At 39.2% G+C, this 115343-nt stretch carries 96 protein-coding genes and 1 other RNA gene (2 of these 97 cut by a window edge); 46 read left to right on the top strand and 51 right to left on the bottom strand.

From position 1 onward, the window contains the following. From menD to B155_RS0107835, 3 genes are all read right to left on the bottom strand, one after another. Nucleotides 1–1282: the 5' portion of a 2-succinyl-5-enolpyruvyl-6-hydroxy-3-cyclohexene-1-carboxylic-acid synthase gene (gene menD / locus B155_RS0107845; RefSeq protein WP_018127711.1), read on the bottom strand. It extends 440 nt beyond the left edge of the window; the window shows 1282 of its 1722 coding nt (coding positions 1–1282); the start codon lies at nt 1280–1282; its stop codon lies beyond the left edge, outside the window. Then, a complete protein-coding gene (locus B155_RS0107840; protein ID WP_169331285.1) occupies nt 1269–2696 on the bottom strand; it encodes an isochorismate synthase in 1428 nt (475 codons plus the stop codon). Before B155_RS0107840 ends, menD begins: the two co-directional genes overlap by 14 nt. Nucleotides 2697–2839: 143 nt before the next feature. Continuing rightward, entirely contained in the window at nt 2840–3115 is a 276-nt protein-coding gene (locus B155_RS0107835) for a DUF4290 domain-containing protein (RefSeq protein WP_018127709.1), read from the bottom strand. A 95-nt stretch (nt 3116–3210) separates the two neighbouring features. Between B155_RS0107835 and B155_RS0107830 the strand changes: the two genes are divergently transcribed. Beyond that, nucleotides 3211–4194, top strand: a complete 984-nt coding sequence (locus B155_RS0107830) for a PLP-dependent cysteine synthase family protein (protein ID WP_018127708.1) — start codon at nt 3211–3213, stop codon at nt 4192–4194. Nucleotides 4195–4204: 10 nt separating this feature from the next. Beyond that, entirely contained in the window at nt 4205–4522 is a 318-nt protein-coding gene (locus B155_RS0107825; RefSeq protein WP_018127707.1) for a DUF3467 domain-containing protein, read from the top strand. Between the two features lie 16 nt (nt 4523–4538). On the opposite strand, the gene B155_RS0107820 is transcribed toward B155_RS0107825, so the two are convergent. Together B155_RS0107820 and B155_RS0107815 are read right to left on the bottom strand one after the other, a co-directional pair. Beyond that, nucleotides 4539–5621: an LptF/LptG family permease gene (locus B155_RS0107820; protein WP_018127706.1), complete on the bottom strand. Its 1083-nt coding sequence runs from the start codon at nt 5619–5621 to the stop codon at nt 4539–4541. Next, complete coding sequence (locus tag B155_RS0107815; RefSeq protein WP_040368352.1) at nt 5618–7033, bottom strand: LptF/LptG family permease; 1416 nt, start codon at nt 7031–7033, stop codon at nt 5618–5620. Before B155_RS0107815 ends, B155_RS0107820 begins: the two co-directional genes overlap by 4 nt. 273 nt (nt 7034–7306) lie before the next feature. On the opposite strand from B155_RS0107815, the gene sov reads away from it, so the two are divergent. Then, the gene (gene sov / locus B155_RS0107810) at nt 7307–14476 is read left to right on the top strand and encodes a T9SS outer membrane translocon Sov/SprA (protein WP_018127704.1); all 7170 of its coding nucleotides are present in this window, start codon (nt 7307–7309) and stop codon (nt 14474–14476) included. A 3-nt stretch (nt 14477–14479) separates the two neighbouring features. Here the strand turns inward: sov and lnt are convergent, their stop codons facing one another. Then, nucleotides 14480–16021 (bottom strand): apolipoprotein N-acyltransferase, encoded by a 1542-nt coding sequence (gene lnt, locus B155_RS0107805; protein ID WP_018127703.1) that lies wholly within the window; start codon nt 16019–16021, stop codon nt 14480–14482. Further along, on the bottom strand, nt 16018–16701 hold the full coding sequence (gene rsmI / locus B155_RS0107800) for a 16S rRNA (cytidine(1402)-2'-O)-methyltransferase (RefSeq protein ID WP_018127702.1): 684 nt from the start codon (nt 16699–16701) through the stop codon (nt 16018–16020). The genes lnt and rsmI overlap by 4 nt, the downstream gene beginning before the upstream one ends. Nucleotides 16702–16882: 181 nt before the next feature. On the opposite strand from rsmI, the gene B155_RS0107795 reads away from it, so the two are divergent. Beyond that, a complete protein-coding gene (locus tag B155_RS0107795) occupies nt 16883–17269 on the top strand; it encodes a VOC family protein (protein ID WP_018127701.1) in 387 nt (128 codons plus the stop codon). Beyond that, nucleotides 17253–17597, top strand: coding sequence for a hypothetical protein (locus tag B155_RS0107790; RefSeq protein ID WP_018127700.1), 345 nt, complete (start codon nt 17253–17255; stop codon nt 17595–17597). The genes B155_RS0107795 and B155_RS0107790 overlap by 17 nt, the downstream gene beginning before the upstream one ends. Here B155_RS0107790 and B155_RS13170 read toward each other — a convergent pair whose 3' ends face one another. Next, nucleotides 17598–18284: a hypothetical protein gene (locus B155_RS13170; RefSeq protein ID WP_018127699.1), complete on the bottom strand. Its 687-nt coding sequence runs from the start codon at nt 18282–18284 to the stop codon at nt 17598–17600. Nucleotides 18285–18601: 317 nt separating this feature from the next. Here B155_RS13170 and B155_RS0107780 point away from each other — a divergent pair, with 317 nt between their 5' ends. Together B155_RS0107780 and B155_RS0107775 are read left to right on the top strand one after the other, a co-directional pair. Beyond that, nucleotides 18602–20353 (top strand): DEAD/DEAH box helicase, encoded by a 1752-nt coding sequence (locus B155_RS0107780; protein WP_018127698.1) that lies wholly within the window; start codon nt 18602–18604, stop codon nt 20351–20353. Then, on the top strand, nt 20350–21246 hold the full coding sequence (locus B155_RS0107775; RefSeq protein WP_026167256.1) for an ATP-grasp domain-containing protein: 897 nt from the start codon (nt 20350–20352) through the stop codon (nt 21244–21246). Before B155_RS0107780 ends, B155_RS0107775 begins: the two co-directional genes overlap by 4 nt. Before the next feature lie 22 nt (nt 21247–21268). Here B155_RS0107775 and B155_RS0107770 read toward each other — a convergent pair whose 3' ends face one another. The 6 genes from B155_RS0107770 to folE all read right to left on the bottom strand — a co-directional run bounded on the left by B155_RS0107770 (nt 21269) and on the right by folE (nt 25799). After that, a complete protein-coding gene (locus B155_RS0107770) occupies nt 21269–21973 on the bottom strand; it encodes a hypothetical protein (RefSeq protein WP_018127696.1) in 705 nt (234 codons plus the stop codon). After that, nucleotides 21957–22478: a hypothetical protein gene (locus B155_RS0107765; protein ID WP_240386265.1), complete on the bottom strand. Its 522-nt coding sequence runs from the start codon at nt 22476–22478 to the stop codon at nt 21957–21959. Before B155_RS0107765 ends, B155_RS0107770 begins: the two co-directional genes overlap by 17 nt. A 392-nt stretch (nt 22479–22870) precedes the next feature. Then, the gene (hisI, locus tag B155_RS0107760) at nt 22871–23353 is read right to left on the bottom strand and encodes a phosphoribosyl-AMP cyclohydrolase (RefSeq protein WP_018127694.1); all 483 of its coding nucleotides are present in this window, start codon (nt 23351–23353) and stop codon (nt 22871–22873) included. A 39-nt stretch (nt 23354–23392) separates the two neighbouring features. Continuing rightward, nucleotides 23393–23656 carry a membrane protein insertion efficiency factor YidD gene (yidD, locus tag B155_RS13165; RefSeq protein ID WP_018127693.1) on the bottom strand — a complete coding sequence of 88 codons (264 nt, stop codon included), beginning with the start codon at nt 23654–23656 and terminating at the stop codon, nt 23393–23395. Further along, nucleotides 23656–25113: a cysteine--tRNA ligase gene (cysS, locus tag B155_RS0107750; RefSeq protein WP_018127692.1), complete on the bottom strand. Its 1458-nt coding sequence runs from the start codon at nt 25111–25113 to the stop codon at nt 23656–23658. The genes yidD and cysS overlap by 1 nt, the downstream gene beginning before the upstream one ends. Before the next feature lie 5 nt (nt 25114–25118). After that, nucleotides 25119–25799 (bottom strand): GTP cyclohydrolase I FolE, encoded by a 681-nt coding sequence (gene folE, locus B155_RS0107745; RefSeq protein WP_018127691.1) that lies wholly within the window; start codon nt 25797–25799, stop codon nt 25119–25121. Nucleotides 25800–26015: 216 nt separating this feature from the next. On the opposite strand from folE, the gene B155_RS0107740 reads away from it, so the two are divergent. From B155_RS0107740 to B155_RS0107695, 10 genes are all read left to right on the top strand, one after another. After that, entirely contained in the window at nt 26016–26324 is a 309-nt protein-coding gene (locus B155_RS0107740) for a Dabb family protein (protein ID WP_026167254.1), read from the top strand. An 8-nt stretch (nt 26325–26332) separates the two neighbouring features. After that, nucleotides 26333–26608 (top strand): Smr/MutS family protein, encoded by a 276-nt coding sequence (locus tag B155_RS0107735; protein ID WP_018127689.1) that lies wholly within the window; start codon nt 26333–26335, stop codon nt 26606–26608. Between the two features lie 59 nt (nt 26609–26667). Next, the gene (locus tag B155_RS0107730; protein ID WP_018127688.1) at nt 26668–27753 is read left to right on the top strand and encodes a serine hydrolase domain-containing protein; all 1086 of its coding nucleotides are present in this window, start codon (nt 26668–26670) and stop codon (nt 27751–27753) included. Nucleotides 27754–27803: 50 nt separating this feature from the next. Further along, the gene (locus B155_RS0107725; RefSeq protein WP_018127687.1) at nt 27804–28391 is read left to right on the top strand and encodes an RNA polymerase sigma factor; all 588 of its coding nucleotides are present in this window, start codon (nt 27804–27806) and stop codon (nt 28389–28391) included. Further along, a complete protein-coding gene (locus B155_RS0107720) occupies nt 28384–29160 on the top strand; it encodes a hypothetical protein (protein ID WP_018127686.1) in 777 nt (258 codons plus the stop codon). The genes B155_RS0107725 and B155_RS0107720 overlap by 8 nt, the downstream gene beginning before the upstream one ends. Nucleotides 29161–29169: 9 nt before the next feature. Beyond that, complete coding sequence (locus B155_RS0107715) at nt 29170–30048, top strand: DUF4097 family beta strand repeat-containing protein (protein ID WP_018127685.1); 879 nt, start codon at nt 29170–29172, stop codon at nt 30046–30048. A 13-nt stretch (nt 30049–30061) separates the two neighbouring features. Then, nucleotides 30062–30871, top strand: a complete 810-nt coding sequence (locus tag B155_RS0107710; RefSeq protein ID WP_018127684.1) for a DUF4097 family beta strand repeat-containing protein — start codon at nt 30062–30064, stop codon at nt 30869–30871. Nucleotides 30872–30991: 120 nt separating this feature from the next. Then, nucleotides 30992–33769, top strand: a complete 2778-nt coding sequence (locus B155_RS0107705) for a DUF5916 domain-containing protein (protein WP_018127683.1) — start codon at nt 30992–30994, stop codon at nt 33767–33769. Nucleotides 33770–33912: 143 nt separating this feature from the next. Continuing rightward, nucleotides 33913–36540 (top strand): DUF5916 domain-containing protein, encoded by a 2628-nt coding sequence (locus B155_RS13160; RefSeq protein WP_157464807.1) that lies wholly within the window; start codon nt 33913–33915, stop codon nt 36538–36540. Between the two features lie 70 nt (nt 36541–36610). Then, a complete protein-coding gene (locus tag B155_RS0107695; protein ID WP_018127681.1) occupies nt 36611–37315 on the top strand; it encodes a Bax inhibitor-1/YccA family protein in 705 nt (234 codons plus the stop codon). A 39-nt stretch (nt 37316–37354) separates the two neighbouring features. Here B155_RS0107695 and B155_RS0107690 read toward each other — a convergent pair whose 3' ends face one another. Then, nucleotides 37355–38761: an amidohydrolase family protein gene (locus B155_RS0107690; protein ID WP_018127680.1), complete on the bottom strand. Its 1407-nt coding sequence runs from the start codon at nt 38759–38761 to the stop codon at nt 37355–37357. 139 nt (nt 38762–38900) lie between these two features. Between B155_RS0107690 and B155_RS0107685 the strand changes: the two genes are divergently transcribed. Beyond that, entirely contained in the window at nt 38901–40196 is a 1296-nt protein-coding gene (locus B155_RS0107685; RefSeq protein ID WP_018127679.1) for an MFS transporter, read from the top strand. Between the two features lie 94 nt (nt 40197–40290). Next, entirely contained in the window at nt 40291–40671 is a 381-nt protein-coding gene (locus B155_RS13155; RefSeq protein ID WP_018127678.1) for a MerC domain-containing protein, read from the top strand. Nucleotides 40672–40674: 3 nt separating this feature from the next. Here the strand turns inward: B155_RS13155 and B155_RS0107675 are convergent, their stop codons facing one another. After that, on the bottom strand, nt 40675–41817 hold the full coding sequence (locus tag B155_RS0107675) for an FAD-dependent oxidoreductase (protein WP_018127677.1): 1143 nt from the start codon (nt 41815–41817) through the stop codon (nt 40675–40677). Nucleotides 41818–41915: 98 nt separating this feature from the next. On the opposite strand from B155_RS0107675, the gene B155_RS0107670 reads away from it, so the two are divergent. The 5 genes from B155_RS0107670 (at nt 41916) to B155_RS0107650 (ending at nt 45635) form a co-directional block, all read left to right on the top strand. Beyond that, complete coding sequence (locus tag B155_RS0107670; RefSeq protein WP_018127676.1) at nt 41916–42758, top strand: hypothetical protein; 843 nt, start codon at nt 41916–41918, stop codon at nt 42756–42758. 112 nt (nt 42759–42870) lie between these two features. After that, nucleotides 42871–43236 carry a response regulator gene (locus tag B155_RS0107665; RefSeq protein ID WP_018127675.1) on the top strand — a complete coding sequence of 122 codons (366 nt, stop codon included), beginning with the start codon at nt 42871–42873 and terminating at the stop codon, nt 43234–43236. 58 nt (nt 43237–43294) lie between these two features. Further along, nucleotides 43295–43987 carry a hypothetical protein gene (locus B155_RS0107660; RefSeq protein WP_018127674.1) on the top strand — a complete coding sequence of 231 codons (693 nt, stop codon included), beginning with the start codon at nt 43295–43297 and terminating at the stop codon, nt 43985–43987. 79 nt (nt 43988–44066) lie between these two features. Beyond that, the gene (locus B155_RS0107655; protein WP_018127673.1) at nt 44067–44633 is read left to right on the top strand and encodes a porin family protein; all 567 of its coding nucleotides are present in this window, start codon (nt 44067–44069) and stop codon (nt 44631–44633) included. Nucleotides 44634–44711: 78 nt separating this feature from the next. Next, a complete protein-coding gene (locus B155_RS0107650; protein WP_018127672.1) occupies nt 44712–45635 on the top strand; it encodes an FAD-binding oxidoreductase in 924 nt (307 codons plus the stop codon). A gap of 1 nt (nt 45636) precedes the next feature. On the opposite strand, the gene B155_RS0107645 is transcribed toward B155_RS0107650, so the two are convergent. Continuing rightward, a complete protein-coding gene (locus tag B155_RS0107645) occupies nt 45637–46206 on the bottom strand; it encodes a DUF502 domain-containing protein (RefSeq protein WP_018127671.1) in 570 nt (189 codons plus the stop codon). Between the two features lie 122 nt (nt 46207–46328). On the opposite strand from B155_RS0107645, the gene alaS reads away from it, so the two are divergent. The 4 genes from alaS (at nt 46329) to B155_RS0107625 (ending at nt 52475) form a co-directional block, all read left to right on the top strand. Further along, nucleotides 46329–48998: an alanine--tRNA ligase gene (gene alaS, locus B155_RS0107640; RefSeq protein ID WP_018127670.1), complete on the top strand. Its 2670-nt coding sequence runs from the start codon at nt 46329–46331 to the stop codon at nt 48996–48998. A gap of 82 nt (nt 48999–49080) precedes the next feature. After that, the gene (gene pdhA, locus B155_RS0107635; RefSeq protein WP_018127669.1) at nt 49081–50181 is read left to right on the top strand and encodes a pyruvate dehydrogenase (acetyl-transferring) E1 component subunit alpha; all 1101 of its coding nucleotides are present in this window, start codon (nt 49081–49083) and stop codon (nt 50179–50181) included. A 19-nt stretch (nt 50182–50200) separates the two neighbouring features. After that, the gene (locus B155_RS0107630) at nt 50201–51184 is read left to right on the top strand and encodes a pyruvate dehydrogenase complex E1 component subunit beta (protein WP_018127668.1); all 984 of its coding nucleotides are present in this window, start codon (nt 50201–50203) and stop codon (nt 51182–51184) included. A 25-nt stretch (nt 51185–51209) separates the two neighbouring features. Continuing rightward, nucleotides 51210–52475, top strand: coding sequence for a pyruvate dehydrogenase complex dihydrolipoamide acetyltransferase (locus B155_RS0107625; protein WP_018127667.1), 1266 nt, complete (start codon nt 51210–51212; stop codon nt 52473–52475). 67 nt (nt 52476–52542) lie between these two features. On the opposite strand, the gene B155_RS0107620 is transcribed toward B155_RS0107625, so the two are convergent. The 12 genes from B155_RS0107620 to B155_RS13595 form a co-directional block, all read right to left on the bottom strand. Continuing rightward, entirely contained in the window at nt 52543–56052 is a 3510-nt protein-coding gene (locus B155_RS0107620) for an SPOR domain-containing protein (protein ID WP_018127666.1), read from the bottom strand. Then, entirely contained in the window at nt 56049–56885 is an 837-nt protein-coding gene (locus B155_RS0107615; RefSeq protein ID WP_018127665.1) for a fimbrial biogenesis chaperone, read from the bottom strand. Before B155_RS0107615 ends, B155_RS0107620 begins: the two co-directional genes overlap by 4 nt. A 144-nt stretch (nt 56886–57029) precedes the next feature. Continuing rightward, nucleotides 57030–57551 carry a hypothetical protein gene (locus B155_RS0107610; protein WP_157464806.1) on the bottom strand — a complete coding sequence of 174 codons (522 nt, stop codon included), beginning with the start codon at nt 57549–57551 and terminating at the stop codon, nt 57030–57032. Between the two features lie 162 nt (nt 57552–57713). Further along, nucleotides 57714–58241, bottom strand: a complete 528-nt coding sequence (locus B155_RS0107605; protein WP_018127663.1) for a hypothetical protein — start codon at nt 58239–58241, stop codon at nt 57714–57716. Further along, on the bottom strand, nt 58234–58833 hold the full coding sequence (locus B155_RS0107600) for a hypothetical protein (RefSeq protein WP_169331284.1): 600 nt from the start codon (nt 58831–58833) through the stop codon (nt 58234–58236). The genes B155_RS0107605 and B155_RS0107600 overlap by 8 nt, the downstream gene beginning before the upstream one ends. A gap of 1 nt (nt 58834) precedes the next feature. Next, complete coding sequence (locus B155_RS0107595; RefSeq protein WP_018127661.1) at nt 58835–59350, bottom strand: hypothetical protein; 516 nt, start codon at nt 59348–59350, stop codon at nt 58835–58837. Nucleotides 59351–59447: 97 nt separating this feature from the next. Continuing rightward, entirely contained in the window at nt 59448–59837 is a 390-nt protein-coding gene (locus B155_RS0107590; RefSeq protein ID WP_018127660.1) for a hypothetical protein, read from the bottom strand. Between the two features lie 39 nt (nt 59838–59876). Beyond that, nucleotides 59877–61160: a DUF4900 domain-containing protein gene (locus tag B155_RS0107585; RefSeq protein WP_018127659.1), complete on the bottom strand. Its 1284-nt coding sequence runs from the start codon at nt 61158–61160 to the stop codon at nt 59877–59879. A gap of 11 nt (nt 61161–61171) precedes the next feature. Beyond that, entirely contained in the window at nt 61172–61774 is a 603-nt protein-coding gene (locus B155_RS0107580; RefSeq protein ID WP_018127658.1) for a hypothetical protein, read from the bottom strand. 1 nt (nt 61775) lies between these two features. After that, nucleotides 61776–62198, bottom strand: a complete 423-nt coding sequence (locus B155_RS0107575) for a hypothetical protein (protein ID WP_018127657.1) — start codon at nt 62196–62198, stop codon at nt 61776–61778. Nucleotides 62199–62277: 79 nt separating this feature from the next. Then, on the bottom strand, nt 62278–69819 hold the full coding sequence (locus B155_RS0107570; RefSeq protein ID WP_018127656.1) for a DUF2341 domain-containing protein: 7542 nt from the start codon (nt 69817–69819) through the stop codon (nt 62278–62280). A gap of 95 nt (nt 69820–69914) precedes the next feature. Continuing rightward, nucleotides 69915–73547, bottom strand: a complete 3633-nt coding sequence (locus tag B155_RS13595; protein ID WP_018127655.1) for a T9SS type A sorting domain-containing protein — start codon at nt 73545–73547, stop codon at nt 69915–69917. A 197-nt stretch (nt 73548–73744) separates the two neighbouring features. Here B155_RS13595 and B155_RS0107560 point away from each other — a divergent pair, with 197 nt between their 5' ends. The 6 genes from B155_RS0107560 to B155_RS0107535 are packed head-to-tail and all read left to right on the top strand — an operon-like array spanning nt 73745 to nt 77938. After that, on the top strand, nt 73745–74449 hold the full coding sequence (locus tag B155_RS0107560; RefSeq protein WP_018127654.1) for a sugar phosphate nucleotidyltransferase: 705 nt from the start codon (nt 73745–73747) through the stop codon (nt 74447–74449). Continuing rightward, nucleotides 74449–75309, top strand: coding sequence for a dTDP-4-dehydrorhamnose reductase (gene rfbD, locus B155_RS0107555; RefSeq protein WP_018127653.1), 861 nt, complete (start codon nt 74449–74451; stop codon nt 75307–75309). Before B155_RS0107560 ends, rfbD begins: the two co-directional genes overlap by 1 nt. Next, a complete protein-coding gene (rfbC, locus tag B155_RS0107550; protein WP_018127652.1) occupies nt 75306–75851 on the top strand; it encodes a dTDP-4-dehydrorhamnose 3,5-epimerase in 546 nt (181 codons plus the stop codon). The genes rfbD and rfbC overlap by 4 nt, the downstream gene beginning before the upstream one ends. Beyond that, nucleotides 75848–76855, top strand: coding sequence for a dTDP-glucose 4,6-dehydratase (gene rfbB / locus B155_RS0107545; RefSeq protein WP_018127651.1), 1008 nt, complete (start codon nt 75848–75850; stop codon nt 76853–76855). The genes rfbC and rfbB overlap by 4 nt, the downstream gene beginning before the upstream one ends. Before the next feature lie 46 nt (nt 76856–76901). Beyond that, nucleotides 76902–77375 (top strand): EVE domain-containing protein, encoded by a 474-nt coding sequence (locus tag B155_RS0107540; RefSeq protein ID WP_040368347.1) that lies wholly within the window; start codon nt 76902–76904, stop codon nt 77373–77375. A gap of 44 nt (nt 77376–77419) precedes the next feature. After that, nucleotides 77420–77938, top strand: coding sequence for an HD domain-containing protein (locus tag B155_RS0107535; RefSeq protein WP_026167252.1), 519 nt, complete (start codon nt 77420–77422; stop codon nt 77936–77938). 3 nt (nt 77939–77941) lie between these two features. Here B155_RS0107535 and B155_RS13145 read toward each other — a convergent pair whose 3' ends face one another. Then, on the bottom strand, nt 77942–79780 hold the full coding sequence (locus tag B155_RS13145; protein ID WP_051069979.1) for an HAD hydrolase-like protein: 1839 nt from the start codon (nt 79778–79780) through the stop codon (nt 77942–77944). 357 nt (nt 79781–80137) lie between these two features. Here B155_RS13145 and B155_RS0107525 point away from each other — a divergent pair, with 357 nt between their 5' ends. The 3 genes from B155_RS0107525 to B155_RS0107515 are packed head-to-tail and all read left to right on the top strand — an operon-like array spanning nt 80138 to nt 82260. Continuing rightward, nucleotides 80138–81343 carry a 2'-deoxycytidine 5'-triphosphate deaminase gene (locus B155_RS0107525; RefSeq protein ID WP_018127647.1) on the top strand — a complete coding sequence of 402 codons (1206 nt, stop codon included), beginning with the start codon at nt 80138–80140 and terminating at the stop codon, nt 81341–81343. A 2-nt stretch (nt 81344–81345) separates the two neighbouring features. After that, the gene (locus B155_RS13915) at nt 81346–81549 is read left to right on the top strand and encodes a hypothetical protein (protein WP_018127646.1); all 204 of its coding nucleotides are present in this window, start codon (nt 81346–81348) and stop codon (nt 81547–81549) included. A gap of 3 nt (nt 81550–81552) precedes the next feature. After that, nucleotides 81553–82260, top strand: coding sequence for an RsmE family RNA methyltransferase (locus B155_RS0107515; RefSeq protein WP_018127645.1), 708 nt, complete (start codon nt 81553–81555; stop codon nt 82258–82260). An 85-nt stretch (nt 82261–82345) separates the two neighbouring features. Here the strand turns inward: B155_RS0107515 and B155_RS0107510 are convergent, their stop codons facing one another. Further along, on the bottom strand, nt 82346–84046 hold the full coding sequence (locus tag B155_RS0107510; protein WP_018127644.1) for a Na/Pi cotransporter family protein: 1701 nt from the start codon (nt 84044–84046) through the stop codon (nt 82346–82348). 170 nt (nt 84047–84216) lie between these two features. On the opposite strand from B155_RS0107510, the gene B155_RS0107505 reads away from it, so the two are divergent. Further along, nucleotides 84217–85401: a porin gene (locus B155_RS0107505; protein ID WP_026167251.1), complete on the top strand. Its 1185-nt coding sequence runs from the start codon at nt 84217–84219 to the stop codon at nt 85399–85401. Between the two features lie 9 nt (nt 85402–85410). Here the strand turns inward: B155_RS0107505 and chrA are convergent, their stop codons facing one another. From chrA to B155_RS13140, 3 genes are read right to left on the bottom strand one after another with little or no spacing between them, the layout of a single operon-like run. Next, the gene (gene chrA, locus B155_RS0107500) at nt 85411–86544 is read right to left on the bottom strand and encodes a chromate efflux transporter (RefSeq protein ID WP_018127642.1); all 1134 of its coding nucleotides are present in this window, start codon (nt 86542–86544) and stop codon (nt 85411–85413) included. A gap of 2 nt (nt 86545–86546) precedes the next feature. Continuing rightward, nucleotides 86547–87740, bottom strand: a complete 1194-nt coding sequence (locus tag B155_RS0107495) for a lycopene cyclase family protein (RefSeq protein WP_018127641.1) — start codon at nt 87738–87740, stop codon at nt 86547–86549. Then, nucleotides 87730–88749, bottom strand: a complete 1020-nt coding sequence (locus tag B155_RS13140; RefSeq protein ID WP_018127640.1) for a carbon-nitrogen hydrolase family protein — start codon at nt 88747–88749, stop codon at nt 87730–87732. The genes B155_RS0107495 and B155_RS13140 overlap by 11 nt, the downstream gene beginning before the upstream one ends. A gap of 40 nt (nt 88750–88789) precedes the next feature. Between B155_RS13140 and B155_RS0107485 the strand changes: the two genes are divergently transcribed. Together B155_RS0107485 and B155_RS0107480 are read left to right on the top strand one after the other, a co-directional pair. Next, nucleotides 88790–89803, top strand: a complete 1014-nt coding sequence (locus B155_RS0107485) for a threonine aldolase family protein (protein ID WP_040368382.1) — start codon at nt 88790–88792, stop codon at nt 89801–89803. A 251-nt stretch (nt 89804–90054) separates the two neighbouring features. Then, on the top strand, nt 90055–91584 hold the full coding sequence (locus B155_RS0107480; protein ID WP_018127638.1) for a SulP family inorganic anion transporter: 1530 nt from the start codon (nt 90055–90057) through the stop codon (nt 91582–91584). Nucleotides 91585–91667: 83 nt separating this feature from the next. On the opposite strand, the gene B155_RS0107475 is transcribed toward B155_RS0107480, so the two are convergent. From B155_RS0107475 to B155_RS0107425, 11 genes are all read right to left on the bottom strand, one after another. Continuing rightward, a complete protein-coding gene (locus tag B155_RS0107475; RefSeq protein WP_018127637.1) occupies nt 91668–92240 on the bottom strand; it encodes a PhnA domain-containing protein in 573 nt (190 codons plus the stop codon). A gap of 65 nt (nt 92241–92305) precedes the next feature. Then, nucleotides 92306–93901 (bottom strand): gamma-glutamyltransferase, encoded by a 1596-nt coding sequence (gene ggt, locus B155_RS0107470; RefSeq protein ID WP_157464819.1) that lies wholly within the window; start codon nt 93899–93901, stop codon nt 92306–92308. Between the two features lie 195 nt (nt 93902–94096). Then, on the bottom strand, nt 94097–95596 hold the full coding sequence (locus tag B155_RS0107465) for an amidase (RefSeq protein ID WP_018127635.1): 1500 nt from the start codon (nt 95594–95596) through the stop codon (nt 94097–94099). A gap of 194 nt (nt 95597–95790) precedes the next feature. Further along, the gene (locus B155_RS0107460; protein ID WP_018127634.1) at nt 95791–97686 is read right to left on the bottom strand and encodes a S41 family peptidase; all 1896 of its coding nucleotides are present in this window, start codon (nt 97684–97686) and stop codon (nt 95791–95793) included. 93 nt (nt 97687–97779) lie between these two features. Next, nucleotides 97780–99174 carry an ATP-dependent protease ATPase subunit HslU gene (hslU, locus tag B155_RS0107455; protein WP_018127633.1) on the bottom strand — a complete coding sequence of 465 codons (1395 nt, stop codon included), beginning with the start codon at nt 99172–99174 and terminating at the stop codon, nt 97780–97782. 3 nt (nt 99175–99177) lie between these two features. Beyond that, nucleotides 99178–99726, bottom strand: coding sequence for an ATP-dependent protease subunit HslV (gene hslV, locus B155_RS0107450; protein ID WP_018127632.1), 549 nt, complete (start codon nt 99724–99726; stop codon nt 99178–99180). Nucleotides 99727–99796: 70 nt separating this feature from the next. Further along, nucleotides 99797–101536: an Rne/Rng family ribonuclease gene (locus tag B155_RS13135; RefSeq protein WP_018127631.1), complete on the bottom strand. Its 1740-nt coding sequence runs from the start codon at nt 101534–101536 to the stop codon at nt 99797–99799. 473 nt (nt 101537–102009) lie between these two features. After that, a complete protein-coding gene (murA, locus tag B155_RS0107440) occupies nt 102010–103275 on the bottom strand; it encodes a UDP-N-acetylglucosamine 1-carboxyvinyltransferase (protein ID WP_018127630.1) in 1266 nt (421 codons plus the stop codon). Then, on the bottom strand, nt 103268–103774 hold the full coding sequence (locus B155_RS0107435) for an acyl-CoA carboxylase biotin carboxyl carrier protein subunit (protein ID WP_018127629.1): 507 nt from the start codon (nt 103772–103774) through the stop codon (nt 103268–103270). Before B155_RS0107435 ends, murA begins: the two co-directional genes overlap by 8 nt. Beyond that, nucleotides 103771–104034 (bottom strand): hypothetical protein, encoded by a 264-nt coding sequence (locus tag B155_RS0107430; RefSeq protein WP_018127628.1) that lies wholly within the window; start codon nt 104032–104034, stop codon nt 103771–103773. The genes B155_RS0107435 and B155_RS0107430 overlap by 4 nt, the downstream gene beginning before the upstream one ends. Before the next feature lie 45 nt (nt 104035–104079). Beyond that, on the bottom strand, nt 104080–104574 hold the full coding sequence (locus B155_RS0107425) for a hypothetical protein (RefSeq protein ID WP_018127627.1): 495 nt from the start codon (nt 104572–104574) through the stop codon (nt 104080–104082). 93 nt (nt 104575–104667) lie between these two features. Between B155_RS0107425 and B155_RS0107420 the strand changes: the two genes are divergently transcribed. Genes B155_RS0107420 through B155_RS0107405 form a run of 4 tightly spaced genes read left to right on the top strand, consistent with a single transcriptional unit; the run spans nt 104668 to nt 107575 of the window. Then, a complete protein-coding gene (locus B155_RS0107420; RefSeq protein ID WP_018127626.1) occupies nt 104668–105030 on the top strand; it encodes an arsenate reductase family protein in 363 nt (120 codons plus the stop codon). A 51-nt stretch (nt 105031–105081) separates the two neighbouring features. After that, a complete protein-coding gene (locus B155_RS0107415; RefSeq protein WP_018127625.1) occupies nt 105082–105855 on the top strand; it encodes a DUF3108 domain-containing protein in 774 nt (257 codons plus the stop codon). Next, entirely contained in the window at nt 105852–106295 is a 444-nt protein-coding gene (dut, locus tag B155_RS0107410) for a dUTP diphosphatase (protein WP_018127624.1), read from the top strand. The genes B155_RS0107415 and dut overlap by 4 nt, the downstream gene beginning before the upstream one ends. Nucleotides 106296–106318: 23 nt before the next feature. Further along, the gene (locus B155_RS0107405; protein WP_157464803.1) at nt 106319–107575 is read left to right on the top strand and encodes an MFS transporter; all 1257 of its coding nucleotides are present in this window, start codon (nt 106319–106321) and stop codon (nt 107573–107575) included. Nucleotides 107576–107593: 18 nt separating this feature from the next. On the opposite strand, the gene B155_RS0107400 is transcribed toward B155_RS0107405, so the two are convergent. From B155_RS0107400 to B155_RS0107380, 5 genes are all read right to left on the bottom strand, one after another. Further along, entirely contained in the window at nt 107594–107998 is a 405-nt protein-coding gene (locus B155_RS0107400; RefSeq protein WP_018127622.1) for a VOC family protein, read from the bottom strand. Between the two features lie 39 nt (nt 107999–108037). After that, a complete protein-coding gene (locus B155_RS0107395) occupies nt 108038–108709 on the bottom strand; it encodes a DUF4159 domain-containing protein (RefSeq protein ID WP_018127621.1) in 672 nt (223 codons plus the stop codon). A gap of 8 nt (nt 108710–108717) precedes the next feature. Then, a complete protein-coding gene (locus tag B155_RS0107390) occupies nt 108718–109614 on the bottom strand; it encodes a DUF4249 family protein (RefSeq protein WP_157464802.1) in 897 nt (298 codons plus the stop codon). An 8-nt stretch (nt 109615–109622) separates the two neighbouring features. Continuing rightward, complete coding sequence (locus tag B155_RS0107385; protein ID WP_018127619.1) at nt 109623–111881, bottom strand: TonB-dependent receptor; 2259 nt, start codon at nt 111879–111881, stop codon at nt 109623–109625. A gap of 91 nt (nt 111882–111972) precedes the next feature. Then, on the bottom strand, nt 111973–112866 hold the full coding sequence (locus tag B155_RS0107380) for a DUF72 domain-containing protein (RefSeq protein WP_018127618.1): 894 nt from the start codon (nt 112864–112866) through the stop codon (nt 111973–111975). A 153-nt stretch (nt 112867–113019) separates the two neighbouring features. Between B155_RS0107380 and ssrA the strand changes: the two genes are divergently transcribed. Further along, nucleotides 113020–113387: a transfer-messenger RNA gene (gene ssrA, locus B155_RS13740) on the top strand. 116 nt (nt 113388–113503) lie between these two features. Continuing rightward, nucleotides 113504–114763: a 6-bladed beta-propeller gene (locus B155_RS0107375; RefSeq protein ID WP_018127617.1), complete on the top strand. Its 1260-nt coding sequence runs from the start codon at nt 113504–113506 to the stop codon at nt 114761–114763. Between the two features lie 43 nt (nt 114764–114806). On the opposite strand, the gene B155_RS0107370 is transcribed toward B155_RS0107375, so the two are convergent. Continuing rightward, on the bottom strand, nt 114807–115343 hold the final stretch of the coding sequence (locus B155_RS0107370; RefSeq protein ID WP_018127616.1) for an NHL repeat-containing protein. It continues 588 nt past the right edge of the window; 537 of the gene's 1125 nt are visible here — the last part of the coding sequence; its start codon lies off the right edge, out of view; the stop codon is at nt 114807–114809.

Below are 115343 nucleotides of genomic sequence, written 5' to 3'. Positions count from 1 at the left end.
CAGCAGCTCCACGATTCACGTAAATTTCATGCCCTGAATGGTCGGTAAAAAGAGATAGGTCACGAACAGGGAATGAGTTAGATGCCATTACGAAGCATTTTTTCGGAAGTAGTTTACTAACTGATTGAAATATATACCCGTCCGTTAATGGAGTAGCAGGCTGAATATTCTCCTTTCTGAAAGTTTGAAACTTTTTAGCGTATTTCTTCCATTTGGATAACCAACTATTAGCTGCATTTCCGCTAATGTCAGGAATATGGAGTGGACTATTCAATTCGATAGTACGATGAGGAGGATTGTCTCCATCGTTATAAGTTTTGGCATTTGTGAAGGCTATCTGTTGAACGTTTTTATTGTCTTCAAATAGTTGATGTATAGCCTTTGAAATAGGAAAAGCGCCAATTCTTAAAATTAAATCAGGTTTAAGTTCAGTTCTAATGTCTTCACTTCGTAAAAAGCCTGAATATCCTGGAATAATATATTTACTGCTGGCAATATTGGAACCGGGTTCGGCAAGAATAGGAGCTTTTAAGATCTTAGCTAATTCTATTACAAAATCAGTTTGCTCATGTTTGATAGTGGGCCCTACTACAATGAGGGGGTGTTCGGCAGCAATTAACTCTGACCAAAATTTTTCCCCATATTCAGTCTGGCCTAAATCGGCGTAATAGTCTGTTTGTGAACGTTTAGAATGATTTAGGTTTTCACGCTCTATTGTTGAAAGAAAATCAGCTTCTGGTTCAAAAGGTTTATCAAAGGCAAAGTTAAGGTGAGCAATACCTGTATGTTGAACAGTAGCCTTAAAAGCTTGCTTTGCAGCAATTTCTAACCGTTTAATTCTTTTTTCATCTGATGACGGTTCACCAACTTCGTGGAAAAAAGCGGTTTGATCCCCAAACATTTTAACTTGATCTATGGTTTGTGAAGCTCCCATAGTTCGAAGATGTGGAGGCCTATCGGCACTGGCAATGATAAGGGGAGTGCCAGAGTTAACGGCTTCATAAACAGCGGGTGTATAATTAGCCACTGCCGTTCCGGAAGTGCAAACTAAAACTGAAGGTATTCCGGATGCTTTTGCTTGCCCCAAGGCGATAAAAGCAGCTGAGCGTTCATCGATGGCAACGGTAAGTTTAAAACCAGGATGCGATGAAAAAGCTAAGGTAAGAGGGGTAGATCTAGAGCCCGGAGAAATAACAACATTGCGAGCACCTTCTTCATATAGTGAACGAACGAATTGTGTACTCCAATAAAAGGCTAAGTTCGTTATTTCATTTTGTTGCATAGGCTAAAGCAGATAACATAGGTATGAATTTCAGATTTGTTTCTTCCCATTCCTTTTCGGGCTGTGATCCTTCAACGATACCACATCCGGCATAGAAACGCACCTCATCATTCTTAATTAAACCACTACGTATACCAACGGCAAATTCACCATTACCATGTGCATTAATCCATCCAATTGGAGCCGCATACCAGCCTCGGTCAAAGTGTTCGAACTTACTTATAAAAGGAACGGCTTTATCGCGAGGGAAGCCCCCAACAGCAGGTGTTGGATGTAAATTTTTTAGAACCTCAGTTTTTGAAACCCCTTCACTTATTTGTGCCCGAACGGGGGTGTATAAATGCTGAACATTTGAGAGTTTTTTAATTCCGGGCTTATCAGGAATCATTAACGTCTCGGCATATTGTGAAAGGTTATCTTGGATTGCTTGCAATACAATTTGATGTTCATTTAAGTCCTTGTCTGAGTTTAACAACTCTGATTCTAAACGAGCATCTTCTGAAGCCGTTTTACCTCGTGGTGTACTACCTGCTAATCCTTCAGTTAAAATGAAATCACTGCGAAATGAAGCAAGGCGCTCAGGAGTACAACCAATAAAACTGGCTTCATTATTCTGTTTAATCAAGAAAGAATAACAATCTGGGTACTGATGGCGAAGCCTATTTAAAATATGTGTATCTACGATAGGTGAGCTTAGTGGAATCCTTAATTCACGGGCTAAAACAATTTTATCGTAAACGCCTTTTTCTATTTGAAGGGTGGCCTTTTCAACAGCATTTTTCCATGCTTTAAAATCTTCAGATACTTGAGTAGGTACTTCAAATTTAAATTCAGTGTCACCCTCTACTTTTTTAGAATAACTGTGAGCATCGCAAACATCGTCCAGCTCGGCGAGATGCTCTGTTAATTTTCTAAGTACCTCATCTCTATTGTTTAGACCAACCAATTCAAGGGTAATAGTAAGTAAGGTAAGTTCCCCATCTACAATAATAGACCATTGAGGCAGTGTAAATGAAGCAGCTCCGAATGTTCGCCAGTGCTTACTTACGTTATGTTCATGAAACGAAAACCCACCAAATAGGTGAGGTGCTGCATTCGAATGCTCAAGAGATGAGAAGTGGAAAATCTTTTGAATTAATGATTTGCCTTGGGAGGACGCAGTTCTAAACCTTTGTGGGCCAGTAGCTTTAATTCTAGCTACTTCACCTGCTGCTGAAATTGCAATGTTTTCAGATGGTTTCTCCCAATAATACTCAAAGTGGTCTTTGCCCTTATTCTGCTCAAGCACGGCAAGGGTATCAACCTTAGGTATTGAAAAACTTAGAGAGAAATATTCTATTGAACCTAATTTCGATTGTGATAAAGCTTCATCAATCTGCAGTTGTAACTGCTCTAACTCTACTTGTTTGTACAAACAAGTTAATAGTAAATTGTTTTTTAGGCCTGTGTCAGACACTTAAGTTACCGACTAGATGTATTTTCAATTAAAAATGAAAATACAAATAATCTCATCGAATTTCACATTTAAGTGAAAATTGGAGTAAAAGCTGGTAAAGTTTACTTCGCGTCGTCGTCTTCGCCGGTTTGGAATGGGTTCTTAATACCGTATTCGGCTAAATCATACTCAGCTAACTCAAAAAAGTAGTTCCAAGCAGCTTCGCTTTTTCCATTCTCATCTACCCAAGTTGGGTGACTTTGTTTGATAAGACCTACCACGCGCTTAGCATACTTGATGCGTTCTTGGTCGTCTTCTACACGAGGTAATGCGGCGATCATTAGGTCTAAATTGTAACCGCAGTCAAAGTCTTTTGGTTTTTTCTGGTCTATAAACATGATGAATGATTATTTATTTGTTTCAAAAGTAAGAGTTCTAAGTCCTAACCCAAAATTCTTATATTTGGGAAAATAAAATTTCTCAAAAATAGCACATGTACTATAACTCAGTAATTCAAGCCGTTGGCAATACCCCACTTGTAAAACTTCAAAAAGTAGTGGGCGAAACTAAAGGAACTCTACTCGCAAAAGTTGAATATTTTAATCCAGGTCAAAGCATCAAAGATAGAATAGCTATTAAAATGATTGATGATGCTGAAAAGAAGGGGTTATTAAAGCCAGGTGGAACCATCATTGAAGGTACTTCTGGTAATACGGGAATGGGTTTGGCCTTAGTAGCTATCGAAAGAGGGTATAAGTGCATTTTCACTACTACTGATAAACAGAGTAAATCAAAAGTGGACATATTGCGTGCTTTAGGGGCAGAAGTTATTGTATGTCCAACCAATGTTGAAGCTGAACATCCTGATAGTTATTACTCGGTAAGTAAGCGCTTAGCTGAAGAAACTCCGAATTCATATTACCCAAATCAGTATGATAATCAGAGCAATACCCAAGCTCATTATGAGTCAACGGGTCCTGAATTATGGGAGCAAACAGAGGGAAAGATCACACATTTTATTGCTGGAATGGGTACGGGTGGTACTATTACAGGGACTAGTAAATTCCTGAAAGAAAAGAATCCAGACATCAAAGTAATTGGAATCGATAGCGTCGGTTCGGTTTACAAAAAGTACTTCGAAACGGGTGAGTTTGATGAAAATGAAATCAAGCCATATATGACTGAAGGTATTGGTGAAGACATCATCCCTGAAGCCATTAATTTTGATTATGTAGATGAAGTTATTCAAGTGAATGATAAAGACTCGGCCGTAATGACTAGAGATTTAGCTTCGAAAGAAGGGTTATTTGTAGGTTGGTCGTGTGGTGCAGCGGTTGTGGGCGCTTTAGAATACGTTCGCAATAATCCACTCACTGAAAACGATGTAGTAGTAATCATACTTCCTGATAGTGGTACTAGATATATTAGTAAGATCTACAACGACGAATGGATGAAAGAACAAGGCTTTTTAGATTAAGGAGAACATTATGTCAGATCAAAATCAAACAATGAACCCGGGACAAATGGAAATTGAGCTGAACGAAAGTGAAGCTACAGGAACCTATTCTAATCTCGTGATGATTACACATTCGCCGTCAGAATTTATTCTGGATTTTATAGCAGTAATGCCTGGAGTTCCTAAGGCAAAAGTAGTTAAGAGAATGATTTTAACTCCAGACCATGCTAAACGTTTGGCGAATGCTTTAAACGATAATGTTCGAAAGTTCGAAGATGAGCATGGAGCTATTAACTCGGAAGAAAAGGTAGATATTCCGATGTACAGAGGCCCAGTACCTGAGGCTTAATTAAGCGCTTAGGTGCTTATTTTCTAGCTGATATTAGAAGTATCAGTCCTGAGATAAAAAAGAATACATGAGATACGCTAGCGGCTATTATTGGGGATATAGTCCCATAATAGCCGAATGGCTCTGATATTTTCATAAACGCTAAGTATAGAAAGCTAGTGGTTAAGCCTGCGGCAATGTACAACCCTTTGCCACCTCGGCGTCTTACAGATGCCACAGAAAAGCCAATCAAAATCACTACAATAATAGAAAAGGGATAAATCACTCGGCCGTAGAATTGAACTTTGGGCATGTTGATATTACCTGCACCACTGCGTTCAATCGAGTCGATATAGTCGACCGCTTCCTTATAAGTTAGCTGGTAGATATCTGATGTAGTTCTGGATAAATCTCTAGGGAAAATGGATAGTGTAGTGTCTTTGGATGGATATTTAATCTCCATATACCCCGATTCGTGAAAGATACGATCGGTTACAGTTTTCAAAACCCATTTTGAACTATCGGGTTCCCATTTCATTTGATTCGCAACAATTGATCGCTTCACCCCATTGCTGTCTGCATCAACCAAACGGATTCGATAAGCGATATTCTGGTTGGTATCATAGTAGTTTATGCGAATGATACTGGTTGGCGAAAGCTGCCTAAAAATGTCGTTCTGATCTATTTCTTCCACTTTCTTCTTTAGGTACTTCTTTTCAAACTCAATCTTGGTCTTGTTGGAAGTTGGTATCACATTGGCATCTAACACACTTATGATGAGTGCACAAGAGACTGCAAATACCATATAGGGTACAAAAAGTCGATATAAGCTAACCCCAGCAGCTTTTAGTGCCGTTATTTCAAGTCGTTCAGAAAGTTGACCCGTTAAAAATAGACAGGCCGTAAATACAGCAACCGGTAAAATGAGGCGTGTCATTTCGGGGATGTAATTCAGATAATAGTCGCCCCAAATTTCAGCAAGTTCAGCGCCTTTGTCGGTGAAGTCATCACTATTCTCAGAAAAGTCAATCATGATGAATATGAACACCAACATCACAATTACAAAGAGTGTAATGGATAACAGCCTAAAGAATATGTATCGATCTAATTTGTTGATCATGATCTTCTGAATAATCGGCTGAAACTTACTTCGGTAGAAAGTTTAATGAGTAATAAAATTCCAATGGATGAAAACACAATATCGAAGGTCCACATACCCCAAAATGGAGTAACAAAAAGTCGATCTGCTAGTTTCTCACCTTGGATAAGAGAAAGCCAATAGAAGGTTAGAATAACCGCACTAATGATAGCGGCAATGCCAAAGTTTCCTTTTCGTGTCATAATACCAATTGGTGCACCTAATAGAATAAATACCACACAGGCGAATGGGATCGAGAATTTTTTATGGATTTCAACTAAATATCGATTTATAGATTTAGTTCGAAATAGGATGTTTGAGGCACTGTTTTCAAGAGTAGCCTTGTAGTTGTTTAAATCCGAAGTCGTTTTATTGAACAATTCTTTCTGAGCTTCTTTGTTCTTGAGCTGATCGGCAACTATAAGCCCCGTAGTTAACAGTTCTTCCTGTTTAGTGGTATCAGGTAAGATGTACTTTTCATCGTATTCGTAGTCGTACTTAATGTTCGGAATGGTGTACGTGTTATTTGCAGCCTTCTCGTATTGTTGAACAATCTCTTGCTTAAGTGAATCGACAATAACGAGCATGGATTGAATGTTCATCGTTCGATCACTTCTGTTTCTTCTGTTCGGGTCTGACTTTTCAAAGGCTAAGTCGGCTAAATCAAATGTGATGCGATGTTTGTCGAACTGATTTTTTTCAATAGTTACTCTTGATAAGCCTCCTGAGGATGGAAATTTTTGCATGTTACCATCTACCAAGTAGAGGGTAAGGAGTTCATTACTTTCAGCTTTAAGCAGACCTTTTTTTGCTTTAATAACGGCGCGATCAACAGTGCGTGAAGGTTCCTGAAAAAGAGTGATTCCGTATAAGCTATCCGTTTCGTTATCCACTTCATCTACCAGAAATGTGTACCCATCTATTCCGTCATAGAATTCATTGGGTTTGAGATCGAAACCGGGTTTTTGTAATCGAATATCTATGAAAAGAGAACGGGATTTATGATTGGCTTCGGGAAGTACATCATTTGAAAACCAAACTAAAACTGCGCACACCACTAAGCTCGCGAACATCACAGGTGTGATTACTTTTAGTGGATGAATACCAGAAGCACGAATTGCTGTGAGCTCATTTAACTCAGAAAATTTCCCGAAAGCCATAAGGGTTGCAACCAACACAGCCATAGGTGCTGCCAATACCACCATATAAGCTAGGTTTGTAAATATCAGTTCTATTATCACTGAAAGGGGTATATCCTTACCTATGAGCTTATCAATATGGAGGATAAGAAATTGCATTAGGAGCAAAAACATGAGCGTTAAAAAGCAGAATAGGAAGGGTCCTATATGCTTTTTAAATAAATCTATTTGAACGCTATTAATTATGTTTTTCACTTTCTATTTGGGTGTGCAACACTTTTATTACTATTAAGACGTAGATGATATGAATTTCTTATTCAAGTTTTTGAATTGTTACAATGCTATTAAAACTTTCAAGATATTTGAATATATGTTATTATCGATGCCGATTTGCAAACATCAACCGACTTTAACCGAGCCTATTTTTCAACCGCTACAGAATTAAGCTTTATCACTAAGATTTTAATCAGGCTGGTGCACAGATCCTCAAGGCTATTTTACTACTGCTTCATTGCAAGTACATTTTTAGTGCTTTTCAGTACAGTAGAGGTGTATGCACAAGAAAAATCGGTTATTGATACCACAAAAGTGGTGCCTGATAGTTTACTGCAAGGCATTAAGTTTTACCCTCCTCGATCATTAAATAATCCCTATTACAACCGATCTCGATTTCCGAAGCTCTATCAAATCAAGAATGCCAACGATCGCGTACTTGTAAATTGGGATTCAACAAGTACCTATTATTTACAGCCACAGGTTGATGGAGTATCGATAAGTTCTCCGTGGGTATTGAGTTTTGATGAATATGCTAGCTACCAAAAGGAACTTCAGCAAAAAGAATTAAGATATCAGTTAATTGAAGAGGGGAAGAAGCAAGAAACACAATCGAGGGGTTTACTCGATTTTAAGATGAAAATACCGGGAGGTGAAAAATCTGCCTTTACAACTATTTTTGGGAAGCCTGAAGTGAACTTGCGAGTGAATGGTTCAGCGAATATGAATGTAGGTGCATCTATTCAAAATGTGGAAGACACTAATATTCCAAAAGATCTTCGGAAGAGAGTGGACCCAACTTTTAATCAAAACCTTCAGTTAAACATTCAGGGAACCATTGGGGATAAGCTAACTATTGCAACCGATTGGGATACCGAGCGACAATTTGATTTCCAGAACCGTTTAAAAATCGAGTATGAAGGTTATGAAGATGAAATTCTGAAAAATGTTCAACTGGGTAACGTGTCGATGGAGACCGGAAACTCACTCATTAAAGGTGGTGGGTCTTTATTTGGGATAAAGTCGGTGGCAGAATTAGGGCCAGTGCGCCTTACTTCAGTTATATCTCAGCAAAAAGGAGAGAGCCAAACTCAAACTATTACGGGGGGTAGCCAAGAAGTTCAGTTTAAATTACAGCCAACTGATTATGAAGACGACCAGCATTTCTTTTTAGATTTCTATAATCGGCAAGAGTTCCAAAGTAATATGTTAGACAATTTGCCTAACATCGGGACCGCCTACACGGTAAATGAGTTGAATGTTTGGATTGAAGATGCCAATGCCTCAACTGATCCCGACGCCATTGCTGCATATGCCTTTGTTGATATGGGTGTTGTGGAGAATATGGATGGTACATTTGATTTGCCAGATAGTGAAGCCGATCGCCTTGATGATGATAAGTTAGAAGCACGAAGGAATAATACATCCGTTCAAACCGATGATTTAGATTTAAAAGGGTCGGTTCAGCCAAGTACCTACTACAAAAAATTGATACCTGGTGAAGATTATGAGTTTAATAGTGCGCTTGGAATCATCTCATTAAAACGAAGAGTAGGGAATAACTCTAGTTTAGCGGTTTCCTATTCCTACATCGATCCCCGCGACCCAACAGGTTCAACTGTTATAAAAGTTGGAGATGTAACAGAACCTGTGAGTGGTTTTAGCTATTTGAAATTACTGAGGCCAAGAAATAACACGCCTAATAAGTTTGCTTGGGAGTTGACATTACGGAATGTGTACTCACTAGGAGTAACGAATGTAACGCAAGAGGGATTAGATTTTAATCTAGAGATTACCCGAGATAATCAATCTACAGACCGTATCCCTGGCCGTGATAAGCAGCTCTTGCAAGATTTAGGCTTAGATTTATTGAACTCTGAACGAGCAGTGGGTTCAGATAGTCGCATTGATTTTGATGGAATTCGATTTGATAGCTATAGCGGTAAAATCATGTTTCCATATTTGGAACCATTTGGTGCTCGTATCGATACCTTGATTCAGACGGTTCCAAGTGATGAATCAGAACTTGTTTTCGATTCACTTTATTCTGCCAAGAAAGAGATTGCATTCGAAAGTACTCAAAACAGATACTATGAGATAAGTGGGAGTTCAAAAGGGGGAGTTTCTAGGACATTTTATCTGGGTGAATTAGTAGAAGGGACAGTAAAAGTGTTTGCCAATGGGGCTGAACTTATTGAAGGCACGGATTACGAGGTAGATTACTCATTCGGTAACGTAACTATATTAAATGATAAGTATTTAGCTCAAGGACAGAATCTGAGAGTCGATTATGAGAGTAATCAATTCTTTAGCATTGGGCAGAAGAACTTTACCGGGTTAAGGGCTGAATATGATCTATCAAGAGATATTAAAATTGGCGGTACCTTTTTTAAGCTTAGCGAGCAGCCTTTAAATGATAAAATTAGGATTGGCAATGAACCAATCAATAACACCGTATTTGGTTTAGATGCGAATGCGCGGTTTGATACCCCATGGTTAACACGGGCTATTGATAAAGTGCCTCTGCTTCAAACTAGGGAAGAATCTAACTTTAGTATTAGTGGTGAATTTGCTCAAATACGTCCAGGTGTTGCTCAAACCAATTCAGTTCGAGATGCAATTGATAATAATCGGTTATTCTCGGATGAAGAAAATGGTTTAGTTTTTATCGATGACTTTGAAGGAGCCGAGTTTAGTATCCCATTCAAGTATGCAACACGTTGGTACTTACCTTCAGCACCTGCTGCTGTTCCGGGATATGCCCCAGATGACAGCTACTTCACTAATCCGTCAGCTACCGAGCCACCCCGTGATATATCTTCAAAAATAGACCGTGCTGATCTAAGAGCTCAATTCGTTTGGTACGAAATCCCACGTAACATCAAGAGTATTCTTAGAAATGTAGAGCGTACTCCAGAGAGTAGATTGGTGAAGATCAAAGATGTTTTTCAAGGGAGAGAGACCAACAACCCACAAGAGGAAATTATCAACACGCTAGATGTTTACTATGACCCTACCACACGAGGGCCATATAATTACAATACCGATCTTAAGAATATTACTGAGAACGAGCCGGAACGTATGTGGGGTGGGATGACAGCGTTGTTACCAACGGGACAGGAAGATTTAGCTCAGAATAACATAGAGTTCATAGAATTTTGGGTTCAACCATTGTTACCGGATGGGCGAGAGCCATCCGCGCAAGATGCTGCTGATTATGATGGAAAGATCTACATCGATTTGGGGATTATTTCAGAAGATATTGTTCCAAACGAGGTAGTAAATACAGAGGATGGACTAGCAAAAGATTTGGAATCTTTGAGGAAAGACGATGTTGGGCGATCATATATACCGGCAATTCAAACTCCACCTCAAGGTGAATTCTCAAATGATGATAGAGACTTGGAAGATGTTGGACTAGATGGAGTGCCAAGTCAGAATGGTTTTGATCCTGATAAAAATGAGCAGCAGCTCTTCAGAGATTTCTTAGAGGCGATGAAGGCATCGTATGGTTTAGAGAGTGCTGAGTATAAAGCGTTTCTGAAAGATCCATCTAATGATGACTATGTTGATTATCAAGAGTCGGTGAATGATGATCTAAAACTACACGAGCGTTTCCACAGAGTACGAGGTTATTATGAAGGGAATACTCCTGTAAGTGGTAATGAGAATAAGAAAGCGATTACACTTAAGCCTGACCGCGAAGGTTTGATCACAGCTTCGAATGTGGAGATTGAAAACTCATACTACCAATATGAGATAGCGTTTAATCCAGGCGACCCGGGAGCGCTTGATGTAGGTTCTCCGGGCACATATATCGTAGATAAAGTAGATGGTGGGGCTCCAGAAAGAACGTGGCATTTAGTTCGAATTCCGCTTGAAGAGTTTAAAAGGAAGATTGGGGATATCGCGGGCTTTCAAAATATTTCATATGTACGATTTTGGGTTTCCGGTTATAAAAAACCCATGACGATGCGCTTTGCCACTTTTGAGTTCATAGGTAGCCAATGGAGAGAGGAACAGGGGATAAGTGAGTCCCAAGGTTCATCCGCAGACTTTAAGGTGGCTACGGTTAATATCGAAGAAAATGCAAGTAGAACCCCAATTCCGTACAGGCAGCCTGAAGGTGCCATTCGTGCTGTGAATAGAGGCTCACAACTTCAATCTTTAGCGAATGAGCAATCGTTGGTTTTATCTGCTGAAGGATTAGGTTCACAAGAGCTTAAAATGGTTAAGAGAGTATACCCGGGTGGACTAAACTTCTTGAACTATTCAAATATCAGAATGTTTGTTCACGGTGAAGGTTATGACAATCGTGAAGATGCTGAGTTGGTGATTAGGATGGGGACCGATTTAGAAAATGATTACTACGAATACCGGCAACCTGTAAGTCCTACCGATCCTAATTATAACTTTGGATCCTTTGACCCTGACGATGGGGGAAGGTTAAACGAGGAAGCTGCCGAAATTTGGAAGTATGATGAGAACAGTATGAATATCATTATTTCGGCATTTAATATTCTGAAGCAGGAACGTAATGCCGAAGGCTCACCTACTTCTGAGGTGTACGAACGCAATGATTTATTGGGTGAAGGCACAGCACCCGGTGCTATTTTAGCAATAAAAGGGAACCCTTCATTAGATCGAGTTTCAGAGTTTGGAATAGGTATTCGAAACCCCAATGATATTCAAGATCCGAACTCGCCCGGTACAAGTAATTTGGATGCTGAATTCTGGGTGAATGAGTTAAGAGTATCTGGATTTGATAATGAAAATGGGTGGGCGGCCAATGCTAAAGCGAATATTAAGCTAGCTGATTTCGCATCCATGAATGCGAATTTAACACGTCAAACCATTGGCTTTGGTGGTTTAGATTCAAGATTAGGACAACGTAGTGTATCAGATAACTTGGGGTATGCAGTAAGTTCAACGGTTAACCTTCATAAGCTGATTCCAGATAGATTTGGTTGGTCGTTTCCCGTAACAGTATCCGCCCGTCGAAATTCATCCACGCCAAAATTCTTACCAGATCAAGGTGATATTCGATTAGATGATTTCATATCAGCAGTTGAAAGCAGAGATAACTTAGGGGAAGGGCAGAAGAAAAAAATTATTGATGAACGCATCGATGAAGTTCAAACTGTTACGGAAGGCTACAGCTTGAATATCTCTAATGTGAGTAAACGAAATTCAAAGAGTAAGTTGGCACAATACACTCTAGATAAGCTCAAACTCAACTATGTGTACAACGAGGGGTATTCAAGAAATCCACAGCTTCAGGCGCAAAACAATTGGAATTTTTCAAGCAGTTTAAGCTATAACCTGAATTTCACTCGAGTACAGTTATTTAGACCTTTCGGATTTACGGAAAACATTCCGGGATTGAATCTTCTGTCGGGCTTAAGATTGGGCTACATGCCTTCTAGTATCACTGCTTCAACTAGTGTAGCTAGAACCTATGATGAAAGAAGACGTCAGCTATTGGGTGATGATACCGTACTACCGATTCAACAAACCCATTCATTCACCCAAAAATCGAATTTCGGCTTAACCTATAATCTGACACCATCTATTCAAACCTCATTTAGGTCAAATACCAATTTCGATCTATCGAATGCAGGAATTGAATCAGCAAACAAAGATGGAGTGGACAGTTTAAGTTTTAGGGTTAAACCCACTTTTGAAGTATTCGAAGGAATTTTAACCGATACACTTACAGCACGAAGATCGAGCTACTCTGAATCGTTTACGGCGCGATGGCAGCCCAAACTAGATCAAATCAAATTTCTTGATTGGATTAACTATAGTGCAAATTATGGGGGTGGTTTCCAGTGGACGAACAGCCCAAGCGGTTCTGAACTTGGAGCTACTATTTCTAATACCTTCGACCTTACCAATTCTATTAAGTTCAATACCACGAAACTTTTTGATGGTATTGGCTTCATAAATAAACTAGAGCAAAAGGATAAAGAGGAAACGCAACAACGTAGGCGAACTTCTACTAGCGAAGAAGAAAGTACAGGTGGTATTTTTGAGGATATAAATTTCGTAGGAAGGAAATTAGTACTCGCACTGTTTAGTATGAGGTCGGTTGACCTAAACTACAAAAAGAGTAAATCTTCAAGCCAAACAGGCTATGATGGGGAATCCCAATTCTATTATGCATTTTCAGATCCTGGAAGTGGTCATTACTCGCCACCATTGGGTTACCGTTTAGGACTTTTTGAGGATATTAATACTTCACAGCTGATTAGAAATATTGATGGGAACACAGATATCCAATTGCCTCTAAATAACAACTACTCTGATAACATCACTCTTGGCACGTCGCTGCGGTTGTTTAATAGCATTACTATTGATTTAGATTGGGCCACACAATGGGATGAACGCAATACAGAAACCATCACTTTAGGTAGTGATAACAACATAAACTCTGTGTTAATATCTTCGGGGAATGTGAGCTCATCCGTATGGGCCTTTGGTAGTGGTTATGAGAAGTTGTTCAAGAAACAGCTAGGCACAGCTTTTGAAGATCTTGATAATGGTGTGATTGACGATAACACCGGGAATAATGATGGTAGAACGGTTCTAAATCGAGTTACTCTTCAAGAAGATTTTAGAAACGCATACTTGGGGGGAAATAGCTCAGCTGTTGGAGGTAAAAACTTTACTCCTATTCCAAAACCAAATTGGAGGGTTACATGGCAAGGAGTTGAAAAACTCTTACCAATCATTGGTGATATTATGAGCCGTGCTTCCATCACTCATAGCTATCAAGGAAATTACCGTTTGGGATGGCAATTGATTAACCAAGCAGGCGATGCAACTAGCCAATCTTTAGGCGGGTTGGTCACCATTAATGATGTTAGAGATACCTATGAGCCTTCAGTGATTTCAATTGATCAGCGATTTAGCCCATTATTACAGCTAAATGTAACGTGGAAGTCTGCATTAAAAACCAACTTCGGTTTTGAATCAAGTAAATTGACTTCCCTGTCATTGTCGAGTAAAACTATTTCTGAGCGGCGCTCTAAGGGGTATAAATTTAATCTGAATTACACCTTCCGAAGAGTGAATATCCCATTTTTCCCAAATGTGAAAAACAACATTGATTTAGCTGTGAACGGAAGTTTTAGCGACGATTCGGATAGAAACTACTTGCTAGGAAATCATTTAATTTCAGCCTTCTCTGAATTTGATGATAAAGGAACGGATGTTGATAGATATGAAGTACCCAATGATGCGGATATCAGAGGTCAAAAAAGGTACAATGGTTCGTTAATTATTGGATATCGGATATCAAGTACAATCAATTCAAACTTCGAGTATACCTTCAATCGAGTGATTCCAAAAAGTTCAGGTATACCTGCTAGAACAAATCAGGAAATCCGATTTAACATCCGAATAGCTATCCAATCTCGATAAGAGTTACGATTCCTTTCGGAAGCTCAAGTATCCTAATGTGATCAGCATAGCTGCTAGTGAAAGATAACTAAGCCAATCCCCAAACTTTGTGTAAAATGTAAGTGATTCCTTTTTGGGGACATCATATACAAAACCAGTACGAACCCAATATTCAGTTTTAATCTTCACTTCGCCTTTGGGGTTAATGATGCCTGATATTCCATTATTCGCACTTCGAACTACCCATCGGTCAAATTCTATGGCTCGTAAGCGAGCGTAGGCAAAATGCTGATGATGTCCACTTGTATTGCCCCACCAACCATCATTGGTTATGATAGTGAGGAAATCAGCTTTGTTATTAACATAATTACGAATCCAGCCGGGGTAAACCGAATCGTAACAGATAAGTCCGTGAGTTACGAATGAGTCGGTATTTAATGAACTCGGTTCATATCCTTGTCCAAATCCAGCAATCTTTCCCCAATCAAACCATTGAAGTACATCAATGGAATGAAAGAACTCAACAAAAGGAAAACGTTCAACTACAGGAACAAGGTTATGCTTGTCGTAGCGTGAAATTTGTCCGTTGTTATCAACATAAAGTGCTGCGTTGTAAATATCTCTTGGAATGCCTTGATAGGTGTCTCTGTAGAAGTCAGGTGTTTCATCATAGAGTTTATATAAACCAGCCCCAGTAATAACAGCAGCATTCCATGAACGTGCTGAATCGGCTATTTGGCGAGCTGTTCTGGAAGTAGTATAAATATTGGCATCGATGGCATTTTCTGGCCACACTACAAGCTCGGTATCCTCTGTTTTAATCTCATTCGTGATGCTATAAAGGCTATCCATTACTTCGTTTAGGCTGCTCATGCCCCCGTAGCGTTGGTAGGAATCGTGGTTGGGTTGAACAACGGCAACTCTCGTAGTTTCGGAATTACTGTCTACGCCATCATTGCTTAACAAAAACATCGTAACAGAAATACTCGGGAATAGCAGTAAGCTTCCTATAGCCAATAGTGCTGTACTGCGTACTTGGCTTCGCCATGCGATATAGGCTAGAGAAGCGGTCAAAATCACCCAGAAACTAATACCTAGGTGACCTGTGATAGAGATGTACTGAATTAAACTTACTTGATTTGCCCACGCATTACCCAATGTGAGCCATGGCCATGATAAATCCCAATTATGATGTAAGAACTCATAACTAACCCACGTAGCCGCACTCAAAGCACTTATAAGTAATGGTTGCTTTAGCGAAGAATGGAATCGACGGATTATGATTAGTGGAATAATCATAATGGCCGCATTTGCAAAAATAGCCGCCACTCCGGCAATTGCGCTAGCCATTGTGAGCCAATAGGTTCCAATGATATTCCAAAGCACAAAGCTTACATAGCTGTATTTAGCTAGCTCCCGATTGCTTTCACATATTGTGCTTAAGTGAATAAGCATCATAAATGCAGGAAAGGATAATAAAGAGAGGTTAACAGGGGGGAAGCTGAGCCCTAAAAATAAACCAGCAGTTAAGCTAAGAGCCCATTTATTTTGTAAGAATCTGTTCATTCTGAATAACTTTTGCCAGCTACAACTACAGCAATTTCACCTTTTATAGAATCGCGATCCTCGAAATTTTGAAGTACCTCTTCTGCTGAACCTCGAACCACCTCTTCAAACTTCTTTGTGAGCTCACGTGCAACAGCAACAATGCGTTCGCCTCCAAAATATTCATTAATCTCTTTCAGTAGCTTCAGAATTCTATGTGGACTTTCATAGAAAACAAGGGTTCGATCTTCTTCTGCTAATTGTGTTAAACGCTTTTGACGGCCTTTTTTGGGTGGAAGAAATCCTTCGAAAGCATATTTGTCGCAAGGCAAACCACTGGCTACTAAAGCGGTTGTAGCTGCATCCGGGCCAGGAATAACAGTAACAGTAAATCCTTCCTGCTTAGCGGCTCTTACGGCCAAAAATCCAGGATCTGAAATACCCGGCATCCCAGCATCTGATATTAATGCTACCACTTGACCTCCACGAAGTATATTTAATAAATGCTCTACTTTATGATGTTCATTATGCAAATGAAATGAAAAGGTAGGCTTACTAATATCAAAGGCCTTCAATAATTTCCCACTAGTTCGCGTGTCTTCACATGCTATATAATCAACAGATTTGAGTACTTCTACTGCGCGTGGTGAGAAGTCGTTTAGATTTCCAATGGGTGTAGCAACTATATAAAATGTGGACAAAACTACCTTAGGTTTAATTAGCTTCTTAAATTCCCAATTCCATGCCTCAAATGAAACTATAAATCTTTGAATTATAGATACAAGTGAATTTAAACCTCAAAAATCTATAATAGCTGAAAATTAGAGAACTATTTTTTCTTTGTTTCCATTATACTGTCGAAAATTAAACTTTTTACGACTTATGAATTTTACCCCTTCTGGATTAAATCACATTACAATTAGAGTTAATCGAATTGACGCTTCAAAAGAATTTTATGGAGATATCCTTGGCTTTGAACTTATAAAAACAATGGGGCAAAGCATGGCCGTGTACGATATCGGAAATGGTGATACGCTAGTGATTGTAGAAGCAGAAACGAGTTATGACCCTACCTCAAGAGATTTTAGAGTAGACCACTTTGGTTTTTTTGTGGAAACGCCTGAGAAAGTAGATGAGCTAGCCACTTACTTCCGCGATAAGGAAGTAACTGTTATGAGTGGACCTGCGAATAGGAAAAAAGGTAGATTTTTGTTTATTTCTGACCCAGATGGGAATATGATTGAATTCTTTTATGAAGAAAAAAACTAAGATTGAAAAAGAGTTAGAGCGCAAAGAGTTTGAGAATTCAATTGCCCAAAACTTGGTTGATCAAGAAAAGGGCATTGAATTCTTTAATAAATCGATGAAGGATTTCAATCCTTGGATTATCAGAACTATTAATGCACTGAGTACATTAACGGTTTGTTTCGCAATACTCTCTATAGTCCGCTATTTTCTGCGTTATTATTTATTATTTGGCGGTGGTACTATTATAGAATCGATTTGGGTTTATGGTAATATCCTAATTACAATATTAACCATAATCTCCTTTGTGCTAAACCGATTCATTTTTCACATAGGGCGCGCAAAGTACTAATTAGCTGAGTTCAATAATCTCTGTATCGCGGATGTCGAAGTAATCCTCGGTATCCCAATCGGTATTAATTAAGATTCCACCTACTAGATACACCTTTAATCCACTTAGGATATCTTCGTTTGCCGCAATCATTTCCTTCATACGTGCTTGGGCTTTCTGATATGAAAACTCAGTAGCTTCATAAATAGGTGCATCAGCACTTATGATTTCGTTAGCATGAGGTTTTAACATCGCAAGTACACTCGACTGCTGATAATCTTCGCTATTAAGTTCTGGGGTCGCATCATCGTTGAGGGCTCCAACAGCGCCAACTAAAGATCCACAACAACTTGATGTGTTACTTTGATTCTCGCGAAGCATAACTCCGAGTTCTCCATTTTTTGATACACCAATGTGTGGACCATAGATAATAAAGGCAGCTCCATCGTCGGGAATATGACTAGCAAATGCTCTCATTCCTGTGTTACCAGCAAACGGAAATCCAGAGATGCCACCGAAACGAAAGGGGCCAGGGCCTGCAAAATGAGCGCTTAATGTATTCAATGAATTGTTTACTTCATCTGAACAAATTGAAGTTCCCCATACTGTCTGTTTAAGATTAAACCCACCAGAGGTTAGCTCATTCGTTATTTTTTCATCTAATTCAGAAATTGAAAGTGCGATAGGATAAAATTTATCTACAGACATTTGATTTTATTTTCAGTCAAAATTTGGTGAGCAGAAGATAATAAAACTCCTCTATATTTTAATTTTATAACGTTCATTAATTGGGGAAATAAATACGTATCTTGGAGGCTTATTGAAATCGTGAGTTCGCGATAAGACTGAATACTGATCCTTAAAGATTAGAACCTTTTTCAGGTTTATAGATCATTGCTGGCTTTTATAAATCAAGCTGTCTGCTTGCCTCTTGTCATTAGCTCACCTCTTTTACCAAAAAATGATTCCGGGCAAGAACATCGCACAGCACAAAATTTCTTTGTACGGGATAAAACGAACATTATATGTCAACGTTCCATGAACTAGGCCTTAAACAAGAACTGTTACAAGGCGTAGAAATCTTAGGTTTTTCAGAACCTACAAAAGTACAAGAATTAGCAATCCCAACAATTCTTGCGTCACAACGCGATTTAATCGCACTAGCCCAAACGGGTACAGGTAAAACCGGTGCATTCGGTTTACCAAGTCTACATCAAGTAGACACAGATTCTTCAGCAGTTCAAGTATTGGTGCTTTCACCAACAAGAGAATTAGCCATTCAAATCGCAAAAGACCTTAAAGCCTTTGCGAAAAAAATGAAAGGCCTAAAAACAGTGGCCGTTTATGGTGGAGCAAATATCTCTACTCAAATTCGTGCACTAGATAATGGTTGCCAAGTTGTAATTGGTACACCGGGCCGTATGTTAGATCTTATTCGCCGTAAAAAATTAGACGTGCGCAACGTTCGCACCCTTGTTCTTGATGAGGCTGATGAAATGTTAAACATGGGTTTCCAAGACGATTTAGATGCTATTCTTGCGGATACTCCTAAGGAAAAACAGACTTTATTATTCTCTGCTACTATGCCTAAAGCAATTGCTAAAATGGCTAAAAAGTACATGAATAATCCTGAGGAAATCGAAGTTGGTGAGCGTAATTCAGGTGCAAAAAATGTAGAACATCACTATTACATGGTGCATGCAAAAGACCGTTTTGAAGCACTTAAGCGTGTAACGGATATGAATCCAGATATCTACGGTATTGTATTCTGTAGAACTCGACGTGAAACTGCTGAAATAGCTTCAAAGCTAAACAAAGACGGTTATAATGTAGATTTATTAAACGGTGATTTGTCTCAGGCTCAGCGTGATGACGTAATGAATCGTTTTAGAACCAAAGAACTTCAATTACTTGTTGCTACCGATGTGGCTGCACGTGGTTTAGATGTTAATGAGCTTACTCATGTAATCAACTACAACCTTCCTGATGATTTGGAAGTGTACATTCACCGTAGTGGTAGAACGGGCCGTGCTGGAAACAGTGGTGTTTCTATTTCTATTATTCATACCAGAGAAACTCGTAGAATTCGTGACCTTGAAAGAATGTCTGGAAAAGACTTTATCAAGAAAGAAGTACCGAGTGGTGAAGAGATTTGCGGCATCAGAATGTTAGACCTGATTGATACCGTTAAAGAAACTCAAGTGAATGAAGAGCAGATGTCTAAGTTTCTTCCAGAAGCTTTAGAAAAACTAGCTGACCTTGAACGTGATGATCTGATCAAGCACTTTTTATCGGTTGAATTCAACCAATTCCTAGATTACTACAAGAATGCGAACGACCTAAATGCCAAAGGTGGCAATGATCGTGGTCGCGATCGTGATCGTGGTTCAAAAAATAATGGTAGAGATCGTGGTGGAAGAGGAAATGACCGCGGTGGACGTCATGGAGACGATAGCGGTTATGAGCGTTTCTTTATTAACGTTGGTCGCCGTGATGGATTGAATCCAGTACGTATGATGGGTCTTATCAATGAGCAATTAAACGGCTCTAAGCCAGATTTCGGTAAGATCGATGTTCAGAATAACTTCTCCTTTTTCGAAGTAGAACCAGGTTTTAGTAATGACTTGATTCATAGCGTTAAAGGTGCAAAATTCGAAGGTCGTGATGTAGCGATTGAACCTGCTCAGCAAGATAAGAAATCTAATAGCGGTGGCGGCGGTGGTCGTTCATTCGGCGGAAAACGTAAAGGCGGAAAAGGTAAACGTAGACGCGGATGAAAAAATATGATGTAGTTGTCTTGACCGAGTCAAGATATTTGGAGCCCACTTCAGTAAATGAATATGTACAAAATATCCTAACTGAGGATGAGCTCCTCAAAACTGCATTAGAACGGCAAGGACTTACCGTTTGTAGAAAAAATTGGGCAGACCCTTCGTTTGATTGGACATCAACAAGGGCTGCCATTTTTAGAACCACTTGGGATTATTTCGATCGTTTCAAAGAGTTCAAAACCTGGTTGTCGGATACCAGTAAGCTTACCCAATTCATAAATCCGATTTCCCTAATTCGCTGGAATATGGACAAGTGGTACTTACAAGATTTACAATCGCGTGGGATCTCTGTTGTTGAAACTCGCTATGTGAAGAAAGGGACTACTCAATCATTATCCGATCTAATTAAAGAAACGGGTTGGGATGAGGTGATCTTAAAACCAACCATTGCTGGAACAGCTCGCCACACTTATCGGTTGAATGTTTCCAATACCGCTAATCATGAAGAAATCTTTCAAAAGCTTATTGCGGATGAAGATATGATGATTCAACCTTTTCAGAAGAACATTGTGAAAAAAGGGGAAATCTCAATGGTGGTTATAGCTGGGAAATACTCACACTCTGTTTTAAAAAAGGCGAAGCAAGGCGATTTTAGAGTTCAAGACGATTTTGGGGGTAGTCTACATGATTATACTCCAACTTTAGCTGAACAAGAATTTGCCCAACAAGTAGTTAGCGCTTGTGATACTCTTCCAGCCTATGCAAGGGTGGATGTAATGTGGGATAACAATGATGCTTTAGCACTTTCAGAACTAGAGATAATCGAACCTGAGTTGTGGTTTAGAAGACATCCCGAAGCAGCCGATTCCCTAGCTCGTGAAGTTGTTAAGAGGCTTTAGAATACTGAGCATTATAGTCGTGCTACCTTATTAGCCTGATTGGTTGTCTGTTATAGGGTTTAATTTCAACAACAGCTTTATGGTCTTCATACGCACTACTCGTAGCCGTTATTCTAACCAAGGTGTCAGCTTCTATGGCATCAATGGAATAATTGTATTCTAGGTTTTTCAATTCAAGGTCATCCATAGTAAAGGATGGATTAATCCCATCATGTACTATTTCATATTGGGCTATTTCAAAACTAACATCAAATAACTCTGAGCGCATTTTGTCTAAGTTTTCACTAGCCATGGATTGCTCTTTAGAATTCTCAAATATAATTAACTGAGATATTACAATTGGCATACTTGAAACTGAAAACAGAATGATTAATCCACCAAGAAACCAATACCAAGGTTTCTTATTGTCGGCGGTCTCTTTCGCTTTTTTATAGCCTTTAAAAAGTAAATAGGGGCCTAGTATCAGGTAAAGAATTACATTTAAAAGCATTGATAAAGTTTTGCCATCAAATTGATAAGTCAATGGTTCATCACCACTAAAGATTCCAATAGCTGAAATCGCATCTATAGAGATAATGATGGAATAAGGGTATGGGTTAAAAATATAACTGAATATACTGGGTGTGAATCTTTGAGTGTCCATTGAAAAAGTAAATATCAATGTTATTAACACAAATAATAGGATTACAATTAACCACTCGGTTACATGTTTAGTTAAGTATTTCATAATCCACCTCTTCTTTATTGAGCACAAACATTATTTCAAAACGCCCTGTTTGACCATCGTAGTTTTTATAGTTTGGGTTTTCACCTAATGCAATATCGGATACTGCATAAACTCTGATTTCATCTTGTTGCTCATCGATGGTATAGAAGTGGTTCATATTATCATCGGTCTTTTCTCCAGGCTTGTCGGCTTCTCTAATTTCAAGTTCCGTTATATAGATTCCATCACCCGAAAAGTTCTCAGGCATGATTTCCCTTGCTGTTTCAACAATAGATTCTTTCTCTTGTGTGTGATAAATCTGAAGTACATAAACAAGCTTCTGTTGTATTTCAGCTTTGCTGATTCCTTTGTCGATTGTCTTTCTGATATTTAAAAGGAGGTCTTTTTGGAAATCCTTTCTTCCATAATTGTGGGCAAAGCTGATTGCATGAAATACAACCATGATTACAAACAATGAATAAATGAATCGATACGAAGCTTTATTGGGAAGTGTAGATTTGCTCATACTTAAGAGCCGACCAATAAATGCTACGGCTGTTATGAGAGCTAAAAACAGAGCTAACCATATTTTTTGGAAATATAGAGCAACCATAAAAGAGACTGTTGCAATCACTATGCTCTGTATTAAAAGTTTGTTTTCTTTTAGCATATGTCTATAGTTTTGTAGGCTTCACAGAAGTAACAAAAGTTTATGCTCAAATGAAAATCCCTCAATAGTATTGAATCTAGTGCCGAGCGGGGAGAATCTTATTATTCAAGAATTCTTGAACTCAGAATTTATAATGAAGAGGTGGGATAGGTCTTTGTGTTACAAGGGAGGAATGATGGATGTAGCAAACACAAAAAAAAGGCCTCAATAAAATTGAAGCCTTTTAAAATCATTAACTAATGCTGCTATTAAAGCTTAGTTGGGTTTGGTGCATCGCCATAAACTTCTTTAGGGTCGAATACTTTTTCATCTTCTTCAAAGCGTAACTCACCGTCTTTTTCGAAGAACTCATCGCCAGTTGGAACACTTCTATAGAAACAAGAACGGTACCCAACATGGCAACTTGCGCCATTACCTTGTACTTCAACGCGTAACCAAACACAATCTTGGTCATCATCAATTCTCATTTCTTTCACAATCTGAGTAAGACCTGATGTTGCGCCTTTATGCCATAATATTTCACGGCTACGGCTATAGTAAACTGCCTCACCAAGTTTGATGGTTTGTTTAAAAGCTTCTTCATTCATATACCCATGCATCAATAACTCACCAGAGGTGTAATCGGTTGTTACAACGGGAATTAAACCGTTTTCGTCAAATTTTGGGGCAAGATCGTTTGCTTCTTCAACTTGCTCAACGGTAAGTCTTTTTTTGAATGTAATTTCTGACATTTCTTATTAAGTCTGAAGTAATTGGGTTACCCCAATTGGTTATCTGTTTGTAAGGTCATTATGTTTTGGGTTCTTTGGAACAGGATCTTCACCATGGCTTCCCCATGGATGGCATCTTCCGATACGTTTTAATCCTAACCAAATTCCCTTTAAAGGGCCCCACTCTTTTACAGCTTCTATCATATACTGTGAACAAGTAGGAGTATACCTACAACTACTTCCCATCCAAGGAGAAATAGCCAATTGGTAAAAGCGTACAAAACCAATAATTAGAGCACTGAATATCTTTTTCAGTGCTTTCATTAATCTATGCTGAAGGTAGTTCCTTCTTTTCCATCCATAAGCTGTACGCCAAGCTCTTTCAGGTCATCTCGAATTTTGTCCGAGAGTGCAAAATCTTTATTCGAACGAGCATCCTTTCTAATCTCGATAAGTAATTCCACTAAGCCTCTTGTGAGCTCACCGTTAGAACCACTATTCTCGCTATTAGGCCAAATACCTAAAACATCATCCACAAATATTTTTAATAGTGAATGAATATCGCTCAAATTCGAAGGGCTATTCCCTTCGGTAATTTGTTTTCTAACTTTCTTTAGATGATCAAATAAAACAGCAATGGCTTGAGCTGAATTAAAGTCATCGTTCATGGCACCTTCAAAATCAGCTTTAAATGCATCAATATCGTAAGGTGAACCAGAACCATTATCAGCCTTCATTATAGCTTCCACAATGGAATGAAGGTTCTTCATGCCCGTTTCGGCAGCACTTAGTGCCTCTTCAGAAAAATCTGTGGTGCTTCTATAATGGCTTTGAAGTAAAAAGAATCTAATTACATCCGGAGACCAGGCTCGAGTAAGCATTTTATGATCACCAGTGAAAAACTCATGAAGATTTATGGCATTACCTAGCGACTTACCCATCTTCTGACCTTCAAGGGTCACCATGTTATTATGCATCCAATACTTCACGAATTGTTTATCGTGTGCACATTCTGCCTGCGCTATTTCACATTCATGATGTGGGAATTGGTTCTCTAAACCACCGCCATGGATGTCGAAACTCTGGCCAAGATATTTGGTACTCATTGCAGAGCATTCAATATGCCAACCTGGATAGCCAACACTCCATGGTGAGTCCCATTTCATAAGGTGACCATCGGTAGCTTTCTTCCAAAGTGCAAAATCTTCAGGGTTCTTCTTATCCGAAGCAGTTTCAACACGTGTACCTGCTTCTGCATCTTCTAAATTTCGACCACTAAGTTTACCGTAATTCTTGTCTGACTGTACATCAAAGTACACATTGCCATTCGATTCGTAAGCGTGCCCTTTTTCAATCAGGGTTCGAATCATAGCTATTTGCTCAGGAATATGACCGGTTGCTCTTGGAGCAATATCTGGTCTTAACACATTCAAAGCGTCCATATCGCGGAAATACGTATAGGTGTATTTCTCAGCAACCTGCATTGGATCCACTTGTTCTAACCGTGCTTTGCGAGCTAGTTTATCTTCGCCTTCATCACCATCTCCAACAAGATGCCCAACGTCCGTGATATTCTGTACATAACGCACTTGGTATTCGAGGTATCGTAAATACCTTAATACTACATCAAAAGACACATAGCTTTTGGCATGTCCTAAATGGGCATCACCGTAAACAGTGGGACCACATACATACATGCCAACAAAAGGAGCGTTGAGTGGTTCAAACACTTCCTTTGTTCTGCTTAAAGTATTGTAGACGCGAAGTTTTTGTTCAGCCAAAACGATTAAAGATCGGTATCAGTTTTAATGAAATCGATGAATTTCTGTTGGATGTCTTTATTCTTGAATGCTCCACGAAATTCTGAAGTAATAGTGCTACTGCTAATATCACGAATACCACGTGTAGAAACACAAAGGTGTTTACTGTCAATAAATACAGCCACATCATCGGTTCCCATCGCATCAGCTAATGCATCTGCAATCTGAAGGGTAAGACGTTCCTGTACTTGAGGTCTGCGTGCATAGTAATCAACCAAGCGATTGATTTTAGACAGCCCAATAACTTTTCCTGTTGAGATATACGCCACGTGAGCTTTACCAATGAAGGGTAAGAAGTGGTGTTCACAGAAGGAGGTCACTTGAATATTCTTTTCAATGACCATATCACTGTACTCGTAATGATTGCTAAAAGCACGAGCAACAGGTTTATTCTTCGGGTCTAAACCGTTAAAAATTTCTTTTACAAACATTTTAGCCACTCGGTATGGAGTGCCTTTGAGACTGTCATCGGTTAGGTCCAGTCCTAATGTGTGCATGATTTTGGCGAAATGCTCTTGGATTACCTCTATCTTTTCAGCATCACTCAGCTCAAAAGCATCATCTCTAATAGGGGTTAATTCTGAAGTACCAATATGGTCTTCACCAAGTTCATCTGCAGTAATTTTGTCTAATTCTAAGTTGTCCAATGGTATGGGGTTTCTTTCATGAAAGTTTAAGCCTATTTGGTGACTTAAAACCGAACTCCAAAGTTAAGGGTTCCTGTTGTCAATTAACAGTTCTATAGCTAAGAATGATTCTGCATTAATAAGTTGTAAGATTAGTGGTAAAAGTAGTTTAAAATTGATTGGCTATTCCTGCAATGTTGTTTGATATTTGACCTTTTAAAACAAATAGGGGAGTCTATGATTAAACACGTTGTAATGTGGAAATTAAAGGATATTGCAGAAGGCAAAACTAAAGCGGAAAATGCGGAAGTAATGAAGGAATTATTAGAAGATTTGCCTAGAAAAATCGATCAATTGGACACCGCAGAAGTAGGAATTAATATCATAAAAGATGATTCTGACGCTATTTGTGATGTGGTGTTAACTACCACTTGTGAAAATGAAGAAGCACTTCAAGCTTATGCGGTTCATCCTGATCATAAAAAGGTAGTTCAATTTATTATGAAAGTAACCGAAGAGCGAAGAGTTGTAGACTACAAAGTATAGGAATTCCAATGGATGAAAATGAACCTATAGAGTTACCTATAGATGGAATTCTAGATTTGCACTTATTCCAACCTAAAGACCTAGGTGGGTTAATACCGGATTACATCGATGCTTGTGTAGAGAAGGAAATATTTTCACTTAGAATCATACACGGGAAGGGAAAAGGGGTGCTGAGAAGAACCGTCCATTCCATTTTAGAAAAGCATCCAAAAGTACAATCGTACAGATTAGCAAACGATAGCAGCAGTTGGGGTGCGACTCTGGTTGACTTAGAACAGTGTTAACCTTTTTTTCGCAACATTTGGCTAATGCGTTAGTAAGGGGTGTGAAATTTAGGACGGTTATGATGCGATTTAGACTCTTCGGTATACTCTTTTTAATTCTATGGTGCACACGCACTGGGCAAGCTCAATCCAAGTATGATTTTCAACACATTGCTCCAAATGAGGTCGGTTTTGAACAGGATGCTGTGAATAAGCTATCCACCTTTCTTGAGCAAGCGGGTTCTTCAGCTCTTCTCATCATGATAGATGGAAAAATCGCATTCGAATGGGGAGAAACAGAACGGGTTCATACTATCCATTCCATTCGTAAATCAATGCTTCACTCACTCATAGGTATTAAGGTTCATGAAGGGGTTATTGACACGAATCAAACCATAAAGGATTTAGGAATATCAGATAAGTTTGGGTTAACCGAACAGGAAAAAACCGCACGCGTAGCCGATCTTTTGAAATCAAGATCAGGAGTTTATCACTCGGCGGCAGCGGTTTCGGAAGGAATGAGGCGAAATAAGCCTGAAAGAGATGAACATCTGCCAGGAACACACTACTACTATAATAATTGGGATTTTAATGTAAGTAACTACATTCTAGAAAAAGCTACAGAGAAAAGTATTTATACCTTATTTAATGATCTGATTGCTAAGCCCCTTGGGATGCATCATTATGATGGTACTTTCACTGCTTTTGATATTGACGAAATTGATGATGATCGTTCATTCCGCTTTCCAACTACTAGTGGTTTTTATCAATTCGAAAGAGCAAAATCTATTTATCCCGCCTATCACTTCAGGATGTCGGCAAGAGACATGGCCTTATATGGAAATTTATACCTCAATGAAGGGCGGCATAACGGACAACAAGTGGTACCTAAAGAATGGATTCAAAAAACCATTCAACCCTTTTCGGTATACAACGAACGCTATGGATTAGCCTATGGAATGCTTTGGAATGTGTTAATGCCTACGAAAACACGCAGTAATAAGTCGTTTTATCACACAGGGGCGGGAGTACATATGTTAGCTGTTTACCCATCAAGTAATATGGTATTAGTGCATCGAGTAGATACTGAAACTGCAGCAACATCCTTTAGTAACCAAGACCTCTTACAGGTAATCGATTTAGTTTTCGAAGCACGAAAAAAATAAATCATTTTATTGTAACCATTCAAAAAATGGGCGGTGTACAGTAATGAAACATGAACTCGGGGAATGAGAAGCTAGTGGATTCTACTACAGATAAAACCATTATGATGAAGGTGAAGGAGGGCGACTTAGATAAACTAGGTCTACTTTATGAGCGATATAATCGCTCCCTTTACAGTTTCTTCTATCGGAAGACGTCTCATTCTCAAGTCAGTGAAGATCTTGTTCAATCGGTATTCGAGCGTATGCTTAAGTATCGAACTTCATATTCAGGGACAGGAGCTTTCGCAACTTGGATGTTCAGCATTGCTAGAAATGCCCACATCGATCACTATCGAAAGAATAAGCGATATGATCAAAAGGAAGTGCTGGACGAAAATAAGTTAGGAGAGCTTCCCCCCGAGTATGAAGAAATGGACGAAAAGGAAATTCGAAAGAAAATTCTAGAAGAAGCATTACAGCAATTAGATAACGATAAAAAAGAAGTGGTAATACTTAGTAGATATGAAGGACTTAAGTATGCTGAAATTGCTGAGATACAAGGTGTAAGTGAGAATACAGTAAAAGTTAGATTTTTTAGGGCTATGCAAGAATTAAAAACATTGGTAAACACACTTAGTGAGGTGTACCGAAATGAATGAATCATATGAATTACTTATTGCAGATTACTTAGCAGGTAATCTTGATGAGGATGGTAAAACAAAAGTAGAGCAACTTATTGCAGAAGGTAAAATCGACTTGATTGATTTTAAAGCAATGGAGCAACTACATGAGGAATTGACTACGGTAAGTACTCCAGCTCCTTCAGAAGCAATGAGTGTTAACTTCTATTCAATGCTAGAAAGTGAAAAAGAAGCTCAAGCTAGCTATAAATGGGTGGAGAAAGTAAACGAATGGATCGCCTCTCTAACGGTTTCCAAACTAGCTTATGCTTGTGTTTTATTGATAGCAGGCGGTTTCATAGGAAGCTTTGTAAGTCAGGATGACTCACAATTAGAGGCGCTTTCAAGTCAAGTTCAGAATATGCAAGAAATGCTAGTGGTTAGCATGCTTGAAGGAGCATCCACTACAGATCGCCTAAAGGCCGTTAATATTAGCACCACGCTGCCAACTGCAGATGATAAAGCGATACGAGCACTGCTTTTTACCCTTCAAAATGATGAAAGTGTGAATGTTAGAGTACAAGCTATTGAAGCACTAAAACGCTGGGGCGACCACGAAGATGTACGTGAAGGGCTTGTAGGCGCTATTGGTGTTCAAGAGTCGGATATCGTAATTATTTCACTAGCAGATGCAATGATTGAGTTAGAGTTGAATAGCTCAAAAACAGAATTCGAAAAACTCATGAACGAGAGAGAGTTAAACATCGGAGTTAAAGAAAAAATTGAAAACACTATAGCAGTGCTATAAGGAGCCATTATGAAAAGATTAGTTATCACAGCATTATTTTTAGCTATTGGATTGAGTATCCAAGCTCAAAACCAACGAGTGGAAGAGAAAATTGATATCACTATATCATCAAGTGAATTAAGTAATATGAATGGGTTTACCATTCAAAATATAAATGGTGATTTGAAAGTAGAAGGCTATGATGGAAATGAAATTCGGGTAAGTGGATCAAAAGTTATTAAGAAACGACGAGGTCGGCTTGATGATGAAACCGTGGAATCCATTTTCTTAGAGCATCAAAGTCATCAAGGAATAATGTACATGTATGTTCGCACACCAGGAAGTGAAGTGAACTTCAAAAATGGGAAATTGAACCATAAGATGAATTGGGATAAGAGGAAGTGGGACAAATACGATGAAATAGGATTTCAGTTCGATATCGTTGTAAAAGTGCCAAATAAATTATTACTGAGAGCATCCACTGTGAATGGCAGCCAGTTAATTGTAGAAGGAATGAATATGGACCTGAATGTGAGTAACGTGAACGGAGACGTGATGGTGAGGGATGCTAAAAAAGCCGTTAACGCGAATACCGTGAATGGGGATATTGAAATTTGGTACGACAATGCTCCTACAACTAGCTCAGACTTTAATACGGTTAACGGATCTATTCAAATTTATTCACCAGAAAATTTATCAGCGGTTGTAACCTTTAAAAGTTTACACGGTGACTTATATACAGATTTCGATGAAGTAACACGATTACCAAACAAATTGAACAAGGCAAAAGGAAGTAAAGGCTATCGAGTTAGCAAAACGGCTCCCATCCAAATAGGGCAGGGTGGACCCACGCTAGCATTTGAAACACTCAATGGCGATGCCTACATCCAAAAAAGAAAATCAAAATAAAGAGACATAAATCATGAAAAATCAATCATTACGGTTATTTGCTACTTTGGTATTTACACTAGCTGCATTTGGATATGCACATGCACAAAACAACGACATCAAGGTTCCTTTGTCAAATCCTGGCAAGAGTGGACATCTTAAAATTGATGTAGTACATGCAGAGGATATTGAAGTTGAAGCTTACGATGGACAAGAAGTTATAGTAAAATTTGATAGCGACGACGACGACAGAGATCGCGTAAATCGACGCAACGGATTACGTAGAATATCAACCAATGGTGTTGGTCTTGAAATCACAGAAGACAACAACAAAGTTGATATCCGAGCAGATGTAAATTCACACGACCTTGAGTTAAAGGTGATGGTTCCAAGAAACTTTTCTGTGAAAATAAACGCCGTACATGGTGATGTTACCGTGTTAGCCGTAGAAGGAGAAGTTGAGATAGAATCGGTGAATGGGGATGTAGAGATGAACGGCTTATTAGGAGCTGCTCTCGTAAATAGTGTGAACGGTGATATTGAAGTTCGCTTCTCGAAAGTGAAAGCAGGAACACCAATGTCGTTCACTGGAGTAAACGGTGATATCGAAATTAGCTTCCCAGAAAACACAAAGTTTTCAGCTCGCATGAAAACGGAATGGGGCGATATCTACACCAACTTTGATATGAACATCAATCAACAGCCTAATAAAACAGAAGTATCTAAGAACAAAGGCAAGTACAAAGTTTCTGTAAATAAATGGGTTTACGGAGACGTGAACGGAGGAGGACCTGAATTCCTATTCAAGACTCTTCACGGTGATATATCAATTCGTAAAAATTAGTAAAAGGGGGTAACGATTTACCCCTTTCACTCGTCTACACTTACAAATACAGCCTTTCTGTAAAATCATGTGGTACAATATTTTACGGCTGGGTGGAATACATCAAAGAGACAAAAAGTTATGCGAAAATCAGCTATTTTATTACTATTAATGTGTGTGTGTTTCGGGGTGAATGCTCAAAGTATCGAGCCCGCAAATACAGAAGCTACTGAGTACGTAAGCAACTCAAAAACCGATTATCGTTTCGGTTACGACATGAACCCAACCATGGATGCCCTTCGCATTGAGGATGCAGGCATCATCAAATTAGATGGGTTTATAAACGAAGCCATTTGGGCAACAGCTCCTGTTGCTACTGGGTTTACCCAACGAAGCCCTAACGATGGCAGCCAAGCCACCCAAAAAACAGAAGCTAGAATTCTATACACCGATAAAGAGATTTTTGTAAGTATCATGGCTTACGATACAGCTCCTGATTCTATTATAGCATCACTTTTTAGAAGAGATGGAAACGAATCATCTGATTGGGTATATGCAAGTTTCGATAGCTATAACGATAAAAGAACGGCATTTACATTTGCTGTAAATCCAAGAGGTGTTCAAAAAGACGTATTGTATTTTGATGACCAAGGGGAAGATATCTTATGGGATGCTGTGTGGGAAGCATCCGCAAAAATAACAGATCAGGGTTGGTCGGTTGAAATGAGAATACCTTTATCTCAACTTCGATTTAGCTCCAAAGATGATATTAAATCTTGGGGTGTGAATTTCCAAAGAAGAATCGCTCGTAACCAAGAGTTTAACTTTTGGGCTCCAACACCTCAAAATGAATCGGGAATGGTTTCAAAATTCGGTCGCTTGAATGGTATTCGTGATTTAGAAGAACCTCGGAGATTAGAAGTGATTCCTTATACATCGTCAATTCTAGAACGTGCTCCTGGGAATCCTAACAACCCTTATTATGAGAAGAACGATTTACAAGCGAACATTGGTGGAGATATTAAATATGGCCTTACTTCTGATTTAACACTAACGGCTACTTTAAATCCTGATTTTGGGCAAGTTGAAGCTGATCCTGCTACTATAAACTTGTCTCAGTTCGAGCAGTTTTTCCCTGAAAAAAGACCTTTTTTCTTAGAGGGAAGTGAAATTTTCAGATTTGGTGGAACCAAAACAATGAATTCATTTGGTAACCCAAATACATTCTACTCTAGAAGAATTGGTCGTGCCCCTCAAGGTAGTTTAAGCCGAGCCAATAACTATTCCGGGAATGGCTTATATGATCCAAATACTAGTGATGAAGTGTACACCAATGTGCCAAACCAAACTAGCATTTTGGGAGCTGCAAAGTTAAGCGGTAAAACTCAATCAGGCCTATCTGTTGGTGCACTTTATGCTTTAACCGCTGAGGAAAATTCACCATTTACGGCAATTGGAAATTCAGGTTCGCAAAAGGGTGAGTTTGTTGTACAACCAAGTAATAACTATTTAATTACACGTTTGAAGCAAGACTTTAACAGTGGAAATACGGTAGTAGGTGGTTACTTCGCGGGAATGAATAGAGATATTGATGGTACCTATTTTGAAGAATACTTGAATAAATCAGCTATGATTTCGGGTTTAGACTTTGAGCATAGTTTTAAAGATAGAACTTATGTTATAAGTGGTACAGCTTCGGTAAGTAACATCATTGGTACCACGGATGCAATAACTCGAGCTCAACGTGCCCCTCAAAGATATTATCAACGTGTTGATTCCGATGAATTATCGGTAGATGCTAACAAGACATCACTGTCTGGTTTAGCCACTGAATTGAGTTTCCAAAAGGCAGGTGGTGATCATTGGAAGTGGTCGGTTACAGGTTCAATGGTAACCCCTGGATATGAAACCAATGATATAGGATTTCAGAATAGAGCGGACTATAGAGCCATTAATACGGGTCTGGAGTATGCAGAACGCAATCCAAAACATTTCCAGTTTTATGTTTTTTGGTTGTTCTCGAACAATGCATGGAATTTTGACAATGATCAAATTGGTCGAAATTATAATACTGGTGCATTTTTTGAATTGAAGAACCTATGGTCGTTTAACTACAATCTAAATGCGAATTTTGATACATATTCAGATCGTTTTACAAGAGGCGGTCCCGTATTCAAAATGCCAGGAAGTTTCAGTTTTAACTTCAACGTTACTTCTAATAGAAATAAAAAAGTAAGTGGTGGATTTGGTCAATTTCACAGAAACGATCGTGTAGGAGAGTATGATCATTATTATTGGGGATTCATGACCTTCCGACCAACTACATTTATGCAGTTAACTATTTCACCTGAGATAGGTGTTCAAAATGATGTAGATCAATATATCAGCACTAGAGCACGTGATGCTGCAGCAAACGATGAAGATTTGACCTATGGAAATAGATATATCTTTTCAGATATCCGCCAAGCAAATTTCTCAGCTCAATTCCGTTTGAATTGGACATTCAATCCTAAAATGAGTTTACAGACTTATGTTCGTCCATTCATCGCTGCAGGTAAATATTCAAATCTTAAAGAATTCAACAAACCAGGTGACTTCGGATTTGATGTATACGGCCAAGATAAAGGAACGGCTACTGTTAATGCTGATGGTTCAACAACGATTGACCCTGATGGAAGTGGAGGGGAGGCCCCATTTACCATTAGAAAGCAAGACTTTAACGTTCGTTCGCTTCAAGGTAATGCGGTATTTAGATGGGAGTATCGTCCAGGTTCTACTTTATTCTTAGTTTGGCAACAACAAAGAAGTGGATTTAGTCCTAATGGAGAATTTAACTTCGGTCGCGATTTCCAAAACCTATTCGATCCAGAACCAACCAATGTATTCTTAGTAAAATTGAGCTACTGGTTTGGTACTTAATAGCTTAGAATAATTTATCAGATTATTGAAAAGGGAGCCGATTTATCGAGCTTCCTTTTTTTATATAATTTGTAACAGCGCTCGGTGTGAACCCTCTTTGCTTAGAAGAAAGAGAAAAAGTAAAGGGGTAAAAATCAGCGAGTATGTTTGAATTAAAGTACAGGAGAGCTATAGCTACTTTTTTAACTATAGCGATGTATTCTCCATTTGTTAATAGTCAGTCTAAAGGTGATATAGCAAAACCATCTTTAGATGCTTATCGGTTATCGGCAAATGAGAGTATAAAATTAGATGGAATTTTAGATGACCAAGTATGGAGTAAAGCCGATAAACAAGCAGAATTCTATCAACGTTTTCCATTTGATGGACAACCCGCTTCAGAGAGAACTGAAATTCAGGTCGCTTATTCTCAAGAACATATTTTCATAGCTATAAAAGCATTCGATTCCGCTCCTGATTCCATTGCTTCATCCCTATTCAGAAGAGATGGTTCAGAATATAGTGATTGGGTATATGTTAGTATAGATAGCTACAATGATAATAGAACGGCCTTTACCTTTGCCGTAAATCCAAGAGGTGTTCAAAAAGATATCCTGTATTACAATGATGATGAAGAGGATATAAGATGGGACGCGGTATGGGATGCTTCAACTCATATAGACACAGATGGTTGGAATGCGGAAATTCGAATTCCCCTTTCCCAAATTCGATATACCACAAACAAAGATATACAAGAATGGGGTGTTAACTTCCAACGAAGAATAGCTCGAAAAGAAGAAGTTTCTTTCTGGTCTAGAACCCCTAGAGAGGAATTTGGTCTCGTATCATGGTTTGGTGATTTAAAAGGTATTCAAGGGCTACAAAAACCGATGCGCTTAGAAATATTACCCTACGTTTCTGCTAGTGATAAACGTGCACCCAAACCCGACCCCGCCTTTGGAGAAAATGATCCTTTTTATGATAAGAATGATCTGAAATTTAAAATTGGTGGCGATTTTAAGTATGGAATTTCCTCAGATTTCACTCTTACAGGAACAATTAATCCTGATTTTGGACAAGTAGAAGCCGATCCCGCTACAATAAACCTTACCGAGTTTGAAACGTTCTTTGAAGAACGCAGACCTTTTTTCTTAGAAGGAAATGAGATTTTCAACTTTGGTTCTACAAATTCTCAAAACACCTATCGTACGCATCAAAACTTTTATACACGTCGAATAGGTAGATCACCATCTGGGCAATCTTTTCAAGCAGGAATTCCAGCAACTTTTCAAGACCGACCACATCAAACTACCATTGCTGGCGCGGCTAAAGTAAGTGGTAAAACGAGTAATGGGTTATCGCTGGGAATTTTAAACGCATATACCCTTGAAGAACAAGCGAGATACTATGATGCCAATAACGATGTGAAAGGGAAGTATATAATTGAACCTGCTACCAACTATTTGGTAGGAAGAGTGAGACAAGATATTTCAGAAGGAGATGCTTACCTAGGTGGTTTTGGTAGCGCTGTGAACAGAGATATGAGCGACACCTACTTGAACGATTACCTACATGATTCTGCTTATCAAATCGGTTTTGATGGGGGCTATAGTTGGGCAAACCGAAATTGGGGCGCTTATGGTGCGCTTTCATTTAGTTCGGTAAATGGTGATAAACAAGCTCTATTGCGCACTCAAACGAGTTCAGCCAGGTACTATAATAGAGTAGACTCTGATTATCTATCCGTTGATACAGATAAGACTAGTTTAACCGGGTATTCTGGTGAGTTTAGTGTGGGTAAATTTGGAGGAGCTGGTTTGAAATACTCCTTTACCTATACTGAAACTAGTCCTGGTTATGAAATCAATGACATTGGATTCCAAGAACGAGCGGATTATAGAGCACCACACTATTATGTGGAATACTTAAATGTGAATCCTGATCTCTTCAGATTTTATCTGTTATGGGCATTTGGCGGACATGCTTGGAATTTTGATGGTGATATGATCATGAACTTCTATAGTACTGGAGCTTACATACAGTTCAATAATTTGTGGACATTGACTTATACGGGAGGGTTTACGGGCAAAATATATAATGACCGTATTACTCGTGGTGGTCCCATAATGAGAAGACCTAAGGATTGGAATAGTCGAATTGAAATCGGTTCTAATTCTACCAAACCCTTTTATGCTACCTTTGGTAGTTCCTATCGAGCGGATGCATCTGGTGAATTCACAACGATGGTATTTTCAACAATGAATTACCGCCCAACAGGATACCTCCAATTTTCTATTGCACCAACTTTCCTCACGGAGCTGAATACGGATCAATATCAGGCTTTTGGTGATTTTGATGATGATCCCGAATTGGATTATCTCTTTTCTGATTCAAGAATAGACATCTTCTATACTGATATAAGATTGAATTGGACTTTTACACCGAAACTGAGTCTGCAAACGTATGTAAGGCCACTTTTTTATACAGCTGACTTCTCGAGATATAAAACCTTTGAAGAAAGAAAAACATACAAGTTTAATGAGTTAGATGCCTCTGACCAATCAGCGTATGAATCTTTAGCTGATTTTGACTACCGAGTTTTACAAGGCAATGCTGTGTTGAGATGGGAATACAGACCGGGTTCAACATTGTTTTTAGTATGGCAACAAGAACGCGATGAATACCTTGGTGGACAAAGCTTTTTTGAGCCATTTAAAAGCACTCCCGATTTATTTAAAGCAGAACCAACGAACATCTTTCTCATAAAACTTAGTTACTGGTTCGGTAACTAAAGTGCTTAATGTTCATAATAGTTTTTGTATTTTTGAGTTATAAATTCAAAAAAATAATTACAGAAACACTATGATAAACCAAGCTCAGTTAACAGCTGAAGAAGTTAAAAGCATTCAAGCAAGCTTTTTAAATAAAGTATACTTGTGGATGGGGCTCGCATTAACTGTTACGGGTATTGTTGCCATGCGAGTAGCCGATTCAGGTGCATTCATGTCGATGTTTAATGGCACTGGAAGCAAAGCACCGTTTTTCATTCTTATCGCAATTGAACTAGGTTTAGTGGTATGGCTATCGGCTAGAATTGATAAGATGAGTTCAGGGTTTGCTACAGCTTTGTTCATCTTATACTCAGCGTTGAATGGTGTTACACTATCGGTTCTATTCTATGTGTATACTTCCGCATCTATAGCCTCTACATTTTTTATTACTGCGGGGACCTTTGCAGCAACCAGTGCTTATGGGTATCTCACAAAGAAAGATTTGAGCTCTATGGGGGGCTTTTTGATGATGGCACTAATAGGCTTAATTATCGCTTCATTAGTGAATATATTCCTAGCAAGTTCAGCTCTATATTGGTTAATTAGCTATGTTGGTGTAGGTATTTTTATAGGCTTAACAGCTTACGATACTCAGAAAATTAAGAAGATGAGTCTTGAACTCACGCTCGATTCAGAAGCTGGCAAGAAAGGTGCAGTGATGGGAGCTCTAGCACTTTACCTTGATTTCATCAACATGTTTATCTTTTTACTCCGAATATTCGGCGATCGCCGATAGAAACTAAAAGCCCTCAATGAGGGCTTTTTTTTGCTCCTATTATAATTCTTGCAGTACTTGATCTAATTCGGTTCGAGTAAATATTTCGCCATTCAGCATTACCCATTCAATTGATTGTGTATGCTTTATCTGCTCTAAAGGATTTTCATTTAGGAAGAGTAAATCAGCTTCTTTCATTGCTTCAATAGAACCGTATTGGTTCATCACCCCAAAGAACTTAGGACCATTTTGAGTAGCCATTCTTAAGGTTTCTATCTCAGAAATACCCGTTGAAACAATCACTTCTAGCTCTTTATGAAGTGAATGACCTGCATACACATAGGAATTATACGCTCCATTATCAGAGCCCGGTAAAATCATAATGCCTGCTTCGTGCATGGGTGGGACCATGGCTTTAAAATGTTCATTCATCGTTGCTTCAAATGCATTTGCAGCGTCATTTCTACGTAGTGCTGAATTTAAACGACGAGCATAAGTTTCTTGAATACCTTCACCAATAAATTGAAGCATCTCATCATCTGAATGATCTACTTCATGCAGGTAACTTAAAATGTCATCGATATAAAGTGTGGGAACTACGGCAACATTATTCTCTGCCATTTTTTGAAATAGTAGTGCGGCTTTTTCTTCATCATATGAATTCAATAATTCTCGAACAGCTCCCCAAAAGCCAAGCTCACCATTTCTAACTTGTTCAGTTATTTCTTCTTCTTTTGATGATGCCCCTTTCATTACATAATACAGATGGTCTACTCCATCTAGTCCGGCGTCAATAGCATCTTCAAACATAACACTCATAGGCATATGTCCGGTGGTTTTTAATCCCCTAGATTCGGCTTGTTTAAGGATCTCTAAGTATAGTTCTTCACTTAATCTACTGTCATAAATCTTAACATAATCAGCGCCTAAGGCTTCTAATGAATCAAGTGCGCTAGAAACATCTTCCACAGATGTGAGCTCCAATGACCCTTCCCAAGTTGAATTAACTCCATCTATTTTTGGTCCACTTGTAAAAATATAAGGGCCAACCAATTCATTGTTCTGTGCTTCTTTCCTCCACTTAAGTACTTGTGGGGTGAGGTCACCTCCAGCATCTCTAACAGTAGTAACACCATGAGTAATATAGAGAGGAAGTAATGCTCGGTTTTCTTCGATTAAAGCTTCTCCACCTCTCAAATGGATATGCATATCCCATAGCCCTGGAATTACGAAAAGCCCACTAGCGTCAAACTTATTTTTTGTATCGTAGCTGATGTATCCTGTTTCGAATACCTTCGAAATTTTACCATTCTCAATTAAAATAGATTGGTTTTCCAATATGGAACCTGTTTCAAGGTCAATAATGGAAGCATGTTCAATCAGTTTATGATCAGGTGAAAGGCGTGTGCAGTTAATACTCAGTAGTACAACAATAGAGCTAAGAAAAAGCAGATGTCGGAATCCCATAGATAAAAGAAATTATGCAGTAATGATTTATGAATTGAGCTATGTAAATAGCCTAAACAAACTAATTAATTCTGAACTTAATATAGCATCAGAACTATAATAGGTGAATGATAAAATAAGGAAGTCAGTTTTAAAGCGTATGAAAACCCAAGAACAGATTTATAGATGGATTACCGACGAAGGGGAGGAAAGAGTTTGTGAGGCCATTAGTGAAGATCAATGTGAGGAAGTTCCGGGTAATTTTTTAAAGAATTCGCTGAGTGGTTTTAGCTCAAAGTTAGCCGAACAATTAGTAAGCCCAGGTGTAACACTCCCATGGATTTTATCGGTACTTGGTGCATCATCAGGCTTTGCGGGCTTACTTGTTCCCTTAAAGAATGCGGGTTCCTTACTCCCTCAATTACTCGTTTCAGCTAAGATCCGTGCATTTGCGAAAAGAAAGAATTTCTGGGCATACTCCGCTTTCTTCCAATCTATAATGGTGGCGTGTATGTTAATAGCATTTTTGTTGTTTGAAGGAGATAAAGCGGCACTTATTATCGTTTCAGCATTATTTTTATTTAGCATTGCTAGTGGTGTGGCTTCCGTTAGTTTTAAAGATGTGATGGCGAAAACAATACCAAAGGGTAGAAGAGGACGCCTGCTAGCCACTCGAGCTACAGGAGGTGGTTTGCTAACTTTAGGAGCTGGGCTTGTACTGTATTTTTTTATGAGTGGCAGGTATAGTGAACAGTCCATTCTCATTTTAATCGCCTCTGCTTCCGTGTTATGGTTTATATCAGGAGCTTTCTTCTGGAGCATCAATGAAAAGGCAGGGGCAACAGAAGGAGGTAGGAGTCCCATTGAAGAACTATCCAAAGGCATTGAGTTATTAAAAGAGAATACAAACCTTCGAAATTTTATTATTTCGAGAGCTCTATTGATGGCCATTCCTCTCGCTCAGCCCTTTTTTATTTTATATGGAAAAAGACTAACGGATGCCGACTTAAGTGGTTTAGGTTTATTAGTGATTGCTAGTGGAATAGCGGGCTTTATCAGTAGTCCTTTTTGGGGCAAGTTTGCTGATCGTTCTAGTCGGAAGTTGATGATGGTAGTAGCTTTTTTAGGGATACTCAACATCGCATTAGTAATGGGGTTTTCGCTGGTTGCTAATGAATATCAAACCATTGCTGTTTTTGCTCCTCTCATACTTCTAAATATGATGATTCATGGGGGAGCTCGTTTAAGTAGGAAAACCTATTTGGCTGATTTCGCCCCTGAAGACGAACGCCCTTTATACATTTCTTTATCAAATACCTGTATTGGATTATTTACGGTGGTAGCTGCAGGAATTGGATTTATTGCTGAATTATTTAGCATTCAGGCTTTATTTGTTTTCTTGATGATGATGCTGATAGCAAGTATGGCTTATAGCTTCTCATTGAAAGAAGTTTAAAATATTTTGAGCCTCATAATCCTTATAAAGAAGTTGAAAAAGTGATATCTTGTCGGATTCAGAATTTTTCAAATTTCGCTAATAGAATCTAAGTATGAGTGAGTCATCATCTACAAAGCCCGGATTTTGGGATCGAGTTGGTATTGGGCTTTCAGGTATCTGCGCAATTCACTGTTTATTAGTGCCGGTTGTAGTTGCTTTAATTCCATTGTGGCCAGCATTTGAAGAGATTCATGAATACACTCACCTCGTTTTTTTCTTAGCCATTGCACCAGCAGTATACTTATCACTGAAACGCAAACATGAATCAAGAGCCGTAAGTGTTTATTTAATTACTGGGGTAGTAATTATTTTCTGCGCATGGTTTTTTCATGAATATTTAGGGGAACTCGGTGAAGCTGGAGTGACTCTTATCGGAAGTATTTTATTGATAAAAGGCCATTGGTTAAACTACAAATCAAAGTTGCAGGCTTAATAGTTATTCCCAACGAGAAAGCTTCTCTTTGATTTCATTAAGAGCGTACGATTTATTTTCTAGCGTATTTGCAACCATATTTAAGATTCGAGCGGCGCCTCCCCAGCTTAACGTTACCCCTGCTCCGCCTAAACCGTAATAATGAATCATGAGTTGATCTTGAAGTTCCTCGACTTCAAGCTTTAAACCATTTTTCTTATCTCGAACATATCTATAGGCTACTATCTCTGTACGTTCTTGGTAGCTATCTAAATTGATTCCAAAGGTATTCGCAATGATTTCTTTGTTAAGCTCTGTGATTTGATGAGGAAATACCATTTCGGCATCTGATTTTGGAGCCCATCTCCCTTCCTTATCGATTGTGCCTACAAACCTACTACCACCTAAGATCCAGCCATCCTGCCGAGGGTAACAATACACATCCAATGCTTCTCCGTCGATATTAGTATAGGTATCAACACCAGGAGTTAAATTATAGGATACCGTTTTACCCGTAGGTGATTTCAGTAATGGTGCCCCTTTGATCTTAAGAAGATGTCCCAATTGTAAGTAAGGGGAAGAATGTTCTTTTTTTAGGCTTGAAGCACCTACTCCCGTACAATTGATAATGATTTGTTCCTGAAGTGGGGGGCTATTTAAATCAATTTTTTGGGTAACACTTTTTCCACCAAGTTGATGGTAGTAATCCAATAGTTTTTTAAAGTAAATACTCCAGTCGGCAAAGTAACAATCATACTTCCAGCCCGATTGTAGATCTAGATGAGGGATGTTTGGAAACCAAGAAAGCTTTTCAAACATCTCAAAATTTTCCATGTGATGAGCATATTCAGGCACCGAAACATGGTTGTTATATAGCTCATAATGTTCATGAATGCCTACACCATGTGAATCATTATTTGCTAGTTCTTTAAATAATGCCTGGCTGACTTCAAATAAACTACTTAATTCATCATGAGAAACGGAATGAGGAATTACAGATGCGGATGGGTATAAGCTAGCGTAAGCGGGATTAGACTTTTGCGTAGCTGGGAAAAACTCAGAGTAAATAGTTACTTCAAATCCAAAAAGTTTTAACAATGTTGCAGTAGTGATACCCGATATTCCCGCACCTATAACAGCTATTTTTGAAGAATTGTATTTATTCATTTTATTGAATCGAAATTATTACAAGGATTTAATAGACAAATAGGTGTTGGATGTCGTAGTATTAGGCATTAAAATCACTACAGCTAGGTTTTGCAGCATTGATTAAAGGAAGGACTTTACTCATAATTTTTATTCTACCCATACTCGTAGTTTCGTGTAAAGATATTGCCTACGAAGATACGGAAGTATATCCTACAGTTATAGAAAAACTCAGTGAAGATGAATTAATAGCGCGAAATCAACGCTATCATCAACAAAATAATAATAGGATTTGTTCGACTCTAAATGAATATGGATATACTGGATTCAGCAGAGTTTTATTTCAAAATGATATTAACCCTTGTTTAACGGGTACTTTTCCCAAAGTTCACCTTCCTTATCAAAACTCATTGCTTGTACAAGCCAAACAAAGTCTAGTTTATAATTCAGAATTCACCAATGTTGAGGCAAGTAATTCACTAGTTCTAAAAGAAACCCTTCCGTTAAATGGTTGTACGATTTGTGAGGGTCCAAACATTAATAATGTTCCCCTTCAATGGAAGTTCACCTTTCAAGAACAGCAAATGAACGGTGTAGAAGTTGAAGGAACTGAAATAAATGTATATGTAGATTCGTATGGTGTAAATAGGATTTGGGGGAATTGGTATACATTCAACGATCCCGGATTTACTGAAGTTGGTTATCTTGATGCGCAGAATAAGATTCTAAATATGGAATTGAGTTATCAAAACGAGAATCAGCAGACGATTAGACAGACTATTACAAACGAGCATTTGACAGAATCTCCTACCTTAGCTTTCGTTCCAATCCCTATAGAAGATGGATTGGCTATCCATAAATGCTGGATAGTTCCGGTTAAACTATCACAAAGTGATAGCACAAAATGGCATGTGAAAGTGAGTGTGAAAACTGGGGAAGTTTTATCTGTAGAAATACTTTAATTATTAAAAAATTTAGCTAGATTGACAGCTTATAAATCGACAGTTAGAGTTCACTAATGAATTTAAGGCCTAAAATTGGGTAGACGATAACTGTTTGAAAAAAGGATGGTAAATGAATAATAGTAAAAAAGTCCTCATAGTTGAAGACGACATGATCATTTCTCTAGTTGTTGAGAATATGATTCGTGAATTAGGACATCAAGTAGTTGGAAAAGCGATCTCAGGTCCAGAAGCAGTAGAACTAGCTATAAAAGAGAGCCCCGATATCTTACTCATGGATATCCGTTTAAAAGGTGAAATGGACGGTATTGAAACTGTTGAAAAAATTAAAGAACAGATAGATACTGCGGTGATTTACCTTACCGGGAATTCTGACAAATTGAATTACGAGCGAGCTAAAAGCACAAATTTTACAGATCTTATTGTAAAGCCATTTACGATTGGAGATTTAGATAAATCACTTAAGCTTGTTGACTAATTTTTTGAATCTTTTTTACTCTTGATTCGTAGCCATCCCAGAATAAAATAGGGGCGCTATGAGTACAAAGTTCAGAAATCTAAAAAACGATTTAAAAGATCTTGAAAATGATACGGTTTCTCAGTTTAACAATGAGAAAACCAGTTCAAATTTCAACTCTGGAAAATTATCAAACTACATTCTACTATTTGCGTTTATTGCAACGTTGACGTTTTATGTAGGCTCTCGCTTTAATTCTTCGAATTTCAATTTTGCCACACCCATTGAAGAATTTGCTCAAAGTTTAAGCGAACCCGATGAAGATCTAATTATAGGTATGGGAACGTGGATGCAGGAAATGGGCTATGGTGAGCTTAGTCGTGAAGAACTCATAGATCTTAGAAGAGAGGGGGTAACCGCGACTTATACCTCTGAAATGAGAGATTTAGGCTACACAGACGTTACTCTAGACCAATTAGTGGAATTACAAAGAGAGGATGTATCTGTTCTGTACTCTCGAATGATGAAAGAATTAGGATACGAGTTCAGCGTTCAAGATTTAATTGATACTCGACGCAATGGTGTTACTGCTAATTTTACAAGTAGAATGATGGATTTAGGCTACACTTTTGAGCAATTAACCAAAGAAAACTTAATCCGAATGCGGAGTGTAGGTGTATCTGAAGGCTTAGCTCAAAGACTTCAAGAACGAAACGACGGGGTATTACCTACTATCGATGAACTCATTCGTTATAGAATAAGTAATCAGTAGTTCGCTTACTTCGTTAATCTTCGGAACTAATGATAGGCAGTTTAGTTTATGGTACTAAATATTAACTAAGCTAATCAATATGAAATTTCTACTTTCTACCATTGCTTGTGCTATGCTATTTGCATTTTCAAATGTTGCACATGCTCAAACTAACCCACTTAAAGACAAATCTGGTATAGGACCAAAAATTGGTTACTACAAAGCTCCTGATGCTGACGATGGTACCATGTTTGTAGGTTTCCAGTCTCGCTCTAGAGGAGATGTTTTCGGGTTTGAATTTGCTGCAGAATACCGTGGAGAGCAATCTTATACTGTAAGTGGTTCTGAAGTTACAACACGTCAAATTCCAATTACAGCTTCTTTATTAATGTTTGTACCAGTAGCTCCAAATTTTCAGCCATATGGTTTAGCTGGTTTAGGTGCTTATTACACATTCTATGACTATGAAGGTGGACTTAATAATGGTGATGATGCTGATTTTAACATTGGGTATCACCTTGGTTTTGGTGCCGATCTACCCCTATCGAACAGCGCGGCATTAAATGTGGACTATAGATACTTATTCCTAGATGGTCCAGATGATAGTCTAGGTGACAAAGAGTTTAGCGGTAATGTTATTTCAGCTGGATTAACATTTTATTTCTAAGCTAGAAAACCCTTATTTTCAGAATCTAACATCCGCAAGGGTGTTAGATTTTTTTATGCACATAATTCAAATAACTCCATGTCAGAAATCATACTTCCAGAGGTTGAACTAAATATTTATAGTCCTAAAAATCCTGTTGAGGCTACTATTGTTGAGAATAGAGTTTGTACTACTGAAAGTAGTCCGAATATAGTTCGACATATTACATTCGACATTTCAGGAACTGATTTAGAAGGGAGAATTAGAGTTGGGCAATCGATTGGTGTTCTGCCTCCGGGTGAAAATGAAAAAGGGCGTCCACATAAATTACGTTTATACTCCGTATCGTCTCCAAGTAAGGGCGAGGGCGGGCAATCGCATCTGATCTCTACTACGGTAAAAAGAGCGATTGATGAAGTAGAAGGAACGCTTTACTTAGGAGTGGCATCCAACTATTTATCGAATTTAAAGCCGGGTGATAAAGTAAAACTTACAGGCCCAAGTGGTAAGCGTTATCTGCTTCCTGAAAACCCAAAAGATTTTAACTATGTATTTTTTGCTACCGGTACAGGAATTGCTCCTTTCCGTGGCATGATCATGGAATTATTTGAAAATGGATATGAAGGAGATGTCGCTCTGGTATTTGGTTGCGCTTACCGTACCGACTTATTATATCCTGAGTTCATTAAAGAGATGACCGAACGCCATTCTAATTTCCATTACATCAGTTGTGTGTCGCGGGAAGACAGACGTAAAGATGGAAGTAAATTCTACGTGCAGAGTGCTATCGAAGATCAAGCAGAGCTATTAAATCCTATTTTCAGTAAAGAAAATACCTTGATTTATATCTGTGGTATGAAGGGCATGGAAACTGGTATCTACCAAAATTTAGCGCTTCAAGGTCACCTTGATTACCTACAACTTAGAGGTGATTTAGCGGAACGTGAGCCAAACACATGGGATTGGGAAGACATCAAGAAGAATATCAAACCTTCAGCTAGAACCTTTGAAGAAGTGTACTAATTTACTTCTCTAAATTAGTAACACCTCCAGAAACAACAAATCTCATAAAGTCTGCGGCATCTTTTTTGATGGGCTTTATGTGGTCTTTGTGTACGATATATAGATTACCAGAAAAGTTATATGAGTGAGGGCAATACACCGCAACTTCACTCTCAAGTCCGAGATTGAGTAATGATTCTTGAGTTACAAATCCAAGACGTTTTACTCCTGGAACACCAAAATCTATCACTACAGGTTTATTGAATTTCTTTTTCTCCCCAACAAAGGCTTCCGTTAAATCTCGAAGAGAACTGTAAATGATGCTAATGATAGGGGTGCGTGAAAACAGCTTCTCGAACATATTTACAATTGGTTTTGTAAAAGCACGAGTAAAAATAAAACCTACCAGTGAAATAGCTACAAAGCCTGTAATGATGCCTAAACCCGGGATGTTGTAATCAAACCACCTGTAAAAGAGATAATTGAGTGATTCATTCATCCATCCAATGGCTATAGAAACCAGATAAATGGTAGCACCTACAGGAAACACAATTAACATTCCACGAAAGAAATAATTGAGAAGAGTTTTCATAGATCAAGGGTAATTTTATTTCTGATAATCTAATTAGAAAACTAACCAATTGGTTCCATGAGTGTGAGATAGATTTTTTTTATCTTCACTCTCTTAATCTGCAACCACTAAATTAAAAATTGATGTCCACCAAGACTTCAGCTCAGATTCGTCAAGAATTTTTAGACTACTTCAAAGAAAAAAATCATGCCGTAGTTGATAGTGCACCTGTTGCGCCAAAGAATGATCCTACTCTGTTGTTTACGAATGCAGGGATGAATCAATTTAAGCCACAGTTTTTAGGTGAAGAAAAAACACTAAAGCATGATGGCAAAGAATGGACTCGAGCTACGGATACGCAAAAATGTATTCGTGTAAGTGGTAAGCATAATGATTTAGATGAGGTAGGGCACGACACCTATCATCATACATTGTTTGAGATGTTAGGTAATTGGTCGTTTGGCGATTATTTCAAAAAAGAGGCTATTGGCTGGGCTTGGGATTTATTAGTGAACAAATGGGGGCTAGAACCAGATAGATTGTATGCCACTGTTTTTGGTGGAGACGATGAAGATGGTCTACCAGTAGATGAAGAAGCTATTGAGTTGTGGAAGAGTGAGACTTCTATTAAACCAGAACATATTTTAAAATTTGATAAGAAAGATAATTTCTGGGAGATGGGTGATACAGGTCCATGTGGTCCTTGTTCAGAGGTTCATATTGATTTGAGAACCAACGAAGAACGAGAAAAAGTGGACGGAGCTACTCTAGTTAACATGGACGATCCACGGGTAATGGAAATCTGGAACTTGGTATTCATTCAGTTCAATAGGCAGCCTGATGGGTCTTTAGAAATGCTTCCAGATAAGCATGTGGATACAGGAATGGGCTTTGAGCGTGTTTGCGCTGTTCTGCAAGGTAAAACCTCCAATTACGATTCGGATGTATTTACTCCATTGTTAGATCAAATCTCGGAAATGGCGGGTTTAACGTATGGCCAGGATGAAGAGAAAGACATTGCCATGCGAGTAATTGCTGATCATATCCGTGCGGTTGCATTTTCGATTGCTGATGGGGCATCGCCGGGCAATGATGGTAGAGGATATGTAATTAGAAGAATTTTGCGACGAGCAATCAGATACGGTTGGGATAAATTAAACTTCAAGCAACCGTTCTTTTACCAATTGGTAGATGTGCTAGCTAATCAATTCAAAGATGTATTCCCTGAAATGGTTGCTCAAACTGAGTACATCAAAAATGTAATTCGCTCTGAAGAGCAAAGCTTTTTAAAAACGTTAGGCCAAGGAATCGACCTCTTTAATGAGATGATAAAGGGTAAAGAAAAGTTATCAGGCGATGATGCTTTTAAATTACACGATACCTATGGCTTTCCTATCGATTTAACACAATTGATGGCTCGTGAAAATGACGTTGAAGTAGACGAAGTTCGATTCAACGAGCTCATGAAAGAGCAAAAAGATAGAGCTCGTGCTGCAGGGAAATTCAGCGTTGATCAAAGTAAGATTAAAGAATGGACTACCATTTCAGAGCATGATGATTTTGAATTTGTAGGCTATGATGATGCCGAAGCTGAAGTAGAATTTGTGGCATTTAGAAGTGAAGGAGATAAATTCGCTTTTACTCTTAACAAAACTCCATTTTATGCTGAAAGTGGTGGGCAGGTAGCTGATACGGGTATGATTACGAATGGTGAAGAATTCATTCATGTAATTGATGTTCAGAAAGTGAATGGTGAATTTGTTCACTATACCGATAAACTACCGAATGACTTAAGTGGTAGCTGGACCGCTAAGATTGACTTAGAAAAGAGATTAGAAACTCAGAAACATCACTCAGCAACGCACTTAGTGCATGCAGCCTTACGCGACGAATTAGGAGATCATGTGGCTCAGAAAGGGTCGCTTGTAGATGATCATCACTTGAGATTTGACTTCTCTCACTTTGAAGCTGTAACGGAAGAGCAATTGATGAAAATCGAAGAGCGCGTTAATGAGAAAATTCAAGAGAATATCCCATTACTTGAAGAGCGCAATGTACCAATTGAAGAGGCGAAGAATCGTGGTGCGATGATGCTATTTGGTGAGAAATACGGAGATAACGTACGTATTATCACTTTTGATGAAGATTATTCGGTTGAACTCTGTGGTGGTACTCATGTGGGTGCAACCGGTGAGATTGGTTATTTCAGATTCACACAAGAAACTTCGGTCGCTTCTGGAGTGCGTAGAATTGAAGCTGTTTGTGGTAAAGCTGCTGACGATGTGCTAAGAAATGAAGCTTCATTACTTAAGCAGATAAAAGAGACTATAGGCCAAAGTGAAGATTTAGTAGCTGATATCAAGAAACTTCAAGAAGAAAAGAAAAGACTTGAAAAAGAACTAGATAAACTAAATCTGCAAAATACGGGTGCAAAGCTTGATGAACTTCTTAAGCAAGCCGATACCAATGATCTTGGAATCAAGCTTGTGAAAGGCGAGATAGCTGGTGCAGATATGGATGTACTTAAGCAATTAGGATACGATGCGCTCGAAAAGTCACCATCATCTACCATTACAGTACTAGGTTCCAAAGATGAGGCAGAAGGCAAGGTTTACTTAATGGTTGCGGTATCTGATGACCTCATTAAAGAAAAAGGAATAAAAGCCGGAGCTTTAGTTGGTAAACTAGGGCGCATGGTACAAGGAGGAGGAGGCGGGCAGCCTAACCTTGCAACTGCAGGTGGGCGAGCTCCTGAGAAACTTGATGATGCATTAAGCGCTGTGAATGAACTCATATCAGAATCTATTTCTTGATGCGCTTTAGCATTACATAACAACTTAAAATTGAATATATTCAAGCCCTTTTTAATCGGGCTAAGTTTAGAACAAATAAATTATGGCAAAAAAGAAATCAGCGGAGATTAACTTTGCTCCCAAAGGTATCGGAGACGAAAAATCTGGTGCAGTACAAAAAGGGGTAGATTTACCCCCAGCAACAAAGAAATCACACAAAGACCTAGGACTGTCGGCTAAGAAGCTCAAAGACATGTACGAGCAGATGTACTTGCAACGTCGCTTTGAGGAAAGAGCTATGCAACAGTACCAAAAAGGTAAATTTGGGGGTTTCCTACACCTTTATATTGGGCAGGAAGCGGTTTCTACAGGGACTGTATTTGCGCTAAACGACAACGATGATATTATAACTGCATATAGAGATCACGGTTGGGGTCTTTGTAGAGGTATTACTGCAAATGAAGGGATGGCCGAGCTATTTGGTAAAGGCACAGGTTCTTCAAGAGGTAAAGGTGGTTCAATGCACTTTGCCAAAGTAGACCATCATTTCTGGGGTGGATACGGAATCGTAGGTGGACATATTCCTATTGGAGCTGGTTTAGCCTTTACGAACAAATATGAGCAAAACGGTAGAATTTCTACTTGTTTCTTCGGCGATGGCGCGGTTGATCAAGGAGCACTACATGAGACTTTCAATATTGCTCAGCTTTGGAAGCTACCTGCTATTTTTGTGGTAGAAAACAATGGGTACTCAATGGGTACTGCTGCTCGTAGGCATACCGTTGCTGAAATCGTTGACCGTGCAAAAGGCTACGGAATGAAAAGCGCGGTTATTAATGGCATGGATGTGTTCTCGGTATATGAGAAAATGAAGGAAATTGCAGAAGACGTTAGAAAGAACTCTGAACCTTGGTTTGTTGAAATCAGAACGTACCGTTATAGAGGACATTCAATGTCTGATCCTCAAAAATACCGTACAAAAGAGGAGCTGGATGAGTATCAGAAGATTGATCCTATTGAGCGTTTAAAAACATATTTACTTGATAACGATATCGTAAAAGAATCGGCTCTAAAGAAGATTGACGACAAAGTAGAGCAAGAAGTATTAGATGCTGTAGAGTTTGCAGATAACTCAGACTTCCCGAAAGAAGAAGAGCTCTACGAAGATATGTTTGTAGAAGACGATCCTTACTTCCATAACTAAGAATATCAAAAATAGAATAATGGCTGAATTACAATTTAGAGAAGCAATCAGAGCCGCTATTGATGAGGAAATGGCGCGCGAAGAAAAAGTTTTTATTATGGGTGAGGAAGTAGCTGAATATAACGGCGCTTACAAAGCCACTGAAGGACTTTTAGATAAATACGGATATAAAAGAGTGATTGACACTCCTATTTCTGAGCTTGGTTTTGCAGGTATTGGTGTAGGTGCGGCAATGAATGGTTTAAGACCAATTGTTGAGTTTATGACTTTCAACTTTGCTGTACTTGCTGCCGATCAGATTATCAATCATGCTTCAAAAGTGAAGTACATGACTGGTGGTCAAATTAATTGCCCAATAGTATTTAGAGGTCCAAACGCCTCTGCAGGACAATTAGGAGCCACTCACTCGGTATCATACGATTCAATGTATGCACATTTTCCTGGTTTAAAAGTGATTTACACTTCAGAGCCAGCCGATGCTAAAGGCTTACTAAAAGCTGCCATTCGTGATGATAACCCCGTTATTTTCATGGAATCGGAACAAATGTATGGTATGAAAGGTGAAGTACCAGAGGATGAAGATTTCATCATACCAATTGGTAAAGGTAAAGTTAAGCGCGAAGGTAGCGATGTAACTTTAGTTGCTCATGGAAAGATGTACCATCTTGCAGTTCAAGCGGCTAACCAATTAGCGAAAGATGGTATTGAGTGTGAGATTATAGATCCTAGAACGGTAAAACCACTAGATCTCCCATTGATTATTGAATCGATCAAGAAGACAAACCGATGTGTGATTTTAGATGAAGCTCATCCATTTGGTGGACTTGCAGCTGAAGTTGGGTTCTTGATTCAACGTGAAGCATTTGATTATTTAGATGCTCCAGTATTACGAGTAACTCTACCTGATGTATGTGCTCCTTTTGCTAAGAACTTGTTCGACCTTTGGTACCCAAGTACAAAGCAAGTGATTGATGCCGTAAATCAAGTAACGTATAGAAACTAAATCAATTCATATTAAATAAATTATCATGGCTATTAAGATAGAAATGCCGAAACTGAGCGATACCATGGAAGAAGGGGTAATCGCGAAGTGGAATGTAAAGGAAGGCGATAAAATTTCAGCCGGCGATATTATTGCAGAAGTAGAAACTGATAAAGCTACGATGGATGTAGAAGCTTTTGATGATGGTGTGCTTCTTAAAATAATTCCTGCTGAAGGTGATGCGGTACCTTTAGGTGGATTGATTGCAGTTATTGGTGAAGAAGGCGAAGACATCAGTGATATTCTAGATGGTGCCGATGCCTCTAGTTCATCAAGTTCTAGCTCTGATTCAAAAGAGGAAAAGAAAGAATCAAAAGAAGAAGAGTCTAAGGAAGAAGAGACCTCCTCTGAAGAAAAGACTACAAAGTCTTCAAGCTCAGATGATGGTCGTGTAAAAGCTTCTCCATTAGCTAAGAAAATAGCTGAAAAAAAAGGCATTGATCTATCTAAAGTAGATGGTTCTGGTCCAGATGGCCGAATTGTAAAGCAAGACATCGAGAACTTTAAGGAGCAAAGTGGTGGACTAACTAAGCCAAGTAGTTCTTCCACTTCTACTACATCATTCCAGAGTTTAGAAAGTAAGGAAGTGAAAGTTTCTCAGATGAGAAAAGTGATTGCACGTCGACTTTCTGAAAGTAAGTTTACAAACCCACATTTCTACGAAACTGTTGACGTTGACATGAAAGCAGCAATGGCGGCACGTGCTTCCATGAATGCCGCTAATGACGTTAAAATTAGTTTTAATGACATTGTTGTGAAAGCATGTGCTATTGCATTAACACGCCACCAAGCTATAAATAGCTCTTGGCATGACGATGTAATCATGGAGCATGGTGACGTAAATATTGCGGTTGCAGTTGCTATTGATGAAGGCCTAATGACCCCGGTTATCAATCATGCCGACAAAAAAGGATTGCTTCAGATTTCTTCGGAAACAAGAGAATTAGCAGGATTAGCAAGAGATCGTAAGCTTCAACCAGAACAAATGGAAGGAAGTACTTTCACTATTTCCAACTTAGGAATGTTTGGTATTGAAGAGTTCACAGCGATTATTAATCCGCCAAATGCTTGTATTCTAGCTGTTGGTGCTATTAGAGACGTGCCTGTGGTTGAAGATGGAGCTGTAGTACCTGGTAAGCGAATGAAAATGACCTTATCTAGTGACCACCGTATTGTAGACGGTGCGAAAGCTGCTCAATTCTTAAACACCGTTCGTAATCTACTCGAAAACCCATTATCTATGCTGCTTTAAGCACTGGATAAAGATTATAAGTATATATTTTTACGAAGGTCTCAAATCGAAAGGTTTGAGACTTTTTTTATTGAACTACTTTCTCAATAAGCTGAATTACAGGGGTACGGAAAGTAACATTTTTCCTAAGCTCATCTCGGAGTTTGAGTACTTTATCCCAATCGGTCATATTCTGATCGGTTACCAGAGTGATACTCTCGCGCTCATCAATTACTACTTTTGCAGTAACCTGAAAGCTATTCGATAACTGTTTAGCGTAAAGAATGGCATTGTCTATATTATCGAATTCCCCAAATAGTAAGCGATACTCAAAATCAACCGTTACAAATTCTATAGCATCTTCTTTTGAAATATAGATGTCGTTCACTATTGGGTTCTTTAGGTAGATAGCTCGTTCTTTCACTGCTTCAAGTGACGTAGTGAATGGCCCAAGTTTTACCTTGAATAGGTTGTCGTTAGGATCTTGAGTTATGATGCTAGAGATACCATATCGTTCATTCAACAGCCTGTCAAAATTTTGTGATCTTTCTTTGCTTGAAAAGGCTCCGAATTGTAAATAATACAATGATTTACCCGGTATAAAGCTAGAGGCTACATTCCCGTAACACTGATTTACAACCGATACATCAGGGAATACCGAATTGCTAGCTTTTATTGCATAATCGGAGGCTAAACTCAAGTTTTGATATAAACCACTTCTTATAGCATATAAATTTCGCTCTGCATTGTAGAGTACGTAAGCATCAATGCTTTTAGCCGACATAGATAGTTCTACTGCTTTATTTAGCGTGCTATAAGCTCCTAATTGAAGTCCATATCTACATTCGTTAAGTGTGAGTGATTCAACGGCAATAGAATAGTTGAAAGTAGTAGATGTTACGTTTGAAGGTGTAGTTTCAGGGGCATTTCCAATACTTGTAGAAAGAACGGTGTCTGGTTCCACTAGTTCTTCAAGTCCTTCTGGTATTACTAAGAAGTTAAGGCCTTCAACGAAATCGCCATCCGCAATTGCCTGTACTTCAAAATTTAATATTCTAGGCTTAGCGTTGGCTTTAAGGATTTCTAATTGGCCACCATCAATAGCAATTTCATATTCACCAGGTGGTATTTCATAGGCGTAAAAACTACCATCGGAAAAAGTTCTCAATTCCTGTGTGAAATCACGATTTTTTGCTACCAGATTTAATTTTAAACCACCAAGCCCACCACGTTGGCCATCTGAATATAAACGCTCTACCACGCCCTCTATCACGCCCGACATATAAAAGGGTAGTTCTATCTTCTTAAAAGTGTTTGGGTCTGTTATAATCGAAAATTCTTCTTCTTCAGGTACTAACATTGGGTTTTTGATAGAGCTCTTATTCATCACCATGTTGTATTGGTAATAAGGCTGCATCTGCGTGTAATAGAGAATTCCATTTTTTCTAATAGATGAAGATCCAGAACGCCCTATTCTTACGCTACCTTCTTCAATAGGATCATCTATTTCTTTATCGAATCTTCCATTATTATCGTTATCCACAAAGAGCTTAATAGCAGCTCCTGAACGTCCAACTTGGTTTCTACTGGATATTAAAAAGTTGTTGTAGTTAGTATCGTAACCTACAGAACCTCTAATATTCTGAGTGATGCTCGTATTGTCTTTAAGAGATGAGAAGGTGGTGTTTGAACGAGCTTTATTAAAATCTAATACTAAGCTAAACCTGAAGGCATTGAAATTACTAAAGAAGTTTCGACCATAAGAAAATTGAATTCGTCCAGTTTGGAAAATACTTCGTGAGAGTAAAAATTGTGCGGATTCCACTTCATTTAATTTGGGCAGATAAATCAATTGTGTTCTTAAAAAAGTACCACGAATAATAGCAGGTAAATTAGGGTTTCGAGATACATTATAAGTAACCGACGATTCAATACTAGATGTTTGGGACGCCTCAATAGGGTTATATGTGTCAACCAAGCGGTCACTATAACCCATTCGAATATTGAATTTTCTAAGACGCGTACTTAGATCAAATCGTAAAGATGTTGTTTGCGATTCAGGTCTATAACGAGTAAAGGTAGACCATCGAATATTTAATGGAATATTTTGGATAAGTATAGGATAGAATACCGAGGTGATTAATTGTTTTGTGTTCCCTGAAGAGTTGAATATCCCAAAATCGTTGATGTAATTAGTGTAGTCTAAGTTGAAACTAGCGGCATTGGCAAATACAGCATTTAAATTTCCTCTATAGTAAGCATCAGTAACGCCTTCTAGTGTGAGTATGTAATTGCTGTTTAAACGGGCAGATAGGGTAGAAGTGAATACGGGAGCATCTTTTTCTAGCCCTTCATCATAGTACTCAGAGCCAATTTTGGCGGTCAACCAATTTGTAACACCATAACTGATATTCCCTTGGGCGGCTAGGGGTTTCTCTGTACTTCCAAAAAGAGGATTTTCTAGGATCCCTGCATTGATGATATAATTCAATTCACCTTTAGGAGTGAATGAAAAGGGGACTTGAATTCGGTTCGATCGCTCAATAATCTGTCCTGTTGGCCCATATATTTTAAGATTTAATTGAGATGATCCATAATAAAGTGGTGCCAAGAATCGATAATTACCCATTTCATCAGCTTCGGCATAATCGATTAAAGCATTATTGAGATATACTTCCACTTCTGATTGTGGGAATGTTGAACCTCGAATTTCAAATTCATCAAAAAGCCTACGATTTTCGATTGGTTCATTGGTAATTCTTATGCCGGTATATGGATTCATTAAGACCCCATCCATATTGGTTTGGCCAGCTGTTACTTTTGTTAAATAATGGTTATTACGAAAGATGTATCTCCATCGAAGATTATCGGTATCTGTAATCAGCTCATCATTTGTATATCTACCAAAAATACTTCCTTCTAAATCACCACCTGCTAACTGAAGCCCAATGCTCGTATTGAAGTTATAGGTACTTGCTTGGTTGGAATTATAAGAGGTTAGGGAATAATCAACAGCTCCGCCGTTCAATAAACTCCAAGTTTTTCCCTTTCTAAGTGGATAAAAGGTCTGTTCTTTTAAATTAGAATCTACAAGCTTTCTTTTCTGCTCCCTAAGACGTTTTTGAATGAGTGGAAGCTCGGTATTGGTTTCTAAATCTAAAGTAAGATTGTTGAAATCAATGGTGAATTCTAAGCCAAATATGTCTTTATAGATACTGGGGGGAAGGTAATTGTCGAGTTCCTTAACTAAAAAATCATCCGTTGTAAGTTCAAAAGTTTGGTTACCGAACTTAATAAACTGTCTTCCTAAATCAATGGTATATGGGATCTGCTCGGATGAAAATCTACCAGTAGTAACAAGACCTGTTTGTTTAGCTTCTATCTGAAAGAGACTAAATAATTCAGTGATTGGTAAAAAAAAGCGGTCATCTTTGTAGTAAGAGATTACTACAGTGTTTATTACGCCACGATGACGGAAGGATAAATAAACTTCAATGTCTTCAGAATCTTCTTGAGCAACTATCGGAGATACAAATCCAGAGCATAATAGGATTATAGCTACAAAAAGAAAGTTCTTTGTGACACTGGTTAGGTTCACTGTATCGTATAAGAAGTTGACTTAGTTACGGTTTCCATTTGTACTAGGTCTCTACTTGATACATCACTACGATTAGATTCGAAAGTTACTTGAATGGTATAAGTGCCTTGAGGTAAATCTTCAATTTCGAAATCTTGCAAATGTGTGCCGTCGAAGTATAATGAAGTGGAAACAAAGCCTCTGCGAACTTCCTCACCATTGCTATTGATAATTGATGTAGTAATAGAGCCTAAAAATGGAGAGTTTCCTAACCGCCTAAAGTTTGTTTTAACTGATAGTTTCTTTTTGTCGGATGAGAGCGAAGGATTGATCTGATCAACAGCAATTCCAGTGGTTGTTTCACCTTTTTTATAAAACAAGCCCGTAACCTGTTCAACGGTAATACCAACTCTTGCAGTTACAGCATCATTAGATTGAATTTCCAAAGGTGGTGTTTCTGGAGAAGAAGCCGTTTTAATACGAGACCAATAAGTGCCATCAGCGAGGTCATTTCCACCCGATATTCTAAGTCGTACAACTTGTCGTTGACCTGGAGCGAGTTTAAAGTTCTTCGGAAATGCTTTTACTTCATCTGCAATAGAGTATTTAGCTTCTGCCTCTGGATCCTCCGTAACCATGGATCGTATTCCATTATCATCTAAATGGGCGTAAGCGAAGAAGAAATCTATGGCAATTTCTTGCGTTTGATTCGACCCGTTTATCACCATATAGGTTCCAAATTTGGTATTACCATCTATAAATAGATTGGTAGGAGCAATAGTTACTTGGGCTAATATCGGAGCGGATATTAAACTTAGTACGGCAATAATTGCGGAAAGAGTAATTTTTCTCATAGGTTCGGTATTATTTCAGTTCTACCAAAAACATAGGTAAAAACCATGAAAGTTGTTCAGCAATATTGTGCTTAAGTATAAACTGTAGACCAAAAAAAAGTCTCGCCGATTGAGCGAGACTTTTGATAATCTTGAGTACTGAGCTTAGTTGTAGCTTACAGTTACTGTAATTGTACCGTTGTATGTATTTCCAGCTACACCAGCAGATGCGTTAGAAATAGTTCCACCTACGTAGATATATGCAGTAGTTGCTGCAGCGGTGTAAGTGTCAGTAATTTGTGTACCTGAAGGAGCAGCAAGTGCAGATGCACCAGTTGCATCATTTGTTCCATCATTTCTTAATGCTGCAGTATAGGTGTCAAATGTTAGGTTATTAGTTCCATCGGTTAAAACAGCTGGGTAATCGATAGTTATGTTCATAACCTGACCCGTAGTAGCACCAGCTACTGAAACAGCACCGGCATCAGCAGTAGTGGAAGAAATTGTTGGTGTATCAGTTGTAAGGATATCACCGAAAGAAAGGTTACTAACATTAGTTACTGTTAGAGAACCAACGATTGTAGCTGACGCAGTTACAGTTGCGTTGTCAGATGTTTGTGCAGTAGCATTTACAGTGAAAAGAGCTACTAAAGCGAAAGCGGATAATATGTTCTTTAGAGTTTTCATAATGGTAAAGATTGACTTGTTGTTTATTTTCTGATACAAATTTACCCACCCTTCCAAATCTAACCTAGTTAGATTCCTTTAATTAAGAAATCCTTACCCACATGCGTTTTTAATATCAAAAACGCAGTTTTACTTAAATTAACATTAAGGGATCTTAATATTTCAGTCATAATCGACATATAAAACCACTTCACCGTAATAATCGCCATTTGGAATATTGCCTACATTGATCGAGCCATAGACATATAAGTACATTATTTGCCAAACATCTTGATTAATAATGTTGCCATCTGATTCTTCGTATACCTTAACGTAAATCGAATTATCATCCATTGGCGTACTGCTGCTCGCATCGTCTATTCCCATATTGTTGTATGAAATGTTTAGATTTAAAGGAATGCGAGAATTTTGGAGGGGGTTTGTGTTAATTAAGTAGTCTGGAGCATTCAGCTCAATATATAAGGACTGAGTGTTTATTGCTTTTATACTAAACACGCCCATACTTAAATCACCTAAGTTGATGAATTTTTCCCCAGAGTTGGTAACTACAGTGCCGAAGTCAAGGTTTTGTTCAACGGTAGCACTTAGTTCAGGCTCAATTTTTAATTGAAGATTGATAAATTGGGCGGATACATGCAGAGAACTAGATAGAATAAAAATGAAGGTAGCTATGGATATACGCTTAATCATAACTAATGCTGATCGTCACATTACTTGTATAACTCCCTGCATCGATACTACCTACATTTACAAATCCGTATATATATAAATAGGCTGTTTCTTGGAATAGATTAGGGTTGAAGCCTTCATATACAGGAGTAGGAGGGGGACCAGGAGGTACATTCCCTCTATATCGAATAGGGAATTGAGCACTTGCGATATTTGCCGCAACACTCATTATAATAGCTTGGTTCGTATTATTAGATCCTCGATTGGCATAAGCTGCTTGTAATGTAAAGGGAATTCGGCAAGAAGGATTTGTTTGACAACTTAAATCACCATTTAATAGGAGGTAGTTATCTGCAGTGATATCTACGATCACATCCAAGTACTTCACACCATCGATAGTTAAAATTTTGGAGTTAATGAGACTAATCCCAACTACTCCCTCATTTTGAACGAGCATTCCAAATTCAATATCTTCACCAGGGTTTAATTCTGCTACGGATACATTATATATACTACTGTAATCCCCAAAATCTATTTCTTGAGCAAACACAGTAGAAAAACTGTTTAAAATTGCAAAGCATGCAATCAGAGATATGTATTTAATAGCATACATTTTAGATGTATTCGATTTCAATCGTGAAATCACCATCATAACTACCAGGAAGGGCATTGCTTAAATTTACTCTACCGCCTACCCAAATGTAATATCTTCCTTCTTGGTTGAACTGTAGATTTTTATTATCAGCTTCTATGAGTTCTGCACTACGTTGTTCTTCAATAGAATTGCCCGAAATCTCGTATTCGAAAGTAAGGGTACCTGGACCTTCAACTCGAGTTAATACTCTTTGTTGTTGAAAGTTCAATCGGAATAAGGCATTTGGGGAACCTACAGCAATCATATAGCCTGCATTCACATCATTCAGTGAGCTAACATAAATTTCATCTTGTTCGGGTTGTAGCTGCCCTAGAGTGATGGTTTTAACCGTAATCAACTCGATAGAGTTTACAATACGGGCTTCAATGTTAATATTGGCAGATATTTTTCTGTTAGTATTCTGAGCGTGTACAACTGAGGATCCTAACAGAAAAACTGCGATTAAAAACAGATATGAGGGTATTACTGTACGCATTCTACATTTACTTTTGAATAAAAGATTGTATTAATGACGCACTTTAACCAGTTAATAATTCTTAATAAGAACTTTGTAATATATACCCAAATGAGGCCTAATTAGGGAAGGAATCGAAGTAGAAGGGAGGTAATTCCACTTCTCGACCTTTTAAATCTAATTGACGAGGAAGAAACTCATTCATTTCAGAACCAGAAATGGACCTAATGACATAATTATAGGTCAACATTTTGTTGGTAAACCTGCGGGGAAAAGTAAGTGTCACACTATAAACACTATCTTTTGGGGTCAAATCTTTCATTTCAAATCGAGTAGTAGCCGTAAATGGGAAGAAATCTCCTTTTACTTGAAGCACATGCTTTCCTGGTACAAAACTACTGTCTTCCAACATCGGTTTTAAATTAACATTAAAAGTAACCTTTGTCTGTGCACTAGCTTGAATGGTACATAATGATACTACAAGAAGTAGTCCGAAAATTGATTTCATTTTATAGATGATAGATAAATGTTAGTAGTAAATTCGATTTTAGCTTGATGAAGTAGGCCTAGATATTACCTTGTCTTTCCAGTGTAAGATAGAAAATACACGTTCACGTGGAAAAGAAGGAGGGATGTTGTATCTCAACCTTTCATCATATTCATAGTCTTTGCTATATCCAGAAGAAAGACCATACCTATTAAAAGTTGATACCGGACCACGTTCTTCCTGAATAAGTCCGCCGAGAATATTAAGTACACCTCGAGGTGAACCTAAAGTATAATCTTCTACATAGAATGAACGATTCATAGCCATCATAGAGGCATGAATATTTAGATCCCCTGAACCACTAAAAGTGTGTGCATATTGATCAACACGAATTTCTTGTTCAGCTACAAGTCCCAAAAAGTCTGTAGAAGTGATATCCACTCTAGGATCTGTATTGTAAGTTACATCGCCAATAATTTCTATATCCTTGGCAGAGTGTATGGTTAGCTGCCCATTTACAGTGCCTGTAATGTCAATTTCTTCAGTCGAAGTGATAATTCCATTAAAGGTGCTCATATCATAATTAGTAGGCGTACTCCAATAAATGCCATTCGGTACACTTATATCAACGGTTCCATTTGCTTTGGGTTGAACCAAAATGGCCGTATTAAAGCTTAATCCACCACTATTCGCCTTTACAACTAATTCATTTACTTGATCTCTAACATCAAAACTTTTAACAGGAGCGTTAAAGTTTGAGCCACCATTAAATTGAGGATTGTTTGAATAAGAATAATGGCCAATCCATCCTCCGGCAGGGCTAGTCACAAAGCCATTAAATACGGGGTTACCGGCAATTCGGAAGGTACCATTGGTATGTACAGGCCCACTTAAGGTATCTTTACTAGTAAAGTAAATATTTGAAGGCTGCGTATTCGTGTAGTAAGAATACTTTGAAAATGAATCACGAGACATCAACACTTCAGTAGAAATTCTATACCCTTCATATTCAGCCTCGCTATAGAGTACTACTGTATATTGATCCCATTGCTTTACCGTTACCGAATCAGATAATTGTGAAATGGTAGTTTGGTCGTAGGATTTCAAGATACCTGAACCCACATAATTTTCATTTGTTTCAATAGAACCAGTCCAGTCATTGTCTTTTAGGAGCATCTGAATGGCTTCATCAACTAAACTGATTGAAATATTACGTGCTTGTTGTTCATAGTAGTAGTCGACCGTGTTTTCGGGCAAGTATTCAATCTGTTTTTGAACATTGATTTTAGAGATGCCTACAATTACAACTAGACCGCTTACTATTAATAATAATCCTCGTCCCATAAGGTGCCTCCTTAGTAGAGTACTTTATTTAAATTTGTGGGGAAGAAACTGCGTTTCCAAACTGTACGGTAATATCTTCTATCGCCATCCCCTCTAGAAGTAACACTATATGATTCGCCACTTTCTAACATAATTTCTATCTCAATTTCTCTCACTAAGTATTCATTACTTGTTGCTACGCCTTGGCCGTTTCTGTAGTTAACATTGAAATAGGTTACAGGGAATTGAATTTCACCAGCTGCATTTCCATCGCTAGTAGGGCCTGTGCGAACTAGATAATAATCATTTGGATTTGGGGTGCTACTTACTGCTCCGAAAGAGTTATTTTTCCATTCCCATGTAACTCGAGTAGTATCCATGGAATCGTTGTCGTAGATATCACCTAGAAAGGCGATTTTATTCGAGTCCATTGTTTTAATTACACTACTAGTAACTTGATAACCCATGCGATTTATATCATGAGAAATCAGCGTAACCAAATCATTTAAAGTCTCATTGGTTGTTGTAGCTAAGGTATTTTCTTGTGATTTGTTTTGAAGACTTACATTGAAGAACAAAACACTCAAAAGAAGTAGACCACCTACAATAAAACTTGTTACTAAACCAATATTCATACTAACGTTTGAAAGATTTTATAAACTGAAGTGTTGCACTTACATCTTTGCTAGTAGATGTGTTTTTAACGTTTATCAACACTTCGTATTTATTCACATCTGCTGTAGAAGCAATTAATCTGGATGTACCAGAAACAATGTAATCAGCTGTGTACTGATTCCCACCTGAGCCATAAGATATGGTCCGAGTTTCTGGGTAGTTCTTAAAGTAATATTGTGTGTTACTACTTTTAAATAAGTCTTCGTCTGTAAACCATCTCATCTCATCAATGATACCTTGAGCAAGTGCTACAGCACGGTATTCAACTTCAGAATTGTATACAATATCAGAATTACTTTGAAATGTAACTGCAGTTGTAACCGAGAGCAATGAAAAGGCAACCATTGCACCTAGTAATAATAATAAATCTGAATAATCTGACATGTTTCAACCCTCCATTGAATACATTCTCTCCATATAAAGAGTACACCAAAAACACTTTATTACAATGTTTTTAGGATACTTATTTAATAAACGTCAATTTTTTGACAAATGTACCTTCATTTGTGATTAATCGATAAAAATAAACTCCTGTGGCCAAATCGTTTGCTTGGAAAGTGATATCGTAAGTTCCAGCAGCTAACGATTGATTAACCAATGTTTTAATTTTTTGTCCCAATACATTATAAACGATCAACGACACCTCACTTTGTTCACTTATACCAAAAGGAATGACCGTTTCAGGGTTAAACGGATTCGGGTAGTTTTGATTCAAGAAAGAGGTCTGTGGAATAGTCGCTTCAATTTCTTCTGTACTAATTTGTAGTTCAAAGCGAGTTGCTTGTGATTCACTCTTATTCGTAATCTTCATTTTCTTAGGCGATGAAGATGTGTTCGAGTTTATTTTAGCTTTAGTACCATAAAAGAAGGTGTGCTCACTATTCTCAGTGAGGTTTATAATATCCCCGGTCTCTTTATCACGAAGTAAAACAATCCAATCGTCAGGTAAATTTCTTTGTCCAGCTAATCGAATGGTAAAGTCACCGGATATCGGTTCATTATCCTTATAGCCATTAATAGTGAGCGGAATCCGAATACGATTGTTGAAATCGAGGGGTAGGTTGTTAATCGACATTTGAGTGCCGTCTTCAAGCAGAGTATAGAATTCAATATGTGAGCTTGAGAATGGTACTAAGCGATACCCGTCTTTGTTATCAATGCCCAAACTACCTTCATCACTGAACATTAAGTTGGTGCGTTTACTTAACCCATCCGTAATGGCTTCTAGTTGTAGTACGGGTTCAGTTCTAGCATTTTGCTTTCTTATGAAATTTCCACCCGTGGTTTTAACATCTTTATTTACAATCAGTGAAGGACTATTCGCATTCGCTTTAACCCAGAATCCTTGGAAAGGAGCTATAAGTCCATTTCCGAGTGTACCCGTAGTACCGTTCCATGTTAGGTATTCACCATTGCCAGCATTTGCTGCAGGATCCCAAACATAAATGGTCGATTCCACATTAGTTTTGTTCCAATTGGTATTATCATCCCAATCAATAGTGGCACCAAATGGATTCCCAATTAAGTTCCAACCTGAATCAGCGGCCGTGGTGTAGGTAATACCGAAGTCAACTTGAGTTCCATTACCATCAAATTCTTGTCCACTTACATCTAAGGTATCAGGTAAAGGTTCATTGTAACGTGAGTCAGCAGCGATATCTCCAAAGAAGAATACAAACACACCTTGTCCCTGAGTTAAAGACTGAGCCGAACTCGTAGGGGCACGATAGCGTTGATTATCTGTTCCTGGATAACTTTCGATATAGGTTAGAACATTTGGCTGCAGAGTATCACCTGGCATTGATCCCGTGCTGTAAAATGCTCCTGAATACCCTTGAGTAACAGTGCCATCTAAGAAATCACCATAAGTGGAGGCAACAGGAGAGGAAAGTATACGCCATCCACGAACCCCACTAATTTCACGTTGGAATCTAAGAGTTCCAGTTCCGTAGGTTTTGGTATTTGCTATTAAATTGTTTCCAGAGGGTATAAATAGTTCTCCATCTGTTAAAGATAAAGTGCCCGTTACGGTGAAGTTGTCGGTAGTGAATACAGTTCCAGGGTTATCCACTTCAACATTCACGAAAGTACTAGGGCTAACAATAGTTTGGTTGCTGCTTCCATCAAAGATGAGGTTACCTAAAGTAACATCGGGTACGTCGAGGTTACCACCCACGGTTAAGGAGTCATTGTTGGATCCTAGTACGTTACCGCCACCGGTTACATCTCCAGTAACCACAAAGTTTACAGACCCTGAAACTGAAACTTGTGCACCTGCCTCAATGGAAAGAGTATTAATAGTGGTGTTAGTGATATCTACTACAGGAAATTCATTTCCTTCTGCTGGACTTGCAGGAATAAGAACCACTGAGGCCGCTGTTGGTACAGTATTTGAGTTCCAGTTATCACCGTCTTCCCAATTGGTTGCATTAGCTGGGGCTCCCAATTGACTTTCCCAAATATGACTGAAGGCAGCAAACTCTACGGTAGCATTATCAGTAATGGCAGAGCCACCCACTGTACCTGTGATAATAGACGTGGTTACACTAGTAGAAGAAGTTAGGGTAGCTGAATAGGTCCCATTTCCATTATCTGTAACTGTACCCATTGAGCCAGCAGTAGGGGATAAGGTTACCGTTGCACCACCCGTAGTTAAATTGTTACCGTAAGCGTCTTTGAGTTGAACAGTAATTGTAGATGTACTAGCACCGTCGTTTAGAATAACTGTTGGTGCGGCTGTAATTTTAGATTTGGTTGCATCCGCAGCACCTGCACTTACTGTAAATGAGTTACTTGTACCATTTTCACTACCACTTGAATTCGTTGCAGTTAACGTACAGTTACCAACACTGGTAATGCTCACAGTATGTGACGAAAGTACACCTGAGGTAAAATTAGCGGTAGTACCTTGTCCAACTCCCATAGTACAAGAAGAACTCATTACTACAGTGCCATTAAACGTAGTTATTGTATTCCCAGTACCATCTATGGCTGTAATTACGGTGTTAAAAGATTGCCCTGCTGTTTTAGAACTTATGTTGCCTGAAGGACTACGTTCAACTCTAAATCCAACCAATACTCCAGCGTTAACAATTTCGAAGGAGTTACTGGTTTCAGAGTCAAGACCTGTTGATGAAGTGATAAGGGTATGAGTGCCCGTATTATCAAGTGTTAAGTCATTAAATTCTGCTATACCTAAGGCATTGGTACTCACCGAAGTAGTTCCGCCAAGAGTCCCCGCTCCAGATGCTTTTGCAATACTTACCGTAGTACCACTAGTCTCTACTTCGTTTCCAAATTGATCTACCAATTGAACGCGTACTGAAGGTGTGATAACACTATCAATATTGGTTATGGTTGGTTGTTGAACGAAGGTTAAACTATCAACTGTACCCGGAATCATGGTAAGGGTACCATAGTTCGTTCCACCACCTTGGCCTGTAGATCCGATATTGGTGATGTTTCCTGTATTAGGTAATATGCCTGTAGTAGGTCTTATTTCAAGCCCCGTAAAAGTTAACTGCCCAGGGTTTGAGGCGGAGGCAACATCAATGGTGTAGGTTAGGTCTGTAACCGTTACACTTGTGAAAGAAGCATCTAATGTAGTTGAACCACCATAGGCAGGTGCTTCAGTAACATTATAGGTAGCAGAGGTATTCCATTCGTAACCTGTTGGTGCTTTAAGAATTAGTGTACCTGATGCATTGAGTTCACCAGGTAAACCTTCTTGAATCACAGGTCCAGTAAGAGAAGTGTAGGTTGTATTTGCATCGTCGGCAGAAATGGCTTCACCGCCAGCAGCAGGTGTAATTTTTCGGATAGCCGCATTGTATTTTTCAGATAGATAATCTTCTACTTTTTCTCTTTCGGCATCCGTTAAACTTTTACAGTACAAGATAAACTCGGCAATTTGGCCGTCCCAACTAGCAGTACCTGAATCTTTGCCGCCTTTACCAAGAATAGCTGTTGTTGCTGTGGTAATGGTTCCTGTGGGTGGAGGACCCGCTGAACTTGGGTTATTCAAAATACCATCAACAAAAATATCGTAGGTTGCCCCTGATTCCCAATGTAAACTCGTAATTTGGGCATCAGTACTCTGAATATCTGAGAAACTTTCTAACTGATTTGCTGCATTATTACCAACCACTCCAGTTTTAATTACATTCGTAAACGATCCACCGTTATTTGCGCCCGCGGCATCATAACGAATTGTGATGATTTCATCGGCACCACTTGGGGTATCTCCTATAAATAAGCCTTTATCGGTATTGGTTACATCAGATTTATATACTACAAACAGTGTAAACTCAGTCATACTATTTAAATAATTCGTATGTCCATCGGCATCTTCGAAGCTATCGCCATTACCGACGAATTCAATGGATGGTTGCCCACCAAGAGGAGCAGAAGAGGCGTTTAAAGTCGGACGAGTACCAGACCCAGAAATCCCTGTATAATCATTGCCGTTACCACTTTGATCTTCCCATGTAACCACTTCGCTACCACTAGTAACCACACCTACGTCGGCACGAAGCCAAACTTTAAGATCCGAAATGGCTTCAACAGCACTTACATCCAATGTTCTTTTTAATGTATCACTAGCTAAGTCTCCATCATGGATGATAAAGCTAACAACACGTTCAGGGCCTGAAGGAATGGTGGCAAAGTTCTTGTATTTAACCGATCGAAGAGCGGTTTCATAATCACTAAAGGAAGAAGTACCCGTGAGTTTCAGTCGACCATTCGCGGTATTATAATTTCCACTAATGCCAAATAGTGTGCTGTAAATAAGTGAATCTTCCGTAGCCTTAAAGTTTCCCGAAATAACCACAAAAGCACTATCAATCATGGTATTATCCGGATCTGAAACTTCAATGGTATTTGTTATTTGGACAGCTTCATTCGGGTAACTTAGATTAGTCCCCTCAATATTTGAAAGCACCGGTTTCGAGTTTACAGCAACAAAGTCGAGATCTCTCGTTTGAGTATTACTGTCGTTGTCCCCGTCATTTACTTTAGCCGAAAATGTTCGGGTAACTTCAACAGGGTCAGAACTTGTATTTTCAAAAGTGAAGCTTTCAATGGCAGTCTCATAGTTGGCTTTGGTATCTGAACCGGTAAGTGTGAGTACACCAGTTGTACTATTCCATGACCCTGTAATATTTGCGGTATTAGTAAATCCTAAAACATCTTCGCCTAACTGGTAGTTATTGGAAATAGCAATGGTTGCCGATTCAATGTTCGTGTCATCGTCATCCGTTATGGTAACGGTAATTGGAGGAGAAACAGCACCTGTACCTTCTGTATAGGTAAACGCTGGTCCGGATACACCAGATATTACTGGAGGGGAGTTATTTCCAATTACATTGATATTGCGAGATTGGGTGTTACTTTCATCGTCCCAATCAAACACTTTAAAATCGATTTGGCGAAGCTGAACAGTAGGTGCAACGCCATCGGTATTCTCGTAGGTAACGGAACGTAAAGTAGATTGATAGTCAGCTAAACTAGCTGTTCCAGTTAAACGGAGAGTTCCTGTAACAGCATCCCAAGTACTAATTATACCACCAGCTGGAGTTGAGGCTAATACATCTTCACTAGGAACATAATTATTCGAAATTACAACATGAGCTGAATCAACAACGGTATTGTCAACATCCGTTAATACAATGGTTGAAGTGATAGCGGTAGGAGGGTCGGCTTCGTTATAATCTATGTCTGAACCTTCGATGGAAGATAAAACTGATGGGGTATTACACCATTTATCGCATAGGAAGTTATAGATACTCTGAGCTTGCCCACCATTCAAGGATGAGTTCCAAGATATTAACTCACCTATATATCCATCGAAGTTATAGGTTGGTCCACCTGGATTATTGAAATTTACTGGATCTGAAGTACCATCTTCTTCCCCAATGGTAGGGTCACCGTTATGATTTCCCATTGAAGGAGCAATACCTGCACTTTGAACAAGTGAACCACCGTTGACTCTTGCCGACCATGTTTGAGCAGTAGCATCATGGGTTGCAATTACAATATAGCTTGTATTCGTTGATACAGAACCTAAGTTGATTGACTGATCATCGCCATCTGTCCATGATGCATCGTTACTCCATGCATAGGCATATAAAATTCCGTCTTTAATGGAAATTTGATAGCCCTTAGAGCCGCCACCTTGCTCGTATATAATTTGTAAGCCTGTTAAATCCGTACCTGTTCTAAATACTGCTGCAAATGATTTTTGAGTATACGGGCCATTTGTATTTATTAGAGCATCATCATCTACTTGAAAATTATCCCCATTATTATTGGCATTGTAATTGAAGTATAACCCTCCACGCTCACCAAAGTAATTGGAATCAAAAATGGGTTCATCGCCAGCTGGAGCTGCATTTGTAATGGTAACAGAACTACCACCTGCATTTTGTGAACGATCTCTCCAGGTAGTTACAAGACTTCCATCTGCAGGCTGGTCATTTGTTAATAAATCACCGTCGATATCTTGAGCATCGAAGTGAAATACTGTATTCGGGAAATCAGTAGATAAATCAGTTAAGGTGGTTGTAATATTTACGTTTCTAGTAGCTGTGTTACTAGCATAAAACTCATCGTTTACGGTAAATGATATTGTACGTGCAGCTTGGCTAGGAGTAGAAGCATTGGTGTTGTTGTAAGTGATGCTTCTGAGTGCACTTTGGTAATCCGCAAGACTGGCTTTACCCGATAAGGTCATAGTGCCGGTACCTACGGTCCATGTTCCAGTTATAAGGGCGGTATTACTAAAAGCTAGCACATCTTCAGTGGAAAGGTAATTACCCGTGATTTGAACGGTAGCGCTGACTATAGAATCAGCAAAAGGAGTGGCGATCGTAATATCAGAAGTAATAAATTGAGCGGAACCGCCAGCATTAAAGCTCAATGCATTAGATTCAATATTGGCTAAAACGGGGTTTTCGGGATTTTCGGTATAGAAAGTATTGGGAGTATTTTGGTTTTCATACTCTGTGAATACCCAATCTTGGCTTCGAGCAACATTCGAAACTCGTACTTCATCCACCCAGCCATTTAATGGGTATGCGGCTGTAGAAATGGTTAACGGGCTATTATTGGTGCTGAAATTCGTTGCTGTACCATCGCTACCCGCATTTGTGTTATTTATGTAAATAGTACGACCAGTAGCAGACTTTGTAAATGTAACAAAAGCTGTTGTAGCTGATGTTACCGTACCCGTACTTGTAAGGGTATTGTTATCGGTACCTAATCTGAGTGTACCATCATTTCTGATCCAACTAGAATAAGCCTGATTATAATCTCCTTTAGTAATTAAATCTGGCACTTCGGCAAAGTTGTTTACGTTAAACCATGCTGAAAAAGTAATATCTCCAGTAATATCTAAACTGGCATCATCCGCAATAGAAATGAAATCATTTCCAGCCGATGAAAACTGACGGGCATTTCCAATTTTACCAGTTGTAGAAGTAGTTCCGTTATTGGTACCGTTATTGCCTTCTAAGGTGGCATCGTTAAAGTCGTCTAAGTGAAGTACAAGTTTGTAACTGCTATCCCACGTAGTATTAACCGATTGATCGGTTGTTTGGGATGCGTTTCCAAAGTAAATGAAAAAATCAGTGTCAACGGTAGCATTGAGGGTAGGGAAGCGCACCCAGAATAAAATCTGCCCAGTTGAGGCATTATAGCTTTCAAGTTCGTGGTCCAGTTGAGTAGCTCCATCATCCGACGTGAAGGCAATATCATAGCCTTGTGCACTAGTAACCTTGCCACCATTGGCTACTGTGGCCATATCAGCATCTGTAAGACTAATAAGAACAGGAAAGTTCGTTAAGTTACTCGCACCACTTACTTTTGTGTTATCAACCGAAAATTTCTTTCGGTACTGATAACCCGACAATTGGGCAAATGCCACTTCTGATATCAGAAGTGCAAGAATGAGTGTAAGTAAAGTCTTAGTTAAGTATGCAAATCTATGTATATAGTTAAAATTCACGCTTTTTAATTTATTCTACGCTAATATAATTATTGCCAGCTACCTTGCTAGCTTAATTAATCAATTCTAACTAAGTACAAAAAATTCTATAGATACTATTTCAGTAGAGTCATTTTTTGGGTAAAGAACTTATCTCCAGCTTTAAGTTGAATAAGGTATAGCCCGCTGGATAGGGAGGAAGCATCCCATGTGATATGATGAACCCCACTGGCTAATTCGGAGTCTATGAGTGTAGCTACTTGCCGACCAATAGTATCATAAATTTTAAGCTGAACATATTCTTGAACTGGTAATTCAAACTGAATGTTGGTTGTAGGATTAAATGGATTTGGGTAGTTCGGTAGTAATTTAATCTGGTCAGGCAATCCTATAGCATCATCACCGGGGGTTATTTGAAGATAAAAGCGTTGATGGCCAGTTTTTCTTTTCTCTATCAATCGTGATTTTTGACGATCGAAGTTAGGGGCTTTATTTTTCGACTTAACTTCATGTCTAAATAAATACGATTCTCCTTCATTGAGTTGAATTCGGTCATTATAAAAAGTGTCAACTAATTCAATTTTCCAACCAGTGGGGATATTTGAGAAGTTTTTAGCTACAAAATGAAGGGGTGTTGAGTAGGAATAACCGTTTTTATATACCTGCACATCAAGGGGTATATTTATTGGGATTCCAAATTTTCGAGGAAGATTATTAATGGAGAACTTATCGCCGTTTGCCGAAAGCGTTGATAAATCGATATAAGTACCAATGCCAATGGGTGGTAATAAACGATATGCATCCAAAGGGTCTTTACCAATCTTCGCAGATTCATCGAACATGAAATGAACTGCTGATTCTTGTTCGTCATTAGAAACTATGAGTGAAAATGATGGCGCTTCTGTTGGTATAGCGACCTGTTTCCCAATAAATTGGCTATTAAGAGTTTTTGCTTCGTTTGAAACTGAGAGACTTGGAGCATTTGCATTCGCTTTAATCCAAAAAGCTTGAAAAGGGCTTATTTTGCCGGAATTAAGATCGCCTGTAACCCCATTCCATGTTTTATATTGATTTGTTTCTGGGTCCCAAATGTAAATGCTTTGGTCAATATTGGTTTTAATCCATCCTGTTGGTTCATCCCAATTTATGGCCGTTGTAAATGGGTTGCCTACCAAGTTCCAACCAGAGTCTGCTTCTGTTGTAAAACTAACAGGCAGAGCGATGGGTGCATCAGGTTCAACCCCAGTTACAGTGAGAGTATCAGGTAATGGATTGTTATACCTGCTATCATTTGATATGGAGCCAAATATAAATGCTTGAAGGCCCAATCCTGTTGGAATATTGGTACTAGCAGAAGAGGGTGCACGCCATCTTTGATTATCCGTTCCGGGATAGGATTCGTCATAGTACATCACATTAGGTTGAAGGGTATCACCCGGCATGGAACCTGTGCTATAATGAGCCCCTGAATATCCTTGGGTAATGGTACCATCTAATAAATCGCCGAACGAAGTTGTGATGGGTGCACTCAATAATCTCCAACCTCTACTTCCTTCCAAAGTTCGGTGTATGGTTAATTGGCCGCTTCCAACAACTTTGGTATTAGATAAAAGAGATTGATTTACGGGAAGCTCTAGAGTGCCATCTGTTAAAAAAAGAGTATCAGTTACTTCAATAGACGATAAAAGATGAACACTAGTGGGGTTGTCAATATTCAGATTTGCAACTCTAGAAGGCAATCCATCACCTACCCATTGGGTAGAATTCCCATTAAATGTGTAAGAGGCAGATTTATTGAATTTTCGAGTCGTAGTTTGAATATTTCCAGTAGCAGATGTTTTATTAAGACCTTGCGGATGAGCTGTAATTAGAGTGCCTGATCTATGATTAAAGGTGCCGGCACCAGTTATTACTTTCTCACCAATATTGAAAACACCTCCATCTCTTACTCTTAATTCACTACTGCTTTTTACCTCAATAGAAGCCAATGATTGTATAGAAACCGTATTTCTAACCTTTACTGAATGTCCTGCACCAATAATAACTTCCGCCCCATCAACTTCGGAAGGGATACGATTGGTAGCTTCACCTGTATGGCTAATTTCAGACCACGTACTCGAATTAGACCATTGCCCATTTTTTCTACTATAGAAGATGATCTGGCTATTTCTATGAAATCTTTTTTTATGGTTGGGTGAAATACTTCTTCCAGCATTACTTTCAATATTATTCATTGTGATCTCGTAGGTCACATGATCACTAATGGAATCCGTAGTTAAAGTTACGATGGTACTGTCTGCATCTGTATTTAACGCAACATTCGATATTGCTAAAGTGGAGTTATTAGATAAGTTCTGAATGGAATAATTGGTGAGGTTTTCAGCAGTACTTTCATCAAGCCCTTTATTAAAAGTAATTAAAACCATATTAGTTGAAGGTGCTGTTGCAGTTACAGCATAAGGTTGTGGGCTGTTAATGGCATCGTCGCCTTCTACATCACCTTGAACATCTATTTGATCGTCTTCACGTACTTCAACTTCGCCACCATCTTCAACAACGAGATCATTTTCAATGATAATTGTATTTCCATTTCCTCCATCAGTGTTTAATACGGCCCCTGAGTCCACAACAACATTATAAAAAGTGACGTCATCATTCGAATGAATAGTTTGCTCTGAGCTGCCACTAAATACAACGGTACTAGAGTCGGGATTAAAATTGCTACCGTTTTGAACGGTGAAATCACCCTTTAATTCAATAGTTGCATGGCCTGCATTCACAACCCCACCCGAAGTAAAAGAGGCATCACCACCGATATTGAGACTTCCATTATTTAAATCTAGGCTACCCCCACTACTCAAAGAAGCATTTCCAGTGATGGAAATTGAGCCATTTTGAGTGGTTAGATTCCCGTTACTCGTAAAATTTGCGTCTCCTGAAACCGTGAGGTTGGCATCTTGCACATGTAAATAACCGCCACTACTAACAGTGATATCTTGCAGTATAGTCACTGTACCAGAACCAAGGCTTGCGGTTCCGTTATTACCAATACTTGTAACGCCCTGCATAGTTAGCTCACCCAACTCTAGAGTTAAATGGCCACCACTTTTCACCTCTAACTCGTTCTCAAATGTGGTATTTCCATGCTCGCCATGGTATGTGCCATTGATGAGCGCATCACCTTTTATATTTACTTCTGCATTTTCAACATAAAAATGATCACTATCTGAAATGTCTAAATCACCGAAGAAATTGATGAGACCATTGCCTGCATAAAAGGATCCAATTATTTCAGCATCGATGCTTTCATCAGATCTACCAACTTGAAAACTGCCATTTTCGATATCAATCCGTGTAGTGGCACCATTTAGCGAGAAGTTATTCTTTCCAGAACTGGTTGCCGAGTGGAAAAAATGACCGTTTACGATGTTGAACTGTGCCTCACCATTGAGTGTCACGTCATCAGTAACGGTTAATGTAGAATTGTTTCGAAGCGTTATTGTGCCTCCATTCCAATAATCACTCAGTACGATGGACTTGATGGTAACATTGGCTGTTATAACAGGGTAAGGAGGGGTATTTCGGATTTTAACCACATTATTCGATGTGGGTACACTACCAGTATTCCAATTTGAAGCATTATGCCATGAGGAATCCACAGCACCTGTCCAGATTATATCTTGGGCATGAACTGTTGTCGAAAGAATTATAATAATGAAGAAACTTACAATAGAACGCGTTTCAATCATTGAAAGGGTAATTTCCTAAAGCTTTGCTGAGGCTGAAAATTACGAACTACAGAAATTAAGAATTAAAAATTTCAATTCTTTTAACATGAAATTAGGCAAGCATGGACGTTGGCTATGATAAAACTTTGCCTAAAATTATTTTTCTAATTCATGTACAGATAAAGTAGTTTTGAGGGAATGTTAAACTATATTCAATTATGAAAGGAATTATTCTTGCAGGAGGGACGGGTTCACGTTTATTCCCATTAACAAAGGTGACCAATAAGCATTTATTACCGGTAGGTGATAAGCCTATGATTTATCACCCAATTGAAAAGCTTACAGAAGTTGGAATCGAAGAAATTTTGATTGTTACAGGCACCGAGCATATGGGTGATGTAGTAAATTTATTAGGCTCTGGAAAAGACTTTGGATGCAGATTCACCTATAAAGTTCAGGATGAAGCAGGAGGCATTGCCCAAGCACTTGGTTTAGCTGAAAATTTTGCAGGAAATGACCCCGTATTGGTAATCCTAGGGGATAATATTTTTGAGCATTCTCTACAGAAAGCGGTTAATAATTATAAGGGCACCGGCGCTCAAATATTAATTCAAGAAGTCCATGATCCCGAACGATATGGTGTTGCTGAAATTGCAGGAAATGAAGTGATTTCTATAGAAGAAAAGCCCGAGCAACCTAAATCAAATTATGCAGTTACTGGTATTTACTGTTATGATGCTAAGGTATTTGAGTGCATTAAAACCTTGAAGCCTTCGGGAAGGGGAGAATTAGAAATTACAGATGTGAATAATTTCTACATCCAGAATAAAGCTATGACTAGTACCATTCTAGAAGGATGGTGGACCGATGCAGGGACGCCCGAGTCTTATAAACATGCTAATAAACTTGTGCAAGGGAATTAATGCGGTACCTGATTACGGGAGCAAATGGTCAATTGGGTAAAGAATGGGTGCTTTATTGCGACCATCATAAATTGGAGTGCCGCGGGTATCGATCCACTGATTTAGATATCACAAACCCAAGGCAGGTTGATCAGGTTTTAAATGAGTATAAGCCCAATGTTATTATCAATTGTGCCGCTTATACTAAAGTAGATGATGCTGAAACGAATTCTGAACAGGCCTATTTGGTAAATGAACAGGGAGCTCGAAATTTAGCACAATGGTGTAAGGAAAATGATTCAAAGCTCATCCATTATTCAACAGATTATGTATTTCCAGGATCAGTAAAAGACAGCCTTCATTATCCGAATGGGTATACAGAGGATGTGCAGACTCAACCCATAAATGTATATGGGGCAAGTAAATTAGCTGGTGAACAAGCAATTCAAGAAGTGGATGGTGATTTCTTAATCCTTCGTGTAAGTTGGTTATGTGGAAAGCACACCCAAACAAACTTTGTGTTCAAGATGATGGAACTGGCAGAGAAATTTGAAGAGTTAAGGGTTGTTGATGATCAAATGGGTGTGCCTACTTTTACTAGCAACGTAGTGGAGAACACTCAAGCTCTAATCGATGCTGATGAAAAAGGAGTGTTTCATATAAGTTCGGAAGGTATATGCACCTGGTATCAATTTGCATTAGCTATTTTTGAACTTACATCTGCGTCAGTTAAAGTAAAGCCGGTATCAAGTAATGCTTATCCTACAGCAGCAAAGAGGCCCGCTTTTTCTAAATTAAGCACCATGAAATTAGAGACTATTTCAGGCACGAATATTATTCCCTGGAAGCAAGGGTTAAAGAAACTAATTGAAGAACTATGAAAATAACAGAAAGTAGAATTAAAGGTGTTTTTCTGTTTGAACCTCGAGTTTTTGAAGATGAGAGAGGCTATTTCTACGAATCATATCGGGAAAGTCATTTCAAAGAAGCTGGAATTGATGTTCATTTTGTACAGGATAATGTGTCAAAATCCCAAAAAGACACCATTCGAGGACTTCATTATCAGATTATACACCCTCTGGATAAATTTATTCAGTGCCTACAAGGTGAGGTGCTAGATGTTGCCGTCGATTTAAGAAAAGACTCTCCAACATTTGGCAATTATGTTGCTTTTAAATTGTCGGAGAAGAACCATCATGCACTATTTGTGCCCAAAGGATTTGCTCATGGGTTCTCTGTATTAAGTGATACGGCGGTTATTTCATATAAATGTTCAGATTACTACCATGCAGAAGGTGAGCGAGGGCTAAGATGGGATGACCCTTTAATTCGGATTCATTGGGATGTAGCTCGACCTATTTTATCTGAAAAAGATCGTAAGCTCCCATTATTTTCATCCATTACAGAAGAGGATACATTTTGAAAAAGATAATTGTAACAGGTGGTGCCGGATTTATAGGGTCCAATTTAATCTTGAAGCTTTTCAAAGATCATCCGGATTGGACTATCATGAATATTGATAAGTTAACCTATGCCTCCGATCATAATTATTTGAAGCCTCTAAAAGATTCGGAAAGGTATTACTTCAAAAAAGTGGATCTTGTTGATCGTGATGAAATAAAAGATATCGTTAAAAGCTTCAAGCCCGATGGTGTATTTCATTTAGCGGCTGAGTCGCATGTTGATAATTCAATAACGGGGCCTGAGCCTTTTATTCAATCGAATGTAGTAGGTACCTTTAATTTATTAGAGGAATGTAGACAGTTGTGGAGTGAAGATCCTCAAAGTTGGAAAGAGAATCGATTTCTCCATGTTTCTACGGATGAAGTATATGGTGAGCTAGAGGATGATGGGTTATTTACCGAACAAACTCCTTATGCTCCAAATTCGCCGTATAGTGCTTCAAAAGCCGGTAGTGATATGATTGTTCGAGCCTATTATCACACCTACAGAATGAATGTGGTTACCACCAACTGTTCTAATAATTACGGGCCACATCAACATGATGAAAAACTCATTCCTACTGTAATTCGCAATGCCATGGCACACAATCCCATACCTATTTATGGTAAGGGCGAAAATGTAAGAGATTGGCTATTTGTACAAGATCATTGTGAAGCTCTTGAAACAGCTTTTTTAAAAGGGAAAGCCGGAGAGACCTATAACGTAGGTGGGAACAATGAATGGATGAATTTAGACTTAGTTCATAAGATTTGTGACATCTTGAATAATGAACTAGGACAAGGACCTGAGGGCGATTATAAAAACTTGATCAGCTTTGTGACGGACCGCTTAGGGCATGATTTCCGATATGCGATTGATGCTTCCAAAATAAAGAATGAATTGGGATGGGAGCCTTCTCAAGATTTCGATGGAATGCTACGAGAAACCATTTTGTGGTATATCAATAAATACAGTAACAAATAATAATTAAACGCTGCGAGTCAGCAAATAAAGAGCAATTTAGCACACTATGAGTAATAGAAATTATTGGTTGATGAAATCAGAACCAGATGCTTATAGCATCGATGACCTTCAAAGAGATCAAGTAGAACCTTGGGATGGTATCCGAAATTATCAGGCCAGAAATTTCATGCGAGACGATATGAAAATAGGAGACAGAGTGTTCTTCTATCATTCGAATGCAAAACCCATTGCTATAGTGGGAACCATGGAAGTTGCTAGCGAACCTTACCCAGATCCAACACAGTTCGATCCAAATTCAAAATACTTTGATGAAAAGAGTAAAGAGTCTGATCCACGCTGGCAATTAGTGGACGTTAAGTTCATTCAGAAATTTGAAAATCCAGTGACAAGAGAGGCTATGAAAAACGAGCCAGCTCTGGAAGAGATGCATATTTTTAAGAGAAGTAGACTCTCGATTACCCCTATAACCGAGCAAGAGTGGATCAAAGTCCACGAAATGGCAGGTGCCGAGATAAAGTAAACTCTATGGTTCTCTCGAGTCAGCAAAAGCAATTCTTAAACTTCGTGAAAGAATCTCATGGTTCACAAAAGCGAAAGTACACGGGAGAACCTTATTGGAATCATGTATTCAGAGTGGCAGAACTAGTGTCCCATTATGAAAGAGGTGAGGGGATTATAGAAATTGCTTTGGGCCATGATTTAATTGAAGACACACAGTGTACCAAAGATTCGCTATATCAAAAATTGATAGAACTTGAGTACACGTCTAGTGTTGCACAAAGGATTACCGATGGTGTATGTGATTTAACCGATGAGTATATCAAAGAAGCCTATCCACAGTTAAATCGAAAAGAACGTAAAGCAAAAGAGGCGGAGCGTTTAAGTAGCATTTCACCCACTTCGCAAAGCATTAAATATGCAGATTTGATTGATAACGTACAGTCTATTGTTACCTACGATAAAGGCTTTGCACGTGTGTACCTCGACGAAAAGAGCCAAATCCTTAAAGGGATGAGAGAAGGGAATAAAGAACTGCTCAAAGAATGCGAAAAAGTGATGAAAGAAGGGTATAGGTATCTTTAAGTTTTAAATAGGAATCTTTCGTTTTAACTTTTTTAATAGTTGAATGAATGGAGATACATACTCATAAGTGGAATCCTTCCATTTTGTGGTGGTGCTAATATCTGTCGGAAATTTCTCGTCATAAATATCATTTAGTAATTGTACTAAATCGATAGACATTTTTTGGTAAACCGATCTTCTATAGTGTCTAATGTTGTTAGTTAATTGATTCTGATCGGTTACGATGTTTCGCATATCCAATAGAAATACATTTTCATTTTTCATTATGTATTGATCAATACATGCATTTAATTCTGCATGGCGAAAATGTAAATCGTATTCAGCAGGGTGAGGTGATTCAACTTCAACTCCATTTATTAGAATAATTGGAATATGAAGAGGGATTCTTTCTCTTATTTGATTCAAATTATGAATCAAATTTTCATTCGAAATGGGACCATGGTTTATAAATTCAGCACTGAATTTCTGAAGGCTTTCACGTTCGAATTCTAAATTTCTATTCTTTAGGTCGGCCAAAATTTGATCATGATCTGCTTCATTATCCCAACTTAGGTTGTACGAACCGAAAGGAATCAAATATTTGTGGTCTTTATGCTGATATAGATCTTGAGAATAATCCATAAGCAAACTGTATACAAAAACGTCAAAGTCGAGTTTGAACACTTCAGTGTTAAAATAATTGGAGTCGATGAATGGAATATGCTTCGATTCTGTAATCTCTTCTTTTACACTTTGATTCAGACTTACGGTATTTAAAAGAGTTTGGGTGTGTTCTTGATGAATGGCAAAATTGTTATCAGCTACGTAGTTGGTTTCTTCTTTTATAAGAAAGGGTTTGTTTTGTAGATAAAATGTGAGTTGACTTAAATCACAGCCACCCTTTAGCAAGACCTTTAAATTGTTTCGACTTGAGTTCGATTTATGAATTTGAGCTTTATTAGAGTTGGTCCAATTAATCCAATCCACATTCCTTTCGTATTGAATAGGCTCAGCCACATCAGGAATAATATTAATTGCAGGCTTATTTAGTTTACTAAATAGGTACTGCGGGATACCTAAGTTTAAAATCCTACAAGAAAAGGTAAAATGAAGTAGTGTATGAGTAGAGGTGTTATGAGAATAAATACCAGCAATACCATAATCACCGAACGTATCATGAACCTTAATTAGTGATGTTGAATAAACTGGGTTATTGATTAATTCAATCAACTCAGATTTTGAAGATCTTATTTTGGTGTAATTGAGTTGATTTGTTCTTTCAAGTAATTCATAGGCTCTGTCTAAGTGATTGATTACCTCATCACCAACAATTTCCTGCACTACGATATTACAGGTGCGAAGAAACTCAATATTATCTCCAAAATCTTTTTGGGCGGCAGATTTTTGTTCAAGCACTTTATATTGCTTTAGCCTAGAATGAGAGGAATCATCTTTACCTATGAAAGCTGGGTGAGTAAGTATTTCAGGGATAAAATTTGGGGTAGCTGTATGTAACTTAGGATTATGAAAACTAGCCTCTTCTAAGTTTATATGATTGTCGTCGATAAAAAGGACGTTTTCTTCTCTTAGTTGGCATTGATTTATAACCTGTTTAATCAGTGTGCCTTTTGAATCCCATTCAATTTTAGGAAATACAAAGTAATCCCAAATACCTGCTTTCTTTAGTTGCTCTTGTGCATCAGTGTAGGTGTTTTTAGAAACAATACTGTTGATGATACCACGGTTTGTTAGCGTCTTAACTACTTCAATATTCGATGAGATTAATTGAATTCCCTCTTCTGATAGGGTGCCATTCCAAAAAGTTTCATCAAGATCCCAGATCACTAGTTTAATCTTATCCATGAAGTGTAAATAGTCAGCTTTATAGTTGGTAATCAAGAGCTAAGATAAGAGAGAAAATGTAATGATGGTTATTAATAATTGCGGAGTGGGGACGCTTAACATCTTACTACTAATATCAAGCGTGATATTAGTAGTAAGATTATATCAGCCATTTTGATGAAACCCATACCGTATTCATAAAAGGCTGATTCTGGAATATTCTTTGGGATTAATTTAAGTACCGATTCTAAGATATTTTTTTAACTTCAGCCTATTAACGAGGGAGCTATAGCTTCATTCCTGTTTCATTGTATTTACAGGTTTGTGCTAAGGCATAGCCTTGTTATCTTCAGCAAAAATTTGAATACGTCTTATCGAATGTCAGTATCCTCTAAAGAAGTTCGTTTACACACAAAAGGCATATTGCCTGTACAAAAATTAAAGATTCTAAGAGATCTAGGGATTTTAGATTCCCACCCAGATTACCCTATTCAGGATGATCAATTTCAGCCAAATTCATTAGACCTTCGATTAGGTGAAGTAGCCTATAGAGTTCGATGCAGTTTTCTGCCTGAAAATGAGACGGTTACTCAAAAAATTGATAGTCTAGAACAGTATTCATTTTCAATAAAAGATGGAGCGGTACTCGAAGAAAACTGTGTGTATATCATACCGCTATTAGAGCGACTCAATTTACCAAAGGCGCATTATACCACTCAGAACGGAGTGCCTGAACAAACGGATGAGGTGAAGTTATTTTCACTTGAGAATTTATCGGCGAAGGCGAATCCAAAGAGTTCTACAGGCCGATTAGATGTATTTACCCGAGTAATTACGGATTACTCCCATCGCTTTGAAGAGATCACCCCAGGTTACCAAGGGCAATTATATCTAGAGGTAGTACCCAAATCCTTTTCTATCAAAGTAAAAACAGGGCAGCGACTAAATCAGTTGCGCGTTCGCCATGGTTTTGAAGTGGTTTCGGATCAGGACTTATTGCGAATTCATGCTTCCGATCCATTGTTATTTGATGAACAGATCAAGCCCGTTTCAATGGAACAGATTAAGGTGAATAAAGGACTTTTTATGAGTGTGCAGCTTAAAGGCGAACCGGGTGAAGTGATAGGCTATAAAGCTAAGAAGCACAATAACTTCATCGATCTTGAGAACTTAAACCATTATGAAGTGGATGAGTTTTGGGAACCCATTTATTCAACTCCCGAAGCTCGTTTAATTCTAGAACCCGAAGCTTTCTATATCTTTGCTTCTAAAGAACGGATTCGTGTGCCTGCTAAACTCGCTTGTGAGATGATGGCCTATGATACTGGCTCAGGTGAATTACGCACTCATTACGCTGGCTTCTTTGATAGTGGCTTTGGTGGAAGTGTGGAAGACAAAGGAGCACGCGCAGTGCTTGAAGTACGATCACATGATGTTCCATTTATGATTGAGGATGGCCAAACATTGTTTAGTATGCAATTTGAGCCAAACACTGAGGTTCCAGAGTTTATTTACGGCACTGAAATTGAAAGTAACTATCAAGGGCAAGGTTTAAAGCTCGGTAAACATTTTAAGCAGCAATAACTTTGGTAGATCGTTGCATTTGCAGAGATAGAAGTTTTAAAGAAGTTCTTGAGTATGCTAAAGAGCATGAGCTTACTACAACGGATGCCTTAGAGGCTGCAGACTTTTGCTGTACAAACTGTAAGTTGTGTGAGCCTTATGTAGAACTGGCATTAGAGACAGGGCAGACCGAGTTTGTGCCCGGTGCTTTTATTAGACAACCTTAGATTATGCAATTGTTTTATTCACCTAAAGAGTATTGGCAAAACGACCAAAGTGTGGAAATACATGGTCAAGAGGCCAAGCATATCACTAAAGTGCTCCGACATAATATTGGAGATACTATCTTTGTTGCTGATGGGAATGGCGCTCAATTTAAAGGAGAAATCGTTGAAACTAGAAAGGAATTCGTAAGGTTAAACCTTACTCAAGGTGAACGGGTTCAGCCTGCTAAAATTCGAAAAGTACTCGCCTTAGGTACTATTAAGAAACGAGATCGCTTAGAGTTTGCCATTGAAAAAGCAGTGGAGCTTGATGCTTCCGAAATCTGCTTGTTCGATGCAGACCATTCAGAGCGAAGTCGCTTAAACGAAGACCGATTGCAGACTTTGATAATCAGTGCTTTTAAACAAAGTAATCGAGCTTTTATGCCTTCGTTAACCATTTTGGGTTCTTTGGATGAGGTATACAAAAACTACAAAGGGTATACCTTCTTGATGGCTCATGAACGAACTCCTACTACTGAACGACCAAAGGCCCTTCAAGCTGATAATAACGTCCTGTTAGTAGGTCCAGAAGGTGGATTTTCACAACGTGAAATAGAGCTGCAAACCAATTGTGAACAGGGAGCTTTTGTATCATTGGGCTCTCACCGGCTACGTGCTGAAACAGCGGTTGCAGCGTTCTTATCTCATTATACCTTTTCCGCTGAAGACTAAGGGAAAGCAAGGTTCATATAGATATAAAAAGAAAGCCTGTCTCTAATGAAACAGGCTTTTTTAATTTTATTAAGTAGGGGAAGTATTATTCAGGAACTACTTCTTTCTCGCCAGTGATGGCTTCACTCACGTTAATGATGTGATCACCTACTTTCTCACAAGCGTGGAAGATGTCTTTGTACACTGAATCACTATTGATGTTGTACATGTTATTTTCGATACGCTTGATGTACTTCTTAAGCAGCTTCTTTTTCAAGGTGTTGATAGCTTGCTCTTTTTCAGAAGCTACTTCGATAGAAACAGCATTGTAGTCGGAGTTTAAGTTCTCGTTCATTACTTCGAAAGCTTCATCAATAGCGTCAATCATCTTGAGGATACCTTCTTTCTGTTCGCTATTAAAGATGATGTCACCTTCGTAGAATTTCTCAAGATCACGAGAAATTTGATAGATGATATCTGCAATACGCTCAAGGTCGTTTGCAATACTTAAGAGGTGGGCAACTTTACGTGTACTTTCGTTACTCAGTGAACCTTCAGAAACACTCATTAAGTACTTAGTTACTTCGTCTTCAATACGATCAGTAATCTCTTCGTATTTTTTGATTTTAGAAAGCATTTTTTTCTGCTTCTTTGGCTTATCAGTAGTGATAAGTTCACGAAGGTAACCCGACATACGTGAAGTGATTTCACCAAACTTAGCGGTCTCTTTTGTGGCTTCTTCAAGTGAAAGTTCCGCCGTATCCATCATGCCTGTTCCGATGTAGGATAAGTGGAAGTCTTCGTCTTCACCTTTAGAAGGAATCATTCTAGTTACAGTTTTAGCAATGAAGCCAACAAATCCAACCAGTAATAGAGTGTTTATAATATTAAAGGAGGTATGGAATATAGATAATGCAATTGGGATTGATTCCGCATTGCTGAATGGAGATAATCCGTTATTGGAAACCATGTAGCTGTCGATGGCATCTAAGAAAAATGGCATCATGATAAGAATCCAAACCACCCCGAAAGTGTTGAATATAAAGTGGGCGGCTGCAGCTCTTTTTGCATGAATGTTTGCTACAATAGCAGCTAGGTTTGCAGTAATAGTAGTACCGATGTTTTCACCTAATACCATAGCGGCTGCAAGATCAAATTCAATCCATCCATTATTAGCCATTACTAAAGTTAAGGCCATTGCAGCACTTGATGACTGCACAACTACAGTAAGAAGTGTTCCAATACCCACAAAGATCAGGGTTGAAAGGAAGCCTAAGTCGGTATAGTTAGATAAAAAGGCTAAGATTTCTGGATTTGATCTTAAATCAGGTACAGCTTCTTTCAGGTAAGAAAGACCAATAAATAGAAGTGCAAAACCTATTAGTACTTCTGCCCAAGATTTAAGTTTGCTCTTATTCACAAACATTAAAGGGAAACCGATGGCAATAATCGGAAGGGCATACGTAGCAATTTTAACTTTGAACCCTATAATCGAAATAAGCCATGCTGTAATAGTGGTACCAATATTGGCCCCCATGATAACCCCAACTGATTCAACTAAACTAAGTAAGCCTGCATTTACAAAACTTACTACTAATACTGTTGTAGCTGAAGAAGATTGCACTAAACTGGTGAGAGCGAAACCAGTGAGTACACCTTTAAAACGATTCGAGGTCATTGATCGTAAGATCTGCCTCATTTTAGTACCGGCAACTTTTTGGATACCTTCACTCATCACCTTCATACCATAGATGAAGAAGCCAAGTGCACCGAGTAGATTTAATAGTTCAAAAAAACCAAATTCCATAGAGCGTGTTAGTTAGGGTATTTGTTGGGCGCTAAGTTAATCAATTATTTCCCCTGTCAATGTTACGGGAATGTTAAGTGTGTATTATCTTAACGTAAACTGCATAGTATTATGGATTGGTCTTAGTACATTTGGCCCCGTCACCAAAAAATAGATCAGCACAAATACACATGAATAAAATATTTAAAGCCCTGCTTGCAGTATGGGTTATGTTTGGAATATCCATAACTGTAGTAGCACAAACGGCGGAAGTTAATACATTAGGGAAAGGGATTAGCTTTGCTCCAGAAGACAATTCATACAGTTTAAAACTGGGGATGCGTTTTCAAAGTTTATATGTGGGAGATTACAATTTAGACACCGATGAGTACACAGATCAGATGTTGATCAGAAGAGCTCGTCTAAAATTGAGCGGACATATTTACTCTGAAATGTTCAAGTATAAAGTACAGTTAGGCTTGAGTAATAGGGATACACGAAATTCAAGTAAGTCGGGTATTGTTCAAAACAGTGCTACTGCAAACATGATTTTGGATGCGGTTTTGATGATTAATCCAGTAAAAGATTTCGAAATCTGGATTGGCCAAACAACACTTCCAGGAAATCGTGAACGCGCCATCTCTTCTCAAAAACTACAATTTGTAGATCGAAGTATCTTAAATTCGAGTTTCAATTTAGACCGTGATATTGGTGTTCAAATTCGAAATAAATCGAAATTAGGTAGTAAAGCTATTCTTAAAGAAGCGTTTGCCCTTTCGATAGGGGAAGGAAAAGATATTACTACTAAAAACCCAGGTGGCTATAGTTATACCGGACGAGTAGAGTTTCTACCTTTTGGCGAGTTTAGTTCAAAAGGGGATTACACAGGTCCAGATTTGGCTAGAGAAAAAGATTTAAAGATGTCGCTTGGCTACACCTATGAGTATAACGATGGGGCGGTAAGAAGTAGAGGGCATACGGGAAGCTTTATTTATAACAATGCAGGAAATCTAATACTAAACGATCTTCAAACGCATTTAGCCGACCTATTTATGAAGTATGACGGTGCAACTCTTCATTTAGAATATGCGGAACGTAATAAAGAAAATGAACAAGCAGGTTTTGGAAGCGGAACGGCTTACATGGGTGCGCTAGGATATGTTTTTAAAAATGATTTTGGTATTGCAGCTCGCACAGCAAGCATTTCTGTTAATGATCGCTTTTCTGCTTTCAATGAATATTCAGAATACACATTGGGTTTATCGAAGTATATTGCAGGCCATAATCTAAAATTCCAAGCAAATGCTGGGTTATTAGATTACGTAGAAAGTGATAATTACTTCAAAGTACAATTTCATGTAGAAGTGGCTTTCTAAAAGCCACTTTTAAATAAGGTGAAGTAAATATCCGAGTATAGAACCACCTGCTACTAACCACATGGCTCCAAGTTTCTTGGGGCCAAAAGTAAAAAAGACACTCAATAGAGCAATCGTAACAGGGATCCAACCTGTGAGAGTGTCTTTTCCCATCACAAATAACACGGCTACCATAACTGCAACGGCAGCAATGTTAACTGAATCAAGAAAGTAGCCCAATACTTTAGATTGTCTCATTTTAGGAATGAGGGGATTCAGCAATAACACAAAAAGAAATGATGGTAAAAAGATACCTGCTGTTGCAGCAATAGCACCTTGCCATCCCGCTAGTTGATATCCAATAAAGGTTGCCGTACTTAGCACAGGTCCTGGGGTAAATTGTCCTACAGCGATGGCATCGATCAGTTCAAGTCTGCTCATCCATCCAGCTGTAACAAGTTCAGCATCTAAATAGGCAAAGAGTACATAACCACTACCATAGAGTACAGCCCCTACTTTTAGAAAAGTCCAGAATACTTTTACAGCGGCAATTTTGGTCACAGCTGCAGTTCCACCTTGTAAAAACAGTAGAGGTAAGATGCTTTTTGGGGTGTTGAGAGCAACTCTATTTTTTATGCTGAAATATAAGGCTCCTAAAACACCACCGGCCAATAAAGCCATTACTTCATTCACCCCAAATAAGCTCACCGCCAATACAAGAGCTCCTAATACTCCTAACTCCCAATTCTTTAATGCTTTCTTACCGAGCTTAAAAATAGCCCCTGCTATGATGGCGAGTACAGCTGGCTTGATACCTATTATAAATGGTTCTACAGCCGGTAGTTGACCATATTCAACATACAGCCATGCTAGAATTCCTGTAATTACAACAGCAGGAAAGATGAAACAAATACCGGCTACAAATAAACCCAATGCACCACCGCGTTCGTGTCCACAGTGCATAGTCATTTCTGTAGAATTTGGACCTGGGATAAGGTTGGTGGCTCCCATTAGGTCTAAGAAATGTTGGCGACTCATCCACTTACGCTTTGTTACCACTTCCTCCTCCATCATGGCAACGTGTGCGGCTGGCCCTCCAAAAGCGATACAACCTAGTTTGAAAAATAATAATGCAATTTCTTTGAGGTTTCCCTTTTTAGACATTGTTAAGCAGTACGGTTTTTATTCTTAGGTTTATTTTTAAGCTTCAAATTCTGTGTGATAGCCTTCAAAAATGGAAGGCTAGGCACTGAACTCATAATCTTTAAGTCTTCTACAAAGTTCGTTTTTTCCGACAAAAAGCTAAACACTTTATCGAAGGAGTTATTCTTGAAAAGGTCTTTGAATACAGCCAAACTATCTTCCGTTGATGTAGATAGAATATGAAGTAGTAGTAAATCGTAAAACCGATATCGAAAGGAGGACTTCGGAGGTAGAATCGGTTTTTGTTTGGCTATTAATGCATCAGCGAGCTGTTTTGTATACTCTTGAACTTTTAAGAATGTATAGCCGGTGCTCGGTTTAGTGAGGCCGGCAACCATTCCTAAGTTTATGATGTTTTTGCCATAGGTAGGCGGATATTCTTGGTCATGCATGGGTATCTGACCATACTCGACCCGTTCAATTTTGTACTCTGTGTGATGAAGACCAAATTTGGAATCCATGTACTCTTCAATTTTATCCTCATACACGCCTTTTTCTAAAAGTTCTTCAGAAAACACAGTGAATTCGAGTAAGGCACGGTTGTGATCAAACGGTAGCACATACATAAAGGCTACACCGTCATCGAACTGATTATCGAAATCCATGAGTGTGAACGTAGCTGGATCAAATACATCGTGCTCGGTATGAATTTCATATCCTAAAAAATGCTGAATAAGTGGATACTTAGCTTTTCTTGGTGCTCTTTTGGAGGGGTCAAAAATACTTTGAAAGATATAATCGGCCAAGTAGCTCACACTGTTTTTGGTAAGCATTATGGCTTTATTCGAATTCGAAGAAAAGTCTAAAACGTTCTCTTCAAGTATCTCAAAGTTTGGAAGTGATTGTATCCTTCGAAGTACAAATTCTTTGAAGTCGCCACTTCGAATACAATAGTAGGAATACTCATTCAGGTACAGAAATGTTTGCATATCGAGTGCCGAGAAATATGCTTTATTCCATGTACGATAGATTACATCTTTGAAGGGGGGAGTGTCTTTTGTCCAAAAACACCATGTTTTGTCGTTTATTGGGGCAAAGGCCGAATCCACAATTAGTACTTTTCCCTTATAACCACCTTCGGCCAGATAATAGGCCAAACTCAAACCTGATAACCCACCACCAGCTATTATTAAATCGTATGTTGCTTCAACCTTCAATGTCGTCGTTGTAGCTTATGTTTTGTTGTGGATTCCTATTCACGGTTAGTTTAAAGACATCAGGGCGAGCATAATGACCGTTGGTATCAATAAACAAATTTCCTTCGCTTAAAATAGACAGATTTAACTCAGTATATATAATGGTTTCTTTTTCTTTTACCGGAGACACCAAATATTCAGTATTAGGTTTGATGACAGAACTGCCACCTTTGAGAACATAGTCTTGTTCTAAAAGTGGAATGGAATGGATCATTTCAAGTGCTTCGGCATATTCCTTTGAATGAGATTTGATACCATTAATCATTTGAGCTTTTGTAAGGGTACAGCCGGCAGCTATCACATAACATTGGCCTTCAAAGGCATACTGTTGGCTAGCTATTTGATGCAGATCTTTAACCATAGGCCATTGGGCGATATGTATATCCTCACCTTGTGCTCTAGTAGCAGCTCGAGCTAAAGGCATCCAGTGTTCCCAGCAAATAAGACCAGTGATAGTATGCCCATCATGTTTAACGGGGCTTAGAGTGCTACCGTCGCCCATTCCCCAAACCAAACGCTCGGTATAAGTAGGCATGAGTTTACGATGAAGAACATGCTCACAACTCGGGTGGAAGTAAAAAATTGTGTTGTAGATGGTTCGGCCCACTCGTTCATTAGCTCCCATCACTACAAGGCAATCGTTTTCTATGGCCGCATTTTGAAGTTGATGAAAGAGGGAAGAATCTATTTCAAGAGAGTTTTCGTGAAGCAACCTGAACAACTGCTTTGCACCGGGATGATCCCAAACACCGGCATTGGGAGCATAATCAAGCCACACTGGATAACCGGGCAGCCACGTTTCTGGAAAAACTACCATCCGTGCTTTTCCTTCCGCCGATTCTTTGATAAGTTCGACGGCTTTCTCTACGCTTTGCGAGAGATTTAAATAAACAGGTGGGTGTTGTACCACCGCTATTTTATATAGATTTTCCACACAGATAAATGTTAAATGAGTATGAAGGGAAATCATCAAAGTATATCCCTTGATGACGGAAAAACAAAGAATTAAAATGATCGATCTTCGTAGTGATACGGTAACAAAACCAACTCCATTAATGCTTAAAGCTATGATGGAGGCTCCTGTTGGAGATGATGTGTTTAATGAAGACCCTTCGGTTCAAGCTTTAGAAAAAAGAGTTTCTACACTGTTTGGAATGGACGCAGGCCTGTTTGTGCCAAGTGGTACCATGAGTAATCAACTGGGTATAAAAGTACTAACCGAGCCGGGTGATGAATTATTGATTGATGAAAAAGGCCACATATATAACTATGAAACGGCCGGTGTGGGGGTGTTATCGGGAGTTCAAATTCAGACCATAGCTGGGGAACGAGGAAAGTTAAATCCTGACTTATTAGCTAATACCGTTCGGGGAGCATTCGACTGGGAACCCAAAACGAAAGTGCTATGCCTTGAAAACACAACGAATAAAGGGGGCGGGGCATGCTATTCCAAAGTAGAATTGATAGCCCTTAAAAAATTTGCTGACGATCATAACCTCATGGTGCATTTAGACGGTGCTCGTATTTGGAATGCAATGATAGCAACAGGTATTGAAGCTTCCTTCTTTGGCAACATAGCTGATACCATTTCAGTGTGCTTTAGTAAAGGCTTGGGAGCACCTGTGGGATCCATGCTGCTGTCGACCAAAGAACGGATTGCAAAAGCCCGAAGGTTTAGAAAAATGTGGGGTGGAGGAATGCGCCAAGTTGGAATACTTGCAGCTGCGGCCGACCACGCCCTAACTCATCACTATGAACTTCTGAAAACAGATCATGAGCGAGCAAGACAGCTTGCGGAAGTGATTAATAGCAAAGAGCAATTCAGCGTTGATTTAGATTCATTAGAAACGAACATTCTTTTGTTTGACACCAAAGAGGAATCGGCAATGGAGTTTATCGAGAAGATGAGTGCTCATGATATTCATATGATTCCATTTGGCCCGAATACAGTTCGTATTACTTTTCATTTCCAAATTTCGGAAGCTGAAATGGATGTTATAATGCAGGCTTTTAACGCTCTTTAAAAGCTAATTTTTATTGGATAGCAGAACCTGTATTAGGTTCTGCTAATCTAGATTAGAGAGTACTTTCCTATAGGTTTCTGTAAAAATAAATCCGTAGTTTTGGTCGCTCAAGTTTAACCTAAAAAACTCTGCACAATATAGCGCTATAGTTATCTCACCACTCGTGTAGAGTATTCAGAAATCACAAACCCGCTGTCTTTATCACTCAGAATGAACAATTCTGTTTCTAGGGATAGTATTTAAAGAAGTACATGAAAAAGATATTAAACCTATTTGATCTCTCTCAAGAAGTAGACTACAAAACAGAGTTCTTATCAGGATTAACCGTTTCGATGGCCTTAATACCAGAAGCTGTAGCCTTCGCTTTAATAGCTGGACTATCGCCATTAACTGGTTTGTATGCAGCATTTATGATGGGCTTAATTACCTCAATTTTTGGAGGTAGACCTGGCATGATTTCAGGTGCAACAGGAGCTGTGGCTGTAGTAATTGCATCACTTGCAATCTCACATGGTGTAGAGTATGTGTTTGCAACCGTAGTACTTGCGGGTTTAATCCAAGTAAGTGCGGGTGTACTTCGATTGGGTAAACTCATGCGACTAGTACCTCAACCAGTAATCTTCGGATTTGTGAATGGTTTAGCGCTTATCATTTTTATGTCGCAGTTAGAACAGTTTAAAGGTCCAAGTGACGATTGGCTTACCGGCCAACCACTGTATATGCTATTAGGCCTTGTACTATTAACAATGCTCATCATCTGGGGGCTCCCAAAAATCAGCAAAGCTCTCCCTGCTTCCTTAGTAGCTATCTTAGCCATATTTGGGGCTGTTGTTGTATTCGATATTGATACCAAAACGGTAGGTGATATCGCTTCTATTAAAGGTGGTTTTCCTCCATTTCATATCCCAGAAGTACCATTTAGTTTAGAAACCCTTAGTATCATTCTTCCTTATGCCTTTGTAATGGCGGGTGTGGGTCTGATTGAGAGTTTATTAACGTTGAACATCATTGATGAAATTACAGAGACTCGTGGTCGTGGAAATAAAGAAGCGGTAGCTCAAGGAGCTGCAAATATCTTGTCAGGTGTATTCTCTGGAATGGGCGGTTGTGCTATGATTGGCCAAAGTTTGATAAACGTATCAGCTGGTGCAAGAGCTCGACTCTCAGGTATTGTTGCCGCAGTAATGTTACTCGTATTTATCATGTTTGGTGCTGGACTCGTTGAGAAGCTACCTATGGCTGCTTTAACGGGACTGATGATTATGGTATCGATTGGAACCTTTGAGTGGGCTAGTTTGAGAACCTTCAACCGCATGCCTAAGTCAGATATTTTTGTAATGGTGCTGGTAACACTAGTAACCATTTTCTTACACAACCTAGCTCTTGCAGTAATTATAGGTGTGATTATCTCAGCCTTAGTATTCGCTTGGGATAATGCAAAGCGTATTCGTGCACGTAAGCGCGTAGATGAAGATGGCGTGAAGCATTATGAAATCTATGGACCACTATTCTTTGGATCTATTTCAGCGTTCAATGAAAAGTTTGATGTATTAAACGATCCTGACGAAATCATCATCGATTTCGAAGAAAGTAGAGTGGTTGATATGTCGGCTATTGAAGCACTGAATAAAATTACAGAGCGTTACCACAAAGTAGGTAAGAGGGTGCACTTGAAACATTTGAGTGCTGATTGCCGCAAGCTTCTAAAAGATGCCGAGTCAATCATCGACGTGAATGTAATGGAAGATCCTACATACAAATTAGTAGTAGACGAAATTTAGAGTACCTGTTGTCATTGACAAGTCTCATCCTTTAAAGCCCATACTCGCAGAGTGTGGGCTTTTTTTATGCAGGTGGTTGCTAGCTAACTATTCTTCTTTACATACTTGGTAAGAATCACGATTTGCTGGCCATTTACACGTCCCTCAATGTGTTCAGCATTATCATAAACCAGTGAGATGTTACGAACAGGAGTTCCTCTTTTTGCGGTAAATCCAGCTCCTTTAACGTTGAGGTCTTTGATAAGAACTACCGTATCTCCAGACTCCAATACCACTCCATTGCAGTCTTTATGAATCACTTCATCCATGTTATCTACTTCAGATAATCCACTTTTAGCCCATGTCAAAGTTTCCTCTTCTAAGTACATCATATCGAGTAAATCAACGGGCCAGCCTTCACCTTTTAATGTGTTGAGCATGCGCCACGCAACCACTTGAACAGCAGGTACTGTACTCCACATGCTTTCATTTAAACAACGCCAATGGTTAGGCTCTATAGAATCAGAATCGTTGAGTTGTTCTACACAAGTTTGGCAACAAACAATTTCGTTATCTGAATAATCGGTAGGTGGGACTTCGTATATGCTTAAATCGGTGTTAGCACTACATAATTCACATTGATGGTTGCTACGTGCAAATAATTTGGCTTCGGTCATTGAATAGGATAAGGTCTGTATATAAATGAATGAGAATATACACAGATCCTTATCCGAATATTTATTTAATAACCTATGGCTGCACCATCAGGTCGAGATGAATCAGCTGCACCAATAATGAGATTCTGTTCAGGAAAATAAGTGATGCCCATTAGAGCTCCTAAGTTAGTACGTGTACTAAGAGTATGGCCCATCGCTTCAAGGATTTTACGGGTATCGGGCGACATCAAATCACCTTCATAAACAATTCGGTCTGGTAGCCATTGATGGTGAATTTTAAGAGCTTCGATGGCTTTGTCCACACGCATATCATGTTCAACTACATTTAAAATAGTCTGAAACACGGTATTGATAATGGTTCGTCCACCCGGGCTTCCAATGAGTAAATATGGTTTACCGTCTTTGGCTATAATGGTTGGCGACATACTTGAAAGCATACGTTTTTCAGGGGCTACCACATTAGCTGGGGTTCCAATTTGTCCACGCGAGGTAGTAACACCTGGTTGAGGGTTGAAATCGCCCATCTCATTATTAAAGATGAAACCAAGCTTTTCAGATCCCATTTTCACACCGTAGCTATGTTCTAGCGTGTAGGTTAATGAAACGGCATTTCCATCTTTATCCATCACCGAGAAGTGCGTGGTGTTCGTGCCGTCGTAAAGCTGACCGAATTTCGAAGAATCACTTTCAGAAGCTTTAGTCATATCTAAGTTAGCAAAGCGGTTTTTTGCATGCTCTTTGGAAATTAATCTATCAACAGGCATGTCTGGGTTGAAATCAGGATCCCCTAAATGCTGCGCACGATCGGCGTAGGCACGTCTCATGGTCTCAGCTAATAGATGGATGTAGGAAGCAGAATTAAACTCGATCTCATCGAAATTTGCTTGCTCCATCATGTTCATCATTTGGATGATGGTAGCCCCACCTGAACTAGGAGGAGGCATAGAGTATATCTCGTATCCTTTGTACGTTCCTTTGAGTGGTTCTCTTTCTATAGCTTCATATTTAGCTAAATCTTCTTCGGTGATAATTCCACCATTTTCCTTCATATAGCTAGCAATCTCTTTGGCTACTTCACCTTTATAAAAACCATCTCTACCATGATCACGAATCAAAGAAAGAGTATAGGCTAATTCAGGTTGTGTCCATATCTCACCCGGCTCTGGTAATTCACCGTTTTCATTCAAGAAATACTGCTGCATAAAGGGCAGGTTTTCGTTTTTGCTATACGAACTACCTGCGCGATAGAGCGACCAAGTAAAAGGGAAGCCTTCTTTAGCTAGTGTAACAGCAGGTTGAACTACGTCTTTCCACGGAAGTTTGCCATATTTTTGATGAGCTTTATATAAGCCTGCAACAGTTCCCGGTACCCCAACAGCAAGGAGGGTGTTATGGTTGATCCCGGAGATTACTTCGCCGTTTTCATCTAAGAACATATCTTGAGTGGATGCTAAAGGCGCTTTTTCTCTGAAGTCGAAAGTTGTGGCTTTGCCATCTTTGTCCATAAATACGATGAATCCACCGCCACCAATATTACCTGCAGAGGGCCACGTTACCGCTAACGAAAAGGCTGTTCCTACAGCAGCATCTATAGCATTTCCCCCTTGTTTTAGAATATCAATTCCGGTTTGAGATGCAATTTCTGAAGCTGAAACCACCATGCCATTACGGGCATAGGTTTGTGCTTGAACAGTGGTATTCTGGAAGAATAAGCCCACCAATGCAAAGAGTAAGAGATGTTTAATCGTATTCACAGAGATATTAGTTTAGTTTGTTAATGGTGAAAACATAGCCAAAACAAGAAGTCTTGCCAAGCTTCGATAACCTTTGGCCAATGTAGGTTGAGAGTAATTCATTTAGTTTAATGAAGGTGCTTTACGGTGCTTTGTTTTTTGTTCGTATGCATAGCTTATTTCAATAAGTGTGGCTTCGTCGAACATTCGTCCTAAGATTTGTAAACCTGCTGGTAAATTGCCAGATGTAAAGCCCATAGGTACGGTAAAAGCAGGCTGACCAGTATGAGGCGCGATGACCTGACTATTATCTCCTCTATACTGAACTCGGAAGGAGTCAATTAATGCAGGTTTGTGATTCCATGAAGGGTATACTATGGCATCCACATTAAATCGATCCATCTCAGATTCAATAGCTGATCGATAAGCGATTCGACGTTTATCTGTAAATGGGTCCGAGCAAACTCCTTCAGTTGAAGTTTGCACATTTGCATTGGCTGATGATTGTAATCTTGAGGCCGCGAAGTCAGATTCAGTGCCCACTGCTATGATATCTTCGATGGTTTGCATAGAGCTATCTTTTACAAATTCCTGGAGGTATAACTCTACATCATTTTTAAACATTGCACACCATTGGTTTCTACGTACTTCATCGAAACTTGGAATCACAAAAGGGTCGATGATCTCAGCACCAGAATCTTTCATATCTTGTAATGCTTGCTCAAATAGTGCTTGAATCTCTGGATCGGTATTCGAATCACTTAATGCTCGTAGTACCCCAATTCTAGCGCCTTCTAAGCCGTCCTCTTTTAAAAACTGGGTGTAATCTTCCTCCACCTTCCCTTTTGAATAGATCGTGACGGGATCTTTTGGATCGAAGCCCGCAATCTGATTCAGCACTAATGTAGCATCGTGAACTGTTCGCATCATGGGGCCTGCTACATCATTTCTGAGATAAAGAGGAATAACTCCATATCTACTAGTTAGTCCTAAGGTGGATCTATAACCTACTAAAGCATTGTGAGATGATGGACCTCGTATAGAATTGCCGGTGTCGGTACCTAAGCCTATTACACCAAAGTTAGCCGCTATAGCAGCACCCGTTCCACCACTAGATCCAGCTGGTACATGATCAGTATTATAAGGATTACGAGTAAAACCAATGGTGGAGCTATGACTGTGCATCGGGCTAAAGGCCCACTCGGCCATATTCGTTTTGGCGATAATGATAGCTCCTGCATCTATTAACTGCTGAACCATAGTGGCGTTACTTTCAGGAATGAATCCATCTAGGGCTAGTGAACCCGCAGTAGTTGGTAAGCTTTTAGTGTTGAAGTTATCCTTCACCAACATTGGGATACCATGAAGTGGCCTTAAAACGCCAGTCTCTTCAAATTCTTGGTCTAGAGCTTGAGCTTGTTGGATGGCATCTTCATTAATCACACTAATGGCTGTGATCAGCGAGTCGTTGTTTTCAATACGTTCTATATAAGCTCTAACTAACTCTTCTGCTGTATAGGTGCCTTCTTGATAAGCAGTGTGGATTTCAGGAATGGTAAGTTCATCGAGTTGAACGGATGGCGAAGTATTGATATTAGAACATCCCCAACATATCGATAACATCGATATTAACAGCAGTTTTTTATACATAGAGTACATAATAGATAAATGATTGTACCCCAAAATTATAACAAATATGAAGCATTCCACCTAAAGCAATTTCTGTGAAGTTTGATAGGCATCCAAACTCTAAGGCATAAAAAAAGCCTTTCGAGTTGAAAGGCTTAAATAATCTTAGATTGGTAAAACGAAATGGTTTAGTTGTCTAAGTTGCCAACGTTTGCAGAAGCTCGGCCTTCAGCTATCGCTTTCAAGCGATCTACAGCTTCCCATAAGGTCATTGCTTCTTTAAGAGATTCATCAAATACATCATTCACGATAGGGTAGAAGTAAGGCATGCCCCATACTTGACGAGCTAACTCAGCTTTCATTCTGCCTTCATTCATCCATGATACTTCAGCCATATGACCTTCAGGAATAAATAGGGAGTCACTTCTAAATTCAGGTTTACTTACTTCATTGGTAACCACCAAACCGCGCTCTTTCAAAAGATCTTCGAAATCATTTAAATCGCTTTGGGTCCATTCGAACTCGTTTCTGAATTTCTCAAAATCACCTTCCCATTGTGCTCTAAATTCATCCCCTTTAGTGTCGAGGTAAGAACGCACAAAATCGAAAGAAGCTCTTTTACGAATGGTGAAGTTAATCACATAGCCAGAACGCGTTGTATCATCTTGGATGATATAATCAGGTACAATACCGCCGCCGCCATAAACAATACGGCCAGCATCGGTACGGTACTTTAATGAATCTGGAATTTCTTCAGAGAATTCTATGGCATCATTCATCGCGTTGTCGTTACGACGATAGATTTCATAGGCATATTCTTCACCGCCACCTTCCACAAAAGGCTTTTGAATTAAGCGTCCAGAAGGGGTGTAGTATCTAGAAATGGTAACACGCACGTTACTTTTGTCGATAAGCTCATACTGCTGTTGAACCAATCCTTTACCAAAGGTTCTTTTCCCAACAATCAAACCACGATCGTGATCTTGAATAGCTCCTGATACAATTTCACTGGCTGATGCAGCGCCTTCATCTACTAACACAATTACAGGACGGTCTTTAAAAGCACCATCGTTGCGTGAGTAGTACTCGCCATTGAATCGAGTGTGCTTACTCTTTGTAGACACAATTTCAGTTCCTCTAGGGAAGAATTCTTCTGCTATAGCTATGGCTTGCCCAAGGTATCCACCTGGGTTACCACGAAGGTCTAAAATTAGGCGTTCCATGCCTTCTGTTTCTAACTCTTCAGAGGCTTGCATAAACTCTTGATGCGTAGTAGCCGCAAAACGGTTTATTTTGATGTATCCCGTTTTGTCGTCAAGCATATATGAGCTATCAACGGTATAAAGTGGGATGTCATCGCGGATAATCTTGAAGTCCATTGGAGAGCTTACTCCTGGACGTACAATAGTAATATTTACTTCAGATCCTTTTTCACCACGTAAGCGCTTCAGCACTTGGTCGTTAGTGAAACCTACCGCACTGCTGTCTTCAATGGCTACAATACGATCACCAGTTCTAATACCTAGTTGATCACTTGGTCCACCAGAAATGGCTGTAACTACGGTAATGGTATCTTGAATGATGTTAAACTGAACACCAATACCCTGGAATTTTCCAGCAAATTCTTCCTGAACTCGTTCGCTGTCTTCTGGTTCAATGTATACCGAATGAGGGTCGAGTGTAGAAAATAAGCCACGGATTGCATATTCCGTAAGCTTTTTCATGTCTTCTCCCTCGGTGTTGTTGGCAACATAGAAATAAGCTTTTTCGAAACCTGTAAAGGCATCCGTAATGTCTTCAATTTCAACCCCAGCAAAGGTTGTATCAATAGGTGTGCCTTCCAATATCAAAGTGGAGTCCTCGATATGAGTTACAAACTCCTTGATACTCACTTGATACATGTTGTTTAGGTCAGCATCGCTAAAATAATTAGCCACAATACTTCGAGTAGCTTGAGCATACTTTATAATATTGGTTCGGTCATCATCATTGCGTTCAACAATGGCTTCAATACCTAATACATTAAGCAGCGACAGTACTGCTACTATTACAACTTGTGGGGCGATGAATTTTTTTAACGACATATAAGGATAATTTCTTTGTTACCTCTTAACTCTTGAGTCTAGCAAATGTTTCTATACTCACGATTGTAATCAATTACCGACAGTTAGGCAACGTTAAAGGATGTAATGGCTCAAGTCTTTATCTTTAACCAAAGAATCCAATTGTTTGTTCACATAGGTTGGATCGATTGTAATCTCACCAGAACTGATATCATCAGGCACCGCAAACAATAACTCGTCGAATAACGAAGACATGATGGTGTGTAGTCTACGTGCTCCGATATTTTCTACTTGAGCATTCACTTCAGCCGCAATTTTTGCCAATTCTCGAATAGCTTCATCCGTGAAAGAGATGGAAACTCCTTCGGTTTCAAGCATGGCTTCATACTGTTTAGTAAGCGCGTTCTTCGGTTCCGACAGAATTTTGTAGAAATCATCTTCAGTAAGTGAATTTAATTCTACACGAATTGGGAAACGTCCTTGAAGCTCAGGAATCATATCCGAAGGTTTTGAAACGTGAAAAGCTCCAGAACCAATAAATAAAATGTGGTCGGTTTTAACGATTCCGTGTTTGGTGTTCACAGTGCTTCCTTCCACAATTGGAAGTAGATCGCGCTGTACCCCTTGGCGACTTACATCGGGTCCGCTTTTACCTGCACCTGTTGAAGGCTCGGCAATTTTATCGATCTCGTCAATAAAAACGATACCTTGCTTTTGAACACGTTCTAAGGCTTCTTGAACGGCTGAGTCGTGATCAATCAGTTTTTCTGCTTCTTCTTCAAGTAGCATTTCACGGGCTTCTGAGATAGGGAGCTTTTTCTTAGACTTATTACTCTTACCTACATTGCCCAGCATATCTTGGAGGTTCATCCCCATTTCTTCCATACCGCCTGGTCCAAAAACCTGCATCATTGGGGTTTTCTTGTTCTTAACCTCAATCTCAATTTGGCGGTCTTCTAATTCACCATTTTTAAGCTTTTCGCGGAAACGTTCTCGGGTGCGTTCATTGAGTTCGTTATCACTAGCTTTGGTTGGATCAAAATCAGTTTTATCACTGCTAAAACCTACGCCACTTGGCTTTTTAACAGGAGGGATGAGAATATCTAGAATACGGTTTTCAACCGCATCAGCAGCCTTTTCCTTCACACGGTCTTGCATTTCCTGCTTAACCATATTTACCGCTATATCGGTGAGGTCGCGAATCATTGATTCTACATCACGGCCTACATATCCCACTTCAGTAAATTTCGAAGCTTCCACTTTTAGGAAGGGAGCCATAGCTAATTTCGCTAAACGGCGGGCAATTTCAGTTTTACCAACCCCTGTTGGTCCAATTAATAAAATGTTATTAGGAACGATCTCTTCACGGATTTCTTCACGTGAGTTCAAACGTCTCCAGCGGTTTCTCAAAGCTATAGAAACCGATCTTTTTGCTTCTTTCTGCCCAACAATGTACTTGTCGAGTTCGCGTACAATTTGTTGAGGGGTTAAATTGTGTTCAGTAATCATGATTTACTCTTCGATTTCTAGGATAGTGAGATTATGATTCGTATAGATATCTATGTCGGCGGCGGTATTTAGCGCTTCTTCCACCATTTCTTTAGCAGAAAGATGGGTGGCATGCTTACTTAACGCACGAGCAGCGGATAAAGCATACGAGCCTCCACTTCCGATAGTAGCTATGTTGTCGTCGGGTTCAATCACATCCCCTTGCCCAGAAATCACTAAGGCATATTCGTTGTTCATTACAATAAGGAGGGCTTCCAATTTCTGAAGGTATTTGTCCTTCCTCCAGTCTTTGGCTAATTCAACAGCAGCACGTTGCATGTTGCCATTGTATTCGTTCAATTTCTCCTCATAACGCTCAAATAAGGTGAAAGCATCGGCGGTAGAGCCAGCAAAACCAGCTAAGATTTTGCCGTCATATAGTTTTCTTACTTTGCGAACAGTGGCTTTCATCACTGTTTTATCCATCGTTGCCTGTCCATCGCAACCTAAAGCTGCTTTTCCGTTGTGAATTACACCTACAACGGTAGTGGCATGTAAATTAAATGCACTCATTCTAAAAAATTAAATTCGTAATTAAAGCTTAATTGGCAAGAATCAAGCCATTGAAGGTACCCCGACTTTTCTATCGTCGTGAGTTGGATCTTCCATTCGAATTGTCAGAACGACCTGACGTTCTGTGGTTATTACCACCACGGTTCGACGGCTTTCGTTCCTTTTTAGATATATCGAGATCTTCTTTACTTGTAGAAATCACTTCCACTTCTTCAACAGCAGCTAAAGCATCATCAATCGATTCTCCGCGAATAATCACCTCGGTGATATCCACATCTGAACCGGCTAAGGTTACTCTAAAATCGTTAAGTGAAATAGTCTCTTCACCAATCACATTTACTTTAATATGATACTTTGTCATCCACTTCCAGCGCTTACTGAATAAGCCTTTGGTGATCATCGTTTTTAAGTACGGATTAACAAAGAGATCAACAGCTCTGTAAGCTGAGTTGTGTTTGAAGCGACTTAACCAACTCTCGATATCAGTGAGGATAGTATCCTGGCTTACAACATTACCAGAGCCGCCACACATTGGGCATACTTTAGATACAGAGTTGATTACACTTGGGCGAATACGCTGGCGCGTAATCTGAACTAAACCGAAGTCACTCATGCCAATAAGATTGGTCTTAGCTGGGTCTTTACGGAATTCCTTCTTTAGCTCATCATAAATTTTCTTTCTGTTTTTGTCGTCTTTTAAATCAATAAAGTCGACCACGATAATGCCCCCAATATCACGTAAGCGAAGTTGCTTAGCGATCTCACGAGCGGCATCTAAATTGGTTTTAAGCGAATTATCCTCTTGCTTGGCTTTCGCGGCATAAGGACCCGAGTTCACATCCACCACATACATGGCTTCCGTTTGTTCGAAGATAAGGTATCCACCCGATCTCATTCTCACTTTAGGATTGAAGATGGAGTTCACATCTTCAGAAATGTTGGTGTGATCAAAAATGTGTTCCTTGCCTTTATAGAGCTGCACATTAGGAACCATCTTTGGTGCTATCTGAGAAACATACGATTTGATGTTTCTATATAGCTTTTGATCGTCAACCAGTACGCGATCGTAATTTTTAGCGAATAGATCACGAATCAAACTCTCGGTCATATCTAAATCGCGGTGCAGAAGAGAAGGGGGTTTAGCCGTTTCTAGTTTATCAAGAATACGTTCCCATTTCTTTAACACATCTCTTAAATCGTCTTCAATAGCCTTATCGTCTTGTCCCTGAGCAACCGTTCTTACGATTACACCAAATCCATCGGGAACCATATCGCCGAGTACATTTTTTAAACGGCGACGTTCTTTGTAATTCGAGATTTTCTTAGATACGGCAATATAATCGCCCATTGGAATTAACACTAAGAAACGCCCAGCTATAGTGATATCGGTAGAAACACGTGGGCCTTTCGAGCCAATAGGCTCCTTTACAATCTGAACTAGGAGCTTCTGACCGTTACGAAGCACTTTACCAGCCAGCATCTGTTTCTCAACATTGCTGAGGTTTTCTTTGTTCTTGATATCATCCTTAGCGTAATTAGGAATGGCATTGCGACCATTTAACATCGCAACGTATTCGTCTAAGTGATCTCCGGCATCCGAAAAGTGAAGAAAAGCATCTTTAGGAGTTCCCATATCGATGAAAGCGGCTCTAATACCACTCATCACTTTATGGACTTTCGCTACATATATATTACCAACAGTACGCTGGTTCTCTTCGGATTGAATGAATAATTGAGCGAGCTCTCGGTCTTCGAGCAACGCAATACGGGCTTGGTCGCCCGAGGAATGAATGATTATTTGATTCTTCATTGAATTTCTTATTTGAAGGGCCGGTATTCGCAATACAAGCTATCCAGTCTCTGATCTTTAGGACTACATCTGGACTTCTAAATGTGTGTAGATAGGATGTTACCTGAGAAGGCAAAGCAGTAACATCGGCCTTTATTTCTTGAAAATTTGTTTGGTTTAGGGATGGCTCAGAAGTTGAACCATGAAAAAGTTCCTGTTTGATAAGTGTAAATACTAAGCTACAGAAACAGAATAAATCGATAGTAAGGTAGCCAAGAAGGTCATTGCTCTCTTCTTGTACCGTGTATTCTTGATATGTATTAGTTGCGTCTAGCAAAAAATAAATTTCTTAAAAAGTCTTTTTTATTTAACCGACTGTATTAAATACAAATATAACGCTGAATGTGCTAGAATAAAATCATTAAATCTTGAAAATGACAATTAGTTTTCAAGATTGATTTTAGAGTATTAAATGGTGTTGGAAGATGAAGGATTTATTCATCCACTCGGGTGATTTCAGCACCCACAGCATTTAATTTGTGTTCTAGGGATTCATAGCCACGATCGAGGTGATATACACGCAATACTTCCGTTGTATTTTCAGCAACCATTGCAGCCAATACAAGGCTTACACTTGCGCGTAGATCGGTACTCATTACCGAAGCACCTTCTAAAGGCGTTTTTCCTTGGATGTGTGCCGTGTTCTTTTCGAGGTGCATGTCGGCCCCTAAACGTGTGAGTTCAGGTACATAGCTAAAACGATCGAAATACACCGTATCGGTCACTTTCGATGCTCCTTCCGCTTGCGTCATCATTGTTGCCCATTGCGCCTGCATATCAGTTGGGAAACCAGGGTAGATCTCTGTTTTGATAGACACCGCTTTTAATTGCTTAGGGGCTTTAACCGAAATGGTAGTTCCATCTACCTTCACATCAGCACCAGTTTTCTTGAAAACAGGCAAGAAAGAGCCAAGGTGGTCGGGATTGCATCCTGTTAAGGTAAGATCTGAATCCGGAATCATAGCTCCGGCAATCATAAAGGTACCCACTTCAATACGATCTGGGTCATTATCTACTTCGATGCCTTTTAATTCATCTACGCCAGATATGATAAGGGTATCGGTGCCAATGCCTTCAATGTTGGCTCCCATTTTTACTAAGAAATTGCACAATTGAACCACATCGGGTTCTTTTGCAGCATTGTTAATCGTAAACTTCTTGGTACGAAGCACAGCAGCTAAGAGTAAATTTACGGTAGCTCCAACACTACTTGGTTTCAGAGTGAAACTGCTTTCAGCAAGTTCTTTATCGGCCTTGGCTATTACATACCCTTTGTCTAAAGAGATGTCGATACCCATGGCTTCCATGCCTTTAAGGTGAAGGTCAACGGGACGAGGTCCCCATGCGCATCCACCCGGAAGCGATACTTTTGCATAGCCATGCTTGCCAACTAAAGCACCAAGCATATAGAAAGAAGCACGCATCTTGCGAACTAAGTCGTAAGGTGCTTCCAGATGTGAAACCCCAGTAGGGTCAATTTCTAAGGTGTTTTGCTCTTCCTGAAAGTCAACCTTAGCACCTACAACTCTCAGTACATTGTTGAAGGTGTAAATATCTTGCAGTCGAGGTGTGTTTCGAATGGTAGATGGGGAATTTCCTAATAGAGATGCAGCTATGATAGGTAATGCCGCATTTTTTGAACCACTAATAGCAATGGTACCTTTTAAAGGGGTACCGCCTTTAATCACAAATTTATCCAAGGGTCTCGATCTCCAGTATGGGTGAGTTTTTTTCTAAAGACTGCCCAACTTCAACTTCAATAGAGGCAATGGTGCCATCTACTGCGGCTTTTAATTCATTTTCCATTTTCATGGCTTCGAGTATAACAATAGGCTGACCTTTTGTTACTTCATCGCCTTCAGATACTAAAATATCTAAAATTTTACCTGGCATCGGAGCTTTTAAAGAACCTTCAGCGGCCGCATTTCCTGTTTTGAATCCGAGTTTATCTAATAACAACTCTTGCTCATCTTTTACAGAAACTGTGTGCCATTCGCCATTAATAGAAAACTCAATGTCGGAACCGTCATAACTTACATTATCGATCTTGTAGAGTTTTGTTCCGAAACGGAGTAAATAACGGCCGTTTTGCTCGATGAACTCATACGATTCGGTAGTATCACCTACTGTAAAGGTATTTTCTTTTTCCTGAAGGTCTACCTGAATGGCCTTTTCGTTGATGCTAGCTTCAAATTTCATGCGGTACGTCTAATGCTTTTAAGTCCGGTTTTGGTTGCTCTGAAAGTAAACTCACGGATGTTATCACTGTCGTAAAAAGCCAAACCCGTGTCGATATCATCGGGGTTAAAAACTTCCACGAACTTGAAATTAACTAAATTCATGAGGTCATCACGCAGCGCTCCATAGTCCATTTGTGTTTCCTCCATAATCACTTCAAATGATTCAGGAAAAATGAGACGTTCAATAACTAAGCGCTCGGATGGGGTGAGTTTTTTCATAGACCGTGAAGATAGAGTAGAAGTGATTTTATAACAAACTTTAGTCTACCTTACTTCAACATCGCCGTAGCTGATTAAACGCTGATTGAAATCGAAAAAGTAAATGCGATGTAATCCACGTGCTAGTTGGTCAGAATTATCCGGACTTAATTCGCTCGCGCTGATACGAAAAATCTCTTGGCCCGGTGGAAGTGGGTTTTCAAAACTGCGATATAAATTCTTCCATCCACTGTTCGTTTGAATGCGAACATCTAAGCCTCGCACGGCTTGCACACTCAATACATTGTATTCGAACTCAATAAGGTTTCCCAATTGCACGGGATTTGGGTAAGGTGGAGTTACCTCGAAAGTGCCTTGGTAGATTGGAGATATGCGCCAGTCATCGGGGTCGAAACTGCTCACCGAACCTTGGTTATTGGTCATGGTTATTCCGGAAGGATCTTGGTATGCCTGACTTTCAAATTCGCGTTGTGCATCATCCCCAGAACAAGAAATGAGAAGGAATGCAGTTAGTAAGAATAATAGATGTATGAATCTCATATAAAGTATGTGTAAAAACGGAGATAGGGTTCGTTATTGCAGTTTCAAACCTTATCTTTCGCCCAAAATACAAAACATAATTATTGAAAAGACATGTTGCACGTAATTGGCATAAAAAACTGTAATAAAATCAGAGATACACGCGCTTGGTTAAGTGATAATGGAATTGATTATGAGTTCGTAGATTTAAAGAAAGAACCACTCACTATTGATGAGATCAAAGAGCTGGAGTTTAAAGTAGGCTTAGATGTGTTAGTTAATACACGTGGTACCACTTATCGTAATTTGGGATTAAAGGATAAAGAACTAACTGATGAAGAAATGATTCAGACTTTATTCGAGAATCAGTCAATGATTAAACGTCCAGTGCTTGTTCAAGACGAAGCCGTTCTTGTAGGCTTTGATGAAGAAGCGATTGAAAACTTCGTGAAAGCAAATAACGACGAAGAAGAGTAATTGAATAAAACTCTTCCACATAAAACTTTTAGATGGCTAGGAATGCTCTGTATGAGCATTCTATTTGCCACCTCCGCATTTGCTCAGCATCCCTATCCAAGTGAGCAGTTAAAGCCACCTACACTTCAACAAATCTTTGACGTTAAAGAGACCTTCAAATATGAAGTGAAGTATGGGTTTCTAAAATTAGGGTGGGTAGAAGTGGAGCTACTATCGGATACCACTTATAACAGCAAGACGTTGAAGCATATGGTAACGCGTATCACTTCAAATGCTCGCATACCATTGGTTGGTACTGAAATAGACTATTTTCATTCGCTTTTCTTTGTGAACGACGACGGGATACCCGTAACGGAATACTATTGGAAAGACAATATCGACGAGGATAAGTACAAAGATATCGAGTACAGCTTTGATCGAGAGGAGATGGTGGTTAGATATAAAGAAGAGGATGAAACTCGTGATACCTTAGCCTTGGTTGAACCTGCTACAGCTGGACAAGTCATTTTTTACTACGGTCGTATGTTTGCAGGCAGTGGATTTGATCGAACTTTGCCGGTGTATGTAACCAAAAAATTAGGCTACATTCACATGAAGAATCCCAAGAAAGTAGAGATGCGAAATTATGCCCCTTGGGAGGAAAGAGTGGCTACCTACAAAATGGAAGGAAGCACTGAAAATATTGATGGCCCTTTTGGGTTTTCAGGAAATTTTAGAGCATGGTATTTAACCGATGATCTTCGAGTGCCATTAGAAGCACGTGTAAAAGTGTTGTTCGGCAATACCATCATTCGACTTATTGAATACAACCGAATGGATAGATGAAGATTTTATTTAAGAAATTACCGCACGCCAAAGACTTAGCCCTGCCTAGTTACGAAACTTCTTCAGCTGCAGGGATGGATATTCGTGCAGCGCTTGAAGAACCGATGGTTTTGAAGCCGGGAGAGCGTGCTTTGATACCTACGGGTTTACAAATGGCAATACCTCATGGTTATGAAGCTCAAATACGTCCACGTAGTGGTTTAGCCATTCGAAACGGCATCACTATGTTGAACACACCAGGAACAATTGATGCCGATTACCGAGGAGAAGTAAAGGTAATTGCTATTAATCTAGGCCAAGAAGACTTCGAAGTAAGTCATGGTGATAGGATCGCACAAATGGTGATCGCTCCCGTTACTCAGTTTCCTGTGGTGGAAGTAGAAAACTTGGATGAGACTGAACGCGGCGAAGGTGGTTTTGGTAGTACAGGAATTAAATAACAGAATGCCTTATATCAGCCCGCTTGCAAAGTCTTAAGCCGTACCTACAGTTAATAAAACAAAACAGAAATTACCGTTTACTTTGGTTGAGTCAGGCTGTTTCTAACTTTGGAGATTGGTTTGGGTTACTGGCATTGTATGCTGTAATAGCACGTTATTCTGATTCGGAGTTACTACTAGGCCTCATCATCGTGGTGAAGATGTTGAGCTTAGCATTTTTCTCACCATTTGCAGGTTATTTGGCCGACCGTTTTAACCGTAGGCATTTGATGATTTTCTGCGATGTTGCCCGAGCTGCGGCACTGGCAGGTCTACTTCTAGTACAATCTGCCGAGACTCTTTGGTTGGCCTATGTGCTCACCGCAATTCAAATGATGCTTTCGGCGGTGTTCGAACCCGCTAAAACATCTTCCATCCCTAATGTTACATCTGAAGCTGAGCTTGTAAACGCGAATGTGATTTCAACAGCAACATGGAGTATCATTTTTACCTCTGGGATGGCCATAGGCGGTTTTGCCACCGAATGGCTTGGTACTGATATGGTCTTTATTCTTGATGCACTCAGTTATATCGTTTCGGCTTTGTTTCTCTATCGAGCGATAATCCCACAACAAGAGCAAACGGCCGAAGAAAAGCATAGAACTCGAAATCCATTCACAGGAATTAAAGAAGGGGCCAGTTACCTGATAAGAAACAGGCATATTCTGCGTCCGAGTTTAGCCAAAGGCACCTCAACTATGTTTCTAGGTGGATTGGTGTACTTGCTTATAATTGTAAGTGAGGATGTTTTAAAAATGGGTAGCATTGGCTTAGGCTTGTTATATGCTGCACGTGGTATAGGCACCGGTATTGGTCCGGTTATGGGGCGTCGTTTCTTCAAGAAAGAACAGGACTGGGTGATGATAATGGGCGCCTGTATTTTTGTTGCGGGTGCCATGTACACCGTGGTAGGATGGAGCAGTAGTATCGTAGTGATGATTCTTTTTGTGTTACTTGCTCATGCCGCTTCAGGTGCGAACTGGGTAATGAGTACGATCTTACTTCAAAAGCGAACGGTAGACACCTTCAGAGGGCGTATTTTTAGTACAGAGTGGTTACTGTTTACGATTGGGAATTCCATATCGGTAACTATTGCGGCACTCATACTGGAGTTCGAAATCATACCGATCAAACCACTGATTATGATTTACGGTGGTATGATGATGGTGGCAGGGTTATCGTGGACTTTCTATATCACGCCCCGTGAGAATGACTACCAAGAAACTCAAGCAACCCTATAGATGCTTTAAGTTTGTTGCTTAATTCGATTCGCAGTTGAGCATCCAATGCACACCGAATTTATCAACTAGCATACCAAATTTAGCGCCCCAAAATGTGCGTTGAATAGGCATAGAGGCTTTACCGCAATCGGCTAGTTGTTCATACACGGTAGCCTGTTCGTTTTCGTCGGTAAAATTGAGTGTGATTTGAATGTTGTTACCCTGAACGATTTCCTTATGTGGTGCACCGTCAGAAAACAGCATCAATAAGCCGTTTACAATTAATTCTGCATGCATAACTTTGTCTTTGTATGCATCATCTACAGGCATTTCAGTTTCGCCAAATCGCTGAATTTTTAGATCTCCACCAAAAACTTGATGGTAGAATGTGATTGCTTCCTCACAATTACCCTGAAAGAAGAGATAGGGTGATATGCCTTCCATAACTCCATTATTTTATGATTCCCTTATAATTACGATGAACTATAAGGAAGTGAGGGCATAAACCAAAATATTGGTGCCCATCTGTAACGCTTTTTGACGAAGTGCGGGAGGGTTGTTATGAATTTCGGCATCAGCCCATCCATCGGCTAAATTGGATTCCACACTGTAAAACACCACCAACTTTCCTTTGTGGAAAATGCCATAACCTTTAGGGGCTTTATTGTCGTGCTCGTGGATTTTGGGCAAGCCGTTATCAAAATCATACACCTTATTATAAATAGGGTGTGAGAAAGGTATCTCGATGAACTCTTCATTCGGAAATACTTCCCGCATCATTGAGCGAACATAAGGGTCAATGCCATAGTCATCATCGATGTACAAGAAACCACCATTTTCGAGATAAGACCGCAGGTTTTCCACCTCCGAAGTGTTAACGGCTATATTTCCGTGTCCCGTTAAAAACAGAAAAGGGTAGGAGTGAAGGTCGGTGCTTCCAAGGGCAACATCTTTGTACTTGTTGGCAATAGGAATAGGAAGCCGGTCTTTCGCATATCCTATTAAATTGGTTAGGGCAGACGGGTCATTATACCAATCGCCACCACCTCGATATTTAACACGACCAATCTCAAACTCACCACTGCTTTGGGCATAGCTTTCCACCACACCCAAAAAGGTGCACAAGCCAATAAGTAAAAGCAGTGATTTCTTCATGAAGCTGTTTATTGTGGGCGTTTAATATACGTTTGGATGGTATCGGCGGCAATAGACCCAAATACGCCAACGGCATTGTCTAAACGATAAATCAAATTTGGTATTTCACCCGGTGAGAGTGTAGAGCTTCCAAGTTGGACGGCTTGCGACCGCACGAAATCATATAAATTATCATCGATGATATTGGCCACAATTTGATTGCGTCCATAAAATGCTACGGCAATCCACGGGTATTTTAAGTTGATGGTACCATCAGCTCTAGTTTCGAAGTTGGCTTCATTTACGATGCCAGAACTTGTCTTCACAAAATCATTGATCTCATCCTCTTCTTCATCAAAGAAATCAGCATAAAGGGGGGTGAAATTCTCTATATCAGCATCCAAAGCGATGGTTGTAAAGATGAAATAGTTCTGCCGATCACGGTTTTCACTTGGGGTGATATCCAGTTCAATTTGATTGGGCGATTGGTAAATCACGGTGTCTGGTATGGCAGTGTTGGAACTAAAAGTATCTGGTACCGTGGTGTAACCTTGAATAACAATGGGGTCGTTATTGAAGGTGATATTCAACTGATAGGTACGTGCGGGCAACACTTCTAATTCGATTTCGGGTTCATAGATGCCCGGGTCTGCCATCCTATAGCTGAATTGTTGTTCAATATTTGAACCGATTCCATCTTCCAGCAAACGAATTTCAACATTGGCACCTTTCACCGCATAATCGTCGAAAATGTAAGCCTCCGACACTGGCGCTGTTCGAGATACAAACACCTTGGGCAAGGTGTTTTGGGCAACCATATATGCTTCCACTACATAAGCTTCTTCATACTCATCTTGTGGATATAAATCACAAGACACCCAAAGTGCTGACAGGGCAAGGAGTGTAATAAAAATTGATCTATTCATATTCATCATCAGAAGTTTACAGTATAGCTGATAGTTGGGAGTAGGGGAAGTAGAGGTACTTCGGAGCGTTCAACGGGGTTCTCTTCAAAATTGAAATTGTAGAACCAGATGTTTCGTCGTGAATACACATTGATAATTTGAAATTGCCATTCCGTACTCCCTTTGCCAAAAAAGGTGCCAAGTCTAGAAAAAGAGACGTCGAGGCGATGATAGGGAGGCAGGCGAGAAGCGTTAATCTTACCCACGGTAAAGGTGTTGAGGTCGTCGTTGGTCCATGGAGCATTTTTAGCCGCATATCGCCCGAGTACTTCCGTGTAAGCCTGACCCGTGGCATAATTAAAGGCTGCCGTAGTTTTCCACTTACTATTGATTTGATAGTTCAGAACCACATTCACATCATTTCGGCGATCATACTTTGGTGGGTAACGACGTCCGCCACCATCGGGGTTGAACATGCTGTTATTGTAGTTATCAAACTTTTTCCAGGTATAAGCAAAGGTGTATCCCACAAAACCGGTGAATCGTCCAGCTCTCTTTTCAAAGAACACTTCAGCACCATAAGCATCCCCATTTCCAATGCGGAAGATCTCGGGATAGGCTAAGCCTGAAATATCTTGTATAAAGGGATCGAGTTCGAAAAGGTCGTTCATGGTTCGGTAATACAATTCCACATCAAAACCGTAGCCTGTAAAAGGGATGGTTTTAGCCCCTACAATGAACTGATCTCCATAGGATGGCTTCACCCCGTCATCGGCAGTAAGCCAAACATCAAAGCCAGAAAAGGCTTCGTTGGTGATTAGGGTGAGGTACTGATTATAACGTCCGTATGCTGTTTGAAGGCGAATTCGCTCCATAGGGCGGTATTCGAGTGCAAGTCGAGGTTCTAAGCGAAGGTAGTCGCCATCAGAAAGGTAACTGCTGCGCAAACCACCCGTCACTTTCCATTTATCTGAGGGGCGCCATGTATCCGAGATATACATCGACCCATAGCGCGAGTGACTCCGAGACTGAAAACTATCCTCATTATCAAAACGATCTTTGAGACGAATGGTAAGCATCCCCGCCCAAACACCGATAGCAAATTCATGCTTCTCATTTGGAAGATATTCTAGGTCAGCTTTAACCGAGTAGTCGTATATATTATTTCGTCGTTCGATGGGGGTTCCACCAAATTGTAACTCAGGATAATTGAAGTATTGCGATCCTGTGAGTACGAAATTAGAAAACAGTTTCTCATTGAAGATGTGTGTCCACGTACCGCTGAGTGTGCTGTTTCCGTAGTTCAAACTAAATTCAGCATCGTCGGCAAACGGGAATTTCACGTTGTCTTCACCGGCATAAAAAGCCAGCGAAAGCTTGTCGTTCTTGGAGGCATCAAAATTTACTTTCCCGTTAAAGTCGAGGAAGTAAAACTTAGAGGGGATGTTGTCGTTGTTTTGCCGAAGGGCGCCAAGTAGAGGCTCCAGAGTACTTCGGCGGGCGGATATCATCCAAGAACCGCGACTATAAGGACCTTCCAAAGAAACACGTGAAGCTAACATACCAAGTGTGGCGGTTCCTTCCATTCGATTTCTATTTCCGTCTTTGTTGTAGATGGTAAGAACAGAACCTAAACGACCACCATATTCAGCGGGGTAACCCCCTTTGTATAATCGAACATCTTTGATCGCATCAGGATTGAAGGTGGAAAAGAATCCAAAAAAGTGGCTGGGATTGTATACCGTATTTCGGTCGAGTAAAATCAATGTTTGATCAGGTCCGCCACCTCGAATGTATAAGCCACTGCTGAAATCAGAAGCGGCTTTTACTCCCGGTAGTAATTGGATGGAGCGAAATACATCGGCTTCAAATACAGCAGGCAACGATTTGATAAGCTCTGTATCCACTTGTGCCGAGCCAATGTCTTTGAGCTTCTCTTCCTCGCGTGTACTTGTAACCACCACCTCTTCGGTTGTAACCACATTGGGTTCAAGTTTAATATCGAGGCGAAGGGGTTCGTCTGCCTTTAAGGTAATTTCTTTTCTGTAAGGCTTGTAGCCCACGTAGGAACAGGCAATGGTATAAGTACCCGGCGCTACATTTGTGATGGTATAATATCCAAGCGTATTGGAAGAGGTGCCTCGGTTGTTTTCAAGTAAGGCGATGTTGGCACTAATAAGGGTTTCACCGCTTGAAGCATCTGTGATATATCCGTTTACAGAAGCTTGCTGCCCAAGTACAGAAAGTGGCAATAGAAACAGCACAGTGAGTATGAATAGTTTAGGCATGTATCTCTTTATGAAGGTTTGGCGCCTTTAACGGGACAGGCATCAAAAAGTTGGCAAATAAATTCAATATTAACAGTTTGTTTACAATCACTTACAGTCCAAGGGATGGTTGTGGCGATTCATAAGCAGGTTTCGATAATGTTGTTCCGGCATGTTGATTTAAGTGATGTATGAAATGGGCAATTAACTGCGGAATTTCTTTCTCTTCAAACTGATGTACAAAAAACTGTAGCTGCTGCAACCCTTGTTGTTTCCAACCTGCGATGCGTTGTGCCCAAGCTTCAAGTCGGGTATAGTCACTTTCATGATTGGTTCCAACATACCGAATTAAAGCTGAAGGCGTAGTTAATCGCATATGGAGTAAATCACGGCGACCAGCAGTATCTGTAATTATATTGCTCACTTGATGCTGTTCCAGCAAGCGGTAGAGCTGAGTAGCCATCACTTCATCGTTAAACCAATCGGTGTGGCGTAGTTCGATGGCTAATGGTAGTTCATCAGGCCAATACTCTATAAAACGTTGAAGCCGGGGAAAATCTTTTGGGCTGAAGTCGTTATGCAATTGTGCAAAGCATCCACCTAGTTTTTGCTCGAAGGAATAGGCCATTTGGGCAAAGTCGTTTACTGAAGCTTCTACCTGTTGCAGTCTTTTTATATGCGTGATATTACGATGCACTTTCGGGTAGAACTTGAAGTCATCGGGTGTTTTAGCTAACCACTTTTGAATCTGCTCAACACTAAATTGATTGTAATAAGTGGCATTCAATTCAATGCTGTTGAATTGACGTGAATAATAGGTGAGTTCGTCTTTCGTACCCCGAGGATAGAAGCCTTGTAATTGTTGCCTGCCCCAGTTTGTACAACCCACCGACACGGAAAACGGCTGAGTTGAAGAAGCATTTTGTAATACTACTGCCGTATCAGGATGATCTTGAGGTAAACTAAAGTCAATTGAAGAAGGATCTTTAACGCTTCCGAATTTCATAATGGTACTGCAGTGAACGTATTAGGGGTAAACAAAATAAAGGGTTTCGATGTGGTGTAAAAGCGAAAATATGGGGGAATCATTCACGAATTTGGAACAATCGGAATAAAATAATGTGTTAAATAATTCGTATACTAAACGTCTGCACAAGATGGGGGTGTTCTGGCTTCGACGGGACGCGTAACATCGCAGGTTGCATGTCGAGATTGTCCAATGGATCTCGTAATAATATCCATTATGGAAACTAATGTAATTGACAATAATTACTCATACCGCCTAGCAGCGTAAGCTAGCTAAGCCGTTCCCTTGGCAGTGTGCCTATCCGCGCCAAGCTGAACGCCATATCAGGTAGGATAGCGTATTGTTATTGTCTGGTTTCAATGCGTGAAATTTATCAGACTAGTTTGAAGTCGCTTAGTTATTGGGCTCGGCTTCTTGCGAATGTTAATCAATAACTAAACATGTAGATGCTTGTAGATTTACTGTTTCGGACCGGGGTTCGACTCCCCGCACCTCCACAGTATCACATACAAAAAGCTACTTCGGGCAACCGAGGTAGCTTTTTTTTTGTTGGGTATCTTTTAGGATTTAAAGCTTACCTTCTATTATTAATTTCTTTAGTAACAATTAATACCAGATGTTTAAACGTCAAAAATTAAACTTACTTGAACTAATAATTTTTATTGGTATTTACACACTTCTATTTCCCTCGTTTGGTTGTAAGTACACACCTCAGGAAATCACACATCCAAGGAAAGAGTCATTGCCTAACGATGATTATTTCACGCATCTTTTTGAGGTATCTAGATTGGAAAATCAATCTGAAATAGAAATTGGGTGGGATATTTATAGTGACACGTCGAATTCAAAAAAGCTACCTATAGAAACCTACGATTATCGTAACTCTCAAAATCTATTTTTTACAAAGGATGAGTTATTCCTTTTAAACAGCTATGAATACAGTATTGATAGGATAGATTTTGAAGGGAATTTAATACAGCGAATTGGTAGAGCTGGAAGAGGTCCTGGTGAATTCGAGGAGGTAATTGCATTCACAGTTTCGGAAGATTTTAACCAAATTTTTGTAATAGATCGCCTAGAAATTGAAGTCTATACGTTTAAAGCTGAAAGCAAGAGCTATGAATATGATTTCACCCTTCAAAACATTTTCATGGAAGCCTATGACATATGCCATTTGAATGGGAACTTGTATGTAAGTGGATTTGATATCAATAGAGAATTATACAATGACCTTGTGAAATCTGAATCTTATACTAAAAGGATTCTGGAACTTGATAACGTTAATTTTCAAGGTCCAATTCTTAAGATTGATTTAGATAACAAGTCCGTAGTAATTGATTTCGGGTATCAATATAAATCTGAATATGGGTTTGGTATATATGAAGGAATACTCTCTCAAGTTGAGCTTTCATGTAAGGCAAAAAACCAATCTATTTTAGCAAAGATGATCTATGCTCCAATCATTTTTAGTTATAACCCTGATGGATCCGAAAATTGGGCCATTCGATTAGATGGTTTACGGAATAAAACATCGATTGAGAAATTTAATCCTGTTCAAGGTGTTGGGTGGTCTAAATTAGCAAATAAAGGTTTCTATGATATGAGTACCCCTTTTCGAGAGGTATCCAATTCAGAATATCTTGTTATGCAGTTTGAAGAGGTGAAGAGAGTAAACAAATTATTAGCTCAGCCACTTGAAGAAAGGCCGATGAACTTTAAAACAATGCTTCTTAATACGAACAACGGGAACTTAGATGTTTTAGAATCTTCAAGTACCTACTTTCATGGTTATATGAATGGTGTGACTTTATACTCAAATTATGATTTACCATCCAGACAAAGAGATTTCAGATATATTAAAAATGAAAGACACTGAATGTAAAGTGTTTATTCAGTGCTTATTTATTCGGAAATAATTCCTACCCCGCCACTTTAATTTGGTACTTCGCGATGATCGGAGATTCTTCATCTCTTAGAAAGTAAGCTACATCGTTGTCGTCGATATGCAGCAACCGTCCCATATCAGGGTTCATATCATCAAACTCCATGGTATGTAATAACTTACCTTCTTCTGAATACAGATCGAGGGAAGATTTAAACTTAGTATCTGGTTTTTTGCCATTGGCTCGAAGGCGCATCTCTTCGTTCGGATCGTCCACATTGGTAGGCCACTGAGCTTGTACCAATAGATGCCCAGAGCGTAAAAGTGCTTTTGGTCTAACGCCTCCAAATGTACCCATCATAGAACCTCGTTCACTTTTAAAGAATCCAGGAGGGGTGATGGTATCTAAATCACGCTTTACCACTTTGGTTAAAGTACCTTCACGTGTGTAATAGCTGAGGTTGTACTCTGAAAGATGACCCGATATAAAGGAACCATCTTCTAGTATCAGAATTTCAGCGGAGCCATTCATACCTTCAAGCACCTCTATGTCGCTGGAGGCCTGATTAACTTC

Origin of the sequence: Balneola vulgaris DSM 17893 (assembly GCF_000375465.1) — a bacterium.
In the GTDB taxonomy this organism is placed as follows: domain Bacteria; phylum Bacteroidota; class Rhodothermia; order Balneolales; family Balneolaceae; genus Balneola; species Balneola vulgaris.
The sequence above is the reverse complement of the archived record's forward strand: the minus strand, read 5'-3'. Positions and strand labels throughout refer to the sequence as shown.

What these genes read in the sequence shown, in the direction of transcription:
- B155_RS0107385 (WP_018127619.1), bottom strand. Translation starts at nt 111,881, where the DNA reads ATGCCTAAACTATTCATACTCACTGTGCTGTTTCTATTGCCACTTTCT.
- B155_RS0107740 (WP_026167254.1), top strand. Translation starts at nt 26,016, where the DNA reads ATGATTAAACACGTTGTAATGTGGAAATTAAAGGATATTGCAGAAGGC.
- B155_RS0107610 (WP_157464806.1), bottom strand. Translation starts at nt 57,551, where the DNA reads ATGAAAACTCTAAAGAACATATTATCCGCTTTCGCTTTAGTAGCTCTT.
- B155_RS0107600 (WP_169331284.1), bottom strand. Translation starts at nt 58,833, where the DNA reads ATGTATGCTATTAAATACATATCTCTGATTGCATGCTTTGCAATTTTA.
- B155_RS0107685 (WP_018127679.1), top strand. Translation starts at nt 38,901, where the DNA reads ATGAAAACCCAAGAACAGATTTATAGATGGATTACCGACGAAGGGGAG.
- B155_RS0107780 (WP_018127698.1), top strand. Translation starts at nt 18,602, where the DNA reads ATGTCAACGTTCCATGAACTAGGCCTTAAACAAGAACTGTTACAAGGC.
- B155_RS0107375 (WP_018127617.1), top strand. Translation starts at nt 113,504, where the DNA reads ATGTTTAAACGTCAAAAATTAAACTTACTTGAACTAATAATTTTTATT.
- B155_RS0107765 (WP_240386265.1), bottom strand. Translation starts at nt 22,478, where the DNA reads ATGAGCAAATCTACACTTCCCAATAAAGCTTCGTATCGATTCATTTAT.
- B155_RS0107400 (WP_018127622.1), bottom strand. Translation starts at nt 107,998, where the DNA reads ATGGAAGGCATATCACCCTATCTCTTCTTTCAGGGTAATTGTGAGGAA.
- B155_RS0107595 (WP_018127661.1), bottom strand. Translation starts at nt 59,350, where the DNA reads ATGCGTACAGTAATACCCTCATATCTGTTTTTAATCGCAGTTTTTCTG.
- B155_RS0107525 (WP_018127647.1), top strand. Translation starts at nt 80,138, where the DNA reads ATGTCAGTATCCTCTAAAGAAGTTCGTTTACACACAAAAGGCATATTG.
- B155_RS0107515 (WP_018127645.1), top strand. Translation starts at nt 81,553, where the DNA reads ATGCAATTGTTTTATTCACCTAAAGAGTATTGGCAAAACGACCAAAGT.
- B155_RS0107420 (WP_018127626.1), top strand. Translation starts at nt 104,668, where the DNA reads ATGTTGCACGTAATTGGCATAAAAAACTGTAATAAAATCAGAGATACA.
- B155_RS13170 (WP_018127699.1), bottom strand. Translation starts at nt 18,284, where the DNA reads ATGTCTGTAGATAAATTTTATCCTATCGCACTTTCAATTTCTGAATTA.
- B155_RS0107710 (WP_018127684.1), top strand. Translation starts at nt 30,062, where the DNA reads ATGAAAAATCAATCATTACGGTTATTTGCTACTTTGGTATTTACACTA.
- alaS (WP_018127670.1), top strand. Translation starts at nt 46,329, where the DNA reads ATGTCCACCAAGACTTCAGCTCAGATTCGTCAAGAATTTTTAGACTAC.
- B155_RS0107435 (WP_018127629.1), bottom strand. Translation starts at nt 103,774, where the DNA reads ATGAAATTTGAAGCTAGCATCAACGAAAAGGCCATTCAGGTAGACCTT.
- lnt (WP_018127703.1), bottom strand. Translation starts at nt 16,021, where the DNA reads ATGAACAGATTCTTACAAAATAAATGGGCTCTTAGCTTAACTGCTGGT.
- B155_RS0107510 (WP_018127644.1), bottom strand. Translation starts at nt 84,046, where the DNA reads ATGGAATTTGGTTTTTTTGAACTATTAAATCTACTCGGTGCACTTGGC.
- B155_RS0107415 (WP_018127625.1), top strand. Translation starts at nt 105,082, where the DNA reads ATGAGCATTCTATTTGCCACCTCCGCATTTGCTCAGCATCCCTATCCA.
- B155_RS0107390 (WP_157464802.1), bottom strand. Translation starts at nt 109,614, where the DNA reads ATGAATAGATCAATTTTTATTACACTCCTTGCCCTGTCAGCACTTTGG.
- B155_RS0107580 (WP_018127658.1), bottom strand. Translation starts at nt 61,774, where the DNA reads ATGAATATTGGTTTAGTAACAAGTTTTATTGTAGGTGGTCTACTTCTT.
- B155_RS0107430 (WP_018127628.1), bottom strand. Translation starts at nt 104,034, where the DNA reads ATGAAAAAACTCACCCCATCCGAGCGCTTAGTTATTGAACGTCTCATT.
- B155_RS0107730 (WP_018127688.1), top strand. Translation starts at nt 26,668, where the DNA reads ATGATGCGATTTAGACTCTTCGGTATACTCTTTTTAATTCTATGGTGC.
- B155_RS0107585 (WP_018127659.1), bottom strand. Translation starts at nt 61,160, where the DNA reads ATGGGACGAGGATTATTATTAATAGTAAGCGGTCTAGTTGTAATTGTA.
- B155_RS0107575 (WP_018127657.1), bottom strand. Translation starts at nt 62,198, where the DNA reads ATGTCAGATTATTCAGATTTATTATTATTACTAGGTGCAATGGTTGCC.
- B155_RS0107660 (WP_018127674.1), top strand. Translation starts at nt 43,295, where the DNA reads ATGAGTACAAAGTTCAGAAATCTAAAAAACGATTTAAAAGATCTTGAA.
- B155_RS0107460 (WP_018127634.1), bottom strand. Translation starts at nt 97,686, where the DNA reads ATGTCGTTAAAAAAATTCATCGCCCCACAAGTTGTAATAGTAGCAGTA.
- B155_RS0107540 (WP_040368347.1), top strand. Translation starts at nt 76,902, where the DNA reads ATGAGTAATAGAAATTATTGGTTGATGAAATCAGAACCAGATGCTTAT.
- B155_RS0107725 (WP_018127687.1), top strand. Translation starts at nt 27,804, where the DNA reads ATGAACTCGGGGAATGAGAAGCTAGTGGATTCTACTACAGATAAAACC.
- B155_RS13135 (WP_018127631.1), bottom strand. Translation starts at nt 101,536, where the DNA reads ATGAAGAATCAAATAATCATTCATTCCTCGGGCGACCAAGCCCGTATT.
- B155_RS0107395 (WP_018127621.1), bottom strand. Translation starts at nt 108,709, where the DNA reads ATGAAGAAATCACTGCTTTTACTTATTGGCTTGTGCACCTTTTTGGGT.
- B155_RS0107665 (WP_018127675.1), top strand. Translation starts at nt 42,871, where the DNA reads ATGAATAATAGTAAAAAAGTCCTCATAGTTGAAGACGACATGATCATT.
- B155_RS13145 (WP_051069979.1), bottom strand. Translation starts at nt 79,780, where the DNA reads ATGGATAAGATTAAACTAGTGATCTGGGATCTTGATGAAACTTTTTGG.
- B155_RS0107735 (WP_018127689.1), top strand. Translation starts at nt 26,333, where the DNA reads ATGGATGAAAATGAACCTATAGAGTTACCTATAGATGGAATTCTAGAT.
- B155_RS0107480 (WP_018127638.1), top strand. Translation starts at nt 90,055, where the DNA reads ATGAAAAAGATATTAAACCTATTTGATCTCTCTCAAGAAGTAGACTAC.
- hslU (WP_018127633.1), bottom strand. Translation starts at nt 99,174, where the DNA reads ATGATTACTGAACACAATTTAACCCCTCAACAAATTGTACGCGAACTC.
- chrA (WP_018127642.1), bottom strand. Translation starts at nt 86,544, where the DNA reads ATGTCTAAAAAGGGAAACCTCAAAGAAATTGCATTATTATTTTTCAAA.
- B155_RS13595 (WP_018127655.1), bottom strand. Translation starts at nt 73,547, where the DNA reads ATGATTGAAACGCGTTCTATTGTAAGTTTCTTCATTATTATAATTCTT.
- B155_RS0107715 (WP_018127685.1), top strand. Translation starts at nt 29,170, where the DNA reads ATGAAAAGATTAGTTATCACAGCATTATTTTTAGCTATTGGATTGAGT.
- ggt (WP_157464819.1), bottom strand. Translation starts at nt 93,901, where the DNA reads ATGGTGGTTTCAGCTTCAGAAATTGCATCTCAAACCGGAATTGATATT.
- B155_RS0107705 (WP_018127683.1), top strand. Translation starts at nt 30,992, where the DNA reads ATGCGAAAATCAGCTATTTTATTACTATTAATGTGTGTGTGTTTCGGG.
- B155_RS0107695 (WP_018127681.1), top strand. Translation starts at nt 36,611, where the DNA reads ATGATAAACCAAGCTCAGTTAACAGCTGAAGAAGTTAAAAGCATTCAA.
- B155_RS0107615 (WP_018127665.1), bottom strand. Translation starts at nt 56,885, where the DNA reads ATGAGAAAAATTACTCTTTCCGCAATTATTGCCGTACTAAGTTTAATA.
- hslV (WP_018127632.1), bottom strand. Translation starts at nt 99,726, where the DNA reads ATGAGTGCATTTAATTTACATGCCACTACCGTTGTAGGTGTAATTCAC.
- B155_RS0107590 (WP_018127660.1), bottom strand. Translation starts at nt 59,837, where the DNA reads ATGAAATCAATTTTCGGACTACTTCTTGTAGTATCATTATGTACCATT.
- yidD (WP_018127693.1), bottom strand. Translation starts at nt 23,656, where the DNA reads ATGAAAGCACTGAAAAAGATATTCAGTGCTCTAATTATTGGTTTTGTA.
- hisI (WP_018127694.1), bottom strand. Translation starts at nt 23,353, where the DNA reads ATGTCAGAAATTACATTCAAAAAAAGACTTACCGTTGAGCAAGTTGAA.
- B155_RS0107505 (WP_026167251.1), top strand. Translation starts at nt 84,217, where the DNA reads ATGAATAAAATATTTAAAGCCCTGCTTGCAGTATGGGTTATGTTTGGA.
- B155_RS0107475 (WP_018127637.1), bottom strand. Translation starts at nt 92,240, where the DNA reads ATGACCGAAGCCAAATTATTTGCACGTAGCAACCATCAATGTGAATTA.
- B155_RS0107775 (WP_026167256.1), top strand. Translation starts at nt 20,350, where the DNA reads ATGAAAAAATATGATGTAGTTGTCTTGACCGAGTCAAGATATTTGGAG.
- B155_RS0107720 (WP_018127686.1), top strand. Translation starts at nt 28,384, where the DNA reads ATGAATGAATCATATGAATTACTTATTGCAGATTACTTAGCAGGTAAT.
- B155_RS0107645 (WP_018127671.1), bottom strand. Translation starts at nt 46,206, where the DNA reads ATGAAAACTCTTCTCAATTATTTCTTTCGTGGAATGTTAATTGTGTTT.
- B155_RS0107465 (WP_018127635.1), bottom strand. Translation starts at nt 95,596, where the DNA reads ATGTTATCGATATGTTGGGGATGTTCTAATATCAATACTTCGCCATCC.
- B155_RS13140 (WP_018127640.1), bottom strand. Translation starts at nt 88,749, where the DNA reads ATGATTTCCCTTCATACTCATTTAACATTTATCTGTGTGGAAAATCTA.
- B155_RS0107655 (WP_018127673.1), top strand. Translation starts at nt 44,067, where the DNA reads ATGAAATTTCTACTTTCTACCATTGCTTGTGCTATGCTATTTGCATTT.
- B155_RS0107835 (WP_018127709.1), bottom strand. Translation starts at nt 3,115, where the DNA reads ATGTTTATAGACCAGAAAAAACCAAAAGACTTTGACTGCGGTTACAAT.
- rfbC (WP_018127652.1), top strand. Translation starts at nt 75,306, where the DNA reads ATGAAAATAACAGAAAGTAGAATTAAAGGTGTTTTTCTGTTTGAACCT.
- B155_RS0107380 (WP_018127618.1), bottom strand. Translation starts at nt 112,866, where the DNA reads ATGAAATTCGGAAGCGTTAAAGATCCTTCTTCAATTGACTTTAGTTTA.
- B155_RS0107825 (WP_018127707.1), top strand. Translation starts at nt 4,205, where the DNA reads ATGTCAGATCAAAATCAAACAATGAACCCGGGACAAATGGAAATTGAG.
- B155_RS0107830 (WP_018127708.1), top strand. Translation starts at nt 3,211, where the DNA reads ATGTACTATAACTCAGTAATTCAAGCCGTTGGCAATACCCCACTTGTA.
- B155_RS0107485 (WP_040368382.1), top strand. Translation starts at nt 88,790, where the DNA reads ATGATCGATCTTCGTAGTGATACGGTAACAAAACCAACTCCATTAATG.
- B155_RS13155 (WP_018127678.1), top strand. Translation starts at nt 40,291, where the DNA reads ATGAGTGAGTCATCATCTACAAAGCCCGGATTTTGGGATCGAGTTGGT.
- B155_RS0107690 (WP_018127680.1), bottom strand. Translation starts at nt 38,761, where the DNA reads ATGGGATTCCGACATCTGCTTTTTCTTAGCTCTATTGTTGTACTACTG.
- B155_RS0107560 (WP_018127654.1), top strand. Translation starts at nt 73,745, where the DNA reads ATGAAAGGAATTATTCTTGCAGGAGGGACGGGTTCACGTTTATTCCCA.
- B155_RS0107425 (WP_018127627.1), bottom strand. Translation starts at nt 104,574, where the DNA reads ATGAGATTCATACATCTATTATTCTTACTAACTGCATTCCTTCTCATT.
- B155_RS0107605 (WP_018127663.1), bottom strand. Translation starts at nt 58,241, where the DNA reads ATGATTAAGCGTATATCCATAGCTACCTTCATTTTTATTCTATCTAGT.
- dut (WP_018127624.1), top strand. Translation starts at nt 105,852, where the DNA reads ATGAAGATTTTATTTAAGAAATTACCGCACGCCAAAGACTTAGCCCTG.
- B155_RS0107790 (WP_018127700.1), top strand. Translation starts at nt 17,253, where the DNA reads ATGAAGAAAAAAACTAAGATTGAAAAAGAGTTAGAGCGCAAAGAGTTT.
- B155_RS0107795 (WP_018127701.1), top strand. Translation starts at nt 16,883, where the DNA reads ATGAATTTTACCCCTTCTGGATTAAATCACATTACAATTAGAGTTAAT.
- rfbD (WP_018127653.1), top strand. Translation starts at nt 74,449, where the DNA reads ATGCGGTACCTGATTACGGGAGCAAATGGTCAATTGGGTAAAGAATGG.
- B155_RS0107625 (WP_018127667.1), top strand. Translation starts at nt 51,210, where the DNA reads ATGGCTATTAAGATAGAAATGCCGAAACTGAGCGATACCATGGAAGAA.
- B155_RS0107770 (WP_018127696.1), bottom strand. Translation starts at nt 21,973, where the DNA reads ATGAAATACTTAACTAAACATGTAACCGAGTGGTTAATTGTAATCCTA.
- B155_RS0107675 (WP_018127677.1), bottom strand. Translation starts at nt 41,817, where the DNA reads ATGAATAAATACAATTCTTCAAAAATAGCTGTTATAGGTGCGGGAATA.
- pdhA (WP_018127669.1), top strand. Translation starts at nt 49,081, where the DNA reads ATGGCAAAAAAGAAATCAGCGGAGATTAACTTTGCTCCCAAAGGTATC.
- B155_RS0107650 (WP_018127672.1), top strand. Translation starts at nt 44,712, where the DNA reads ATGTCAGAAATCATACTTCCAGAGGTTGAACTAAATATTTATAGTCCT.
- B155_RS0107820 (WP_018127706.1), bottom strand. Translation starts at nt 5,621, where the DNA reads ATGATCAACAAATTAGATCGATACATATTCTTTAGGCTGTTATCCATT.
- B155_RS0107630 (WP_018127668.1), top strand. Translation starts at nt 50,201, where the DNA reads ATGGCTGAATTACAATTTAGAGAAGCAATCAGAGCCGCTATTGATGAG.
- B155_RS13160 (WP_157464807.1), top strand. Translation starts at nt 33,913, where the DNA reads ATGTTTGAATTAAAGTACAGGAGAGCTATAGCTACTTTTTTAACTATA.